This window comes from Streptomyces sp. NBC_00078 (genome assembly GCF_026343335.1).
Taxonomy (GTDB): domain Bacteria; phylum Actinomycetota; class Actinomycetes; order Streptomycetales; family Streptomycetaceae; genus Streptomyces.
Map to the genome: position 1 here is coordinate 5309669 of NZ_JAPELX010000001.1, position 111692 is coordinate 5421360.

Here is a 111692-nt window from a genome sequence, read left to right on the forward strand (position 1 = left end):
ACTGGGACTACAACGACTCCATCGACGGGGACCCCGGCCCCAACACGATCAGGGCGCTGCAGCGCGAGCTGGCCTTCGGCTGGGGGTACACCGGCGCCATCGACGGGATCGCCGGATCGGGGACCAAGGCCGCGTTCAAGCGGCTCGCCAACGACAACAGCGTCTTCTACCCCTGCTAGTGCTACGACAAGCAACGTTCGCCCCGTCGCGACGCCCGGCACGCTCCCCCACTGCCTCCGGTAGCCGGCCTCGGGCAGCTCACCCCTGACAGCCGCCCGATGCCGACGGCCCGCCCTCCCCGTAAGGAGAGGACGGGCCGCCGTGCGTCGTACCGCCCAGCGGATCAGAGCCGCTCGGGCGTCCGGATGCCCAGCAGGGCCATGCCCCGGTGCAGGGTGCGGGCCGTCATGTCGCACAGGAACAGACGGTTCTCGACCTGCGCCGGGGTGTCCGCCTTCAGGACCGGGCACTTGTCGTAGAACGACGTGTACAGCGACGCCAGCTGGTACAGATACGCGGCCAGCCTGTGCGGGGCGTACTCCGCGGACGCCTCGAAGACCGTGTCGCCGAACGCGTCCAGGTGCAGACCCAACGCCCGCTCCGCCGGGGCGAGTTCGAGCTCGGGATGCGCGACCGGCGGCGTCTCGCCCGCCTTGCGCAGGATCGACTGGATCCGGGCGTACGCGTACTGCAGGTACACGCTCGTGTCGCCGTTCAACGACACCATCTGGTCCAGGTCGAACTTGTAGTCCCGGTTGGGCGACGTCGACAGGTCCGCGTACTTCACGGCACCGATGCCGACCTGCGCGGCCCGCTCCTGGATCTCGTCCTCGGTGAGATCCTGCGCCTTCTCCCGTACGACCCCGGCGGCCCGCTGCACCGCCTCGTCCAGCAGATCCTCCAGCCGTACGGTCTCGCCCTCACGCGTCTTGAACGGCTTGCCGTCCGCGCCGAGCACCGTGCCGTAGCCCATGTTGTGCGCGGTGACGCCGTCGCGCAGCCAGCCCGCCCGCCGGGCCGTCTCGAAGACCATCCGGAAGTGCAGGGACTGGCGTACGTCCACGACGTACAGCAGCGTCGACGCGTGCAGGTCGAAGACACGGTTGCGGATCGCGGTCAGGTCGGAGGCCGCGTAGCCGAAGCCGCCGTCCGCCTTCTGCACGATCAGCGGAACCGGCTGGTCGTCCTTGCCGCGGATCTCGTCGAAGAAGACGACCAGCGCACCCTCGGAGCGCACCGCGACACCCATCTCCTCCAGGAGGCGGACGGTCTCGGGCATGCCCTCGTTGTACGCGGACTCGCCGACGATCTCCTCGTCGCGGATCTCCATGTCCAGCTTCTCGAAGACCGAGTAGAAGTAGACCTTCGACTCGTCCACGAACTGCTGCCACAGTTCGAGCGTCTCCTTGTCACCGGACTGCAGGGCGACGACCCGCCCCCGCGCCCGCTCCTTGAACTCCTCGTCCGAGTCGAAGACCGCACGCGACGCCTTGTACACCCGGTTCAGGTTGCTCATCGCCTGCTCGCCGTCGACGTCGGCCGCCGGGGCCAGCTCGCCGGGGTTCTCGAACAGGTACTGGATGAGCATGCCGAACTGGGTGCCCCAGTCGCCGATGTGGTGCCGGCCGATCGTCTGCTCGCCGGTGAAGTCGAGCATGCCCCGCAGAGCGTCACCGATGACCGCCGACCGCAGGTGACCGACGTGCATCTCCTTCGCCACGTTCGGCTGGGCGTAGTCGACGACCGTGATGCCCGCGTTCTCCTTCAGCGGCACACCGAGACGCTCACCGTCCGCGTACCGCGCGGCGAGGTTCTCGGTGATCGCCCTGTCCGCGATCGTGATGTTCAGGAAGCCGGGCCCGGAGACCTCGACGTCCTGGACCACGTCACCGGTGACGATGCCGCCGACGACCTGCGTCGCCAGCTCCCGCGGGTTCGCCTTCGCCTTCTTGGCCAGCGCGAGGACGCCGTTGGCCTGGAAGTCGGCCCGGTCACTACGTCGCAGCAGCGGGTCGACGCCGTCGGCTTCCGGGAGGGCGGAAGTGAGGGCGTCGGCGAGGCGCTGGTTGACGAGATCCGTGAGTGACGCGACCGAGGTCATGGGGTGGGAGCCGTTCTCCTCGTGGGATTGATAGACGCGGCCAGTATCCCATGGGGGGTGAAGCGGTTTTCTGGCTGCGGGAGGGCGGGGGCCCTCGCGCCCGCGCGGCGGAGCCGCACAGCGGGGCGGTCCCGCGCCGCTTGGAGGAGGCCGCCCCGCCTAAACTGGGGGCCGTGGCCGTTTTGACCGTACTGGCTGCCCCGGAGAAAGAAGGACGTGCCGATCGTGGCTCAGAGCACCGAGACCGCCGACTGGGTCTCCCGTTTCGCGGATGACGTCATCGAAGAGTCGGAGCGTCGGGCCCCGGGCAAAGCGACATCACTCGCTACCGCTCCGGTCGTCGTCGTCGCGTCCGGACTCTCCCCGTCGGGGCCCATCCACCTCGGCAACCTGCGCGAGGTCATGACCCCGCACCTCGTCGCCGACGAGATCCGGCGGCGCGGACGCCAGGTCCGGCACCTGATCTCCTGGGACGACTACGACCGCTACCGCAAGGTGCCGTCCGGCGTCCCGGGCGTCGACGAGTCGTGGGCCGAGCACATCGGCAAGCCGCTGACGTCCGTGCCCGCCCCCAAGGGCTCCGCGTACCCGAACTGGGCCGAGCACTTCAAGGCCGCCATGGTCGAGTCGCTCGCCGAGCTGGGCGTCGAGTTCGACGGGATCAGCCAGACCGCGCAGTACACGTCCGGCGTGTACCGCGAGCAGATCCTGCACGCCATCAGGCACCGCGCCGACATCGACGCGATCCTCGACCAGTACCGCACCAAGAAGGCCCCCGCGAAGAAGCAGCAGCAGAAGCCCCTCGACGAGGCCGAGCTGGAGGCCGAGGAGGGCTCAGGCGCGGCGAGCGAGGACGACGGCAGCGGCGGCAACGTCGGCTACTTCCCGTACAAGCCCTACTGCGGCAACTGCGAGAAGGACCTGACGACGGTCACCTCGTACGACGACGACACGACCGAGCTGACGTACGCCTGCACCGCGTGCGGCTTCTCCGAGACCGTCCGGCTCAACGAGTTCAACCGCGGCAAGCTGGTCTGGAAGGTCGACTGGCCGATGCGCTGGGCCTACGAGGGTGTCGTCTTCGAGCCCAGCGGCGTCGACCACTCCTCCCCCGGGTCCTCGTTCCAGGTCGGCGGCCAGATCGTCGGGATCTTCGGCGGCCAGCAGCCCATCGGCCCGATGTACGCCTTCGTGGGCATCAGCGGCATGGCGAAGATGTCCTCGTCGAGGGGTGGCGTGCCGACCGCCGCCGACGCCCTGAAGATCATGGAACCGCAGATCCTGCGCTGGCTCTACGCCCGCCGTCGGCCCAACCAGTCCTTCAAGATCGCCTTCGACCAGGAGATCCAGCGCCTCTACGACGAGTGGGACAAGCTCGACGCGAAGGTCACGGACGGCTCCGCGCTGCCGGCGGACATCGCGGCACACTCGCGCGCCGTGGGCACGGCCGCCGGTGAACTGCCCAGGACACCGCGCCCGCTGCCGTACCGGACGCTGGCCTCGGTCGCCGACATCACCGCCGGACACGAGGACCAGGCGCTGCGCATCCTGAGCGAACTCGACCCCTCGGACCCGCTCACCGCCCTCGACGAAGCCCGCCCGCGCTACGACAAGGCCGAGGCCTGGATCAACACGCACGTCCCCGCCGACCAGCGGACCATCGTGCGCGACGAACCCGACGCCGACCTGCTGAAGTCCCTCGACGAGGCCTCCCAGCAGTCACTGAGCCTCCTGCTCGACGGACTCGCCGACAACTGGTCGCTCGACGGGCTCACCCACCTCGTGTACGGCGTACCCAAGGTGCAGGCCGGCTTCCCCGCCGATGCCACGCCGAAGGAACTGCCGGCCGAGATCAAGAGCGCCCAGCGGGCGTTCTTCGCGCTCCTCTACCACCTGCTGGTGGGACGCGACACAGGACCGCGACTGCCCACGCTGCTCCTGGCGGTGGGACAGGAGCGGGTGCGGACCCTGCTCGGGAAGTAGGCGGTCAGGGCTCGGGAAGCGGGCCGTAGGAAAAGGGGCTCTCGGCAGAGAGCCCCTTTCTCGTACTTTTCCTCGTGGTTCTCGTGCTCAGGCGATGTGGTCTTCCTGCAGTTCCGCCGTGTGGCGGTTGGTGAAACGGTTGACCATGCGATCGGCGTCGCGCTGCGGGAGCGTGACACCGTACGTCGCCTCCACGTCGTCCCTGAGCTGGCCCGAGGTGGGGTAACTGCCGTCTATCGACTTCTTGAACACGAGGTAGAAGTCCTCCTCGTTCGGCTCCGGCGGGCCACCGCCCTCACCCAGCTCACGCGTCCGGCCCGGACCCGCCGGGATGGGGAAGCTGCCGGTCTCCTCCGGGGAGAACTCCTCGTACACGGGGGGTTCCGGGTAAGACTCCGGCTCCGGTCCCGGCTCCGGCTCGTAGTACGGCTCGGGCTCGTACGTGGGGTCGTAGTCGCCGTGGTACTCGACCTGCTGTGGATGCCGGGCGTGCAGCCACTGGCTGCCATCCGGCATCCGCGCCTCGGGAACGTAGCCGGTGTGCTCAGCCTGCTGCTGGGCGGACGCCGCCACAGCGGCACGGCTCTCCACCGGCCGCACGATCTCGGGCGGCGCCGGCGGCAGCAGCAACGGCTCGATCCCCGCCGCGGCCAGACCCGACGGAGCCGTCTCCGCCAGCGGAACGCCGTACCGGGCCAGCCGCAACGGCATCAGCGACTCCACCGGAGCCTTGCGCCGCCACGCCCGGCCGAAGCGCGAACGCAACCGGGCCTGATACACCAGCCGTTCCTGCTCCAGCTTGATGACCTGCTCGTAGGAGCGCAGCTCCCACAGCTTCATCCGCCGCCACAGGAGGAACGTCGGCACCGGGGACAGGAGCCAGCGCGTCAGCCGCACCCCCTCCATGTGCTTGTCGGCAGTGATGTCGGCGATACGGCCGATCGCATGCCGGGCCGCCTCGACGGAGACCACGAACAGGATCGGGATCACCGCGTGCATGCCCACGCCCAGCGGGTCCGGCCAGGCCGCCGCACCGTTGAAGGCGATCGTCGCCGTCGTCAGCAGCCAGGCCGTCTGCCGCAGCAGCGGGAACGGGATACGGATCCAGGTGAGCAGGAGATCGAGGGCCAGCAGGACACAGATACCTGCGTCGATACCGATCGGGAAGACGTACGCGAAGTTCCCGAAACCCTTCTTGATGGCCAACTCGCGGACCGCCGAGTACGAACCGGCGAAGCCGATGCCGGCGATGATCACGGCGCCGGAAACGACCACGGCTATGAGAACGCGGTGCATCCGAGTCAGCTGCAGTGGCGCGGCCACCCGTACTCCCCTCCCCTTGCGTGCTGTTGCGCGCAACAGAGTGGCACATGTGTGCGCCCTACGAGGCGGCGGGACGGGTGGAGCCCGGTCCGTTCAGGGTCCCGGGCTCCCTCAAAAGGCGGTGCTGAGCTGCGAGTTGCCGTCCAGGTGTGACAGTCAGCTCTTCTTCGACGCTGAGGAGGACGGGGACGCCGAAGACGACTTCGAGGGTTTCGAGGCCTTCGAAGGAGACGCGGAGGCCGACTTCGACGCCGACTTGGAGGGCGAGGGCTTCGCCGTGCCCGAACCCGAGCCGCCGCCTGTGCCCGAGCCGCCGTCGCCGTTCGCCGCCGACACCGCCGCGACGGCCTCCTTGGCCGCCGACTCCGCGGCCTTCGCCAGCGTGTCCGCGCTCGGGGTCTTCTCACCGGCCAGACCCGCACCGTTGTAGTCGAGCGTGATCACCACGTTCTCGACCCGCGTCACGACCGTCTGCTGCTTGAAGGAACCCTCCTTCTTCTTCAGGTCGTAACGCACCAGCGTCGCCTCGTCGCCCGTCCCGGAGACCGGCTCGGTCTTCGCGTTCTTCGCGCCCTCGACCGACTGGGCGTCCTTGACCTGCTTCTCGTAGTACGCGTGCGCCAACTTGTCGCCCTCACCGCGCTGGGCGTTCGATTCGAAACGCAGCAGCGAGACATTGAGCCAACGGAACTGCGAGCCCTTCACGCCGTTGTTGTCCAGACTGCTCCAGGAGCAGCTCGCACGCGTCGAATCATCCGACTTGCTCTGCTTGCCGGACTTGACGCCCTCCGGCACCAGCGAGGTCAGCGTCTTCTTCGACAGCACCCCGCACGAGTCCGGCAACTTCCCGTACGCCGCGGCCTGCACCGTCGGCGCCGTGCTCGCGGTCGCCGCCGCCGTTTCACCGGCGCTCGCGCCCTTGTCGCCCCCGTCACCGGAGCCGGAGTCCGAGGAGCAGCCGGCGGCGAACACCATCACGGGCACTGCGACCGCGCCGGCAAGGAAGCGGCCTGAGCGCCTCACTCGCCGGTCTCGCTGGTTCCGCTGGTCTCGCTCTGCTCGTCGCTGCATGGTTCCTTCACTCATGACGCTGTGGTTCCTGCGGTCGGCGGGTTCGGGTCCGAGGGGCCACGGTACGCGGTGAGGAAACTGTGCGCTTCTGCTTCCGGCGCTTTGAAGTCGGGCGTACGGGACAGGCGAAGGGTCACTGACCGCCCAGCGTGTCCGACAGCTGCGCGGCCAGTTTCCGGGCGCTGTCCTGCATTTCCTCGCTGTCGGGGGCGACGCCGACGGTGGCCGGCTGCTCCTCGTACTGGATGGTCACGATGACGTTGGACGTGCGGAACGCCACAGTCACCGTGCGCTGCTGAGCCGTCGAACCGGAACCGCTCAGCACGTCGTCCAGGAACGCCTCGTCACCGAGATCGGTGAGGGTGCGGGGCTGGAGATCGGACGGGGCCGCGGAGGCGGAGGCGGAACCCGAGGCAGAGACAGAGTCGGAGGCAGAGGCAGAGGCGGAGGCCGAGGCGCCGGGGCCGGCGCTGCTCGTGGAAGGGGCGCTGGAGCCGGGGTCGGACGTGGGGCTGGAACTCACCGGTTCGGGAAGGTCGGCCGCCGTCAGCCTGTCGGCGAACACCACCTGCGCCTCGTTGTCGTCGCTCACCGAGTTGTCGTAGGAGACGACGCGCTCGAAGTCGACGAGGAGATGGTCCGTCGCATCCGCCGACTCGACCTTCCAACGGCAGCCCACCTTGCGGTCGGTGTCGTACGTCAGCGTCGCATCGCCCTCGTACGCCTTCTCGCGCTGCTCCGCGTCGGTGATCTGCTGGATGCCGGGCAGCAGCGTGTCGAGAGTGTCCTCACCGATGGCGCTGCACGGTTCGGGGAGCGTGCGGTACTTGCCCGGCTGGGCCGCGGCCGTCGCCGTGCCGGTGTCACCCTGATTGGAGTCGTCCGTCGAACCGCCGTCGCTCGAGCCGCCGGTGCAGCCGGCCAGCAACGCCACGAGCAGCGCGGCGATGCCGGATACAAACACCTTCCGCTGCACGGTCGGGCTCCTCTCGACGGTGGCTCTGTGGCCGTTGCTTCAGTGCCCCCGCTGGTTGATCGCTTGCCGCACGGGGGTGCTCCCTGGGGACAATGTGTATCGCACGCACTGCCGTGGACGCCGGTCCGCTGTCCCTTTTCAGCGACCTTGGCGCCGGTTTTGCGGTTCCAGACTTCTGTTGTGTTTACGGGGTAATGAGGACGATATGTCGTAGGTGGAAATGCCGGGCGCGAAGGTTCCGATCCGCATGTGAGCCGACCCGGCGACGGTCGAGGACGTGGCCCTGCAGCAGCTGCGCAACGTGGCGACCCTGCCCTGGATCAAGGGCCTCGCCGTCATGCCGGACGTGCACTACGGGAAGGGCGCGACGGTCGGGTCCGTCATCGCGATGCAGGGGGCTGTGTGTCCTGCGGCGGTGGGGGTGGACATCGGCTGCGGCATGTCGGCGGTCAGGTCGTCACTGACGGCCAGTGACCTCCCGGGTGACCTGTCCCGCCTGCGCTCGAAGATCGAGCAGGCCATTCCGGTGGGGCGGGGGATTCACGACAGTCCGGTGGAGCCGGGACAGTTCCACGGGACGGCCACCGCGGGGTGGGACCGCAGCCGCTTCTCCAGCAGCGTCACCGCGTAAGGACTGCCCAACCCGCCGTCCTTGGCGGCCTGTTCGCCTACCACCGTGTAGCCCGCCGACTCGTAGTAGGTGCGGAGGCGAGGGTTGGTGGACAGGCAGTCGAGGCGGGCGTACGGGCGGCCCGTCGCGGCGATGCGGGCCTCCGCTTCCGCGAGCATGTGGCGGCCTGTGGACGGCGGAGCCGTGTGCGGGGTCGTCATCAGGCGGTGGATGTAGCCCGCGTCGGCGGGGCGGGGGCCCCAGGCCGCCGGGTCGTCCCACCACAGTTCCCAGGCGCCGGCCAGGTGGTCACCGGAGTGGGCCAGCCAGACCTCGCCCTCCCGCATGCGGGTGCGGAAATGGGTTTCGTCCTTTGCGCCGGGCCGCCACTGGTCGATGCCCCGGGCCAGTTGCCAGAGGGCGGACGAGTCGTGGAGGCGGGCGAGGGCGGGGGCGTCGGACGGGGTGGCCCTGCGGTACGTCGGCGCGGGCGGGGCTGTGGGGCGGGGTTCCAGGAGTGCCTCGCGCAGGGTCGTGGCCAACGCCCTTGCGTCCAGGGAGAGTTCCCGCGTCACGTAGTTCTCGGTCGAGCCGTGGCGCGCCGTCATGGCGGCGAGGAACGTGCGCATCACGGCGCCCGGGGCACGGCCGAAGCCCGGCCAGGCCGGCTCGCGGCCGTCGTTTCGTCTCGTCCAGCTGGCGCGGATGGCCGGTGTGGCCAGTTCGGTGAGGCTGAAGTCCTCGATGACGGTCGTTTCCGGGATGCCCAGCAACCCGAGGACCAGCGCCGCCAGTTGGCCCGTGCGGTCCTTGCCCGATGCGCAGTGGAAGACCAGCGGGGTGCCTGACTCGGCCGACTCCGCGACCAGTTCCAGGGCCCGGCGGATCTCCTTGACGCCGTCCTGAGCCACCTCCAGGTAGCGCTCCGCGAGGTACGGGTCCGGATCGATGTCCGGGGTGAGCGCGGCCTGGTCGTACGGGCGGTGCTCGATGCTCAGGTTGTGGTACGTGAAGGACGGGTGGCCGGGGACACGGCCCCTGTCCTCGGCCTCCCAGGGGTGGCGCAGGTCGATGACCGTGCGGATGCCGAGGGACAGGAAGCGGTCCCAGTCCGCCGTGCCCTCGGCCAGCTTGCCCAGGGAGTCCGCGCGGTACAGGCGGCCGGGGCGGATCCGGTGGCCGTCCGGGGTCGGATAGCCGCCCAGATCGCGGAAGTTGTGCAGCCCGTCGAATGCGATGTGTCTGTCCACAGGCTGTGACCCTACGGTGCTCGTCCCGCTACTTGGCGTGGAGCACCGCGTAGATCATCACGAAGGCCACGATGTGGATGCCGAAGAGGAAGTACGCGAGGTAGTACCAGACGTAGCGCTCGCGTTTCTTCTCCAGGGCGAGGCGCTGGTTCTCGCTCCCGTCCGGGCCCGGCATCACAGTTCCCTGTGGACCTTCGTGTTGGAGGCCTGGGCGCGGGGGCGGAGGACCAGGAGGTCGACGTTGACATGGCTGGGGCGGGTGACCGCCCAGGTGATCGTGTCCGCCACGTCGTCGGCCGTGAGGGGTTCGGCGACGCCCTGGTAGACCTTCGTCGCCTTCTCCTTGTCGCCGCCGAAGCGAGTGAGTGCGAACTCGTCCGTCTTCACCATGCCGGGGGCGATCTCGATGACGCGCACCGGCTGGCCGACGATCTCCAGGCGGAGGGTCTCGGCGAGGACGTGTTCGCCGTGCTTGGCGGCGACGTAGCCCGCGCCGCCCTCGTACGTGCTGAGTCCCGCGGTGGAGGAGATGACCACGATCGTGCCGTCGCCGCTCTCGACGAGCTTGGGCAGCAGAGCCTGGGTGACGTTCAGGGTGCCGATGACGTTCGTCTCGTACATCGTGCGCCAGTCGGCCGGGTCGCCGGTCGCGACCGGGTCCGCGCCGAGCGCGCCGCCGGCGTTGTTGACCAGCACGCCGACCGTCTTGAACGCCGTCGCGAACTCGTCGACCGCGGCACGGTCCGTGACGTCCAGCGGGTACGCGGCGGCGGACTGGCCGGCCGTGTTGATCTCCTCCGCCAGCGCTTCGATCCGGTCCTTGCGGCGGGCGGTGAGGACCACTCGGTAGCCGGCCGCGGCGAGCCGGCGGGCCGTGGCGGCGCCGATTCCGCTGCTCGCACCGGTGACGACGGCGATGCGGGAGGCGGCGGACGGTGCGGCGGTGGCCATGGGTGCTCCTCGTGCGCGGGGGTTCGTGGGATCGCGGGATCGACCTGGCGTCCAGGGTATAGAGGTCAGCCGCCGTTCCGCGGCGCCCACATGATCAGCGCCATGCCCACGAGGCAGACCAGCGCGCCCGTCACGTCCCAGCGGTCCGGGCGGTAGCCGTCCGCGACCGCGCCCCACAGGATCGAGCCGGCCACGAAGATGCCGCCGTATGCGGCGAGGATGCGGCCGAAGTGGGCGTCGGGCTGGAAGGTGGCGACGAAGCCGTAGGCGCCGAGGGCGAGGACGCCGCCGGTGATCCACAGCCAGCCGCGGTGTTCGCGTACACCTTGCCAGACCAGCCAGGCGCCGCCGATCTCGAAGAGGGCGGCCACGACGAAGAGGGCGGCGGAGCGGGCGATGAGCATGTCCGCAGCCTCGCATGCCGGCCTCGGACAGCCGCTGGTGGACGGGCAGGTGCTGCCGGCCGGGTGTGCGCGGTCGGCGGCGATGGCGGTGCCGTGCCGGGCGGGGGCGCCCGCCGCGGACGACGTGGGCGGACGGATCGGGCTGGGGGGGCGGTCCGAGGTACTGCTGGAGATCGACACGGCGTGGAGCGGAGGCGCCGTCGACCGCAATCGGCAGAGCGATCAGGAGAGGGTGCTGGTCCTGGACACCGGGGACGCGTACTGCTTCTGGGGAGCCTCTCGTAGGTCTGCACGGCGCAGACGAAGAGGAGCACGGCATGGCCGGGAACGCGCGTGAGCGGCTGCTCGGTCGGTGGATCGGCCGGTAGCAGGCCATGGACGCGACGACGATGCCCGTGGCGGGGCCGCGGTGCCGCTCTGGGCTCCGGCACGCAGCGGACCGGGGCGCGACGGGCGTGCCGAGGCGCCTAAGTGCCTAAGCGCCTGGAGCCGAAGCCGTTGGACTGGCGGCGTAGGCGGTGGGCGGCACTCCCACCGTCGTCGTGAAGTCCCGCACCAGATGGGCCTGGTCGGCGTAGCCGAGGTCGGCCGCCAGGGCTGCCCAGTCCGCCTTCCGGTCCGCCTCCGCGTGCTCCAGGGCCTCGTGGATGCGGTAGCGCAGGATGACCCACTTGGGGCCCACGCCGACATAGCCGGCGAAGAGGCGTTGCAGTAGTCGTACGGACATGCCCTCGGCGCGGGCGAAGTCGGCGACGCGGCGGATCGTGCGGTCGGTGCGGATGCGGTCGACCAGGGCCGTCGCGAGGTCGGCCTGCGGGTCCGGGCGCGGATCCAGGGCGAGGAGGAAGGCGTCGAGCGCGGCGATGCGGGCCTGCTCGTCGTCCGGGGTGAGCACGGCGGTGAGGTCGGTCTGCGGGAACACCTCGGGGGAGAAGACCCTCAGGCCGGTCCACTCGCTCACCGCCCGTCCGGGCGCGAAGGGACGGAAGGCGCCCGGTCTGAACTTGATGCCGCACACCCGTCCGCGCCCCTCCAGCTTCTGCGTGAACAGGCCCTGCTGGATGCCCGCGACCTCCACGAGGGGCTCTTGGCCCTCGAACTGCTGGAAGACGATGTGGACGGCGGGGTGGGGGACCACGTGCGAGACGTACGGCTCCTGGAGCTCCCAGTCGATCAGCCAGTAGTGCTCGACATGGCGGCGCAGCGGTTCGGCGGGCTCGGGGCGGCGGAAGTCCACGTGCGCGAGGAAGTCCGCGGCGCCGACGATGCCTCGGGTGTCTCGGCGTGGGGCGGCCATGTCGTGATCGTAGGACGGGGCACTGACACTCGTCGCGGGGTGCGGAATACGGGGGGCGGGGTCGCCGTTCCCGCTATAGTTGAACAGTCAACAATCTGGAGGGTGAGAGACCATGCAGTTCGGGATCTTCAGCGTCGGCGATGTCACGCCGGACCCGACGACCGGCCGTACGCCGACCGAGCGTGAGCGCATCAAGGCCATGGTCGCCATCGCGCTGAAGGCCGAGGAGGTCGGCCTCGACGTCTTCGCCACCGGCGAGCACCACAACCCGCCGTTCGTGCCGTCGTCGCCGACCACGATGCTGGGTTATGTCGCGGCGCGGACGGAGAAGCTGATCCTCTCCACCTCCACGACGCTGATCACCACCAACGACCCGGTGAAGATCGCCGAGGACTTCGCGATGCTGCAGCACCTGGCCGACGGCCGGGTCGACCTGATGATGGGCCGCGGCAACACCGGCCCGGTCTACCCCTGGTTCGGCAAGGACATCCGGCAGGGCATCAACCTCGCCGTCGAGAACTACGCGCTGCTGCACCGGCTGTGGCGCGAGGACGTCGTCGACTGGGAGGGCACGTTCCGCACACCGCTGCAGGGCTTCACCTCCACGCCCCGGCCGCTGGACGGCGTACCGCCCTTCGTCTGGCACGGCTCCATCCGCTCGCCCGAGATCGCCGAGCAGGCGGCCTACTACGGCGACGGCTTCTTCCACAACAACATCTTCTGGCCGGCCGACCACACCAAGCGGATGGTCGAGCTGTACCGGCAGCGGTACGCGCACTACGGGCACGGCACGCCCGAGCAGGCGATCGTCGGCCTCGGCGGACAGGTGTTCATGCGGCGCAACTCGCAGGACGCGGTGCGGGAGTTCCGGCCGTACTTCGACAACGCGCCGGTCTACGGCCACGGGCCCTCCCTGGAGGACTTCAACGACCAGACCCCGCTCACCGTCGGATCGCCGCAGCAGGTGATCGACAAGACGCTGGGCTTCCGCGAGTACGCCGGTGACTACCAGCGCCAGCTGTTCCTGCTCGACCACGCGGGACTGCCGCTGAAGACCGTGCTCGAACAGCTCGACATGCTGGGCGAGGAGGTCGTGCCGGTGCTGCGCAAGGAGTTCGCGGCCGGGCGCCCGGCGAACGTGCCCGAGGCGCCGACCCACGCGTCCCTGTCGGCCGCCGCCGTATGAGCGCGGAACGAAGCCGCCGCATGAACGGAGACGGGGGCCGCCGTATGAACGGAGACGGGGGCCGCTGCATGGAGCAGGAGGAGGACTCCGTATGAAACTCGTCGTCGTCTCGGCGGGGCTGAGCGTCCCGTCGTCCACCCGGCTGCTGGGCGACCGTCTCGCCGCCGCGGTGGGCCGGCAGCCCCCTGCCGACGTGCAGGTCGTCGAGCTGCGCGACCTCGCCGTGGAGATCGCACACCACTTCACCAACGGGTTCCCGGCCGGAACCTGTCCGCCGCGCTGGACGCGGTGACCGGGGCAGACGGGCTCGTGGTCGTCACGCCCGTCTTCTCGGCGTCGTACAGCGGACTGTTCAAATCCTTCTTCGACGTGCTCGACAAGGACGTGCTGGCGGGTACGCCCGTGCTGATCGCCGCGACCGGCGGTACGGCCCGGCACTCCCTGGTGCTGGAGCACGCGCTGCGACCGCTCTTCGCCTATCTGCGGGCGGTGGTCGTCCCGACCGGGGTCTACGCCGCGTCGGAGGACTGGGGCGCGGAGGGACTGGACGGACGGATCGAGCGGGCCGCGGAGGAACTGGCGGCGCTGATGACGGGGCTGGGCGCGAGGGCCGCCGCAAAGAAGGCGGAGCCCGGCCTCGTGCCGTTCGAGCAGCAGCTGGCCGCCCTTCGGCCCGCAGGGTGAGAGGACGGTAGGGGCAGGGTTCCGGTTGCGTCACAGGGGTGAGAGGCCAGTAAGAAGGGTGACGGGTGAGCTGCTCATCACGGCGGAGCACTCCGGGCCCTTGGCACTATGGGCGGGTGCCCCAAACTGTGCTGCTCGCCGAAGACGACCGCGCCATCCGTCACGCCCTGGAGCGGGCCCTGAGCCTGGAGGGCTATCAGGTCACCGCCGTCGCCGACGGCGTGGAAGCGCTGGCGCAGGCCCACAAGACCCCGCCGGACGTGCTCCTGCTGGACGTGATGATGCCCGGCATCGACGGGCTGCAGGTCTGCCGGGTGCTGCGCGCCGAGGGCGACCGCACCCCGATCCTCATGCTCACCGCCCTCGTCGAGACCGCGGACCGCATCGCGGGACTTGACGCGGGCGCCGACGACTACGTGGTCAAGCCGTTCGACGTCGAGGAGGTCTTCGCACGGCTGCGGGCCCTGCTGCGCCGGACCAGCCCGGACAGCGGGGCGGCGGCCCCGGCCGGCGTCACCGGTAAGCAGCCGCAGATCTCCGACCGGCAGATCGAGGCAGCCGGCCTGCGCATGGACGTGCAGGCGCGGCGCGCCTGGCGCAACGAGAGTGAACTGGAGCTGACCCGCACCGAGTTCGAACTGCTGGAGCTCCTGGTCCGCAACGCCGGGATCGTCCTCGACCACTCCACCATCTACGACCGCATCTGGGGCTACGACTTCGGGCCCGGTTCCAAGAACCTCGCCGTGTACGTCGGCTATCTGCGCCGCAAGCTCGACCAGCCGGGGGCACCGGCGCTGATCCACACGGTGCGCGGTGTGGGTTACGTGCTGCGGGAGGACTGAGTGGGCCGGCTGCGGCGGCTGCTGGCCAGACGGCGGCCGGGGCTGGTCTCCCTGCGCACCACGTTCGCGGTGTCGTTCGCCGCGGTGACCGCCGCCGTCACGGTGCTGGTCGGTGTGCTGTCGTACAGCGCCGCCGCCCGGCTGGTGCGGGTCGACCAGGAGTCCGTGTTCGACCAGGTCGTGCAGGACCTGCGGGACGAGGTGCACCAGCACCGGATGACGACGGACGACTTCTCCTCCTCGGCGCCGGGCCACGACATCGTGCGGCCCGCCCGTACGGACGTCCAGGTACTGGGACCGGACGGCACCGTCGTCGACCCCGGCAGCCCCGGACTGCCGGTCACCGCCGACGACCGCTCGGTCGCCGCGGCGACGGACTCCGCGAAGATGGCCGAGCACAAGGACGTCGACGTCGACCAGGACGTCTACCGCATCGCGACCGTCTCCCTCGGCGAAGGGCGGGGCGCGGTGCAGGTCGCGCAGGAGTTCAGCGACACCGAGGACCTGCTGCGGGCGCTGCAGCAGCGCACGCTGATCCTGATGGCCGCGGTCGTGACGGCGGCCGGCCTGTTCGGATGGTGGCTGGCCCGGCGCATCACCCGCCGCCTGATCATTCTCACCTCGGCCGCCGAGGACGTCGCCCGCACCCGCCGCCTCGGCATCGAGGTGCCCGTGGCCGGCTACGACGAGGTGGGCCGCCTCGGCCGCGCCTTCGACCGCATGCTGGGCCGCCTCGCCCAGTCCGAGGAGGACCAGCGCCGCCTGGTCCAGGACGCCGGGCACGAACTGCGCACCCCTCTCACCTCGCTCCGTACGAACATCTCGCTGCTGCGCCGTATCGACGAACTGCCCCCGGCCAGCCGCGACGACCTGGTCGCGGACCTGAGCCAGGAGGCGCGCGAACTGACCGACCTGGTCAACGAACTCGTGGACCTGGCGGCCGGGCAGTCCGACAACGAGCCGCCCCAGCGGGTCGACCTCGCGGACATCGCCGAGGACGTCGCGGGCCTCGCCCGCCGTCGCACCGGACGTGAGGTCACGGTCAGCGCGAGCGGTGACACGACGACCGACGGCCGCCCGGGGATGCTGCAGCGCGCGATCTCCAACCTGGTCGAGAACGCGGCCAAGTTCGACCGCGACGGCACGGGCCCCATCGAGATCGCCGTCTCCGGACCCGCCCGGCCGGGCACGGTCCGCGTCGAGGTCCTCGACCGCGGTCCCGGAATCGCCGACTGCGACCTGATCCGCATCTTCGACCGCTTCTACCGCGCGGCCGACGCCCGCTCACTGCCCGGGTCCGGGCTGGGCCTGTCCATCGTGCGGGAGGTGGCGATGGCGCACGGCGGGGCAGCGTTCGCGTCCCGCCGCGACGGGGGCGGCTCGGTGATCGGCTTCACGGTGGGCGGGGTGCCGGGAGGCGGAATGCGGGCCGGGGATGATGGGCGGAATGTGGGCCGGGGGTGAGGGGCGGAATGCGGACCGAGGTGAGGGCGTCGGTCGGGGGTGGCGAGCGGAGCGTCGGCCGAGGTGAGGGGCGGAACGTCGGCCGAGGCGAGGGCGGAGCGTGGGCCAGGGGTGAGGGGCGGAACGTCGGTCGGGGGTGAGGAGCGGAGCGTTGGCCGAGGCGAGGGCGGAACGTCGGCCAGGGGTGAGGGGCGGGGCGTCGGTCGGGGGATGAAGGGTGGAGCGCGGGCCGGGAGTTGGTGATCGGCTGCGGAACTGGCCCTGGGAGCGGGTGCCGCGTCGCCGGTGAGGTGCTGGGGGCGTGCTCTGACGCCGGTGGAAGACTTGCGGGGTGTGCCGGGTGCCGGGGCCGGTCAGTGCGGGTCCGGGTGGCGGGGGAAGGTGCGGATCGTGATCAGGCGTGGGGTGTTGTCCGTAGTCCGAGGATCCCGTAGGACCCGGGCAGCCGTGGCCCTGGGCCTCGCCGGCCTGGTCGCCGGGACCGTCCTCGTCGTATGCGAGGTGAACTCACCGGCCCGCGGTGTCCGGGCAGCGCCGAGGGGCGACTCCCCGCAGTGCCACCGCGTCGCGCAGGGCTTCCCGCCCGGCCTCGCGGGACTGGACCGTGCGGACACCGACGTGCCCGGCCTGGCCGTGTGGGGCGACGGGGCGGTGACCGCGCGCTGCGGGCTGAAGACGCCCGACGCGACGCCCGACGCGTGCGTGAGCGTGGACGGCATCGACTGGGTGTGGCGGCCGAAGTCACCCGGCGGGACCAGGGTCCTCGTCACCTACGGCCGTGACCCCGCCGTGGAGATCACGCTCTCCGCCCGGGTCGCCGCCGTCGACGACGTACTGGTGGAACTCAGCCGCGCGGTGCGGCCGCTCGTACAGCACGACAAGTGCATCGGCCTCGGGGATGTCATGTAGTGCTCACCGGGGCGTAGTGCTCACCGGCGTGTGGTGCTCACCGGCCGTCGCGGTTCCCGGGCTCGTCCGCGTCGGAGAAGTCGATCTTTTCGGCCGGGACGATCCGTGCGCCCATGTTGCGTTCCATCATTTCCAGGGCGGCGGCTCCCAGATGAGGGTGAATGGTGGCTACGGCGTCGTCGGCCACCGTGACCCGCAGGTGGCGGATGTGGGCGTCCAGCGCCGAGTAGAGGACGCACTGTTCGGTGACCTGGCCGCTGAGCACGACGTGTCCGACGCCCAGTCGCCACAGCAGGTACGACAGGGGCGTCTCGTGGAAGACGGAGTGGCGGGCCTTCACCACGAACAGTGAGTCGTCGTCGGGCCGGATCGGTTCGATCAGGTCGGCGTGGGGTCGCGCCAGCGCGGTCTCGACCAGTTCTCCGTGGTGCGAGCGCCAGCGGCCGAAGTTGTCGTTGGCGTAGATCACCGGCACGTCGGCGCGACGGGCCCGGCCGATCAGGTCCGCCAGGACGGGTACGACCTGGCGGGCGGAAGGCACCAGCAGGTCGGCGTCCTCGTGATCGTAGGTGTTGATCATGTCGATCACGACGAGAGCGAGACCTGTTGTCTCTCCGGAGCGGTCCATGGTGCCTCCAGAGTGCCGTGCGCGGTCGTACGCGCAGCCGCGGACGAGGGGTGAGCCGGATGCCGGGAGGCGTCCCACTGGGGCTCCACCCAGACCGGCTCGACGCCGGACAGGATGAGCGATGAGCCCGGCGGCCACCGACTTGTGGCTGAACCCCGGGTTCCCCGTCCGCAGCAGGTGTACCGCGCGTACCGCGCGACTCGTCGGCCGGCAGGAGGCGTACGCACGGCAATGGCAATGGCAATGGCATCGGCGATCGGCGTCTGCGATCGGTATCGGCGACGGCACGCCCACCGCGGGCCGTCGGACTCCCTCACGGGCGTGGAGCGCGGCCGGGGCGCGGCTGGGTCGGGTGGGTGCTGGACCGGAGTGTCAGGCCCGGTCCGCGCAGCGCCGTCGCGCCGGCCCGCCAGGCCCGCAGCAGCCCGGCCGACAGACGGTTCTCCAGATGGGTGGTCGCACGGATCCCGAAGGTCACGTCGGCCTCCAGGCCCGGTTCGCTCTCCAGGAGGCCCCCGACGACGTCGTGTCGTACGACCTGCTCGTGCACCGCGTCGGCCTCGACGTGCTCGGTGTAGAACCGTACGGCCGCCGGTCCGGCGCCGGCGCGCCGCATGGCCTCGGCGAGGCGGCGGGAGGCGGGGGGCGAGGTCACCTCGACGGCGGCGAAGTGGCCGACGAGCGCGCCGCGCAGCGCTCGGTGCAGGCCGAGGAGCGACATCAGGTTGACGGTGGCGAGCGCCTCGGCCGGGGCAGCGTCGACGTAGTGCCCGTACGCCGTCTCCAGCTCCAGGTCCGCCATCAGGTCGGCGAACAGTTCCGCGTGGATCTCGTCCGCACGGCCCGCGCCGAACTCGTCGAACTCCACCGCCACCATCGCCGCCTTCGCCCGCCCGTGCAGCCGGGGGATGACCCAGGCGTGCGGGTCCGCTTCCTTGAGGTGGTAGAGCGAGCGCAGCGCCGCGTATTCGCGCAGGTGGCCGAGGTCGCCTTCGTCGTGTAGGAAGTGCGAGACGCTCGTACCGTCGTTGCCGGCCGGTTCGAGCTGGAGCTCGTCGAGTGCCCGCTGGGCCGTGTCGGTGCAGGCCATCGGCACGTCCTCGCGCAGTGCGCCCAGGAAGCGGTTCTCGATCGCACCGCGGCAGGCCAGCAGACCGCTGTCCCACTCAAGGCTGTCGGGGACGTCCTGGAAGCCCTGGTAGTGCAGCTCGTAGAGGAGGTACAGGGCGAGCTGCAGGTCGTCGCCGTAGGCGTGGCAGTCGTCGGGGGAGGGGACGGGGACGCCGGTCCGGGGAGATTCCCGCAGCAGGGCCGTCACCGCGGCGGAGAGCGGCCCGCGCGGCTCGGGCAGACGAGGAGACCGCTGCCGGGGCCGGGGCCGGGACTGGGGCCGGGATGGAGAATGGGTGCCGGTCATGCGGCACCCCCCTCTCGCGCAGTGGTCGCTTCCGAGTCGGTCTCCGGGGCCCGCGGTGGGGTGCGGCGGCGGTGGCTGGTGTCGCACCAGGGGAAGAGCCGGCTGCGACGGCAGGTGCAGACGGCGACCGTGAAGCGGTCGGACACCGTCACCTCGCCGTGCTCGCCGACCACTTCGACCGGCCCCTCGATCAGCAGGGGCCCGTCCCGTTGGACGCGGATCCGACGCGGGCGTTCAGGCGTGTTCGGCACGGATCACCACCAGCTCCTCCGTCGTACTGTCGTCCGTCAGCCCCTGCTCGCGCAGCCAGCCGAGCCGTGAGCGCAGCACATGGCCGTAGGGGACCCGGAACCGGTCGGCCACGTCCCCGCGCAGGCCTGCCCGCGCCAGGCGGGCCAGTGTGGCGTCCACGCCGCACAGGTCCGACTGCACGATCAGCAGCCTCCCAGTCGGCCGCAGGACCCTCGGCGCGCTGTCGCAGACGCGGTCGATCAGCAGCCGGCCGTCCGGACCGGCGTCCCAGGCCCGGGCGATTCCCCGGGGCGGCGCCTGGCCCGGAGCGGGCACGTACGGCGGGTTCGCGAGCACCAGGTCGAAACGGCGGCCGGGGATCCCCGACGCCAGGTCGCCGTGGCGTACGCGCAGGGTCTGTCCGTTCAGCAGGGCGTTGAACCAGGCGACCGCGATCGCCCGCCAGGAGATGTCCACCGCGGTGACCCGGCCGCCGAGCCGCGCCGCCTCCACCGCGAGCACCCCGCTGCCGGTGCCCAGGTCCAGTACGTCCGTCCGTGCCGTGATCGACTCACGGCGCAGGGCCCGCCCCAGAAGCCGTGTGTCGGCCTGCGGGCGATAGACACCCCGGGGGACCCAGTAGCGCAGCGGGGCGGCGGCGATCGAGCATTCGGCTGCCATGGACGTCACCGCCGCCCCGACGCCGTCGGCGGCTGTGCCGGCGGGGCCGGGGCGAGGGCGTGGAGGCCGTCGCGGGGCGGGGTGCGCTCGGCGGCGTCCATCCGGTCGGACAGTGGCCCGGCGGCCGCCACCGAGGCCGGTGTCCGGGTGGCGGAGGGCTCGCGGGACCTCTTCAGCGTGGGATTGATGACGTGCGCCTTCACGATGGCTCCGAGATCGGCGAGGGGACGGACGGCGCTGCCCGGCGACGAGCGGGAAGCCTCCCACGGGTACCCCTGGGCCGCAGACGTAACGGGCGGCGGGTGCCGGTCGGCCTGGCCGGGCATGCCGCGGCCTCGGGGAAGCCGCTTGTACGGGATGGGTCTTACAGGTCTGGTCTTGTACGGGGACGGGGCAGGTCCTGCACGGGACGGGCGGGGTAGGTCCTTCACGGGACGGCGTGACGGGCGGGACGGGGCTGTGCGGGATTGGCCCGGGGCTGAGGGCGCCGTGACCGTCAGATGTCGCGTTTGTCCAAGGGGCGTACGGCAGGACCCTGGAGGATGTGTCCGTCCGGGGCGAAACGGGAGCCGTGGCAGGGGCATTCCCAGGCCTGTTCCGCGCGGTTGAAGGCCACGAGGCAGCCGAGGTGCGTGCAGGTCGCCGAGACCGCGTGAAGGTGACCGTCCTCGTCCCGGTGCACGGCGCACTGGTGCCCGTCCAGCCGCACCACGGCGCCGTCGCCGGGGGAGATGTCCTGGATCCCGGGCCCGCTCAGGGGCGGCAGCCGGTCGCCGACGAAGTGCCGGGCCACGTGGGCCTGATGCTTCAGGAAGGACGCCCCCTCGCGGATCACGGAGCGCAGGCGGCGCGGGTCGTACAGACCGGCCCACGGGACGTCCCGGCCGGCCAGCAGGTCGCTGAGCAGGCAGCCCGCCATGATGCCGCCGCTCAGACCCCAGCCACCGAACCCGGTGACCACATAGGTGTGGCGGCTGCCGGGGTGGAGCGGCCCGACGAGGGGCACGGAGTCGGTGGAGTCGTTGTCCTGAGTGGCCCAGCGGTGCGTGAAGGTCAGGCCCTCGAAGCGGTCGGCGGCCCAGGCCGACAGGCGGGCGAAGCGTTCCTCGACGTCCGCCGTACCGGGGGTGAAGTGCTCCCCGGTGACGATCAGCAGACGTCTGCCGTCTCCGTACGGTGCGCTGCGGACGGAGCGGGTGCCCCGCTCCGGCGTGATGTACATGCCGCGCGGGGCCCGGCTCTCGTCGATCGTCGCGGCCACGACCAGCTCACGGCGAGGGGAGAGCCGGGTGAAGAGAAGGGCCCGGTCGAAGACGGGGTAGTGCGTGGCGACCACCACCTCGTTCGCGCGCACCGACACCCCCGCGTCGGTCGACAGGACGCAGGGCTCGCCCTCGGTGAGACCGACGACGCGAGTGCCCTCGTAGACGGCACCGCCGCGCCGCCGCAGGTCGTCCGCGAGTGCCAGCAGGTACTTCCGCGGATGGAACTGCGCCTGCCCCCTCACCCGGACCGCACCGGCCACCGGGAACGGCAGGTCCGTATCGGTGACGAACGAGGCCGGCAGGCCAGCCGCCCGCGCCGCCTCCGCCTCGGCCCGCAACTGCCCGACGCCCTCGGGGTTCTCGGCATACGTGAAAGCGGCCGCCTCCTCCCAGTCGCAGTCGATGTCCAACTCCTCCACGAGTTCGGCGGCGTGCCTGATCGCTTCGGACTGCGACTGCGCGTACAGCCGGGCTCCCTCGGCGCCGCGGGTGCGGCGGAGACGGTCGTAGACCAGCGTGTGCAGGGCGCTCAGCTTGGCCGTCGTCCGGCCCGTCACCCCGGCGGCGAGACGATCGGCTTCGAGCACGGCCACCTCGCGCCCCTGCCGGGCCAGTTCCCAGGCCGTGCTCAGCCCGGCGATACCGCCCCCGACGACGGCGACGTCGATGTCGAGGTCACCGGACGGCGGTGGAGCGGGTTCGCCCGGCGGCGCGGTCTCGATCCAGTACGACCCCCGGATTCCTGCGTCAGCGTTCATGGCCGCCGGGTTCCCGCCTGCACGGCGTACTACGCGGGACCACGGGACGACTTCGGCGGCGTACGCGCCCGGTGACACGTCGGCCGCGCCGGCACGGTCTTCGCTCCGCTTTCCCGGGTACCCGGGAGCCTGCACACGTCCGGCGTTGACGCTCTCGCCAACGAGCGGGCGACCGCCGGCCTCCGGGACGCCGGAGCGGTTGACCTGACCCGGCGGAGGCGCCGAAGCCTCCTGCGCCGGCTTTCCGTACGCGCCTCAGCGGAGGTTCCGCCTGCGACACCTGCTTCAGGTATCGGATCGAATCCGCTCCGGCGGAGGCCGCTCGCCCCCGCCGGGCCGGCTCGTCCTTGCGATCGTGAGGGTCGCGTCCGCCGAGGCACGGCAGACGCGGTCCCGGTCACGGGGCGGGAGCGGGAGCCGGGTTGCCGTAGTAGGCGTCGGGGCCGTGTTTGCGGGTGTAGTGGCGGGCCAGGAGGTGCGGGGGCGGCGGGGTGGTGGGGGTCAGGGCCATGGTGTTGAGGGCGATGTCGGCGACGGCCTCACAGATGATGGCGTGTTCGAGGGATTTGCGGGCGCTGGGGCCCCAGGTGAAGGGGCCGTGGCTGGCGACGAGGGCGGCGGGGACCTCGGCCGCCCGCTGGTCGTCTTCCTTCAGCATGTCCACGATGACGCGGCCGGTGTTGTACTCGTAGTCCTTCGCGCACTGTTCGGCCGTGAGGTCGGGGGTGCACGGGATGGGGCCGTTGAAGGTGTCCGCGTGGGTGGTGCCGAGGACGGGTATGTCGCGCCGGGCCTGGGCGAAGGCGACGGCGTGCGTGGAGTGGGTGTGGGTGACGCCGCCGATGGAGGGGAACGCCAGGTAGAGGCAGCGGTGGGTCTCGGTGTCGGTGGAGGGGCGCAGGTGGCCGTCGACGACCGCGCCGTCGGACAGGCGCACCGTCACCAGGTCGTCGACGGTCAGGGCGTCGTAGGGGACGCCGGAGGGCTTGATGACGAACACGCCCGCCTCCCGGTCGACTCCGCTGACGTTTCCCCAGGTCAGGGTCGCCAGGCCGACCTGGGGGATGGTGAGGTTGGCGTCCAGTACCTCTTGCCGCAGGCCGTCGCGGACTCGTGCGGTCATGAGGTCGTCTCCTTCTGCAAGCGGTTCATGGGCGTCACAGGGCCTGGGCGAGCCGGTGGTAGGCGGCGTTCCAGCGGATTTCCTTGCCGAACTGCGCGCTGGTGGTGTTCTCGTCGATGGTGAGCAGCTCGACGCCGGTCATGGCCGCGTAGTCGGTCAGGGTCTCGGTGTCGACCGCCGAGCTGAGGACGGTGTGGTGCGGGGCGCCGGCGAGCAGCCAGCTCTCCGCCGACTCCGCCAGGGACGGGCGCGGCTTCCACACGGCACGGGCCACCGGCAGGCGGCGCAGCGGCTCGCTGGGGGCGACGACGTCGACGGCGTTGGCGGTCAGCCGGAAGCGGTCGCCGAGGTCGGAGAGGCCGACGACGACGGCGGGGCCCTCGGCCGCGCTGAAGACCAGGCGGACCGGGTCCTCACGGCCGCCGATGGACAGCGGGTGTATCTCGCAGCTGGGGCGGTCGGCGGCGATCGAGGGGCAGACCTCCAGCATGTGGGCGCCCAGGACGAGAGGGGTGCCGGGGCCGAGGTGGTAGGTGTAGTCCTCCATGAAGCTGGTGCCGCCGGGGTTGCCCGCGCCCATGACCTTCATCGTGCGCAGCAGGGCGGAGGTCTTCCAGTCACCCTCGCCGCCGAAGCCGTAGCCGTCGGCCATGAGGCGCTGGACGGCGAGTCCGGGAAGCTGGCGCAGGCCGCCGAGGTCCTCGAAGTTGGTGGTGAAGGCGGTGAAGCCGCCCTCGGTGAGGAAGGTGCGCAGGCCGATTTCGAGGCGGGCGGCGTAGCGGAGCGAGTCGTGCTGGTCGCCCCCGGGGCGCAGCGCGGGGACCACGTCGTACAACTCGACGTACTCGGCGGCGAGTTCGGCGGTCGCCTTGTCCTCGACCTCGTCGACGACGGCGACCAGGTCGTTCACGCCGTAGGTGTTGACCGAGTACCCGAACCGGATCTGGGCCTCGACCTTGTCGCCCTCGGTCACGGCGACGTCGCGCATGTTGTCGCCGAAGCGGGCGAGCCGCAGGGTGCGTGAGGCGTGGCGGCCGACGGCGGCGCGGGCCCAGGCGGTGACCCGGTGTACGACCCTGGGGTCGGTGGCGTGACCGGCGACGATCTTGCGGTCGACGCCGATGCGGGACTCGATGTGCCCGAACTCACGGTCGCCGTGGGCGGCCTGGTTCAGGTTCATGAAGTCCATGTCGATGGTCGGCCACGGCAGCGACAGGTTGTACTGGGTGTGCAGGTGGAGCAACGGCCGGTCCAGGGCGCTGAGTCCGGCGATCCACATCTTGGCGGGCGAGAACGTGTGCATCCAGACGATCACACCCACGCAGGCGTCGGAGGCGCTCGCCTCCTGGCACATCCGGCGGATCGACTCGGCGTCGGTCAGGACCGGCTTCCACACGATCTTGACCGGGATCTCCCCGGTGCTGCCGAGGACCTCGGCGATACTCCTGGACTGGTCGGCCACCTGGCGCAGGACGTCGTCGCCGTACAGGCCCTGGCTTCCGGTGAGGAACCAGATCTCCTGCTCGGGATAGGGGTGGGCGTTGTTCTCCATGAGGTTCCTTTCGAAGGGGGTCGACCGTGGGCGCGGGGCGGTGCCGCTCAGGCGGACGCCTCGGCTCGGATGCGGCGCAGGCGGTGCATGACCTCGTTGGCGCCACGGCCGAAGTATTCGTGCAGGAGCCGGTATTCGGCGTACAGGCGGTCGTAGGCCGCGGCCCGCTCGGGGTCGGGCTGGTAGACGGCCGGACGCGCCTTGCCCATGGCCTGGGCGGCGGCGCGGATGTCCGCGTACGCGCCCGCCGCCACCGCCGCGTGCATCGCCGAGCCGAGGGCGGGACCCTGCGCCGAGTCGATGACGCCGAGGGGGAGCCGGGTGACGTCGGAGTAGATCTGCATCAGCAGCGCGTTCTTCGTGAGCCCGCCCGCGATGATCAGCTCTTCGACCGGGACGCCGGACGCCTTGAACGTCTCGATGATGGTGCGGGTACCGAAGGCCGTGGCCTCCAGGAGCGCCCGGTAGATGTCCTCGGGGCGGGTCGACAGGGTCTGCCCCACCAGGACGCCGCTGAGGTCGTGGTCGACCAGGACGGAACGGTTGCCGCTGTGCCAGTCCAGGGCGATCAGGCCGTGCTCGCCGATCTCCTGCCCGGCCGCGAGGGCCGTCAGGTGCTCGTGCGCGTCCCGGCCGAGGGCGGCGGCCTCCTCGGCGTACGACGCGGGGAAGGAGGTGCGGACGAACCAGCCGAAGATGTCGCCGACGCCGCTCTGCCCGGCCTCGTATCCCCACAGGCCCGGCAGGATGCCGCCCTCGACGACGCCGCACATGCCCGGCACCTCGGCCCACTGGTCGGAGCTCATCACATGGCAGGTGGAGGTGCCCATGATGGCGACCATGCGGCCCGGTTCCACCGCGGTCGCCGCGGGAGCGGTCACATGGGCGTCGACGTTTCCGACGCACACGGCGATGCCTTCGGGCAGTCCGGTCCATTCCGCCGCCTCGGCGGTCAGCCGCCCGGCCAGATCGCCGAGTTGGCCGATCGGATGGTCCAGCTTGTCGCTCACGAAGCCGGCGAAGCCGGGGTTGAGGGTGGCGAGATAGTCGGCGGAGGGGTAGCTGCCGTCCTGGTACTGGCCCTTGTATCCGGCGGTGCAGGCGTTGCGGACGTAATTACCGGACAGACGCCAGACGATCCAGTCGGCGGCCTCGATCCAGCGGTCGGTCAGCTCGTACAGCTCGGGGTCCTCCTCCAGCAGTTGGAGGGCCTTGGCGAACTCCCACTCCGAGGAGATCTTTCCGCCGTACCGCTTCAGCCACGGCTCCTTGCGCGCCTCGGCCAGCTCCGTGATCCGGTCGGCCTGCGCCTGCGCGGCATGGTGGCGCCACAGCTTGACGTAGGCGTGCGGCCGGCCGGCGAGGTCGGGGAGCTCGCACAGGGGCGTGCCGTCGGCGAGGACCGGCAGGACCGTGCAGGCGGTGAAGTCCGTGCCGATACCGACGACCTGCTCCGGCCGTACACCGGCGCGGGCCAGCGCCTCGGGTACGGCGATGCGCAGGACGTCGACGTAGTCCGAGGGCACCTGAAGCGCCCAGTCGGGCGGCAGCGGGGTTCCGTCGGGAAGAGCCCGGTCCAGGACCGCATGGGTGTACGGGTGCTCGGCGGCGGCCAGTTCGGTGCCGTCGGCGACCCGGACCACCACGGCCCGCCCCGACAGCGTCCCGTAGTCGACTCCGATGACGTAGGTGTCGGGCTGGGTGTCTTCGCTGTTCTCGGCGTTCACCACCGGGCTGCCGCCTTTCTGTTCGGTATTTCGGTTGCTGTTCGGAAATGTGAATAAAGTGAAGGGGAACCTCGGGGCACAGGCGCCGGCAGGGGTCCGGCTCAGGTGCCCCGGGCCTCTACCGGAGCAGGCCGTCAGCCGGTGAGCGGCGCGACGGTGATGCGGTCGACGGCGGGTGCGCAGGCGCGGGGTCCGCGCCGAGGTTCGCTTCGAAGGCGGCCGGGGAGCCGGGGAACGGCTCGTGCCAGTGGGTGATGCCCGGCAGGGCGTTGCCGGTCTTCGCCCAGGGGTGGAAGTCGCCCGTGGGGCGCGCGTCGTCATGCGTCTCGACGGGGCCGGCGATCGGGGCGTTCGCAACGATCGACCGGATCCTGTTGCAAACGGTCGTCCGGTCGCTGTGGGAACTGCTCGGCGCGTTGGCGTAGTTGCCGGCGTCCGAACTTCCCGGCCTCTTGCGCGGCGCTGCAGGACCTGTCGCCGTCATGACGATGCTCTCCTTTCGGGGCTTCGGCCGGATCGGCGTGCGAGGGCGGACCGCCACTGTCCGGGATCTCGAACTGCGTTCGATACTTCGTCCAGCGATTGAAGGTATGGCCATGCCCGCCGAGCGTCAATATCTCCGCCGAAAAAGGCACTTCAGTGCTGGGCGCCCGGCGGGCTCGCCGCCTCGCTCGCTACCCGACGTTACTCAAACGTAATGGCCCGCTTGTCGCGTAACCCCTTGACCGGTGGGAAGGGAGGGGGCTCATATGACCTCCGCATCACTCATCATTTTCAGGGGGTACGGTGCCGTGGCACACTCGGCGCACAGCAGCACCTCCCTGGCAGGTTGTCCAGGACCTCCTGGCCGCAGGCTGCGCTGCCGAGCGGGGCCGGAAGGTCCGGCGCGGCCGCCGGGCGGCCGGGCGGATCCTGCAAACCCTGCGGGCCCCGCAAGGTCAACCTGTTCCAGTCCTGCCGCCGGACGGTCACCAAGGAGGTGCGGTCATGGCCCAACCACTGCCGTGGCCGCCGACCTTGGCCGATGTCCCGCAGCCGGCCTCTCACCCCGCAAACGGCGGGGGCCGGGAGCTGCTCCGGCAGGCGGCCCGGAGGCTGAGCGCGGTCTTGGGCGGCCAACGATTAGACGGCCCTTCTCGTTGCGGACGCAGGGTGAGACCGACGCCTGTACCCCCTGCTGCGCCGCCGAGTTGGGGTTCTCCTGCGTCCCGGAGCCGGAGTGCGCGGCACCTTCCCGGACTACGGCCCGTGAGGGCCTCTCCGCGGTGGCGGAACGCGGGCCTCACCCCGTGCTCCTGGAGCCGGTCAGGAGCGGACCGGGGCCGTGACCCGGCTGGAACACCTTTGGTCGTCGTCGAGCCCGGACTCATCGTCCGCGCCGGCGCCACGACCACTCCCCCAAGCCTCACCCTGCCCTGACCATCATCTGACGGACCAGCCACTTATGTTCGTCATGTCGAACATTGGCCGACCCTCGGAATGACATCACTTTCCACGGCTTCTGACGGAACGCCAGAAGCCGCAGGCAGCCGAGTCCCATCCCCGGGCCCGCTCAACCAAGGAGAACAAGCATGCTCAACAGAAGGAACTTCCTCACCGCGGCGGTCGGCGTGGCGGCTGCGACGACCGGACTCGCGGCCTGTGCCAAGGGCGACGGCAACAAGTCGGCCTCCGGCGGCGGCAGCGACGCGATCACCCTCGGCTTCTCCCAGGTCGGCTCGGAGAGCGGCTGGCGCAGCGCCAACACCAACTCGGTGAAGGCGGCCGCGAAGACGGCGGGTTACACCCTCAAGTTCTCCGACGCCCAGCAGAAGCAGGAGAACCAGATCTCCGCGATCCGCAGCTACATCGCCCAGAAGGTCGACGTCATCGCCTTCTCGCCGGTGGTCGTCACGGGCTGGGACGCGGTGCTCAAGGAGGCCAAGGCGGCGAAGATCCCGGTGGTCCTCACCGACCGCTCCGTGGAGACCTCCGACCAGTCCCTGTACGTCACCCTGGTCGGCTCCGACTTCACCGACGAGGGCCGCCGCGCCGGCAAGCTCCTGGAGAAGGTCCTGGCCAAGGCCGGCCACAAGGGCTCGGTGAAGATCGCCCAGCTGGAGGGCACCACCGGTGCCGCCCCGGCGATCGAGCGCGCCAAGGGCTTCAAGGAGGTCATGGACGCGGACCACGCCGGCGACTGGAAAATCGTCGTCAGCCAGACCGGTGACTTCACCCGCGCCGGCGGCAAGCAGGTCATGGCCGCCTTCCTCCAGTCCAACCCGGACATCGACGTCCTCTTCGCGCACAACGACGACATGGCCATCGGCGCCATCCAGTCCATCGAGGCGGCGGGCAAGAAGCCCGGCAAGGACATCCTCATCGTCTCCTGCGACGGCGTCCACGACGGCTTCGTGGCCATGTCCGAGGGCAAGATCAACGCCATCGTCGAGTGCAACCCGATGCTCGGCCCCCAGCTGATGGAGGCCGTGAAGAAGGTCCACGAAGGCCAGAAGGTCGAGCGCTGGATCAAGACCAAGGAGGGCGACTTCATGCAGGACCAGGCCAAGGCCGCGCTCCCCACTCGCAAGTACTGACCGACCGTCTCCACCGGCAGGGAGCCTCCTCCCGACCGACATCCCTGGGTCGGCGGGGCTCCCTGCGGACCGGGACCCATTCATGAGGAGCACTGCCATGGCAGAGCCGCGGCCCGTCCTGGAGATGACGGGCGTAGTCAAGGAGTTTCCGGGGGTGAGGGCTCTGTCGGGCGTCGACTTCCGGCTCTTCCCGGGCGAGATCCATGCGCTGATGGGCGAGAACGGCGCCGGAAAGTCCACGCTGATCAAGGTGCTGACGGGCGTCTACTCCCTGGACGACGGCACGATCACCCTCGACGGTAAGTCCGTACGGATCGGCAGCCCGCTGCAGGCGCAGCAGGCCGGCATCAGTACGGTCTACCAGGAGGTCAACCTCTGCCCCAACCTGTCCGTGGCGGAGAACATCTTCATCGGACGCGAACCCACCCGCGCCGGCCGCATCCAGTGGAAGCGGATGCGTGAGGAGGCGGCGCAGCTGGTCGACCGGCTCGGACTGGACATCGACGTCAGCGCGCCGCTGTCCTCGTACCCGCTCGCCGTGCAGCAACTGGTCGCGATCGTACGGTCGGTGGGCCCCGGGAACGGCGACACCGAGGGAGCCGGCACCAAGGTGCTGGTCCTCGACGAGCCGACCTCCAGCCTCGACCGCGACGAGGTCCTCGAACTCTTCCGCCTGATGCGGCAGTTGAGGGACGAGGGCGTCGCGATCCTGTTCGTGTCGCACTTCCTCGACCAGATCTACGAGATCTGCGACCGCATGACCATCCTGCGCAACGGCACCCTGGTCGGCGAACACCTGGTCCGTGACCTCGACCAGGTCGGCCTGATCGAGCTGATGATCGGCAAGGCCCTGGACCAGCTCGAGGGACTGCACGAGCACCAGATGCACTCCGGCGTGGGCGAGACGCTGGTCAAGGCCGAGGGGCTCGGCCGCACCGGCGGGATCGCCCCCTTCGACCTGGAGATCAAGAAGGGCGAGGTGCTCGGCCTCGCCGGCCTGCTGGGCTCCGGCCGCACCGAGCTGGCCCGGCTGCTGTTCGGCGCTGACCAGCCCGACAGCGGCAAGGTGACCATCGGTGGCAAGCAGGCCTCGATGAGCGCCCCGAACGACGCCATCCGCGCCGGGGTCGCGTTCTGCTCGGAGAACCGCAAGACCGAGGGCCTGGTCCCCGAGCTGACGGTGCGCGAGAACATCATCCTCGCCCTCCAGGCGTCCCGCGGCTGGATACGGCCCATACCGGCCGCCCAGCGCGACGAACTCGTCGCCAAGTACATCAAGGCACTGGACATCCGCCCCGCCGACCCGGAGGCCCGCGTCGGCCGGCTCAGCGGCGGCAACCAGCAGAAGGTGCTGCTCGCCCGCTGGCTGATCACCCAGCCGCAGCTGCTGATCCTGGACGAGCCGACGCGCGGTATCGACGTCGGCGCCAAGGCGGAGATCCAGAAACTGGTGGTCTCCCTCTCCGAGGACGGCATGGCCGTGCTGTACATCGCGGCCGAACTGGAAGAGGTCCTCCGCCTCAGCCACACCATCGGAGTGCTGCGCGACCGCAAGCTGGTGGCGCAGCTGACCAACGGACCGGAGATCACCACCAGCAAGATCCTCGAGACCATCGCGAGCGGAGAACACCAGTGACCACCACCTCCCGCTGGCGAGCACTGACGCATCACCACCTGTTCTGGCCAGTCGCGATCCTGATCGCTCTGCTGCTCGTCAACGTCCCCTTCACGCCCGACTTCTTCTCGATCAAGATGACGCACGGCCACCTCTACGGCAGCCTCGTCTCGATCGTGCTGTTCGGCTCGCCGCTCATCCTGGTGGCGGTCGGCATGACCCTGGTCATCGCCACCGGCGGCATCGACCTCTCCGTCGGTGCGGTGGTCGCCATCACCGGCGCCCTGACCTGTTCGTACATCAGTCACCAGGCCGACCAGAACACCCTGTCCGCGGTGTGGCTGGCGATGGGCGTCGGCCTGGTGGCCGCGGTCGTCTGCGGTCTGTGGAACGGCTTCCTGGTGGCCAGGATGGGAATCCAGCCCATCATCGCGACCCTCATCATCATGGTCGCGGGGCGAGGCGTCGCCCAGCTGATCACCGACGGCCAGATCATCACCATCAACAGTGACCCGTACCAGCTGATCGGCGGCGGCTACTGGCTGACGCTGCCCTTCTCCATCTTCGTGGTGGCCGCGGTGGTGGCCGTCACCGTGGTGCTGACCCGCCGCACGGCGCTCGGCCTGCTGGTCGAGTCGGTCGGCGGCAACGCCGAGGCCAGCCGCCTGGTCGGCATCAGGTCCACGCGTATCAAGATCATGGTCTACATGTTCTGCGCGCTGTGCGCGGGCATCGCGGGCCTGATGATCAGTTCCAACACCTCGGCGGCCGACGGCAACAACGCCGGCCTGTGGATCGAACTCGACGCGATCCTCGCCGTGGTGATCGGCGGTACCTCGCTGACCGGCGGCCGGTTCTCCATCGGCGGCACGGTGGTCGGCGCCCTCGTCATCCAGACCCTGACCACCACGATCTACACCATCGGCGTGCCGACCCAGACCAACCTGGTCTTCAAGGCCGCCGTCGTCATCGTCGTCTGCCTGCTGCAGTCCCCGAAGTTCCGGGCCAAGGTCTTCGGCGCGAAGGACCCCAGGCGCCCGCGCCGGGACGCCGCGGCGGAGCCCGCTCCGGCGGCCGACGCCGCCCCGAAGATGGAGGTGCCGCGATGAGCGCGACCACCCAGACCCCCAAGGCAGCGCAGAGCGGCACCATGTCCCGCGCCGCCCGCCTGCTCGGCGGCAAGCGGCTGCCCGTCATGGTCACGGCAGCCCTGTTCGTCGCCATGTACCTCGGTGGCCTCAGCCGGTACCAGAACTACGGGTTCGCCGAACCCCAGGTGTTCCTCAACCTGTTCATCGACAACAGCTATCTGCTGGTGGCAGCCATCGGTGCCACCTTCGTCATCATCTCCGGCGGCATCGACCTGTCCGTGGGCTCGATGATCGGCTTCACCACCATGTTCACGGCGTGGCTGGTGGAACGTCAGGGGCTGCCCCTGGTGCTGGTGGTCCCCCTCGCGCTGGCCGTCGGCGCCTTCGGTGGCTTCCTGATGGGCTATGTGATCCACAATTTCGAGATCCAGCCGTTCATCGTCACCCTCGCAGGGCTCTTCCTCTTCCGCGGACTGTGCCTGGTCATCAGCAAGGAGTCGATCTCCATCAGCGACGCCGAGGTGGGCACCCTGGCCCAGACGCGGGTGTCGCTCGGCCTGGGGGACCTGTCGATCGGCGCCGTCGTGGCCCTGGTCGTCCTCGGCGTCGCCTACTACGTGCTCCAGTACACCCGCTTCGGACGCCGTGTGTACGCCATCGGCGGCAACGAGCAGTCGGCGCTGCTCATGGGTCTTCCGCTGGGCGGCACGAAGATCGCCGTGTACACGGTGAGCGGCTTCTGCTCCGCCCTGGCGGGTCTGCTGTTCATGCTGTACATCCAGTCGGGCGACCCGCTGCACGCCGTCGGCATGGAACTCGACGCCATCGCCGCCGTGGTCATCGGCGGCACCCTGCTGACCGGCGGTTCCGGTTATGTGCTGGGCACGCTCTTCGGTGTGCTGGTGCTCGGCCTGATCAAGAGCGTCATCACGTTCGAGGGGACGCTCAGCTCCTGGTGGACGAAGATCGCCACGGGTGTGCTGCTGTGCGCGTTCATCCTGGTCCAGCGGACCATGACGGCACGCCGGAAGTGATGACCTGACCGGCGGGGGCAACGGCGCCCTGCACCCTGGTGCGCACGGTATGCGTTCTCAGCAGCCCGGAAGCCTTCCTCAAGCAGCCGGCTCACCAGCGGCGGGGTCCGACACCCGCCACTCGTGAGCCGGCTTGTCGCTGTCCCGGAGGCCGGCCACCGGGGTGGGCGGCCCGCTCAGTCGTGGGATGCGACGGCGCGGTCGCCCGTCATCCACGGCGACCGGGACGCGGTCAGGCCCAGGGGCTGACCGCCCTGAAGGAGCTGTCGGCGCGGAACGTGGCGGTGTCCTGGAAGGCGTCGAGGCGCAGTTCGTAGTGGTAGTGGCGGAGTTGACTTGCTCCTCGGGCTGAAGCCCGAGGGTTCTGGCCTTCTCGTCCGTTGCTGTGCCGCTACGCGGCACAGGTTTCGGGCGGGAATCCGCGGCTTCCTGTTTCTTCGCGCTGTGCCGGGACGAGCCCTGGTCCTACCGGCGCTCCGCAGGCTGTGACCGCCAGTCCGGCGGCCGTCTTGACGTTGATCGCGGCGTTGTGGTCGCGGTCGTGGAGGGTGCCGCAGGCGGTCCATTCCCTGACGTTCAGGGGCTTGGATCCGTCTTTGACACCGCAGGCCGAGCAGGGCCGGCACATGACAAAGGCGGGACCCGAAAGCCCCGCCCGCACCAAACGAAGCCCCAGCTCAGGGCCAGACCAGGCAATACGGCTGATGCCCCGCCTCATGCAACCGATGGCTGAAGTCCTGCCACTCGTGCAGCGATTGGGGGCGGGAGGGGGCTGACCTGGGGTTTCGCGGGAAAGTGTGCGTTGAACTGGGAAAACTCCTTTCGGTAGTTCTCACGGGCCAACGCCGTTTCCCAGGCTCATGTGCCCTGGATGTGCCCTGGGGTGTTCGCTCCTGGGCTGGGCTGGGCTGGGCTGGGCTCGGGAGCCGGAGCGGCTGGCCACTGACCCGCGGCTCCTGGGCCGCGACGACATCGTGACCCTCCTCAACCGGATGCGCTACCAAGTGCGACAGGGAGAAGTCGCCGCCGCGCGCCACGTCGTCGATCTCCGCCACCTGCGGCGCATGGTCCTCTGCATGCGAAGCCTCGGGCTGACGCAGCCCCATCAGCCCCTGCACGGATTGTCCGAGCAGTTCACGCTCCAGCCCGAGGACATCCCCGACGACCCCGAGGACACTGGCGCCGGCCGCGACCTCCCGCCGGAGGTGATGCGCCAACTCTGTGACCGCCTCGACGTCTTGGGTGCCGGCGACCCGCATGCCCGCACCGCGGTCGAGCTGTTGATGGACACCGGCCGCCGCCCGGACGAGATCCGAGGAAGGACGGCTGGCTGCCGTCAGCCGAGCTTCCTTGCAAGCCGACCTGGCCAATGCGCTGGAGCGGAACACCCGTCTCGCCATGCGGGTGCGCCAATTGGAGAAGCGCCTGTCCCAGCAGCTCGGCGAGCAGGCATGGAGTGAGTCCGGACTCGGGGCCTCGCCGGACATCGACCATCTCCTTCGACACGTCGTGCGACTGGAACAGGATCTCGCCGAGAAGTGCGGAGAGCTTGAGGCAAGGACGGAGGAACTCGAAGCAGCTCGGACCGCTAACTGAGAACGTGTTTGGTCCTGGAGCAGGTTCCGCGCCAGCTCAGGACAGCTTCGCCAGCGGTGTTATCGGCTCGCCGGGCAGCTACACAGCTGCCCGGCGAGCCAATCAGTTCACCACAACGTCCCAGGGTCGAGGACGGGACCGCGCCGGAGCTGACCAAGGCGTCGCCGGTGGGAAGGACCAGCTTCGTGGTGGTGGCGCGGTAGAGGCTGTCGTACGCCGTGACCTGCTTGGTGTAGGCGCTGCCGGAGACTCCGCCGGCATAGCGGGTCGAGGAGTCCACCTGGCCCTTGGCCAGGGTGTCGTAGGCGTAGTGGGTGAGCTTGTTAGCGTCGACCTGTTCCTCCAGCGTGGAGGTCAGGTCGGCGGTCGAGGCGGCGCTCCAGGTGTCGGTGGTGCGGCCGAGGGTGTCATAGGCGTAGATCGTGACCCGGCCGGCGCCGTCCTTGGTCCAGGAGGTCTGGTCGAGGTTGTTGTAGCCGGTGGTGACGGTGCCCTTGTCGGGGTCGGTGGCGGAGGTCTGGCGTCCGAAGAGGTCGTAGACGTAGGACCACTTGCTGTCAGGACCGGTGATCGTGGACTGCTTGCCGTCGCGGGTGTAGGTGTACGCGGTGGAGGTGTAGGCGGCGCCGGTGGTGGCCCCGTAGCCGGTGTCGGCCGGGGAGGTACCGGAGTATTCGCGGCGTTCCACCGTCCGACCTCGCGCGTCGGTGATGGTGCGGACCGCTGAGCCGCCGGAGACGGCGGTGGTGGCGGTGGAGTCACCGGTGTAACTGCTGGAGGTGGACCACTTCTGCACGCCGTAGACGAACAGGGTGTTCGACGTGGGGCGTTCGGCGCCGTCGAAGACGACCTCAGTCTGCTTGGGCGCCTCGCCGTACTCGGCCCGGGTGTAGGTGCCTGACGGGGTTGCCGTCGAGTCGAAAATGTCGGCGTACGTCTCGTAGGCCAGGCCCCGGCTGTCGTAGCGGGTGTCCGTCAGCAGCCGGCCCCCGATCGCAGCTGTGCCGGTACGCCGAGCTCGTCCAGTAGTCCGCGAAGCCCGCGCTCGATTTCGTCGCGGATGGGCCGAACGTCCGCGGCGGTCTTTCCCGCAGGGTCGTCCAGAGTCCAGTCGAGGTAGCGCTTGCCGGGGAAGACCGGGCAGGCGTCGCCGCAGCCCATGGTGACGACGACGTCGGCGGCGCGGACGATCTCGTCGGTCCAGGGCTTGGCGAACTCGCGGGAGATGTCGATGCCGCGTTCGGAGCCGCGGCATCCGCCAAGCGCTGATGGAATGTCGTGGGTGGCCCTCACCCCGGGTGGCGTCGGTTCCGCAGCACCAGCAGCCCAGATGACCGACACGCAGTTCCACGAGTCGACGGAGCTGTCGCCTGGCTCGAAGCACCCAATGGTTCAAGGCCGGACGAACAACTGGAGTGATCCGAGTCCCTGTCGACTGTCCCGCTGCGTCAAGGCGTTCCCTCCCAGCGGGTGCGCGGCTACTTCGAGGCGTCCTCGATGGCCTCGAAGATGTCGGCGTCGGTCTCCTTCTGCCAGTCGGGCAGGTCGGGCCAGTCGGCGACGTATCCGGGCTTGGGGTCCTCGAAGTGCTTGTACATCTGGGCGGTCCAGCAGGTGGCGACGAAGCGGCTCTTCTGCTCGCGCGTGAGCCGGGATGCGTGGCCGTCGCTGCGGTCGAGGAACTGTCGCACCTGGTCGAACACCGCGCCGGCGGCCTGGCGCTCCCACTCCGGGGTCTCTTCCCAGGGGGTGATGTAGCCGGGCTTGGGTTCGCCAGGGAAGTGCTTTCGAACGCCGGTGATCCAAGCCTCGCGGAACACTCGTGCCCCCTCGATCTGCGACATGCCTTCCCCTCTCGTCACGTCGTGCACAGTGCGTCGATCTCGGCGCCCAGTTCGACCACACGGGCGTCGCGGGCGAGGGGGCCGAGGTCGGTTCGTAGCCCCTGGAGTTTACGGGCGACGTAGCCGGAGGACGTCGTCCGGGCGAGCTGCAGGGCCTCGCGGCCGTAGGTGAGGACCTGGTCCGGGTCGCGGCGCTTGGCACCGATGGACGCGAGGTCGGTCAGGACTGCGCCGCGTCGCCGGAAGGACTGGCCGGAGGCGAGCAGGTCCTGGCTCAGGGCGGTCGAGAGGGCCTTCTCGGCGAGGTCGAGGCGCCCGAGTTGGAGGTAGCGGGCGCCGCGTTCCTCGGCGAGGCGGGAGCCGTCGAAGCGCAGCCAGCCGCCGTTGTGGGCCGGGCCGCTCAGGTCTGTCACCTTTTCCGCCTCGTCCAGGGCACGCTCGCAGGCGGACAGGTTCCCGAGGGCGGCATACGCCTCGGCCTGGACGGAGGCGACCCAGTACCGGGTGGACAGCGAGCTGTCTCCGTGCCGCGCCACCCTCTCAGCGGCCGAGAGGGTGCCGACCGCCTCTGCGTAGTGGTGCTCGTAGAGGTCGACGTATGCGTGTCGGACCAGGGCGCATGCCCAGAGGTCGTAGGACTGGGCTTCTTTGCTGGCGGAGGCGGCGAGTGTGTAGGACGCGGCTGCGTCGGTGTAGCGGTTGCCGTCGAAGGACAGTTCTCCGGCGAGCTGGAAGAGGTCGCCGGCCGCGCTGCACAGGGCCTGGGATTCCGCCGCCGGTTGGCCGTCGAGGGTGTCGTTGAGCGTGGTGAGCTGGTCGCGAACGATCGGGTACACGGAGCCCTTGGCGCGGGCGAGTTGGTACACCTGCCACAGGTGGCCGTTCATGCGCAGGAAGTCTTCGGACGTCCCGCGCCGGGCTCCGTCGGCGAGGGCGGCGCTCTCGTCGGCGGGCAGCGCCACCAGGGCGCTGGTGACGGCTATGGCGCGCAGAAACTGGCGTCGGATCATGTCGTCGAGGTCCCCTGAGCCGTGGTGGTCGCGAGGCGGCGACCCTGCCGACTCCGGGCTGGCTGCTTGTGGCTGTCCCACCAGGGCGTCGAGTTCGTCAAGGTCAAGGTGCAGCAGCTCGGCCAGCCGTGGTCGTAATGGCGGCTGGGGGGTGGTGGTCCGAGTTTCCCAACGCCCGATCGTGCGCCGGTCGACGCCGAGGGCGTGCGCGAGCTCTTCCTGACTGTAGCCCAGCGCCCTGCGCCGCTCTGCAAGCCCCATGCCGCCCCCTTTCCACGTTCCGGTCCGTGTCTACCCTGGCGGCGCTGATCTGTCCCATGAGTGTCCCAGGACTGCCCCATGGATGCCGTGGTCCGCGCCAACCCGAGCCGGTTTTCTGGACGTTGTCAGCCACGACAACCGTGGACACCGGAGAAGGGGTGCGGGCATGGGAACTCACAGCGCCATGTCGTCCGAGGCGGCGCAGCTCTCGATCGTCTTGGAGACGGTCGACGAGGCCGTGGACACGGCGCTCGCCGTCGGGCTGGCGATGCCCGATCGTCCGGTGATCGACGCGACGACCCGGGACCTGGTCGGCCACCTCAGAGAGCTGATGGCCGAGGACCTCGGCTTCGACGAGGATCCAGCCGTGCAGGCGCTGTTCCGAGAGGGCTATCGGGTCCTCGACTTGACGCGCCGGCCCACAGCGGAGTCCACCCACTTCGGCGCCTACCAAGTACATGCGCGAAGTCGGCCTGCTGACCAGGCGCTTCGCCGACGCCTACCGCGAGAAGCAGGAACAGGACGAAGCCGATGGCTGACGAAGCGCCCACTGATCTGCCCGTGCGCAGGCCGGGAGCGACCCTGCCGGAGCAGGAGCGGGCACGGCGCCTGTTCATCAGCCCACCCGGTCTACCACCCATCGTTCTGCAACCCAAGAAGGGCCACAGCGAACAGTGAGGAACCAGATCACGGCCCAAGTCCTGTACGTCGTCTCGGTCCTTGCGCTCGGCGGCTCGATCACGCTGGCGGTGTCGCGAGGATGGTGAGACGGGGAAGCGACAGGCGCCATGGCCCCTTACGGCTGGCGGCAGTGGCTGCTGTCCGCCCTGATCATCGGCTCTGCCTCACCGGTCGCCTGGGCCTTCTGGTACTACGACCGCTCCTAGCCGTCGACGGGCAATCACCGACTCCCGCTCCGGCCGCGCGAGCCCTCAGGAAGACCCGGTTTCCCCGCCGGGGCGGGCTCAGCAACTCCCCAGCGGCCGGAGCGGGATCTCGCCACGGACAAACCCGGCGCCCTGCCGCCGTGGTGACCGCAGTACCCCGATAAGCCCCCGTCCCGGTCGCCGGATCTGCCCGCGGCCGGGGCGGGTCCAGGGCTCCGCAGTTCGCGGGGCTCGTCCACTCACTCCGTAGGAGAGGAACGGCCATGAACATCGACGAACTGTTCACCGGTGACCTGGTCACCGGCGTCCCCAGCATGGACGCGGCGCTGCTCGACAAGATGCCGGGCGGCGGCGACAACAACGGCGACCACTGCAGCTGATCAACCTATGAGCGCGGTGGAGCAGGGCCACGCGCCCTGCTCCACCGCCTCGTGAGTGAAGGAGAAGCGGGTGCTTTCGTTTCGTTTGCGACTGGCCGACACCCGGAGCACGAACTGGCGCTGGGACACAGACCGTTGGGTAAACGGGCAGAGCTGGATCAGGCCGGCTCATGTAGCCGTCCTGGACGCAGAACTCGTGCCGGGTGACGGAACCGGCGTCTGTGCGCTGGTGAGAGAGGACAAGGGCGGGGAGGTGGACTTCACGTCAGTCCTTCTCCGCCCCGACGAGGTGCAGGTGTCGGCGGGCGTGTTCGGCACCGCGCCGCTGTACCTCGTAGCAGTCGGAGAAGACCTGTACGGCTCCTGGGACTTGGTGGACCTGCGGATCCACCTGCGACCTGACCGACTCAATCCCCGGGTCGTGGCACGCACCCTGAGCAGACAACACCGCTACAGCGCGGACACCCTCTTCGAAGGGGTGTACCGGCTCACGGAACGCGCTACGGCCGTCTTCACGACCGCCGGACTCACGATCCTCTACCCCGAGCCCGCCCAGCACGTGCTGAAACCTCGAAAGCTGCGCGCGGATGTTGACCCCGTAGACGCTTTCGATGCGCTACTGAACGGGGTCATGGCCGAGTGGCCTTCCACGGCAAACTGCGTCGGCGTGGAACTCTCCGGCGGGGCCGACTCGGGCAACGTGTCTCTCTCAGCCGCCGCAGCAGGCTTCGGCTCCATCCACACATTTGGGCTGCTCATGGGCGGCCGGATCGGCTGGCTCCAACAAGCCAGACGCCGCATGCTGGCGGATCACCTGGGCCTGCGGGACACCTTTGTCCCAGCCATTCAGTACCCGCCCTTCGTGCCTGGTGGGGTACGGGAACGCGGAGCGCCGCACGATCCGGCAGGAGCCTTCTACCAGGAGGCTTTCGACGTCCTGCGCGGACACGTAGCCGCTCGTGGCTGCGAGGTGATCTTCACGGGCGGTGGTGGGGACGAGGTCAATGCCTGCCACTCGCGTACGAACGCCGAACTTCCCGCAGCCGATCCCGTCCCGTGGCTCGGCGACAAGACCATCGAGGCCCTGGCCCAGGTGGACGAGAACCTCGCCCCCATCCCCGTGCTCCCTGTACCCACGCTCGTGGCCTTCGGCCTGCACAACCCCGCCTACCTGCGACTCGGGATCTGGCCGATCGCTCCACTCGTCCACCCCCGAGTCGTCCGCTTCATGGAACAGCTGCCACACGAGCACAAACGGGGCAAGGCGATGTTCCGCAACCGCCTGCGGCGCGCGGGACTGCCCGAGTCCGTCGCGGCCCCCAGCGAACCGGAGAACTTCCTCGCGGTCATGGAGAGGGGCCTGCGAAGTTACGGTCTTCCGCTTCTGGACGACGTGCTTCGCGAGTCACTGCTGGTCGATCTCGGCTACGTTGATCCGGTCGCCCTGGCCCGGGCCCGGGATCACGCCGAGAAAGCCCCCGTGGTGCCTGACCTGCTGTGCGACACACTCGCCCTGGAAGTCGGACTCCGGAGCCTTGCATGAGCAGCCTGGACATCGTGGAGGCGGAACGCCTCGAAGCGTCCAACCTCTTCTACCGGGATCCTGCGCTGTACGACAGCGCGCAGGCCGACAGTGACAGCGCCAGTGTCTGCCTGGAGCTCATCGACCGGCACTGCCCGGCAGCCCGCACTTTGCTGGACTTCGGCTGCGGTACCGGCAGGGATCTGGAGCTGCTGGCCCAGCGCTTCGACTGCACCGGCATTGATCTACAGCCCGGCCTGGTCGACTACGCGCGCCGCACGCGCCCCGGACTCGACTGCCGGGTCGGGGACATGCGTACTGTCCGACTCGGTCACACTGCTGACGTCCTGGTGTGCCTGGGGAACTCGCTCGCCTACGTGCACGACAACGCGGACATCCAGGCAGCATTCCAGACATTCGCCGCGCACGCGCATCCGAACACCCTGCTCGTGTTGTGCTCCCCAATAGCCCCGATAGAGTCCCCGAGTCCTCAACAGGCTGGTGTCGAGACCCGCCTCGGGTCTGCCACCGTGGCCATCAGCTACGAGTGGGATCTGCGGACGCAGATCAACACCATGCGCCGGCACTGGGTGTTCGATTCGGGCGAGGAGTACCACGACTCCATCCGGCGACGTGTTCTCGGCCCTCGCGAACTGGAGCTGTACGCGCTCTCCGCCGGATTCAAGGTCCTGGAGATCGTGAACGAAGCAGGTGCACTGCCTGTCTCTGGCCCAAGCGCCTACACCGTAGCTCGCTATCAAGGGTGAAGCGTCGGCTAATTCCGTCGCAGCATGGAGAGATGGACCAGCCATCATCTGACTGTAAATGTCGCGGATGCTGGCGCGTTGCTCGACGCGGGAGGCGGTCGGGTTGGCACAGCCCCCTGTCGAATACGGCGATCCGGAATGATCGGAGATTCGTCGTCAGCCACATGGTTCAGGTGGCCCGCCAGTACGGGCTGAGCCATCAGATGCACAGCATCGAGGGCATCCGAAGGGACCAGTAGAGATGAGTCAGGGAGTGCCAGTGCCCAAGCACGAGCGGCGCCAGATCACCGACGAGCAGTTCCACGACGCGACGCTGATCTGGGACTACCACCGGATGCGCCATGAGCAGCGGCCCTGCTCGGCGGCGATCGGCCTGGGCAGCCACGACCTCGGCGTCGCCACCACGGCCGTCAACCTCTACCGCGCTGGCCTTTTCCCGGTCGTGGTCTTCAGCGGCGGCAACAGCCCCACCACCCGCACCCGCTTCCCGCGCGGCGAGGCGGTCCACTACCGCGAGCATGCGCTGAGTCTGGGTGTGCCGAACGAGGCCATCCGGGTCGAGCCGAAGGCAGCCAACACCGGCCAGAACATCACCTTCTCCCGCGAGCTGCTGGCCGAGGCCGGCATCGCGGTCGAGTCGCTGCTGCTGATCTCCAAGCCGTACATGGAGCGCCGCTCGTATGCGACGTGCCGCAAGTTGTGGCCGGAGGTTGAGGTCGTGTGCGCCTCCGAGCCGCTGGAGTTGGACGACTACATCAAGTCGATCGGCGACGAGAAGCTCGTCGTCGACATGCTCGTCGGCGACCTGCAACGGGTGATCGAGTACCCGAAGCTCGGCTTCGCCGTCGAGCAGGACGTACCGGGCGATGTGAGTAGCGCTTACGAGCGCCTCCTGGACGCCGGCTTCGACAGTCGCGTCGTCAGTACCTGATCCGCTGAGCATCGGGCCGAAGTGGCAGGTGTTCAGGAGCCGGGAAGCAGCGCGAGCACGGTGGACTGGACGAGCTGGGCAGCGGTGAGGAGGTTGGGGATGCCCCCGCAGCGTTCGACGAGGTTCTGGAGCATGTAGCGCAGGGTGCCGGGATCGCGTTCGGGTTCGTCCAGGCGCGGGGTGATCACGTCGAGATCGCGCAGGGCGGCGTCCACTTCGGGGTACTGGCCGCGCAGTTCTTCCAGGCGGCGTCGGAGTCCCTCGATGCTTTCGCGGGCTTCGGTGACGGCTTCGTTGGTGATGTTGTTGGTCTGGCTGACGTTCTGGGAGAACGCTGCAGCTTGGGCGGGCCCGGTCATGTGACCGGTGTTGATGATCCCGAAGTTGGGACCGTTCGGGGCCGGGTCGGGCTGGCGGCGGATGGGCATGCGGGGCTCCAGGGGGTCTTGCCGGTCAGTTCGTCATGGAGGGGTTGGCGGAGAGCGGTGCGGCCTGCACGGGGCCGGTCATAGTGCCGCCGTTCATGACGCCGAAGTTGTAGATCGCGGTGGCCTGTTGCTGGTAGGCGGCGATGTCGACGTTGTGGTTGCGCAGGAAGATCTCGGTGGAGTCAAAGACGCGGCGCTGCATCATCTGCACGTAGTAGCGGGCGTCGTCATTCGTGTGCATGTCTTCGATCCAACGGACGCTGTTGACCTCGCGAAGGCTGACCGGCCCGCTGCCGGGATCGAGTTCTGGGCGCTTGCGCGGCTTGCGGCGTATGAGCCGGTCGAGCCCGAGGTAGATGTCACCGAGGGCGTTGAAGGCTGTGCGGCTGAGCCACTTGAGGGAAGAGGATGGTCCCGACTGCCGACCACGGCATCGGTAAGCGTTGGCAGGTCCGTTACCGCGACCTGGACGACCGCCAGCGCAAGGAGAACTTCCACACGAAGGCCGAGGCGGACAATCGCGCCGCCGAGGTCGACGTCGAGATCCGGCAGGGCTCCTACGTCGTCCCCGCCGAGACGAAGCAGACGCTCGTCGCCTACGCACAGAAGTGGCTCGACGCGAACTCCGTCGGCCCGACGACTGCGCTCCGCTATGAGGCGACGGTCCGCAACCACATCACCGAGCATCTCGGCCGACGCGAGATGCGATCCCTCAACCAGCCCTCGATCATCCAGGGTTGGATCCGGACGCTCCAGGACAGCGGCCTCGAAGTGTCGACGATCGAGGGCATCTTCGACATCCTCTCCAGCATCCTCGGCGCGGCCGTGGAGGACGGGCTGCTGCCGAAGAACCCCTGCAAGGCGAAGTCGGTCAAGCTGCCGACGGCGACCAAGAAGAAGGTCATCCCTTGGTCGTTGGAGCGCGTACGCGCCGTCATCGCCGGGCTGCCGAAGCGCTTCCAGACAGGCGGCAAGCTCGCCTTCGGCTGCGGCCTGCGCCAGGGCGAGGTGTTCGGCTTCGCCGTCGAGGACATCGACTTCAAGGGCGGCTGGATCCACGTCAACCGCCAGGTACGGCTTGTCGGTACGAAGCCCGTCTTCGCCCTGCCCAAAGGCAACAAGATCCGGTCAGTGCCCCTGCCGGCCCAACTTGCCGCCGCTTTCAAGGCCCACATGAAGGCGTTCCCGCCCGTCGCCGTCACCCTGCCCTGGGCCAAGCCGGACGGTGAACTGAAGACCTTCTGCCTCCTCTTCGTCGACGAGAAGAGCCGGGCCTACAACCGCAGCGTCTTCAACATGGGCGACTGGAAGCGCGCCCTGGCCGCCGCTGGCGTGATTCCTCCCCGCGAGCGCGGAGCGCGCTACCTCCAGGCGGCTCCGGAAGACGGCATGCACGCCCTCCGGCACGCGTACGCCTCCGTGCTCCTGGACGCGGGGGAGAGCATCAAGGCGCTCTCCGAGTACCTCGGCCACTCGGATCCTGGTTTCACGCTGCGGACGTACACGCACCTGCTGCCATCCAGCGAGACCCGCACCCGCAAGGCGATCGACGACGCCTTTACGGAAACGGAAGCCGAGGCGGAAGACGACGCCGACCCGCCCGCTACCCAGGGCACATCAGTGCCCCCAGCGAAATCAATGTGCCCTCAATGTGCCCTGGCCGCCTGACGGCCCCTCTCCGGCACTGAAAAGGGCGAGGCCCGAGGACCCCGCCCGCTACCAACGAAACCCCAGGTCACGGCCACACAAGGCAATAAGGCTGATGCCCCGCCTCATGCAACCGATGGCTGAAGTCCTGCCACTCGTGCAGCAGTTGGTAGACGTTGAACGCGTCGCGCGGGCCGCCGCGGTCCGGGACCGTCGACCAGATGAAGGCTGCCGCGCCCACGGCTTCCTCGCCTATGCCGCGCAGGGGGTCGACGACCGTCATGGGGAGCTTGACGACCGCGTAGTCGGGGTGCAGGACGACCAGTTCGAGCGGCGGGACCTTGTGGAGGGGGACGCCTTCGATGCCCGTCAGCACCATCGCCGCCATCGTCTCCGGTTTGATCTTGGTGAACATGCCGTTCATGCCGAGCTCGTCGCCGCCGAGTTCCTCGGGGCGCATCGAGATCGGGACGCGGGCCGCGGTCGCGCCGTCCGGCGCGCCGAAGTACTTGTACGTCACCCCCACCCGACCACCATTCCTGCTCCCCGCCCGGAGCGGCTCGCCCCGCCGGTCGATCCGCCGGTCGGTCCGATCGGGCTCAATCGGTACACCCTGCGCCTGACGGGCTTCGGCCTCCTCCGCCTCGCGTCGGTGCTTTCCCCGCCGGGCACGTCGAGGACCCAGGTCGTCAGTCCCCTCGCCCAGTCCGCCACCGCGATGCATATCTCCACCCGACTGCTTTTCTAGGATGCGTGGGCCCCGCCGCGCAACCCGATCATCGTGTCAGTGACCTCCCCCACGGCCGCCCGCCGAAACGTGCGTTGAAACACCTGTCCGCAGGATCTTCGCAGCCTCTGAACAAGCCTCCGTACACCTATACGTACGCCAGGGCCGTTTGAGCTGTGTGTATCAGGTCCCAGTTTCGCAGATCGCGCGAGGAGGCGGCTGTCTCTCGGGTCAGCAGCAGCGCTCGCGGCCGCCCGCTCACCCTGGCCTACCCTGAGGATGTCCCTTGCAACCGGAGCCGGGTAAGTCGGAGAAGGTCGGAGAAGTCGCAGGTCATGAGCGAACTGCCATATTCATACGAAGCGCCTGTCTCACAGGCACTGTTCGACCGGGCCGCGGCCGTCACGCCCGGCGGCGTGAACTCCCCGGTGCGAGCCTTCCGTGCAGTGGGCGGTACGCCCCGCTTCATGGTGTCGGGTACGGGCCCGTATCTGACGGACGCGGACGGGCGGGAGTACGTCGACCTGGTGTGTTCCTGGGGTCCGATGATCCTCGGGCACTCCCGCCCCGAGGTCGTCGCGGCCGTTCAGGACGCCGTCTCGCGCGGCACCTCCTTCGGGACGCCCGGCGAGGGCGAGGTCGCCCTGGCCGAGGAGATGGTCGGGCGGATCGAGCCCCTTGAGCAGGTGCGGCTCGTGTCCAGCGGGACCGAGGCGACCATGAGCGCCATCCGGCTCGCCCGCGGGTTCACGCGGCGCACCAAGGTGATCAAGTTCGCCGGGTGTTATCACGGTCACGTCGACTCGCTGCTGGCTGCCGCGGGCAGCGGTGTGGCCACCTTCGCGCTGCCCGACACCCCCGGCGTCACCGGCGCCCAGGCCGGCGACACGATCGTCCTTCCCTACAACGACCTGGAGGCCGTCCACGAGGCCTTCCACCGGCACCCCGGTGAGATCGCCTGTGTGATCACCGAGGCCTCGCCCGGGAACATGGGCGTCGTACCGCCGCAGCCCGGCTTCAACCAGGGACTGAAGGACGCCTGCTCGAAGAACGGCGCGCTCTTCATCTCCGACGAGGTCATGACAGGCTTCCGGACCAGCCGTGCCGGGTGGTTCGGGATCGACGGGGCCAGGCCCGACCTGATGACCTTCGGGAAGGTGATGGGGGGTGGCTTCCCGGCCGCCGCCTTCGGTGGTCGTGCCGAGGTGATGGCGCACCTCGCGCCCGCCGGGCCCGTCTACCAGGCCGGCACTCTCTCCGGGAACCCGGTCGCCACGGCGGCCGGCCTCGCCCAGCTGCGGCTCCTCGACGAGGCCGCCTACGACAAGGTCGACACGGTGTCGGAGACCGTCCGGTCGCTCGTCACCGAGGCGCTCACCAAGGAAGGCGTCGCACACCGGCTGCAGAACGCCTCCAACATGTTCTCCGTCTTCTTCGCGGACCGTGAGGTCCGCGACTACGAGGACGCCAAGAAGCAGGAGTCCTTCCGCTACACCGCGTTCTTCCACTCGATGCTGGCGCAGGGCGTCTATCTGCCGCCCTCGTCCTTCGAGTCCTGGTTCGTGTCCACGGCCCACGACGAACAGGCCGTACAGCGCATCGCCGACGCCCTTCCGGCGGCGGCCCGAGCGGCGGCGGAGGCCAAGGCAGCATGAGCGACAGCAACAACACGGCGGGCAGCGACATCACGGTCGTACACGTCATGCGGCACGGTGAGGTCGCCAACCCGGACGGGGTGCTGTACGGGCGGCTCGCCGGGTACCACCTGTCCGAACTCGGACGGCAGATGGCCGACCGGGTCGCCGAGCACCTCGCGCCCCGCGACATCACCTACGTCTGCGCCTCCCCGCTGGAGCGGGCCCAGGAGACGGCGACCCCGATCGCCAAGGCGCACGGGCTCGACCTCGCCACCGACGAGCGCCTCATCGAGGCCGACAACGTCTTCCAGGGCAAGACCTTCGGGGTGGGCGACGGCGCGCTGCGCAATCCCGGGAACTGGAAGCACCTCGTCAACCCGTTCAAGCCGTCCTGGGGCGAGCCCTACGTCGACATCGTCGTACGGATGATGCGGGCGCTGGACGCCGCCAAGGACCAGGCGCGTGGGCACGAGGCCGTGCTGGTCAGTCATCAGCTGCCGATCTGGATCGTGCGCTCGTACGTCGAGAAGCGGCGGCTGTGGCACGACCCGCGCAAGCGGCAGTGCACGCTCGCCTCGCTGACGAGCTTCACGTACCAGGGCGACAGGCTCGTGTCCGTCGGCTACAGCGAGCCGGCCATCGACCTCGTACCCGCCCATCTCCGGGCCGGTGCCAAGCCGGTGCAGGGGAAGTCGAAGGCCTTCGGTGCGTAGGAGTCGGTCCGCGCAGGAGTCCGTGTCGGCGGTCGGAGTCCTCGTCGGAGTCCGTGTCGGAGGCTCCGGTGCCGGGACGATGGACATTCCTTTTGGGTTCCATGACACGTTCGTGACATTTGTTGCGAGATCGACTTGATCGAGGGGAACCTCCCCGTTCGTCATGTCCTCTGACTGAGTGACAATCAGGGCACATGACGAATCGGGGTTGGAATGCGCGCGCTCTCTCGCAGGGGAATGCTCGGTCTCGGCGCGGGCGCCGCGGCAGCCGCGGGGCTCTCGGGCTGCGGCAGTCTCACGCAGTCAGACGGACCGAACCCTGCTCCGGGTTCCCACGGCGGCGAATCCGCCAAGCCGTCGCACCCCGCCCGTCCCCTCGGTGACGGCTCGACCTCCTTCACCGGCAAGCAGCCCCACCAGCCGGGCAAGCCCGAGCCGCTGGAACCCGGCCAGGCCCCGCCCCAGTTCGTGATCTTCTCCTGGGACGGCGCCGGTGAGGTCGGCAACGGCCTCTTCCCCCGCTTCCTCGACCTCGCCAAGCAGCACCAGGCGTCCATGACCTTCTTCCTCTCCGGGCTCTATCTGCTGCCCGAGTCGAAGAAGCGCCTCTACAACCCGCCGAACAACCCGCGCGGCGCCTCCGACATCGGCTACCTCACCGACGAGCACGTCAAGGCCACGCTGGCCAACGTCCACCGTGCCTGGCTCGAAGGGCACGAGATAGGCACCCACTTCAACGGGCACTTCTGCTCCGGCTACGGCACCGTCGGCAACTGGACGCCCGCCCAGTGGCAGAGCGAGATCCAGCAGGCGAAGGCCTTCGTCAAGGAGTGGCGGACCAACACCGGCTGGACCGACCTGCCTTCGCTGCCCTTCGACTACGACAAGGAACTCGTCGGCGGCCGCACGCCCTGTCTGCTCGGCCAGAACAACCTGCTGCCCACCGCCAAGAAGCTCGGCTGGCGCTACGACGCCTCCTCGCCCGGCGGCCGCCAGGTCTGGCCCGACAAGAAGCAGGGCGTGTGGGACCTGCCGCTGCAGCAGGTCCCCTTCCCCGGGCGGTCCTTCGAGGTCCTGTCGATGGACTACAACATGCTCGCCAACCAGTCGGTCAACTCGACCAACGCGCCCGCCTACAACTACCCGGCCTGGCGCACCCAGTCCACGCAGGCCTACATATCAGGCTTCAAGCGGGCATACGAGACGAACCGGGCTCCCTTCTTCGTCGGCAACCACTTCGAGCACTGGAACGGCGGCATATACATGGACTCCGTCGAGGAGGCCTTCAAGCACATCGCACGGGAGAAGGAGAAGGGCGGGGACGTACGCCTGGTCTCCTTCCGGCAGTTCGTCGACTGGATGGACGTACAGAAGCCGGAGGTGCTCGCCAAACTGCGCACGCTCGACGTCGGACAGCAGCCGGTCGGCGGCTGGAAGACGTTCCTGAAGGACACCTCGCCGACGTCCTCCACGACGTCCTCCTCGACCTAGTCCTCGGCCTCCGGGCAGGCCGCCTGAAATGCGGTTGTCCCTCCGCAAGGGGGGTGCGCAAGATCCCCGGAACGGACATGCGAAACTTTTCACATGAGTGCCGCAAGCCGCGCCCCGTTGCGCTCGAACCGCGCACGTCGCCGAGTAGTCCTGACCACCGCCGGCGCCGCGGTCGCCACGCTGCTGATGTCCGCCTGCTCCTCCGGAGGCACCTCCGGCGGAGGCGGTGACACCAACTTCGTCATGGGCAAGGACGGCATCTCCACCGCCAAGAAGGGGGAGCGCGCCCAGGCTCCCGACCTGTCCGGCAAGACGGTGGACGGCAGGCAACTCGACGTCGCCTCCTACAAGGGCAAGGTCGTGGTGCTGAACGTGTGGGGCTCCTGGTGTCCCCCCTGCCGCGCCGAGGCGCCGGGCTTCGAGAAGGTCTCCCAGGACCTGAAGACCAAGGACGTCCAGTTCGTCGGCATCAACACCCGTGACACCAGCACCGCCGGCGCCCGCGCCTTCGAGAAGCAGTACGGCGTCAGCTTCCCCAGCCTGTACGACCCCACGGGCAGACTGATGCTCCGTTTCAAGAAGGGCACCCTCAACCCGCAGGCGATCCCCTCCACTCTCGTCCTCGACCGCGAGGGCAAGATCGCCGCGCGTTCGCTGGCCGCGCTCACCGAGGAAAAGCTGCGCAGGATGATCGACCCGGTCCTCGCGGAGAAGTGACGTGACCTCAGTCACCATGCTCGCCGCGGCTACCGACCCTAACCAGACGGTCATGCAAGGCACCCTGCTGCTCGCCCTGCCCATCGCCCTGCTCGGCGGACTCGTCTCCTTCTTCTCCCCGTGCGTCCTGCCGCTCGTCCCCGGCTATCTGTCGTACGTCACCGGGGTGGCCGGCACCGACCTCGCCGAGGCCCGACGCGGCCGGATGGTCGCGGGCGCCTCCCTCTTCGTACTCGGCTTCACCGCCGTGTTCGTCTCCAGCGGCGCCCTGTTCGGCTACTTCGGCGACACCCTCCAGGACAACAAGGGCGTCCTGAGCAAGGTGCTGGGCGCGCTCATGATCCTCATGGGTGTCTTCTTCATGGGGCTGATGCCCTGGATGACCCAGCGGGAGTTCCGCTTCCACCGCAGGCCCGCCGCCGGGCTGGCCGGTGCCCCGCTGCTCGGCGCGCTGTTCGGCATCGGCTGGACCCCGTGCATCGGCCCGACCCTCGCCTCAGTGATCGCCCTCTCCTCCCAGCAGGGCAGCGCGGGCCGCGGGGCCATACTGACCGTCGCCTACTGCCTCGGCCTCGGTGTGCCGTTCGTGCTCGCCGCGGTCGCCTTCCGCAAGGCGCTCGGCGCCTTCGGCTGGGTCAAGCGCCACTATGTCTGGGTGATGCGGATCGGCGGCACGATGATGATCGTGACCGGTCTGCTGCTGCTCACCGGCGCCTGGGACAGCATCGTGCAGGACATGCAGTCCTGGTCCACCGGCTTCACCGTGGGGATCTGATCGATGAGCAAGACCACAACCGGTACGACCCCCGAGCGTGTCGACGACGACCTCGGCGCCGCCGGCTCCCAGCTCTCCACCGCTCCCAAGGAGGATTCGCCGAACCTGCCCTCCATGGGCGTGATCGGCTGGGCCCGCTGGTTCTGGCGGCAGCTCACCTCCATGCGGGTCGCGCTGCTCCTGCTCCTGCTCCTCTCACTCGGCGCGATCCCCGGCTCGCTGATCCCGCAGACCGGCATCGACGAGACGAAGGTCGCCGACTTCCGCAAGGCCCACACCTTCCTCGCGCCGGTCTACGACAGGCTCGGTCTCTTCCACGTCTACAGCTCGGTGTGGTTCTCCGCGATCTACATCCTGCTGTTCGTCTCCCTCATCGGCTGCATCATCCCGCGCACCTGGCAGTTCATCGGCCAGCTGCGCGGCCGCCCGCCGGGCGCGCCCAAGCGGCTGACCCGGCTGCCCGCCTACACCACCTGGCGCACCGAGACCGAGCCGGAGCAGGTCCGTGAGACCGCGCTCGCCCTCCTCGACAAGCGCCGCTTCCGCGCCCACCTCGCCGGTGACGCCGTCGCCGCCGAGAAGGGCTATCTGCGGGAGGTCGGCAACCTCGCCTTCCACATCGCGCTGATCGTGCTGCTGACCGCCTTCGCCTGGGGCCAGTTGTTCAAGTCCGAGGGCAACAAGGTGGTCGTCGAGGGCGGCGGCTTCTCCAACACCACCACCCAGTACGACGACTTCAAGTCCGGCAACCTCTTCACCACCGACGACCTGGTGCCGTTCAGCTTCACCCTGGACAAGTTCACGGGCACCTACGAGACGAGCGGTCCGAACCGGGGCACCCCGCGCACCTACCAGGCGAGCCTCACCTACCAAGTGGGCGCCTACGGCAAGGGCCGGAAGGACCTCGTCAAGGTCAACGAACCGCTGGAGATCGGCGACGCGAAGGTCTACCTCACCGCCCACGGCTACGCACCCCTCATCACCGTCCGCGACGGCAAGGGCAACGTCGTCTACCGCGACGCCGTACCTCTCCTTCCGCTCGACTCCAACGTCACCTCCACCGGTGTGGCCAAGGTCCTCGACGGCTACAAGAACGCCCAGGGCGTCAGGGAGCAGCTGGGCATCTCGGCCTTCTTCCTGCCGACGTACACCAAGGGCAGCGAGACGGCCTCCACCTTCCCGGCACTGAACAACCCCGTGCTGAACCTGACCCCCTTCCACGGCGACCTCGGTGTCGACTCGGGCATCCCGCAGAGCGTGTACCAGCTCGACAAGTCGCATGTGAAGGACTACAAGGACGCCAAGGGCGCCCAGCTCAGGGACAACCTCAGGCCCGGCCAGACCATGAAGCTCCCGAACGGTGCCGGCTCGATCACCTACGAAGGCACCAAGGAGTGGGCGAACTTCCAGGTCGTCCAGCAGGCCGGCACCAAGTGGGCGCTCGGCGGTGCCCTCACCGCCATCTTCGGCCTCGCCGGCTCCCTGTTCATCCAGCGCCGCCGCGTGTGGGTACGGGCGGTGAAGGGCGCCGACGGTGTGACGGTCGTGGAGATGGCCGGACTCGGCCGCAGCGAGTCCGCGAAGGTACCCGAGGAACTCGGCGACCTCGCCGGGATCCTGTACGACCGGGCGCCGGGCGCGCCCGAGCCCGACGACCAGGCCGCCGAGGCCGGCTCCCCGGACCAAGACGACACCACCACCCCCGACTCCCAAGTCCTCCCTGCCGAAGGGGCTGAGACGACATGACTCTCGCCGCCGGAACCGAGTTGGCCACGGCCACCAACGAACACCTCGCGAACATCAGCAACACGCTGATCTACTCCGCGATGGCCGTCTACACCCTGGCCTTCTTCGCGTACATCGCCGAATGGCTCTTCGGCAGCCGCAGCCGGGTCGGCCGCACCGCCGCGGCGCTCACCCCCGGTGCCGAGAAGTCCGGGAAAGCCCCGGCCGTCACCGTGAAGAAGGCCGGCGGGACCGCCGTGCTGGAGCGGCCCAAGGTCGTCGTACGGGCCTCGGCCGGTGCGCGCGACGTGCCCGACGGGCCCGGGGCGCACGGCGGGGACGAGCAGGGCGACCTCTTCGGGCGTATCGCCATCTCGCTCACCGTGCTCGCCTTCCTCGTCCACCTCGCCGGTGTGGCCACCCGCGCGGCCTCGGTGGAGCGGGCGCCGTGGGGCAACATGTACGAGTTCAACATCACCTTCTCCACCGTCGCCGTCGGCGTGTACCTCACGCTGCTCGCGCTGAAGAAGAACATCCGCTGGCTCGGCCTGTTCCTGATCACCACGGTCCTCCTCGACCTCGGCATCGCCGTCACTGTCTTGTACACCGCCAGTGACCAGTTGGTTCCCGCCCTCCACTCGTACTGGCTCTACATCCACGTCTCCACCGCCATCCTGTGCGGCGCGGTCTTCTACGTGGGCGCCGTCGGCACGCTGCTGTACCTCTTCAAGGACTCGTACGAGAGCAAGCTGGAGAGCGGCGGCACGCCCGGCCGCTTCGCCACGTCCTTCCTGGAGCGGCTGCCCGCCTCGTCCTCCCTGGACAAGTTCTCGTACCGCATCAACGCGGCCGTCTTCCCGCTGTGGACGTTCACGATCATCGCGGGCGCGATCTGGGCCGAGTCGGCCTGGGGCCGTTACTGGGGCTGGGACCCGAAGGAGACCTGGGCGTTCATCACCTGGGTCGCCTACGCCTGCTACCTGCACGCCCGCGCCACGGCCGGCTGGAAGGGCCGCAAGGCCGCCTACCTGGCCCTGATCGCCTTCGGCTGCTGGCTGTTCAACTACTACGGCGTGAACATCTTCGTCTCCGGCAAGCACTCCTACGCGGGGGTGTGAGCCCGAGCGGGGTGTGAGCCGGGCACGTGCGCAACGCCGCCCGGCGGGTCAGGCTGGTGTACATGACCGGTTCCATAGAACCCATAGAACAGGGCACCAGCCAGACCCACGGGAGCACGCACCTCCTGCACTTTCTGGTGCGGGTCCCCAGGCCCGTGGAGCAGGTCTGGGAGGCGGTGGCCGCCCCCGAGGGGCTCGCGCGGTGGTTCGCCGCCGCCGACGTCCTCGAACCCCGGCTCGGCGGCGCGGTCACTCTTCGTGACGTGGGGAGCGGCCAGGTCACCGCGTGGGACGTGGACCGGGTCGCCGAGTACACGGTGGGTGACGGCGGCCGGATCCGCTTCCATCTGGAGCGGGACGGGGACGACGGCACGACGGTGCGCTTCACCCACGAGTTCCGGGGCGAGACCGAGACCGAGGAGCGCTGGCGGGCCCGCTTCGAGCGGCTGATCAGCCCACCGTGATCGAGTCCAGCTTCTCCCGCAGGTACACGTGCGAGTCCACCGGCTCGTACGCTACCCGCCCCACCGGCGCCGGTACGGACTCCACGATCGTGCCCGGTGTGCACTCGCCGAAGTAGACGAGGGACATCAGCTCCTCGGTGGGTGCGTCCGCGGGCGGCGGCAGGACGCGGTGGCGGCCCGAGCGCCAGCGGTCGCCGGTCCAACGGGCCATCAGATCACCTGTTTCTTGCGAGGAGGCCCCGGCGTTCACGCCGGGAGGAATCGCATCCGGGTGTCGCGACGCGGAGCGTCGCCGCATCCGGTTCGGGGCGCGGAGCGCCCGCGGCTGTCGGCATCGCCGAGGTGATGCGAACGCGTGTACCCGTGATCGCTGGTCGGGGTGATGGCCGGGGAATCATGGTCCGTGTGTGCGGCTGTCGTACGTATGGTCCTTCGGAGGATTCGGGACGGCGCGGTGTCCCGGCCCAGGACCATGAGGGGGCGAGATGGCGCGGGTGGAGGCGACTGCGGAGGCCGGGCATGCCCGGTACACCTTTCGGCTGCGCCTGTCGTCCGCCGCCCGTACCGCCCTGGCGGCGGAGTGGGACCGATGCCGTTGGGTGTGGAACGAATGCGCCGCCAAGTCCAGGGCCATACACCTGCACAACAAGGCCACCGGGCAGAAGGCCACGTGCGGTCCGGCTCAGCTCGACAGGATGCTGACCGAGGCCCGCGCCCGTACGCCATGGCTGCGGGAGGGCTCGTCGGTTGTCCAGCAGCAGGTCATCCGCGACTTCGGCCGCTCCCGCACCAAGGCACAGAAGGACATCAAGGCGCGCCTGCCCATGGCGCGTCAGGCCGGGATGCCGAAGTGGAAGACGAAACGCGAGGCGCTGCCGTCCCTCAACTACACCCGGCGCGGGTTCCGGTTGAAGGACGGCCGGCTGCACCTGGCGGGTGGCATCGTCGTGACGGTGGTGTGGTCGCGGGAACTGCCGGCCGAGCCGTCCTCGGTACGCGTCTACCAGGACAGTCTCGGACACTGGTATGGCTCGTTCGTCGTCCCTGCCCAGGTTGAGCCCCTGCCTCGGACCGGCCGTGTACTCGGCGTCGACTGGGGCGTGAAGGAGACCGCGACCACCACATCCGACGCGCACGACCTGCCGCACGCCGGGCACGGCAAGAAGGCCAGGACGAAGCTGACCCGGTATGACCGGATGATGGCCCGCCGCAAGCCGAAGAAGGGCCGGCCCGGGTCGAAGGGCTACCACGAGGCGAAGAAACTGCGGGCGAAGGCGCACAAGAAGGTTGCGAGGCAGCGTCAGGACACCGGCCGCAAGTGGGCCAAAAAGGCTGTCCGCGACCACGATGCCATCGCTGTCGAGGACTTCCGTCCGAAGTTCCTCGCCAGGACCACGATGGCCCGCAAGGCCGCTGACGCCGCCATCGGCGCCACCAAGGCCGCTCTGATCGCGATGGGCCGCAAGCACGGGCGGGACATCCGCCTCGTCCACCCCGCGCACACCACGATGGACTGCGCGCACTGCGATGCGAGAGCCAAGCATCGCCTGCCGCTGGGTGAGCGCACCTACACCTGCACCGTGTGCGGAAACGTGTCCCCACGGGACAAGAACTCCGCACGCGTCATGCTCGTCCGGGCTGGTCTCAACCCGGCTGGCGCTGATGGCGGAAGACCTCCTGGAGCGCTGCTCCAGGAGGCAGCCTGAGCCAGGAATCCCCTTCCCTTCAGGGAGGGGAGGATTCAACATGGTCGTACCGCGATACACGACCGCTGCCGTCCCGACGCGCGGAACGCGGCCGTCTCCGCGTGCATCGACGGGTCGTCGTCCTGGACGCGCCGGTTGCGGCCGCGGCCGAGGAGGGTGCCGTCGGCGCCGTAGAGGGCGGCGCCGATCGGGATGCCGCCCTCCGCGAGCCCGGCACGGGCCTCCTCGACGGCGGTCGCGAGCCAGGTGCGGGCCTCTGCGTGATCCATGGCTCTCATGCTGCTGTGGCCGCGGCGCCGGGGCAATGCGGTGCGGTGGTTCAGCGGAGGGTGACGAGGCTCGGCCCGTTGAAGGGGGCGTAGCTCGTCACCGTCCTCGGGGTGCGCAGGGTGTCGTCCTCGGCGAACAGCTGCCGTGCCGCGGCCAAGGACACGTCGCCGCTCACGACCGGGGCCACACGGTCGTAGAAGGCGCGGGACGGCTCGGGCAGGGGCTCCCCGGGCTCGCCCTCGGCCTCTCCCCACACGTCCCACAGCAGTGTCTCGACCTTGTTCAGCGCCGCGAGGTCGAGCCGGATGCTGCCGGACACGTACCGCTCGCCCCAGAACGGCCCCTCCTCGGGTGCGTGCAGTCCGAAGGTGGCCTGATCCGCGCCGTGCTCGCGGATCGCCCGCCATGCCTCACCCGCGACGAGGAAGCGGTCGCGCGGGACGTCCATGGGGTCGAAGTCGACCTTCCAGTGGGCGGTGACGAAGGGGTCGGCGAGCTGGGCGTCGGCGAACAGCCAGCCGCGGTCCTCGTCCCAGTACTCGGTGACGACGTGGTCGACATGGAAGCCGTCGGAGCCCCAGTAGTCGGCGAAGCCGATCCGGATGCGGGCCGGGACGCCCGCGTGCCGCAGGAGCGAGCAGTGCAGCAGCGAGAAGTCCCGGCAGGTCCCGACGAACCGGTCGCCCACCTCGCGCCGCCGGTCCAGCGGTGCCTCGTTCCGCCCGATGAGGATCCGCAGGATGTCGTCGATGTAGCGGGCCTCGGCGTCGTTGTGGAGACGGTCGGCGGGGTGGGTGTGGCCGTAGAGCTCGCCCTCCACCCGGTGGATCATCAAGTTCCTTGAGATGCCGGCGAGTTGGGCTGGGTCGCGGGGCAGGTCGGTGTAGTGGCGGGCGAGTTCGCCGGGGTCGGAGAAGGTGCTGTGCGAGGCGTGGAAGTCGAGCGACACGACGGGCCTCCCGAAGGCGTCATCGGCCACGCGTTCGAATACGGGCCGGTGCGGTCCACCGTGTCAAAATTCGCCAGGAATTGTCCAGTTGGAGGGGGCGACTGCGGTGTGCGGTGTGCGGTGTCACGCGCGCTGCCAGACCGTCACGGCGAGGTCGATGTGGTCGGCGTCCGGGATGCCGGTCACCTCGACGTAGGCGACCCGCAGGTTCTCCGTGCCGACGCAGGCCCGGTCGCCCTTCTGCACGTCCAGCGACGGCTGCCCCAGCCGGGTGTTGAGGAGCGTGGCGCACTGCGCCCGCGTCGGCGGCCGGGAGTCGGTCCAGCGGACGAGGGCGGAGGCGCCGTAGAGCTGGGCGGCTCCCTGGACGGCGACGTCGCCCACGGGGGCCCGGCCGGGCGGTACGTCGTCCAGGAACCAGCCCCGCACACCCGCGGTGCCGTCCAGCCGCAGGGAGCCCTGCCAGCGCACCCGGCTCTCCGCGGTCGGCGCGGGGGCCGGCGTCGAGGCCGGAGCGGGGGTCTTCCCGGGCGTCGACGGCGGTGCGGTCGTCGGCTCGGGCGGGTCCGGGTGGGAGGCGGCCGTCGTGGGGCCGGGGGCCGGAGTGTCCGAGGCGGGCGTGGGCGGCGGCGTCGATGGCGAGGACGTGCCGCTCGCGGTCGGCGGGCGGTTCAGCGCGACGACCAGCGTCACCGTCGCCGTGATCAGGGCCGCCGTCAGTGTGCCGGTGAGCGTGATGAGCGCCGCCTTCACCCCGGTGTCCTGGCTTCGAAACCAGCGGAGAAACCTCACCATGGCGTCCCTCTCCTGCCGGATGGACCGTCAACTGTACGTTCATGGAAGGGGCGTTGGCGATCAGGGAGAACCGGCCGCGAGGTACTCGTACAGCATCCCCGCCCCTTCGAGCATCGCCCGCGTCCGCTCCGTCAGCGCCTGCCCGCGTGCGGTGATCGCCGCCCGCAGTGCCTCGCTGCTGCCCTCCCGGCGCAGGCCCTCCAGGACCGGGCGGATCTGGTCGAGGAGGTAGTCGCTGCGGCGCAGGGTGTGGACCAGCCGGGCGTCCCGCACGTCCGCCGGGCTGTACGTCCGGTACCGGGTCCCCCGCTCCCGCCCCGGCGCGAGCAGCCCCGCCTCCTCCCACACCCGCAGCGCGGACGGCCGTACGCCGAGCAGCGCGGCGACCTCTCCGACGCGCAGCCCGCCAGGGCCGGGCGCCGGCTGCGGATCCGCCCGCGCCAGCGCCTCCAACGCCTCACCGCACGCCCGGAGATCGGACCGCTCGGTGTGCCGGGCGGCGTGCGTGGCGTCCACCAGGGCGAGGGCGCCCGGGGTGTCCCCGGCGTGCACGGTCCGCATGATCCGGGTCGCCGCCACCGGTCCGTACCCCTTCAGTAACGCCCGGTACGTCAGCAGCGCGCGCCGGTGCGCATCGGTGAAGGTGCGGTGTCCGGACTCGGTACGGGTGGCCGGGGGCAGGACGCCCGCGTCCTCGTAGGTGCGGATCTGCTGGGTGGAGACACCGGCCAGGCGGGCGAGGTCCACGGGGCGGAGGTGGTCGGTGTTCGTCATCTGTCTGAAGAGTACGGTCGCGGGGCGACTCGGTCGGCACGGTTTCCGGATCTTCACCAACAGGCGGATTCCAGGTGGAAACCGGGCGAGAACGACCCTGTCGCCTACGGTGAGGGCGTGGACGAAGAAGAGGACCAGCGCATGGCCGCCCTCGCCCCGGAGGTCTCCCGTCTCTCCATCGACCTGCTGCGCAGGGCGGTCGGCAGCTACCCGGCCGAACGGGTCGCCCAGGAGGCCCTGGAGTGCGCCGACGACGTCCTGGAGCGCTTCGGCACGGACGGCCTGCGCGTCCTCGTCATGAGTCTCGGATGCTGGGCGACGGTGCAGGTGGAGATCAACGCGCACGCTTCGGGCCGGCCGCCGGAGTCCCTCCTCGACGACATGCAGCTGACGTGGCTGGAGGCCGACCCGGAGGGCTGAGTGCGGCTGGGACGCGCCGTCCTGGCGAACGGGCCGGCCGCTGCGCGTGAGGCCGTCAGGTCGTGAGCCGGGCGTTCACCCTGAGCAGCAGCTTGCCCGTGCTCGTGCGAGTGCCCATCAGCCGGTGCGCCTCCGCCGCCTCCTCCAGCCCGAACTCCGCCGTCACCGGCAACGACACCGTGCCGTCCAGCACCTTCGCGAAGGCCCGCCCGGCGAGCGAACGCAGCTCGCCCGGAGCCGTCTTCGCCAGGGTCAGGATCGAGAATCCGCCGACCGAGATCCCCGTCGGGTACAGCTCGGGCTGCCCCACGCTCCACGCCGGAGCCGAACTCGCGTTGCCGAAGGAGACCAGGCGCCCGAAGACCGCGAGCGAGGCCAGGCTCGACCGGAGGGTCTCGCCGCCGACCGGGTCGAGGGCGAGGTCGACCCCGCGGCCGTCCGTCGCCGCCCGCACCGCGTCCTTGAACTCCCCGACGAACACCTCGTCGTACCCGTACTCGCGCGCGTGGGCGGCCTTGGCCTCGCCCGACACCACCCCGTACACCCTGCCGGCGCCCGCGGCCTTCGCCAACTGCCCCACCACCGTGCCGACTCCGCCCGCCGCGCCCTGCACGAGCACCGTCTCCCCGGGCTGCAGCCGGCCCACGGTGTGCACCAGGGCGTACGCCGTCGGCAGTACGGCCGGCAAGGTCGCCGCCGTACGCAGATCGACGCCCGCCGGGACCGGGAAGACCGCCGAGGCGTTCGCCAGCACCACGTCCGCGTAGGCGCCGCCCTCGGTCATCGCGGTCACCTCCTGGCCGACGGACAGCCCCGTCACGCCCTCGCCGACGGCCCGGATCCGCCCGGAGGCTTCGAGCCCGGGCACGAAGGGCAACTGCGGCACCCGGTAGCCCTCCCCGCGTGCCTTGAGGTCCGCGAAGTTGATCCCGGTGTACGCCACCTCGACGCTCACCCGGCCGGGACCCGGCTCGGGCACCTCGGCCTCCACCACCTTCAGGACCTCGGGACCGCCGTACTCCTTGATCTCGACCGCGCGCATGCCGGACCACCCCTGACTCGAGTGTTCAATGAAAAGCGAACACTGGCGAGTGTATGGTTTTCATCGAACACTCGGCAAGGCGTGAAGGAGCTTCGCATGACGCAGCGCACCAGTCATCGGACCGCCCCCGAGCACACCCACCCCGACGATGTTCCCGTCCAGACCGCACTCGCCGCACTCGCCGACCCCGTACGCATCGGCCTGGTAAGGGAGTTGGCGGGATCGCAGGAGTGGTCGCGCAGCTGCGGCAGCTTCGACGTGCCGGTCGGCAAGGCGGCCCTGAGCCATCACTTCGCGGTGCTGCGGGGCGCGGGCCTTGTGGAGCAGCGGGACGATGGGCCCAGGCGGGTCAACCGGTTGCGGAGGGCGGAGTTCGAAGCCCGGTTCCCGGGACTGCTGGAGCTGGTCCTGCGGGGCGAGCCGACGCCCTGAACGCCCTCGCCGAGCCCATCCCCGAGAAGGCGTACGGAGAGAGCGGCAGCAGGTACGTCACGGTCGAACACGTCGATCAGGCCTGGCCCTTCGGCATCGCCGGCCCGCTGTCACCACAGTTCAAGCCATGTGCGTTCTCGGCCAGTTGGCGCGAACCGGCTGGTCAGTCCGCGCTGGGCTCCTCGCCCCGCTCGCGTCGCCGCAGCTCCTCCTCGCGGCGCCGCAGGTCGGCCTCCCAGTCCTTGAGGAGCGCCTCGTCCTTCTTGTTCTCTTCCTTCAGGGACTTCAGGAACTCGGGGTTGTCGTCGGGCGCGACGAACTCCGTGCGGTGGTTGCGGTGCCACTCCGAGGGTGTGGACCCGCCGGCCGGGGCGCCGCGCTGCTTGCCCGCGAGCAGCCAGGCGACCGGACCGACCAGCACCTCGCCGAACAGCAGGATGATGAGCACCCAGACCACCTTGGGCAGCCCGCGCACCTGCTCCTCGGGGGTGTTCAGGCAATCGATGAAGGCGTAGATCCACAGCGCCAGGACCAGCAGGAACGGCAGATACCTGACCATGGTGGTGCGATCCCCCAGGAGACGGTGAAGGGGCGCTCCACGGCCCCGGTGACGGGGTCAGGGTAGCGGGTGACCGATACTGGGACGCATGGCTTACGACGATCTTCGCTCCCTGCTCAGGGCATTGGAACGCGAGGGCGACCTCAAGCGCGTCAAGGCCGAGGTCGACCCGTACCTGGAGGTCGGGGAGATCGTCGACCGGGTACAGAAGTCGGGGGGACCGGCGCTGCTCTTCGAGAACGTGAAGGGCTCCGCGATGCCCCTCGCGATGAACGTCTTCGGGACCGACCGCCGGCTGCTGAAGGCCCTGGGGCTGAAGTCGTACGGGGACATCTCCGAGAAGATCGGCGGACTGCTGCGCCCCGAGCTGCCGCACGGCTTCGTCGGCGTCCGCGAGGCCTTCGGGAAACTCGGCGCGATGACGCACGTACCGCCGAAGAAGGTGAAGGAAGCCCCCGTACAGGAGGTCGTCCTCACCGGCGACGACGTGGACCTGGAGCAGCTGCCGGCCCTGTTCACCTGGCCGCAGGACGGCGGGTCCTTCTTCAACCTGGGGCTCACCCACACCAAGGACCCGGAGAGCGGCATCCGGAACCTGGGCCTGTACCGGCTGCAGCGCCACGACAGGCGCACCATCGGCATGCACTGGCAGATCCACAAGGACAGCCGCAACCACTACCAGGTCGCGGCGCGCAGGGGCGAGCGGCTGCCGGTCGCGATCGCCTTCGGATGTCCGCCCGCGGTGACGTACGCCTCCACCGCGCCGCTGCCCGGCGACATCGACGAGTACCTCTTCGCCGGGTTCATCGCCGGCAAGCGCATCGAGATGGTCGACTGCAAGACCGTTCCGCTGCAGGTGCCGGCCCAGGCGGAGGTCGTGATCGAGGGCTGGCTGGAGCCCGGAGAGATGCTCCCCGAGGGCCCCTTCGGCGACCACACCGGCTTCTACACCCCGCAGGAGCCCTTCCCCGCGCTGAAGATCGACTGCGTGACGATGCGGAAGCGGCCGCTGCTTCAGTCGATCGTCGTAGGCCGCCCTCCGACGGAGGACGGACCTCTCGGCCGTGCGACGGAGCGGTTCTTCCTCCCGCTGCTGAAGATCATCGTCCCGGACATCGTGGACTACCACCTGCCCGAGGCCGGCGGCTTCCACAACTGCGCGATCGTCTCGATCGACAAGAAGTACCCCAAGCACGCCCAGAAGGTCATGCACGCTGTCTGGGGGGCACACATGATGTCCCTGACGAAGCTGATCGTGGTCGTGGACTCCGACTGCGACGTCCACGACCTCCACGAGGTCGCGTGGCGGGCCCTCGGCAACACCGACTACGCCCGGGACCTCAGCGTCGTCGAGGGCCCCGTCGACCACCTCGACCATGCCTCCTACCAGCAGTTCTGGGGCGGCAAGGCGGGCATCGACGCGACGAGGAAGTGGCCCGAGGAGGGCTACACACGCGACGGCGGCTGGCCCGACATGGTGGTGTCCGACCCCGAGACGGCGGCGAAGGTCGACCGTCGTTGGAAGGAGTACGGCCTTTGAGCAGCGCATCCGCCGCGATCCCGCAGCCAGGACGCACCAAGGCGTTCCTCCGCCTGGTGATGATCGAGCACTCGGTCTTCGCCCTGCCCTTCGCCTACATCGCCGCCCTCACGGCGATGTTCCAGTGGGACAGGAACATCCACTGGGGGCGGCTGCTCCTGGTCACCATCTGCATGGTGGGCCTGCGCACCTTCGCCATGGCGGTCAACCGGATCATCGACCGCGAGATCGACGCCCGTAACCCGCGCACGGCGCACCGCGAACTGGTCACCGGCGCGATGACGGTGAAGCACGCCTGGACGGGCGCCCTGGTCGCCCTGGTGGTCTTCCTGGGCTCGGCGGCCCTGCTGAACCCGCTCTGCCTCGCCCTGGCGCCCATCGCGGTGATTCCGATGGTGGTCTACCCCTACGGGAAACGCTTCACGAACTTCCCCCAGGCCATCCTCGGCCTCGCGCAGGCGATGGGCCCCGTCGGCGGCTGGCTCGCGATCAGCGGGGAGTGGTCCTGGGACGCCACGATCCTCGGCCTCGCGGTCGGCATCTGGATCGGCGGCTTCGACCTGATCTACGCCTGCCAGGACGTCGAGACCGACCGCGAGATCGGCGTCCTGTCGGTCCCGGCCCGCTTCGGCATCCCGGCCGCGGTGTGGGGCGCCCGGGCCTGCCACACGGTGACCACGGCGCTCTTCGTCTGGTACGCGGTGGTGACGGACGCGGGCGGCTTCTTCTGGGTCGGCCTGATGATCGTCGCCGGCGCGTTCGTCTACGAGCACTCCATCGTGCGCCCGCACGACCTGACCCGCCTGAACAGGGCGTTCTTCAGCGTCAACGGCTTCATCGGCATCGCCCTGTTCGCATGCGCGCTCCTGGACCTGCTGGTGCGCGGGCTCACGGTGTAGCGGGCTCACCGTGCAGGCACAGGGGTGGTGCGGGCCGGCGGCGGAGCAGGCACGCCGTCGCCAGACCCGTCACCGGGCCGAAGGTGCGCGGCCTCACCGTCCGAGCGCCGCAGTGGTGGGGGACCGGCGGCCGAACCAGAACGCCGTCGCCACGCCCGTCGCCAGGCCGATCAGGTGGGCCTGCCAGCTGACGCCCGTCTGCAGCGGGGAGAGGCCGAACAGGATCGAGCCGCCCCAGACCGCACCCACCAGCAGGCCGACCACGACTCCGAGCGGGCGGCGCTCCACGAAGCCGCTGACCAGCAGGAAGCCGAAGAGGCCGAAGATCAGGCCGGAGGCACCCGCCGTGTTGCTGTGCGCCGGGGCCGTCAGCCACACACCCAGCCCGTCGGCCACGATGACGACCATGCACACCGCGGCGAACCGGCGCAGGCCGCCCAGGGCCGCGAGAAAGCCCATGACCAGCAGCGGCACGCTGTTGGCGGCCACATGGGCGAAGCCGAAGTGGATGAACGCGGCCGGGACGACGTCGATCAGCTCGGACGGCTCGCGCGGTGTGATGCCCAGGCCGTCCAGTGCGTGGCCGCTGACCACGTCGATCACTTCCAGCAGCCACAGCAGGGCCACCCAGCCCACCATCAGCTTGGCCGCGGCCTTGGCGCGCTCCGCGCGCGACCACTCAAGCTCCGTACCCGACATGGCACCCCCCACTGCTCCCTCGTCCCCTCCAGGGAACGCCCGGACCCCCTTGCCCGGTTCCCACCCCGCGGCGCCGGATAGGCTCGGTGTCGTGAACCCAGTCAAGCCAGGAGAGACGCCGCGTACGCCTTGGATCGTAGGGGTCTCCGGTGCTTCCGGCACCCCCTATGCCGCCTCGGTGCTGCGCGCGCTGCTCGACGCCGGCGAGAGCGTGGACCTGGTGGTCAGCCGGGCCTCGCGGCTCACCATGCTGGACGAGACGGGGATCTCCTTCCGGGACGCCCACTGGCAGGACGACCTGCGTGAATGGCTGTCCCGGGGCGCCGACGGAAAGCCGGGGACCTTTCCGGTGGACATCGGGGGCGTACGGCACTGGAGCGCGGGGGACCTCGCCGCCGGCCCGTCCTCGGGGTCGTATCCGAGCAAGGGCATGCTGATCGTGCCCGCCTCCACGGCCTGCGTGGCCGGTGTCGCGCTCGGCCTCTCCAAGGACCTGTTGCAGCGGGCGGCGAGCGTCACCCTGAAGGAGCGCCGCCCGCTGGTGGTGGCCGTACGCGAGACCCCGCTCAGCGGCCAGACCCTGCGCCATCTCGTCACCCTGGACGACGCCGGCGCGAGTGTCGTACCGGCCTCACCGGGCTTCTACGCGGGCGCGACCCACATCCAGGACCTCGTGGACTTCGTCGCCGGACGGGTGCTGGACGCGGCGGGCGTCGAGCACGGCCTCTACCGGCGGTGGAAGGGCGAACTGGGCGGCGGCACGCCGGGCCGGTAGCAGTACCTCTCACCTCTCATCACTTCGGGAACTCTTCAGCGGAAGGCTTCGATCGCATGGACGCGGTGGACAGGCAGCTCATCCAGGCCCTGAGAGAGAACGGCCGGGCCTCCTACGCGGAGCTGGGGCGCCTCGTCGGTCTGTCGGGACCCAGCGTCACCGACCGCATCAACCGGCTGGAGGCGGCCGGTGTCATCACCGGCTACCGCGCCACCGTCGACTCCGCCTCCCTCGGCCTCGGCGTCACCGCCCTCATCGGCATCTCGCTGTCCGACGCGGCCGACCACGAGGACGTGGCCCGCCGGCTGAAGGACCTCGGCGAGATCGAGGACTGCTGGTTCATCGCGGGCGACGACTCGTACATGCTCAAGGTGCGTTCGCCGGACGTGGACGGGCTGGAGAAGACCATCCGGCGGCTCAGCGGCACCAAGGGCGTGTCCCGGACCCGTACCACCATCGTGCTCTCCACGAAGTGGGAGAACCGGGTCGGAGAGCTGCCCGAAGAGGCGTAGACGTACGGTTGTCGAAGTGGTTGTCGCGGGGGTCGTCGGAGAGAGGTGTGGGCATGGACGTCGGGCTCAAGCGCGAGCTGGAGGAGAAGGTCAGGGCCGGTGAACGGCTGACCCGTGAGGACGGCGTCGCGCTGTACGAGTCGGACGACCTGGCGTGGCTCGGCGGCCTCGCGCACGAGGTGCGCACGCGCAAGAACGGCGACGTCGTCCACTTCAACGTCAACCGCCACCTCAACATGACCAACGTGTGCACGGCCTCCTGCGCCTACTGCTCCTTCCAGCGCAAGCCGGGCGAGAAGGACGCGTACACGATGCGCATCGAGGAGGCGGTGAAGCTCGCCAAGGCGATGGAGGGCGAGAACCTCACCGAGCTGCACATCGTCAACGGCCTGCACCCGAACCTGCCGTGGCGCTACTACCCGCGTTCGCTGCGGGAGCTGAAGGCCGCCCTGCCGGACGTCTCGCTCAAGGCGTTCACGGCCACCGAGATCCACCACTTCGAGACGATCAGCGGTCTGTCGGCGTCGGAGATCCTGGACGAGCTGATCGACGCGGGTCTGGAGTCGCTCACGGGCGGCGGCGCGGAGATCTTCGACTGGGAGGTCAGGCAGCACATCGTCGACCACCGCACCCACTGGGAGGACTGGTCGCGCATCCACCGCCTGGCGCACGAGAAGGGCCTCAAGACCCCGTGCACCATGCTGTACGGCCACATCGAGGAGCCCCGTCACCGCGTCGACCACGTCCTGCGGCTGCGTGAACTCCAGGACGAGACCGGCGGCTTCCAGGTCTTCATCCCGCTCCGCTACCAGCACGACTTCGTGGACCTGAAGGACGGCAAGGTACGCAACCGGCTGCAGGCCCGCACCCAGATGGCGACCGGCGCGGAAGCCCTGAAGACCTTCGCGGTCTCCCGGCTGCTCTTCGACAACGTCCCGCACGTCAAGGTCTTCTGGGTCATGCACGGCGTCCAGACCGCCCAGCTCGCTCTCCAGCACGGCGCGGACGACATGGACGGCTCGGTCGTCGAGTACAAGATCACCCACGACGCCGACAACTACGGCACGCCGAACAAGCTGACCCGCGAGGACCTCCTGGACCTCATCCGGGACGCGGGCTTCAGGCCGGTGGAGCGGAACACGCGGTACGAGATCATCAAGGAGTACGACGGCCCGGACGCGGCCCGCCGGGAGTCGCCGCAGCCCATGCGGGTGTGAGCCGGTCCGGGCACGGGGTGCCCGGCGGGCGTGAGCCCCCGTACGACCGGGCCCGAGGACGCCTGCACCGCTGAGCCCTACCTCCCGGACCGCGGCGGCCTGCCTGCACTGCGCAAGGCGGGCGCCGGCTGCCGCGGCTGCCCCCTGCACCGGGACGCCACCCGGACCGTCTTCGGCGAGGGCGACGCACACGCGCGCGTGATGCTCGTCGGCGAGCAGCCCGGTGACCAGGAGAACCGCCATTGCAAGCCGTTCGTCGGCCCCGCCGGGAAGCTCCTCGACCGCGCTCTCGGGGAAGCCGGCATCGACACGGCGGACGCGTACGTCACCAACGCCGTCAAGCACTTCAACATGATCTAGCCAGGAATCCCGGCCCTTTACTTCAGGGCCGGGCAGTTGACCACCCACCGGCTGATGACGCACTGGGTGTGGCTGTACACGGTGATGGTGCACCCCCGCCACCAGGGCCGCGGCTACGGCCGCGACCTGCTGGCGGCCGCCGCCGACGCCGTCCGCGGCTTCCCCGGCACCGACGCGATACGGCTCACCTGCCGCGGCGGGAACGGCCTGGAGCGCTTCTACGGCTCCTGCGGCTACAAGGAGGCCGGCCGGATTCCCGGCGCGATCCGTGTCGCTCCCGGCGACGACCGGGACGACGTCGTCATGCTGCTGCCGCTCACCTGACCGCCGTCCGCCACCGGTCCGACCCCCGTCGAAGATCGCAGGCCCGGCGTGCTTCACTGGACGGTGCCCCTTTTTGGAACCGGAAGAGTGGATTGACATGCTCCGCTACACGCTGATGCGCCTCGGGATCTTCGCGGGCTGCCTCGTGGTCGTCTGGGGCCTCGTCTACTCCGGCGTCGTCCCGCGCGGACTCGGTGACTCCAACGGCATGTGGGTCGTCCTGCTGTCCCTCCTGATCTCGGCCCCGATCAGCTTCGTGGTGCTGCGCAAGGAGCGGGACCGGGCCTCCGTACAGGTCGTCCAGCGGGTCGACCGGATGAAGGCCAACCTTGAGGCGAACGCCGCCCAGGAGGACGGCGCGGACGACGCGGCACGGGCGCACGGGCACACCTCGCAGTCGTAGTCGTTGCATGAGCGGGGGTTGGGAGTACGGCCGCCCAACTACCCTTGCCCCATGGGTGCCGTGAAGACCAAGCGGATGCCGCGCGCGGTCCGTGAGCAGCAGATGATCGACGCCGCCGTGCGGACCTTCGGGCAGCGCGGATACATGGCCGCGTCGATGGACGAGATCGCCGAACTGGCGGGCGTGTCCAAGCCGTTGGTCTATCTGTACCTGAACTCGAAGGAAGACCTGTTCACCGCCTGCATCCGCCGGGAGGCGAAGGCACTGGTGGAGGCGGTCCGGGCCGGCGTACGGCCCGACGTGCCGGCCGACCGCCAACTCTGGGAAGGGCTGCGGGCGTTCTTCACGCACACCGGGCAGCACCCCGACGGCTGGGCGGTGCTGCACCTCCAGGCCCGGACCCGCGAACCGTTCGCGGCGGAGGTCACCGCGATGCGCGAGGAGATCGTCGCGTTCGTGACGGAGCTGATCGTGATCGCGGCCCGGGAGGCCCATCGCGATCCCGACCTCCCCGAGCGCGAGGTCGCCGGCCTCGCCGAGGCCCTGGTCGGCGCCGCCGAGTCGCTGGCCGCCTGGGCCAACACCACCCCCACCACCACGGCCCGCCAGGCGGCGGCCACCCTGATGAACTTCGCCTGGGCGGGACTGGGCAACCTCATGGAGGGGCGCCCGTGGGCGCCGCCCGCCACGCAGGAACCATGACACCTGTCACGGGGTAAGGCGGACGCCGGACGCTGGGGGAGGGGAAGCCTGCGCCCGTACTTTCGTCGCATGACGAAGAGCGGCGCCGCCCACCCGCAGAAGACCGACATCAAGGTGAGCCTCCTCGGCGGTCACCGCCTGGGGGGGCGAGACCCTCCACGAGCGCACCCTGACGGCCTCCCCGGACGGCGCCGAACTGCGCATCACCAAGCTGAGCCTCGTCGGCGGCGTCAGCCTCAGGGTCCGCCCCGACGTCCGCGTCGAGGTGCACGGCATCCGGCTGGGCGGAGTGAAGGACGACGGCCCGGCCGAGCCAGGTGGCCCCACGGTCCGCATCGACGCGTGGGGCCTGCTCTGCGGCGTCACCGTCCGCCGGGGCTGAGGCGGTTCAGCCGGTCAGGGGTGTCACCCGCCCGTTCACGTGGACGCGGCCCTCGCCCCCGCGCAGCTCGAACCGCCCCCGGCCCGCCGCGTACGTCACGCTCCCCGGCAGCAACACCGGCGCCCTGAACTGCGCCTCCAGCCGGGCTCGTTCGGGCGCCCCGTGGGCGGCGAGGCAGCGGGCCACCGTCCACATTCCGTGCGCGATGGCGCGGGGGAAGCCGAGGAGGCGGGCCGTGAGGGGGTGCAGATGGATGGGGTTGCGGTCGCCGGACGCCGCGCCGTAGCGCCGGCCGATGTCCCCGCCCAGCCGCCACTCGGCGACGGCGGGCAACGGTTCGGGTTCGTCCGAAGCCCGTGCGGGCATACGGCCCTGGGTCCTGTGCCGGGCCAGATACGTGCTCCTCGACTCCCACACGACATCTCCCTCGGCCCGCATCTCGGTGATCACCGAGGCCTCGGTGCCGCGCCGGTGCGGTTCCAACCCGCCGATGTACACGGCGAGTTCGTACTCTCCGGTGGCCGCCGTCGTCCGCCGCCGGGTGATCTCGACCGACGTGTGGACGAGACCGAGCAGCGGCAGCGGGAAGCCCCGGTCGCTCATCAGCCGCATGGCCAGCGGAAAGCCCAGCACATGCGGATACGTGAGCGGCAGCGCGTCGTCGCCGGTCGCGAAGCCGCAGACGCGCTCGTACGCCGCGAGCCGCGAGAGGTCGATGCGCAGTCCGGGCAGGACGAGCCGGTCGCGGGGGAACTCGGCGTCCGGGTGCGGGCGTTTGAACGGGGACAGCAGCGCCCCGCGGGCGAGCAGGGGACCGAGCGCGGGGGCACCGGACAGGACGACGGACACCGACCTCACACCCCCAGCGGGCTCTGGCCGCAGACTCGTACCACCTGCCGGCCTCCGTCGACGCAGACCTCGGCGGCCGTCCCGACCCCGATCACCCGGCCGCGGACGCAGGCGGACTTGAGGGAAAGGAGGAAGCGCAGGGAGGATCCCCCGGGCCTCCACGACAGACAGCGGTCGGCCATGTTCATAACTCCCCACGTGTACGGTCTGCTTACTCCAGAGTAAGGTTACCCGAGGTAAGGAGAGGTCAGAAGGTGAAAATCGCTCACCATAGCGCCCGGTAGGGTCCTATAGGCAAGAAAAGCGACGAGGCTGCACATCCCCGACGCATCCCCACCGCCGGACAATCTCCGGACTTTCACCGGGTCATCACGCGAGCGCCGTACGATCTCCTCCCCTGACCTGCGGCAACTCTCCCGCAGGTCATCTCCGTTGAGACTCTGGGATCGCCCGTGTCCACCTCGCACCCGTCCACACCCGCGGCGGTCCACTCCACGACGTACGACGGCACGCCGGTTCTCGTGGAGCCCGAACTCCTGCGGCAGGACGGAGAGGTGCGCGAGGCCTCCGTACCGCCCTTCGTCCCGAGGCTGACGCACGGTTCGCTCGCCGACCTGCCCTTCGACAACGCGCGCATCGCCCCCGGAGACAACGTCCTCAGCCGCAGGGCCGAGACGGGCCGCTGGTCGGACGTGACGGCGGCCCGGTTCGCCGACGAGGTACTGGCGGTGGCGAAGGGCCTGATCGCCGCGGGGCTGGTCCCCGGGGACCGGATCGCCGTCATGGCGCGGACCGTCTACGAGTGGACGCTCCTCGACTTCGCCGCCTGGGCCGCGGGCCTCGTCACCGTGCCGATCTACCCCACCTCCTCCGCCTTCCAGGCCCGGTGGATCCTCCAGGACTCCGGCGCCGCCGCGCTCGTCACGGAGACCGCCGCGCAGGCCGCGACCCTCGGCCCCGAACTCGACCGGGTGCCGGACCTACGGCACCTGTGGGTCATCGAGAAGGGCCATGTGGAGCGACTGGGCGAGCACGGCGCACAGGTGCCGGACCAGGAGGTGGCCGTACGGCGCGGGATGCTCGGCCCCGACACCCTCGCCACCGTCGTCTACACCTCGGGCACCACCGGCCGCCCCAAGGGCTGCGCGATCACGCACGGCAACTTCTTCGCCGAGATCGACAATGCTGTCGAACTCCTCTATCCCGTGTTCCGGGCGCGCACGAGCGAGGAGGCCGCGGTCCTGCACTTCCTGCCGATGTCGCACATCTTCGGGCGCATGGTGGCGGTCGCCTGCATCCGCGCCCGGGTGCGCCTCGGGCACGCGCCGAGCCTGAAGTCGGATGAACTGCTGCCCGACCTGGCGAGCTTCCGGCCGACCTGTCTGGTCGCCATCCCGTACATGCTGGAGAAGGTGTTCAACGTGGCCCGCGCGCGGGCCGAGGCCGGCGGCCGGGTCACCTCCTTCGACCGCGCGGTGGGCGTGGCCTGCCGCTACGGCGAGGCGAAGGAGGCAGGCAAGGCGGGTACCGGCCCCGGCCCGAGCGCCTCGCTGAAGGCGGCCCGCTCCTTCTACGACCCGCTCGTGTACCGCCGTATCCGCAACGCCATGGGCGGCAGGGTCCGCTACATGATCTCCGGAGGCTCCCCGCTGGGCCGGCGGCTGGCCTCCTTCTACGCCGGAGCCGGCATCGAGATCTACGAGGGCTACGGCCTGACGGAGACGACGGGCGCGACCACCGTCTCCCCACCCCTGAAGCCCCGCCTGGGCACGGTGGGCTGGCCACTGCCCGGCACCAGGGTCCGCATCGCAGCCGACGGCGAGATCCTGCTGGCCGGCGACCACGTGCTGCGCGGCTACTGGGACCCGAACGCCGGCGGGGTCGTTCCGGCGACCGTCGACGGCTGGCTCGCCACAGGCGACATCGGGCAGCTGGACGAAGAGGGCTACCTCACCATCACCGGCCGCAAGAAGGAGATGCTGATCACGGCGGGCGGCAAGAGCGTCGCCCCGGCCCCGCTGGAGAACTGGCTGCGCGCCCACCCCCTCATCTCCCAGGTCATGGTGGTCGGCGACACCCGCCCCTACGTCGGCGCCCTGATCACCCTCGACATGGAGGGCGTCAGCCACTGGCGCCGGATGCGCGGCAAGCACCCCGTGCCGGCCGAACTGCTCCTGGACGACGACGAGTTGAGGCAGGTCCTGCAGCGGGCGGTGGACGAGGCGAACAAGCTGGTCTCCCGCCCCGAGTCGATCCGCCGCTTCACGGTCCTCCCCGTCGACTTCACGGAGGAGGCCGGCCACCTCACCCCGTCGATGAAGCTGAAGAGGCAGGCGATCGCAGAGGAGTTCGCGGCACAGATCGAGCAGCTCTACGACCCCTACGGTGCGCGAACGTCCCGCCATGGGCGCGGGGAACCGCGCGACCAGCCACGGCAGACCGGCAGATGACGGACGGCCGGTCGATGGCCCACCCCGCTGAGCTAACTGCACAGGCCCAGCCCGGGACCATTCCCGAACACGCACCAACTCCCCATCCGGGCATCGTAGGATCGCCGTCCTACCCGCGGTAACCCTTCAGCCGCGCACCGCCGGTGAACGTCTCGGCACGCACTGCACGTACTTCACAGCAGAGCGGAATCGAGCTGCACGCCCCAGGAGCTGCCATGTCCGTGTCCGTGCCCTACCCGTCCGCGTCCGACTACGACGGTGTGCCCCAGCTCGTCGAGCCCGAGATCCGGCGGCTGGACGGGGAGGTGCGCGAGGTGTCCGTGCCGTCGCTCGTCGCGCCGCCCATCCACGGTTCGCTCGCCGACCTGCCGTTCGACAACGCGGACGCCGCGCCCGACGCGCGCGTCCTCAGCCGCCGTACGCAGGACGGGCACTGGGCGGACGTGACGGCGATGGAGTTCGCGGCGCAGGTCATGTCGCTGGCCAAGGGGCTGATCTCGGAAGGGCTGGTCCCCGGCGACCGTATCGCCGTCATGGCGCGGACGATCTACGAGTGGACGCTCCTCGACTTCGCCGCCTGGGCCGCGGGCCTCGTCACCGTGCCGATCTACCCCACCTCCTCCGTCTTCCAGACGCGGTGGATCCTCCAGGACTCCGGCGCGGTGGCCCTGGTGACCGAGACCGTGGGCCAGGCCGCCGCCCTCGGCCCGGAGCTGAACCGTCTGCCCGACCTGCGCCACATGTGGGTCGTCGAGAAGGGGCACCTGGAGCGCCTGGCCGAACTCGGCGCGCCCGTTCCCGAGCAGGAGGTCGCCGTACGCCGCGGCATGCTGGTCCCCGACACGCTCGCCACCGTCATCTACACCTCGGGCACCACCGGCCGCCCCAAGGGCTGCGTGCTCACGCACGGCAACTTCCTCGCGGAGGTCGACAACGCGACCGAACTCCTCTACCCGATCTTCAAGTCGAAGTCGACGGAGGACCCGGCCACCCTCCTCTTCCTCCCCATGTCACACGTCTTCGGCCGCATGGTCGCGATCGCCTGCATCCGGGCCCGGGTCCGCCTGGGCCACGCCCCGGGCCTGGACGCGGAAGCCCTCCTGGCCGACCTCGCCACGTTCCGCCCGACCTTCCTCCTCTGCATCCCCTACATGCTGGAGAAGATCTACAACAACGCGCGGGCCAAGTCGGAGTCCGGCGGCCGTGCTTCCGCCTTCGACCGTGCGGCGAGTGTCGCCGTCCGCTACGGCGAGGCGATGGAGGCCCGCCACGCCGGCACGGGCTCCGGCCCGAGCGCCGCACTGAAGACGTCCCGCGCCTTCTACGACCAGCTCGTCTACCGCCGTATCCGCAACGCCATGGGCGGCAGGATCCGCCACCTCATCTCCGGCGGCTCCCCGCTCGGCCGCCGCCTCGCGGCCTTCTACGCGGGCGCGGGTATGGAGATCTACGAGGGGTACGGCCTCACCGAGTCCACCGGCGCCGCCACGGTCACCCCACCCCTCAAACCCCGCCTGGGCACGGTCGGTTGGCCGATGCCCGGCACCAAGGTCCGTATCGCGGCCGACGGCGAGATCCTGCTCAGCGGCGGCCAGGTCTTCCGCGGCTACTGGGACCCGCAGGGCGGCGGAGTGATCCCGTCCCAGACGGACGGCTGGTTCGCGACCGGCGACATCGGCCGCCTGGACGACGAGGGCTACCTCACCATCACCGGCCGCAAGAAGGAGATCCTGATCACCGCGGGCGGCAAGAACATGGCGCCGGCCCCCCTGGAGAACTGGCTCCGCTCGCACCCCCTGATCTCCCAGTGCATGGTCGTGGGGGACCGCCGCCCCTACATCGCCGCGCTCATCACCCTGGACCTGGAGGGTGTCAGTCACTGGCGCCGGATGAACGGCAGGCACCCCGTTCCCGCCGAACTCCTGGTCGACGACGACGAGTTGAGGGCGATCCTGCAGCGAGCGGTGGACGAGGCGAACAAACTGGTCTCCCGCCCGGAGTCCATCCGCCGCTTCGTCATCGTCCCCGGGGACTTCACGGAGGAGGGGGGCCATCTCACGCCGTCGATGAAACTGCGCCGGGAGACGGTGATGCGTGACTTCGCGGCGTACGTGGAGGCGCTGTACGAGCGCTGATGTGCCCGCCCGCCCCTGTCACACGGTGAGCCCGGGCAGGGGCTTTGCCGGGGCGGCCACGGCGCCGTACCGCACGTACCACTCGGTGGACATCACCCCGGCCCGGACCTCCGGCGCGAGCGCGGCCAGTCGCCCCGGCAGGGCGCCCCGCTCCACCTCACTGCGATGTGCCAGTACGGCGTCCAGCTTCCGCCCGATCCACGGCCCGACGTCGACGGCCGCGGTGATCCACTCGTCCGGCACGCTGTACATCGCCCGGCCCGGCCGCAGCAGGACGCCGCCCAGCGCACGGGCGGCGGAGTCGGGGTGCGTGGCGAGATGGAGGGCGCCCGGCCGCCAGGGCGCGCCGGCCCGCGGGTACAGCCCGCCCCAGCCTGCGGCCTGCACCGCGAGCACGGTCACCCGGTGGGTGTGGACATGGTCGGGATGCCCGCTCAGCCCACCGTATGCGTCATGCGTGACGACGATGTCCGGCCTGAACTCCCGGATGTGCGCCACCAGTCGCCCCACCGCCTCGTCGAGCGGCGCGTCGCAGAGGCGGGGGCTGCCCGGCGCTGACTCCGGCACCTTCGCGTCGGCGTACCCGAGCATCCGGGGCTTGCCGGCCCCAAGGACGCGCAGTGCGTCGGCCAGCTCCGCGGCACGCCCTGTCTCCTCGGCCCAGGTCGCCGTGACGACGGCGGTCCGCGCGCCCGAGGCGGCGTGCCGGGCGAGCACGCCGCCTGCCGACAGGGACTCGTCGTCGGGGTGCGCGAAGACCGCGAGGAGGTTCGGCAGGGGCATCGAGGGATCACCTTCCGCTGCGGGAGCCGGGCCACATCACCGTGCCATCCCTGCGCGCCGGCGGCTCTCCGGAGGGAACGGGTGCCGACCCGGCGGCCGGGCCAGGGCCGAGTGGTCCTAGGCGCGGGGCTTGCGGGCGATGAGGCAGGCCTGCGGGACCGGCTCCGCGAGTTCCTCGTCCGCCTCGCGCACGGTCCGGGACAGCAGCGCGAACCCCGCCTCCGTCAGCAGGTCCGCCATGTGTTCCGGGCGGCGCCGCTGGAAGTCCAGCGAGACGGGGTGGCCCCACGGGTTGTCGTGCCGGCGCGGTACGTCTCCGGCCTGGAAGGCGAGCAGGAGGTGACCGCCGGGGGACAGCACACGGTGGAACTCGGCGAACAGGGACGGGAGCCGGTCCACAGGGGTGTGGATGGAGGAGTAGTAGGAGACGACACCTGCCAGGCTGCCGTCCGCATGGCCGAGGTCCAGCATCGACCCCTGCTCGAACCGCAGCACCGGGTTCTCGCGGCGCGCGATCGACAGCATCCCCTCCGACAGGTCCAGCCCGAACACCCGCAGGCCGAGCGAGGCGAGATACGCGGTGGTCCGGCCCGGTCCGCATCCCAGATCGGCCACGGGCCCGCCAGAGCCCACGAGTTCGGCGTAGGCGGCGAGCAGGGCCCGGTCCAGGGGCCGGTGGGTGAGCCCGTCGCCGAAGTGGTCGGCGTAGTCGTCGGCCACGGCGTCGTAGAAGGTGCGGGTGGCGGTGAGGAAGTCGGTGTCGGTCATGGCCGGGGACGCTACCGGCGGCCACTGACATCGATACCCGTAGCGGTTCCGGCGGCCGTGGCCCGGCCCGGCCACTGACTGTCGCCCCGCAGGGCCGTCTTCGCGTTGTGCTGCCCGATCGCCGGAGCTGGTTCGGCGCCGCAACGCCCCGGCACCCGGCCGCTCACCCCACCCCGGTCATCCGCAGCACCGCGGTGGTGGCCGCCGCCCCCACCACCACCACCGCGAACGGCGCCCGCCGCCAGGCCAGCACACCCGCCACCAGCACCCCGCCCGGCCGCGCCCACCCGGCGAACCCCCCGCCCTCCGTCAGCGCCCCCGTCGCCAGCAGCGCGACGAGCAGGACGACCGCCCCGGCCGCCATCAACTCCTGCAGCCTTACCGGGAGTTTCACCCGCCCGTGCAGCACCGGCCCCACCAGCCGGAAGGCGTACGTCCCCATTGCCAGAGCCAGGATCAGCGCAACGGTCGCGGTCATTTCGCCGCCTCCTTACGGCCGTACAGGAACAGTCCGGCCAGTGCTGTCAGCACCGGCACCCCCGCCGGAACGGCCGGCGTCACCGCCAGGGCCACTGCGGCGCCGAGCAGCGCACACCGGCGTATGCGCGCGTCCTCGCGCAGGGTGGGCAGGACCAGCGCCACGAGCACCGCGGGGAAGGCCGCGTCCAGGCCGTACGCCGCCGTGTCCCCGAGGGCGCCCCCGGCCAGCGCCCCGGCCAGGACGCCCACGTTCCACACGACGAACAGGCCGATGCCCGAGACCCAGAACGCCGCCCGGCGCCGTACCGGATCCGGCTGGGCGAGAGCGAAGGCCACCGTCTCGTCGGTGACCAGATGGGCGCCCAGCAGACGCGCCGCCCGCCCCCGGCCGAGGATGTCCGCCACCGCGAGGCTGAACGCGGCCGTCCGCGTGTTCAGGAGCAGGCCCGTGGCGGCCGCGGCGAGCGGACCGCCTCCGGCCAGCAGCACGCCGACCGCGCTGAACTGGGCCGATCCCGCGTACACCACCAGCGACATCACCACCGGAACCCACACCGGGAAACCGCCGGCCACGGAGATCGCGCCGAAGGACACACCGACGATGCCGCTTGCGAGCCAGACGAGTGAGCTGTCGCGGACGAGGTCTTTGCTGAGGCGGCCCCCGCAGACTCCTCTGCCGATGCCCCTGCCGATCCCTCTGCTGAGTGTTCGTTGCAGCGAACGCATGTTTTCTAGAATGGACAGCAGCTGCCGTGTTCGTCAAGGCGAACGATCGTACCGATGGAGCGAACAACATGTCCGATGCGCCTCCTCCGCCCTCCCGGCTCCCCCTCGACTGGATCGCCGCGGCGCTGCGGCGCGAGCGCACCCGGGCCGGGCTCTCCCTGTCCGAGCTGGCCAAACGGGCCGGGATCGCCAAGTCCACGCTCTCCCAGCTGGAGGCGGCGAGCGGGAATCCGAGCATGGAGACGATCTGGGCGCTGGCGGTGGCGCTCGGCGTGCCGTTCAGCGCACTGGTGGAGCCGCCGGTCCCGGCCGTCCAGGTGATCAGGGCGGGGGAGGGGCCCACCGTGCACTCCGAGCAGTCCAGCTATCTGGCCACCCTGCTGTCGGCCAGTCCGCCGGGAGCCCGCCGGGACATCTACTCCGTCCGGCTGGAGCCCGGCACCGTCCGCGACTCCCGGCCGCACATTCCGGGGACCGTCGAGCACATCGTGGTCAGCGCCGGCCGGGTGAAGGCGGGCCCGCCGGGCGAACAGGCGGAGCTCGGCCCGGGGGACTACATGGCCTACCGGGGGGACGTGCCGCACATGTACGAGGCGCTGGCGCCCGGGGCGACGTTCGTGCTGGTGATGCAGCACGTGTGAGTTCTCGTGTGTGAGGTTCTCGCGTATGAGCCGGGTACTGGGCTGCGGACCGAGCCGTGTACTGGTCCGTGTAGCTGTGCGGGAAAGGCAGGAGCCCCGTTGCCTTGCGGCACGGGGCTCCTTGGGTACTGCTATCTGTTCCGGATCAAAGCACCAGGCTCCGAAGACCGAAGACTCAGACGGGGGTGACGTTCTCCGCCTGCGGGCCCTTCGGGCCCTGGGTCACGTCGAAGGAGACCTGCTGGTTCTCCTCCAGCGAGCGGAAGCCGCTCGCATTGATCGCGGAGTAGTGAACGAAGACGTCGGGGCCGCCGCCTTCTTGGGCGATGAAGCCAAAGCCCTTTTCGGCGTTGAACCACTTCACGGTTCCGGTAGCCATAAGCCCTCCTTGGGCCCAAAGGGTTGCCCTGCTCCAGAACCCTGCAAGTGTGAAAACAAGTCCCGCACTACTGCATACGTCTGAAAACGACTAGAGCCCGCGGTTACATGCTCCGCAGGCTCTGTACTGCAAGGGAAACCAAACTGCAACTTGCGGCGAGCCTAGCACGCAGGCAGCCGAAAGCAATAGAGGGCAAGATCACGTCACCCGAACGTTTGAAAGTGCCGCACGGGGCTGGCGGGACACCGGCAAAGGCGCCGCACCACCCTGAAGGGTGCACCGTACCCCATAGGGTCTAGCCTCGCGATGTGGACAATTCTCGCACCCGGCCGCGCGTCGGCCACATCCAGTTCCTGAACTGCCTGCCTCTGTACTGGGGGCTCGCGAGGACGGGCACGCTCCTCGACTTCGAGCTGACGAAGGACACCCCGGAGAAGCTCAGCGAGCAGTTGGTGCAAGGAGACCTCGACATCGGGCCCATCACCCTGGTCGAGTTCCTCAAGAACGCGGACGACCTGGTCGCCTTCCCGGACATCGCGGTGGGATGCGACGGCCCGGTGATGTCCTGCGTGATCGTCTCGCAGGTTCCGCTGGACCAGCTGGACGGCCGCCGGGTCGCCCTCGGGTCGACCTCGCGCACCTCCGTCCGTCTCGCCCAGCTGCTCCTCGCCGAGCGTTACGGCGTCCAGCCCGACTACTACACCTGCCCCCCCGACCTCAGCCTGATGATGCAGGAGGCCGAAGCGGCCGTACTCATCGGGGATGCGGCCCTGCGGGCGAACCTCCTCGACGGGCCGCGGTTCGGCCTTGAGGTGCACGACCTCGGCACGCTGTGGAAGGAGTGGACGGGCCTCCCCTTCGTCTTCGCCGTCTGGGCCGCCCGCCGCGACTACCTCGCCCGCGAACCGGAGATCACCCGCAAGGTCCACGAGGCCTTCCTCGCCTCCCGCAACCTCTCCCTGGAGGAGGTCGGCAAGGTCGCCGAACAGGCGGCCCGCTGGGAAGCCTTCGACGAGCGGATCCTGGAGCAGTACTTCACGACGCTGGACTTCCGCTTCGGCGGCCCCCAGCTGGCCGCGGTCACGGAGTTCGCCCGGCGCGTGGGCCCGACGACGGGATTCCCGGCGGATGTGAAGGTGGAGTTGCTGGAGCCGTAGGGAGCGCGCTGCAGGCCTCAGAGCCCCTGCCACGGCCTTGCCGCACCCTTGCGTCGAGCCAGAGGCCGTGAAGGGTTCCAGCCCGTAGTCCGCGTGCTACAGCGCCAGGGCTGACAACTGCGCTTTCCGAGTTGGGCGCGACGGGCCCGTCGGGGGTGGCGAAGTCCGAGTTCGCCGCCGTCGACGGACTGCCTTCGTCGGCGGCCCGCGGTCGCGGACGGCCCGGTCTTTCTGCCGGGTGAGAAGCTGACGGCCATCGACGCTGACACGGGCGCCACCGTGTGGACGCTCCCGCCGAGTGGCCGCCGCGGCTTCCACGACCCGACCGTCATCGACGGCGTGCTGTACGCCACCGACCTCGACCGGGGCATCCGGGCCGCCAACGCCGGGAACGGCAACCGGATCCGGCTCTGCGAGGACGGCAACCGCTTGACGCGAGAAGGTTCGTGCGGGCCGGGACGGCGCTGCAGCACTGCTCCGCCGGTGACATGGGCGGCGGCATCATCGCGCTGGTGGCCGGGGCCGGCAGGGTGCGTGCGCTGTACCTGGACCGACAGCACGGACGCCACCGGCCCACTGCCAGGTCGCCCTGTCGGGCAACCGGCTGCTGGTGACGGGCGGGCAGGAGGTCCACGCCCTGCCGGCCGTCCGACGCTGTCGTCCGCCGCTGACGCTGTCGTACGCCGCCGGTCGCGCGATGCCCTGTGGAGGGGCGGCCGAGCGCGGAAGCAGCCACTGCCATTAGTCTCCGTTAGCTGATGTAACGCACGGGGCCACAGGGGCCGACGGGAGGATGACCGCCATGCGGATGCTGGTCACGGTCGTGCAGGAAGGTGGTGAGCCGCACGACGTTGTGATCGCAACGGACGACATGGCCACCGCCGGCGATGTTGCCGAGGTGTTGGGGGCGGCCCTCGGGCAACCCGCACCACACCCGGGCCACGGCGCGGGGAACGTGGTGCAGATGCCGGGCACGACCGCAGTCCCGATGCCCGGCTACGGAGCGGCGGCGACCCGGGCTCCCTCGCTGTGGGCCGACGGTCTGTACTGCGATCCGGAGGCACCGGCCGCCACCGTACTGCGCGACGGCATGCGCGTGTCCGTGGACGACTCGATAGGCCCGCTCCTGCGCAAGGGCGAGCCGGTCGGCCAGTACGAGTTGAGGGTGGCCGGCGGACCCGCGGCCGGCCGGGTGGTCCGGCTGGGCGTGGGAGCGGCAACCGTGGGATCCGCGCCGACCTGCACGTTGCCCGTGTCCGACCCGTCGCTGCCGCAGGTCGCGCTCCGGGTGACGATCGACTTGCAGGGCGACACCAAGGTCAGTGCCGAAGGCGGCGCCGAGGTCCTGCTCGACGACGAAGCGGTGGAGACCGCGGCGTCCTGGCCGCTCGGCGGCGTCGTCCGGATCGGCGACTCGCTCCTCGTCCTCGACCGGGTGGCCGAGCCCGACGCCCATCTGTCCCTGATGAGCGAAGGCGGCCTCGCCTACAACCGCCCGCCCAGGCTGTCCCCCCTCAGACCCCGACGACGGCTCGTGGTGCCGGTCCCGCCCGGCAAGGGGGAGAAGGCCAAGTTCCAGCTCCTCATGGCGATCATGCCCCTGTTCTTCGGTCTGGGCATGTACTTCGTCACCAAACAGATCTACATGCTGGCGTTCTGCCTCATGAGCCCGCTGATGATGCTCGGCCAGTGGATCAGCGAGAACCGCGAGGGCAAGAAGAAGGACAAGACCTCGCTGAAGCAGTACAAGAAGGACTTCGCGCAACACAAGGCCGAACTGGCCGTCCTCGGCAAGGAGGAGCAGCGCGCCCGCCGCCAGGACGCCCCCGACCCGGCCGAGATCCTGCTCTTCGCCACCGGCCCGCGCCGCCGCCTGTGGGAACGTCGTCTCACCGACCCCGACGCGATGCTGCTCAGGATCGGCGTCGGCGGGCTTGAGTCCGACGTGGAACTCGCCCTGGCGCGCGGCGGCGTGTCGGGCGACGAGGAGAGTCCGCAGCCCCCGGTCCTGCCGGACGTCCCGGTCACCCTCCCCTTCACCCGGCTCGGCGTCGTCGGGATCGCCGGTGACCGCGCGCGGGCGATGGCCACCGCCCGCTGGATCAGCGTCCAGGCCGCCGTCCTGCACAGCCCCCGGGACCTCTCCCTCGTGTCCCTGTCGGCGACCCAGGCGGCCGGAGCGGAGTGGCACTGGACCCACTGGCTGCCCCACACCAACCCCGAACAGGGCCAGGACTGCGTGGCGTTGGTCGGCTTCGACTCGGAAGGCATCACCCGCAGGGTCAACGAGCTGCTGAACGAGCTGACCCGGCGCAAGGCGGCCCGCGAACAGCAGAACGCCATGGGGCAGTTGTATCCGGACGCCAACATCCTGCTCATCCTGGACGGCGCCCGCCTCCTCCGGCGCGTCCCCGGCGTCCCCCAACTCCTCACCGAGGGGCCGCAGTACGGCATCATCGCCCTCTGCATCGACGAGGACGAGCGGCTCCTCCCCGAGGAGTGCAAGGCCGTCGTCGCCTGGTCCCCGGACGCGGCTCATCACGTCCGGGTGCGCGGCTACGGCATGGAGGGCGTGGGCGACATCCTGGCGGACCAGGTCACCTACGAGTGGTGCGAGCTGCTCGCCCGCTCCCTGGCGCCGGTTCGGGACGTCAGCCGCGACGACGCCGGCGCCGCGCTGCCGACCTCGGCCCGGCTGCTGAACCTGCTGAACATGCCCAACCCCACCGGAGCGGACGTGGAACGCGTCTGGCACACGGGTGGCGCGACAACCTCCGCCCCGATCGGCATCGCGGCGGACGGCCCGTTCGTCCTGGACATCCGCAGGGACGGACCGCACGCGCTGGTGGCCGGTACGACCGGTGCCGGTAAGTCGGAGCTGCTGCAGACGATCATCGCCTCACTCGCGGTGGCGAACCGTCCGGACGCCCTGAACTACGTACTCATCGACTACAAGGGCGGCAGCGCGTTCATGGACTGCGCCCGGCTGCCCCACACCGTCGGCATGGTCAGCGACCTCGACGCCCATCTCACCGAGCGGGCCCTGGCCTCCCTCGCGGCCGAGCTGCACCGGCGCGAGCGAATCCTCTTCGACGCGGCCGCCAAGGACATCGAGGACTACAACGACACCCGCAAGCTCCGCCCCGAGCTGGAGCCCATGCCCCGACTCGTGCTGGTGATCGACGAGTTCGCCTCCCTGGTCGCCGAACTCCCGGACTTCATCGCGGGCCTGGTCGACATCGCCCGTCGAGGACGTTCACTGGGCGTGCACCTGGTGCTGGCGACACAGCGCCCGGCGGGTGTGGTGAGCGCGGACATCCGGGCCAACACGAACCTCCGGATCGCGCTGCGCGTGACGGACGCCTCGGAATCCCAGGACGTCATCGACGCCCCGGACTCGGGCGCGATCGCGAAGTCGACCCCCGGTCGCATGTACGTCCGCTCCGGCGCCCAGTCCCTGGTCGGCGTGCAGTCGGCCCGTATCGGTGGCCGCCGCCCGGCAACGGGACAGACCGGCCCGAAGGCGACGCTCCTGCCCCTGGCCTGGAACGCCTACAGCCGACCGCTCCCCAAGCAGGACCAGGCCGGCGACGACGGCACCATGGTCACCGACCTGGCGGTCCTGGTCGACGCGGTCCGCGACGGGGCGGCCCGCATGGGCTACGGCGAACAGCGCAGCCCGTGGCTGCCGCCGCTGGGGGAACAGGTGACCCTGCAGGAACTGGAGGAGTACGGGGCGGCGGGTTCCGGTGCCGACGTGGCGCCGATCCCGTACGGCCTCATCGACCTTCCCGCGAAGCAGAGCCGCACGCCGCTCGCCCTTGACCTGGTCCACGGCGAGCACACGCTGCTGCTCGGCGGCGCCCGCTCCGGCCGCTCGACGGCCCTGCGCACGCTGGCCGGTTCGCTGGCACGCGCCACTTCCCCGCACGACGTGCACCTCTACGGCATCGACTGCGGCTCCAACGCCCTCCTGCCGCTGATGCGGCTGCCGCACGTGGGCGCCGTGGTCACCCGCGACGAACCCGATCGCGTACGACGCCTGATCGACCGCCTGCTCGCTGAGATCGCCCGCCGGCAGCGGCTGCTCGCGATGGAGGGCGCGTCCAGTACCGCCGAGCAGCGCGCCGGGGCGGCGCCGGAGGACCGTCTGCCGTGGATGGTGCTCCTCCTGGACAGCTGGGAGGGCTTCGCCTCCACCTTCGAGAACTACAACTACGGCTCGCTGCTCGAAGCGGCCCAGCGAATTTTCCGTGAAGGTTCGGCGGTGGGGCTGAAGGTGGTGATGACGGCCGACCGCAGCGGCCTGAGCGGTCACGTCTCCTCCGCTTTCGCGGACCGGCTCGTCATGCGTTTCGCCGACCCGAGCGACTACGCCACGGCCGGCCTCCAGCCCCGCGAGGTCCCGAAGAACATGCCCCCGGGCCGTGCGCTGCGGATCACCGACATGGGCGTGAACGAGACCCAGATCGGTCTCCTTGCCGAGGACCCGGCGGGGCAGGCGCAGGTGCGCGCCCTGCGTGAGATCGCGGAGGAGGCGCGAGCACGTTACGCCCGTATTCCCGCCCAGCGCCGCCCTCTGCGGGTGGACGCACTGCCGTCCCGCATCACGGCGTCGGAGGCACTGGCCCTGGACCCCGACTTCGCTCCGTCGTCCCGCCTCTGGGCGCTGATCGGCGTGGGCGGCGACGAACTCCACCCCGTCGGCGTCGACCTGGAGGAGAACGGCCCCGGCTTCGTCATCGCGGGCCCGCCGAAGTCCGGCCGCTCCACCGTGCTGCTGGCCGCCACGGAGTCCCTGCTGCGCTCCGGCACCCCCGTGGTGCTGGTCACCCCGCGACGCTCCCCGCTCCGTGACCTGGAGGGCAGGGACGGAGTCCTGGGCGTGCTCAACGCCGACAGCCGTGAGGACGACCTGACGGAGCTGACCGCCAAGGCGCCGAACGGCACCTACGTGGTCGTCGCCGACGATGCCGAACTCCTCTACGACACAAGCCTCGACGAGGCCCTGGAGGCAGTCGTCCGCAAGGGCGCCGACGGCGGCATCGGCCTGCTCGCAGCCGGCACGACGGACAGCCTCTCCGGGCAGTACCGAGGCTTCGCCGTCGAGGCACGCAAGTCCCGCAACGGCGTACTGCTGACACCCCAGAGCCCGTCGGACGGCGAACTCTTCGGCATCCGGCTCCCCGCGAACAGCGGGGGCGGCACGGCGGGCAGCGGACTGTTCGTGTCGGGTGGGTCGTTCATGCCGATTCAGGGGGTCATGAACGGCTGAGCGCACGAGAAAGAGCAATGTGGGACGTCGCCTGGAAGCATCTGAAGAAGGCAGTCACGGACCTGGGCGACCCCAAGGCGACATGGACCGTGCATGCTGGACTCGTGGCCGGCGTCATCGGTTTCCAGTCGCACTTGTCCGAGAAGCTCTGGGGCGAGGCGGAGAAGTTCTCGCAGGAGGCCAAGGCCGCCTATGAGTGGCCGGCCAGGCCCCTTCCGGAATGCGATCGCATTCGCGCCCGCTCGCAAAGCCCGTCTCCGAGGTGCGTGCCTCGGGCGACAACAGGAGTGACGGGCGGCGGGTCGCTCCAGGGGCGGGCAGGTGTCACCAAGGGGCCTGAACGCGCCGCCGGGGCGCCGACTCGGAACCGTGGGTTCTCGGCCGGCGCCCCGGGGGCAGTGTCATCCGCGCGGGCGGCCAGGAATCAGGTGGCGCGCTCGATGTTGTCGGCGCTCGTCTGCGCCGACTTGCTGGCCTCGTTCAGGGTGTCGACCCACTTCGAGAACGTCGGCTTGACGTCGTGCCAGTCGTGGCGGAAGCGGTCGGCCTTGGGGCCCTTCCAGAAGCCCTCGCTGTGGCTCGTCTTGCCGTCCAGGTCCTTGATCAGGACCTGGAGGTCGTGAGCCTTGTGAGCGAAGAGCTTGGAAAGCTCCCGGAGTTGCTGAAGATCTGCACCGCGATCCATGGCGATCCTCCCCGTGTGGTTCAGAGGCAACCGGACTGTCCGTTTGCAACAGTGGACGCTACCGCACCACACATAGCCGTCGTCCAGTGCTGCCGGAGATCTGATCATCCGGTGAACAAACCGTGGTCATCCGGGCAGGAGGGCCAGGTAAAACGGGACCCATGCGTCGGTATGCTGATGCTCTTGAGACAGCGGGGGAGGCTGTTATGGCAAATCCTGACATACAGGAACTCAACCACCGTGCCAGCCAGTTGAGGTCGCTGGCTGACCACGTCGACGCGCTCGTCGACGCAGCCAAGAAGCACAGCACCGTCGGCATGAAATCCTGGTCGGGGCCGAACGCGGACCATGTGCGCGGCAAGCTGAAGAGCTGGCAGACGACGTGCGGCACGGTCGCCCAGGCGCTCCGCGACGAGGCGCACCAGTGCACCAAGGACGCCAAGGACCTGCAGAACCAGAAGAAGTGAGCCGGCGCTGACGCCGCCTCGCGGAAGGAACCCAGCCCAGTGCCTTCGTACGACAGCTCCCGAGCCCGTTTCCGCCTGGCAGACCGCCACATCGCCGTCTTCGCCCACCTCTTGGACGGCGAGACACCACCCGAAGAGCTGTGGGAGTCGCTGGTCGAACTCCAGCGGATCGGCCTGGTCGGCGAGGAGGGCGAGTTGGCCCCGCTGCTGCGCGACCTGCTCGGCACGCTGGCCGACCCCATGGTGCTTATCCAGGTAGAGGTCACTGGTGAGCACGGCCCCGTCAACCACGGCGTGGTCGTGGGCCAGGAAGCCGTCATCTCGCACGACGGCTGGCCGGGCGAGGAGGAGTCGGAGTACATCTCCATCGAGCCCAACACCCTCGTCTGGGAGCTGGCCCGCAAGGTCAATCTGCACCGTGGCGAGAAGCCCGAGGAGGGCGCCCCCGAGGTCCGCCTCAAGACGAAGATGGCGGCCCTGGACGCTGCGTTCGTGGCGCTGGAGGAACCCGGTGAGGACGACGACGCGACGCGGGAACTCGTACGCAAGGCGCTTGTCGAGGCCGACTCCGACCTCAAGGACCCGGCCCTCGGGCAGTTCCTGGAGCTGGTCGTCGCCCTCAACGCCACCTGGCGCATCACAACCGCCTGGGACGGCAAGCACGACGGCCAGACGTCCACCATGATCCGCGCTCTCGCCGTCTGGGACTGCGGCCCCCTCGGCTACTGGATCCGCGAACAGCCCGAGGAGCCCATCGTGCCGGGCCAGGTCGGCCCGGACAGCGCACTCGTGCTGGTGAGGTCCAACTCGGCCGAGGTCTGGGAGAAGATCACGGATCTGCTGCCGGACAAGGAAGAGCTGCCGATCCAGGGCGAGTGACGGCAGAGATTCTGTACAGAGCATGAGGAACGTCAACCCGGATGACCTGGATCAGCTCGCCAAGCTGTTCGACGGCAGGGGCGGAGTACAGGACAAGCTCGACGAGGCTTTCGCCAGGGCTTCGCGACTGGGCGTCAGCGGCAAGCTGACAGCCGTCAAGCCCCTGCGGACCTGGGTCTCCGACACGGCGCCGGATCTACGGAAGAGGGCCGCCATCGCGCGGCTGGAGGACGGAGATCCAGAAGCCGGCCTTCGATGGGCCGGATTCGACCCCAAGGACATCGTCAAGGCCGGCGTCTACCTCAAGGCTCCGGGTGTCCTTCTCATTGCCAACGCGATGGCCATCAGCGGCGATTCGAAAGCGGATGCCTTCCGCCGCAAGTCGAGGGAGTCCCTTGACGACTGGGTCGACCGGCTGCGCGCGCATGGCGTCGCACAGATTCCGGCGCTGACGCCCTACGAGAAGGAGATCGCGGAGATCCTCGGTGATGTCGGCGATGCCACGTCCACAATGGGGCACGGCGGGTCTGCCGCCTTCCACTCGGTGAATCTCACCAAAGTATTGGTGGGGAATTCCATTACCCAGGGTGCCTTGCGTGCGCACAAGGCGCGGTTCGTCGGACTCCTTCAGCGGTTCCAGGGTCGGTACACATGGGTGCCCGAGAAAGTTGCCGAATGGGCGGTCAAGCTTGACGAGTGGAATCCTCCCGTCAAGTCTCTGGCAGCCCCTGGTACGTGGTTGCCGAGTAAGCTGGCGGGCGTCGCCTCTGGAAATCCCGTTTACCAGGACGCCAGTCGGATTCCCTTGCTCAACGGTTCTCTTCTCACCCGAGTCGGTGAGGCCTATGACGCTGTACGCGCCCATAGGCTCATGAACACGAGAGTTCTCTTCGGCGTGAGCGGTAACGGGCTGATAGATGGGATCGTCGGCTCCGACAAGGTCGCGAAAATGTACGGCGGCCTGACGCACGCCGGGCAGATTCCCGGGCGTGCCGGGCAGGCCAGCCTGTGGAAGGTCGCCAAGAACGTGTATGCCGACCAGCGTCTCTTCGGCGAGGGGCGGCTGGCCGCGATGGGCAAGGGGCTGAAATTCGCAGGGAAGGCCAGCGGCGCACTTCGCACCGCCGGTGTCGTGGGCGGGCTGGCTTCGACCGGCTACAGCGTCGCCAATGTCTGGGTGCAGGGTAAGCCTGCCGCTGCCTTCAAGAAGAAGGGTGCCGGTTATGTGGCCGACGTGGCCGAGATCGGTTTCAATGCCTCGCTGACGGCGGCGACAGTGGCTCCGAACCCCTTCACCATCGGCGCAGTCGCGGTCACCGGTGCTGTCTATGCGGGAGCTAAGGTCGTGGAGCACTGGGACGACATCAATAAGGGCGCCGGTAAGGCCGCCGACCGGGTCGGCAACAAGGCAAAGGACCTGGGGAAGAGCATCGCCAAGTCCAAAGCGAATCCCATGAACTGGTTCTAGAGGAAGTTTTATGGCGAGTTTTGAATTCGAAGTAGAGCCGGAGCTCGAAGGCCCTGTGCAGCGTGGCTATGCAGGAGTCGTTGGCTCGTTCGGTACCGTTCGAGTATTTCGGCCCAGCGCCAAGCCAGGAGCGGAGCCTCTTCGCCAAGTCATTGTTTCCGGTCGGATGTTCCCGGAAGTAATGTTCAGTGGTGGAATGGGGAATCTCCCCTCGCTGGACGGCGGATCACTGGTGATCGATGGAATTCCGGTGGCACTCGACCTGAAGGTCACGGGCGTTCGCAAGGGCTCTCGATGGTTGGTGATAAACCATCAGGGCCGCACGTACAGCTACACCGCGGCTGGCGGAACGGCGCACCTCAAGCGCGATGGTTTCGAGATCACCATCGGCAGAGGCCGCTACATCCCCAAGGTCGGAGCCACCCGTCTGGGCCGAGTCGAGGGCGACGCCACAGCGACCGACCTGGCTATCGCCCTCGTCCTCGAAGAAGTTGACACGGCGGTGCTCACCACCAGTGGAGCTCTGCTCGCCATCCCAATGAACTTTCTTTTCGGCAGGCAGCGGGACGAGGGATGACCACGCCAGAGGCGGCTACTGCGCAGGAGCGGACGAAGCCGGACGGCGCAACAGCCGGCGGAGGAAGCCCGCGGCGCTGGCCCGGCACCATCGGCACGTTCCTCGTCACGCCCGTGGCGCTGACGGGCTGTGCCTGGCTCGCTCAGCGGCAAGGGACTCCGGTGCTGTTGCTGGGTGCGTTCCTCGCCATGGTCGTGCTGCTCGGGGCCTGGGTCATGTGTGGTGTGGGCCCCGGTCTGGGAGTGGCGGTGTCCGGGTTCGCCTTCATGCTCTTTGTCGGGCCCGCCATGAACGACTACGTCATCGACCACCGCGGCGTCCGGCACGAGGCAGTCGTCGCTGACACCGGCAGCTACTACAGGAAGCACGGCGACGGCCGCACGTGCAGGGTGGTGCTCACCGACACCCCCAAGTCCAGCTCCTACGAGGTGGATGACATGACCGGCTGCGACGACGGCCTCAAGCCAGGCCGCCAAGTCACGCTTGTCGCCGACCCGGACGGCTGGCTGGTGCCCCGGCTGAGCAGCGAGGTCGACGGCGTGGCGCCCTGGCTGATCCGTACGTGCGCCGGGCTGCTCACCATGATGGAGGCGTTCGTGCTGTACGGGCGGCTGCGGCGGCGCCGGGGCTGATCCGGCGCGTGCCGATCACCGTCCGGTCAGAACCAGTTCATGGGATTCGCTTTGGACTTGGCGATGCTCTTGCCCAAGTCATGAACCTTGTCGCCGACCCACTTCTTAGCCTCTCCGGCACCCTTCTTGATGTCGTCCCAGTGCTCGACGACCTTGGCGCCGACATAGACCGCTCCGAAGCCGACAGCGAGGCCGATGGTGACGGGGTTGGGAGCGATCATGGCCGCGGTCATGGAGGCGTTGAAGCCGGCCTCGGCAACGTCACCGACGTAAGCAGCGCCGTTGCGCTGGAAGGCCTTGACGGGGTTGCCCTGCGCGACAACGTTCGCGGTGCTGAAGACCGTCGCGGCCGCGCTTCCGGCGATGCCCGCTCCGCGCAGGACGCCTGCCACCTTGCCCGCACCGGCCAGCCCCTTGCCCAGAGACGCCGTTCGGCCGAATCCGAGACCGCGGGCCTTTGAGTAGATGTTGCCCGACACCTTGAAGAGACTCGCGTTGCCGGCACGCGCGACCGCTTGTCCCGAGTGAGTGAGCCCTCCATACCGAGCCGCAATCGAGTCGGAACCGACGACGAAGTCGATGGCCTTGTTGGCCGAAACGCTCTTCCAGATGGGCGACTTCATGAACTTCAGGCCACGGATGGCGTCGTAGCCCTTGCCCGTCCACTCGGCGACCTTGCCCTTGGTGCCCGGGACAGTCTGGGCCCACTGACTGAGTTTGCTCGGGAACCAGCTGCCGGGAGCGCCGAGGGAGCGGATCGGCGGCGTGTACTTGATGAGCTTGGTGCCCGACCACCGCAGCAGGCCGTTGTTGGTCCCGCGGAGCGTGACTCCGATACGGGTCTTCCAGGTCCGCAGCAGACCCCTCTTGAACGAGTTGCCGAGCAGGACCTTGGTCAGGGCCGCACCCTGAATGGTCACGGTGGCCGTGGTTCCGTTGACCGACTTCCAGTCGCCGTACAGGTCGATCACGCTCATGATCGTCGCAGCGTGCGGCTTGAGTCCCGGGATCTGTTCCAGAGCATGCGTTTTGATCCGCGAGATCCAGTCGTTGAGGGACTCGTTGGACTTCCGCTTGAAGACGTCGGCGTCCGGATCGTCGCTGGCGGCCACGGAGTTGGCAAGAAGGATCTCGTCGGGGGAAAGTCCCTCGCCCTTGTGCTCCTTGAGGTACTTGTCGAGGTCCTTGGCGCTGAAGCCGGCCCAGAGCACACCGGCTTCCGGGTCACCGCTCTCCAGCCGGGCGATCACCGCGCGCTTGCGCAGATCCGGGGCCGTGTCGGAAACCCAGCTCCGCAGTGGCTTGAGGGCGGTCAGGTTGCTGGAAACACCCAGACGTGAGGCTCTGGTGAAGGCCTCGTCGATCTTGTCCTGGACCCCGCCCCGCCCGTCCAAGAGCTTGGCGAGCTGTTCCAGGTCATCCGGGTTTACGGTCCTCACGCTCTTGCCCCCTCAAAAGTTGCGGACCCTGCGTGTACCGCTGATTTTCATACCTGACTGTTCGATTCGGCGCAGGAGCTTCATCGTACGCACGCGCACCACACGGCACAGGAAACGGGCAGGCTCAGCGCAGGTGTTCCACGGGACTGTTACTTGTCACCAACGAGCGCGAACGCGAACGCCAGCCGGCGGTCGAGCCAGTTCGCCTCGATCTTGACCTGCGCGCTGCCTTCGGATGTCATGACGACCTTGTCTCCGGCCCGCCATTCCAGCGACCGCGCCTTCTTCTTCGCTCCGTCGTCATTGCCCGTGCTGAACAGGCCGTCCACTGCCTCGAAGGTGGCACGGATGGCCACGCGCGCGGCCACCTCCCCGGTGCTTCCGCTCGCCCACTCGTTGCGCCCGACGATCTCCGGCTGGCCGGGCTGGTCGATGCGCCAGGTGTGCTTGAAGGGACGCTTGGGCGGAACACGACGAAGGGTCCCGATGAGCTGCCCCTGCGCGTCACGCACTGCATGGTGCTGTTCTCCGTCCACTTCCCGGGCCTCCTCCACGTAGCAGAGCAGGCGCCGCGCATCGACATCCTCGAAGAGCGTGAGCTCGGGACGTGACGGCAGGTTCGGGACGGACGACGAGCCGAGGAACGCGCAAGGGGCCAGAACCGGATAGTCCTTGCTGCCGGTCGGTACGCGCACAGCGGGCTTTCCCCATACCGACCGCAGCCGCTTGGGAGACTTGGGACGCTCAACGGACCCGACGGCGAACCTGAACACGGTTTCCCAGGAGACAGGCTCCACCGGCGCTTCTTCCGCTGCCTTCGCCTTGTTGTTCCTGCCGAACGCCACTTCCGCCTCCATGGCCACGCTTCACACCGGACAGCATGACTCTACCCAGGCGGGTTTACGATCCCTTGGGGGCGGGCGAGAGCCGGCCGTCGATCAGCGTCCGGCCCGCAGGAATCCGTACGAGACGGCGAGCCGACGGTCGAGCCAGGCCGCCCTGATCAGGAAGCGGTGGTGTGCGTCCGACGTCATCACCGGCTCGCCGTCGGCCTTCCACACGAGCACGCGCGACTTGCCGGGCTGGTCGCCGCCCTCCGCCCCCATGTCTGCCACCGCCTGCACGGCCCCCCGGCAGGAACTTGCCGGCGCCCTTCTGGACCATCTCGGTCACCCCGCCCTTGGCCCACTCCGAGCACGGGCTGCTGGGCTGGCGCATGTTACCCGGGCTGATGCGACTTGCTGTCCATCTGCGCCTGCTTGTGGCGGGCCTGCTCCACCAGTCGGTTCTCCTCCGCGGGGAAAGAGTCGAACAGCGTCTTGAGGCGCTTCATGCGGCCCTCGTGGTCGGTGCGCCAGTTGTCGGCCTTCTTGCCGATCCAGGTCTTCGGCAGCATGTTGTCGACGTTCTTCATGGCGGTGCGGATCTCGTTCACCGCGCTCTCGATCGCGTTCATGTCCTGGCGGCACATGTAGTCCAGGCGATCTTCCTGGGGTATGGCCATGAGTGGGCCCCTAGCCTTTGTTCGTCTCTTTTGTTCGCTTATTTGGAGCCGAAGCTCTCAGCATCTGCCCGAGGTGACTTTGGTCCGGATGGCGTAGTCGTGAACGTCCTGGCTGATACCGGAGGTTGTCGGCAGGCCGTTGGGGACGGGGTCCGCCGAGGTGATGAGGAGACAGGCCCGGTACTTGGTGGGCTCTGCCTGTCCTGTCCGGTAGTCGGCCTTGGTGCCGGTGATGACGTAGCTGTCCACGGCGCCTGGGGGAGGGGTGGCGAAGTCGTCCGTCAGGCCGAGGCCGTTGCCCTTCACGACGGCCTGCACCTCGGTGTCCACCAGGGTCTTGAAGCTGCCCGCACCCGGTGTGGCGCCGTCGCCGGGTGTCTGCCCGCCGGCCTGCATGTCGGCCGCGATCTTCTCGGCCTCGTGCAGGACCTTGTCCTGGGTCCAGTGCTGGGCGTCCTCGGCACTCCAGAGCAAGCCCGCCGCGATGACGGCGAGGGCGACGAACACGGCTCGGGAGGCGAGGACGAGGCCGAAGTTCCGCTCGGCGGTGGCCGCTTGGGTGTTCGGCGGAACCGTTTCAGCGGGTACGGAATCGACGGCCGCCGCCTCGCCACCGGGGGGCCGCTTCGGCAACCGCCGGTACACGCGGATCACGTCGAACGCGGCGGCGGCAACGGCGACGCTCACGATGAGAACGGCATACGAGTGGCCGTCCAAGTCTCCCTCCTTCCCCGTGGACCGGGTCTAATTCGCCGGCGTGGGGACCACGAGGGCGGGATACGGATGGTCTTTGTCCTCCAGAGCCACCGAGGGCCCGCCCAGGGCGATGATTCGGCTGTTGCTCTGCACGACGTGCCAGGGCACGAAGCACGGTGAGTCGAGTGCCGGATAGCTCTGCTTCGGCCGGCAAGTCGCGTTACCGGCAGTGCCTTTGGCGAGCGCCGTGACAGACCCGTCGGCTTTCATGTGCACGATGTATGCCGAGCCGTGCTCCCCCGAATCCACATCCAACAGTGTTGCGTACACGCCGGCATGGCCGTATGCGGGAGTCATGGTGAAAACGGAAAGAGCGGAAAACGGCTTGTTGAATCCTGGGAGCTTTCCCGTCAGTGACAGGCTGCGCGGGCTGTGTCCTGGGGTGAGGATGACCAGCTCGTCGGACTTCTTCGCCTGAAGATAGATCGCCCCGCCGGCGTCGACGGTCCCGGAGGGAATTCCTTCCTTCTTCGGGAAGGTGTAGACCTTCGCCGCCTGCGCGCCCTTGAGCGACCAGACGGAACCGCCGTCCACGACGATGAACGATCCGTCGGGGCGCATCCCGATCGGCTGTGGCTGCTTGATCTCGTCCGGAGCGGTGAGAGGCTTCGAGGTGCGGTGTCGATCGATGTGGATCAGGCCCGAGGGACCGGCCGTGAACACCCCGTCGTTCCCGGCTGTCGCCATGCCGTAGGAGCCGTAGTCCGCATCGATGTGCGCAAATCGGCTGATCTCGCCGGACGGTGTCACCTTCAGCACGTCGGCGGCGGGCGAATCGTCGCCGTTGAGCGCGTAGATGTTGCCCGAGCGATCCGACACCACCGAGCTGTGGGGGTTCTCGGCCGCGCTGTCCAGGTCGCCCTTCTTGTCGATGGCGCTGAGGGCGAAGGCCGACAACTTGCCGGGCTTCGGAGCGGGAATGACGTCCGCCTGGTGGCCGGCGGAACCGTCCGAACAACCGGCGAGCGCCAGGACCAGCAGGAAGGGGACAGCTCCGCGGCGCAGAGTCGCGTGCATTGCCTTACTTCCCGTCCTTGGACACCTCTGCATGATTGAACCCCCTCTCGAAGGGCTCAGTCTCGTCGAGGTGCTTCTCGTTCTTCTCCGTGTTGAACCAACCCTGGAAATCGGCAGACTTCATGGCATCGGGGTTGATGGTCCTGGTTTGCGGGTCGTACCAGTCCCTGTTCGCGGGAGGGCTCCACTTGCCTGCACGGATCATGCCTTGCGCGATCGACGGAGAGAACGTCGTGTACTGCGTCTCGGCTTCTTTTCGGTTCAGCGATTCCTGCTTGCCGGCGTTGTCGGTGGAGAAGGGGTCGCCGAGCGACTTGAAGGTTCTTCCCAGACTGACCATGTTCTGCGAGTACTTCAGCGCCTTGGCGGCGATCTTGGCCACCCCTTCGGGATCCTTCGGCCCGGGAATGAAGCCGAACAGCGTGCCGGCCGAGTCGACGATCACGGCGTTCATCTTGTGCTGTGCGTCGTGTCCCTACGCGCCCGAGCGCGTCATCCGTCCCCTACGCGCTCGTGCGCGTCATTCGCACGACGCCCTCCGCCAGCCCCGACACCTTGAACAGAACGCCCGCGAACTCGACCGTGTCGCCGACCCGGACGTCCTTGTACATGGCTACGGGGATCGCCGCGCAGTTCGCCCCGAAGCCGGCGGTGTGTGTCTTGGTGTCGACGTAGGAGACGGTGATCGACAGACCGGTGGGGAAGCGCGTCACGCCGCCGTTGCGCAGGACGGACAGGGTGCTCCCCTTTGCCGGGAAACCCTTGGCCGCCGCGGCCAGGACGGACGGGTTGGTGGAGAAGCAGAGGCCGTTGTCCGCCTCGCCGCCCTTCGACTCCAGGGACTTGGGGGCCGCTGCCGCCGCTGCCTTGTCCTTCGCGTCCTGAGGCGCCAGGACGACCCGGTAGGAGCACACCTGGCTGGCCTTGTACGCATGCCCGGCCACGGTGATCTGCTGCCCGGCCCTGACGGTCTGCTTCTTCTGGCCGTCCGCGTAGCTCGCACCGTCGCGCAGGGACGCCGTACGCGTCGTACCGTCGGCGGTCGCGGTGTCGTACTGGACGCCTCCGCCACCCGGCAGCCGGTACCCGCCGCCACGCAGCACGTGCAGCCCACCGGCCGTGGCCTCGCCCACGCATTCCGGGCCCTTGTCCCGGGCCGCCGCCTGGGCGGTCGCGGGCGCGGGTGACGGGTCGCCACCGGTCGCGTCGTCCGACGACGAACCGCAGCCTGTCAGCGCCAGCAGGGCCGTAATGGCTCCCGCGATGCCGTACTTACTCGCCGGCCTGAGCACCGGTCGCCTCCTCGTTGCCGTCGGCCACGCGCTCCAGCGTGATGTGGGTGCGGTACTCGACCTCCGTGACGCGCCAGGCGTCACCGGTGATCTCCACGACGTCGCCAGGGGTCAGCTCGTCGTACTCGGCGACGGGCCGGCCTTCGCAGCCGACCTGGATCCGGCCGTGCACCGACGGCTCCTTGAAGATCGTCACCACGATGTGGTGGGTCCGGCCGTCGTACCGCACCTCATAGGGGATGTGGTAGCGGAGCACCCAGCGGCCGTCGAACTCGAAGGGATACTTCACGTGCGGTCGCTCGGGCACTTCACTCACCTGCGGGGGAACGTGTCGGACATCAGGGGACATCGAATGCCTCGGCTCCCCCGAAGTACTTGTTGAACTGCTCCTGCGACACCGTAATCGGCGGGTAGCCCGACGTCCCCCAGGGGTTGCCGAGGATGACCTTGCCGTCGGCGGTGAAGCCGCGTACGTAGTACGCGTGGTTGGTGCAGTAGGTGTTGCCCCACTCCTTGGGGTGGTCCTTGTCCAGTTTCTCGTCGGCCGGCGTGGAGACGGTGACGACCTTGCCGGAGTCGAAGGCCTTCTTCAGCCCGTCCAGGCTCTTGTCCTCGTGCTCGCCGATGCCCAGGAAGCCGCCGGTGGTGAGGTCCTCGCCCTCCTTGCCGGTCAGATACGGCGCGGACTTCTTGGGGTCGTCGCCCTCGACACCGCCGTAGCCGCGCTCGCCGTCACCATCGTCCGAGTAGGCGATCGCGAAGGCCTTCTCGTAGTACGCCGGCCAGGACTCGCCGTTGCCGTACGTGGTGATGGGGGAGCCGTTGCTGTCGGTCGGCAGATCGGGGGTCATGGTGACCCACTGGTAGTTGCCGCCCTTGTCCCAGACGCGGACGCTGACCGTGCCGTTCGGCTTCTGCTTGATGCCTTCCTGGAGGAACTTGGGGTCCTTCTGCGCCAGGCCGGCCAGCGAGGCGACGTACCAGCAGTCGCCGAACTGGCGCTGGTTGACGTCGTCGGCCGAGACGCCGTCGACGAACAGCGGGTCGGTGGGCGTCTCCCAGTGGATGCCGTTGTTGGTCTGGCCGTTCTGGTTGTTGCCGCCCTGCTCCCAGGCGCCCGTGTTGGTGACGTCCGGTTGCATGCCGGGGAAGGCCGCCTGGAACTTGCCGAAGTTCTCCGGGCTGATCTTGGACAGCATCCCGCCCAGGGTCGCCCGTCGCTTGTCCTCGGGCAGGCCGTTCTCGTCGAACGGATTCCAGCCCGAGTCGTCGGTGCAGCTGACGAGCTGGTTGTAGAACGCGAGATCCTTGGGGGAGGCCTTCGACACGAGCGCGTCCATCTCGGCGGCCGTCAGCCCGTCGAGTTCACCGGAGACCCTCTCCAGGTCGTCACGGTTGCCGTTGGTCCCGAAGTCCTTGCCCTGCAGCTCCTGAAGGTGACGCAAGGCATCGTCGACCTTCTGTGCGTTGGCCGGGTTCTCGTCGAGAAAGACGCTGGCGTCGCTGACGGGATAGCCTCGCTCCGCCAGCTGCTGCGCCCCCTCCAACTGCTTGATGCGACGCTTCATCGACGACTGCATGTCGCCGAGCTCTCCGCCGAGGGAACCGGGCAGACGCCGCCGCCCTCCGAAGAACGACGGCATCGGGATCACGTCACCGACGAGATCCTGGAGATCGGGATCGCGCGAGGCGTTCTGCCCGGCCGGAAGATTCTGCTGGGCGCTGGTCAGGACGGAGGCGAGCTGGGTGTGCAGTCGCCCGGATTGCCCGGCGAGCGTATCGAGGTCGCCTGCGAGCGCCGTGAGTTTGGCGGCGTCGAACCCCCTGAAGACCATCAGTGGCCGCCCGTTCCGGTCTTGGCCTTGTCCTTCTCCTTGGCCTGCCGGTCCAGCTCGTCGGCCTGGCTCTCCCACCGCGTGGCATCGACGAGCAGCGAACTCGCCATACTGCTCAGCGAGTTCTGCCGCTTCTGCAGCTTCGCCGTGCACTCGTCGGCGAAGGGCCCCTGCCAGATCGCGCCCTCGTCAACACCGATGCGGAAGGCGTCGGTGCGCGGAGTGGCCTTCTTCACCGCGTCGTCGAGATACGGCCCGAGCCGCCGCGCTATGGACCGGGCCTCCCGAGCACACCCGCGCAGATTCTCCGCCCGCCTCTTCAGTTCGGCGGCGTCCTCGCCGTCCTTGGCCGCCATGCGCGGTCCTCTCCCCGTTGACTGCTGCTGCGTCGTGTATTGATCGATGACTTGATCTACGACGTCGGTGGTGAAGCATACGAGGGGTGCGCAGGGTGCGCGATTGGCGACTGGAATCTCCTCGACCGTCACGCGGTCGTCACAGGGATCAGGGTCCGACGAAAGACACCAGGGCCGGACCGTCGGCCGGGGACCACGGGAGCTATGAGAGGTGCGGCTGGGAGTACACGAGTACCGGAACCTGAGGTGCAAACGCGTCCACTGCGGCCTGGAGCCGTTCTGGGGCAAGCCGCCAGAAGTTGATGGGACGGCTTGCCAGGAACAACTCGTAGTCGACGTGCGGTGCCAGCTTCTCGGCCTTCTCCCGACTGAGGCCGCTGTTCATCCCGGGCAAAGCGGGCGCTCCGGGCTTCCGCTGCACTCCGATGTGGTCGATCCCGTTCCCAGCTGTGCGCTGATGCCACACCACGATGGATGTGATGTCGCTCCAGGGCACGAAGGCGAGCTGGCGCTCGTAACGCGCGGGAGCACCCCCGAGCAGTACTCCTTCTCCGTCGACGCGGAAGGCGACCAACTTCTTCCACTTCATGCCGCCGAGCAACTGGAAGGGAGTTCGGACGAAGTGCGCCTCGTAGACGGGTGGGTTCGCGTCAGTCATCAGGAAACCTCATGAAGGGCTGCGTCGTGCAGGAAGGGTTCGACACATCACAAGCTACTTTGCGGCACCAGACTTCTTCTTATGCTCTTCGTCCTGCACGCGCTGCAGGATCTTGTTGTACTGCCCTCGTGCTGCGTCCAACGCGTCGTGGATCGCCTTCCTCCGGCCGTTCCATTCCGAACGGAACTTGTCAGCAGCCGGGCCTTGCCAGGCCTCGGTGCCGGACGCCGCGTCCACTGCGTCCAGCGTCTTGTCGATCTCGTTCGCGAACCGTTTCAGGTTGTTGAGATCTTTCCTGCACTCTTCGACGCGATCGCTCATGACTCCCTCTCCCCGGGCGCTTCTTACGCTGCAGGCTGCTTGAGCAACTTGATGATGCGCTCCTCAAGGGTGCGCTCGCTGACCGCCTGCGCCGTGATGCCAGTCGGCGCCTGCGGCGAGTCCACGTTGACCGCCCACACCTCGCGGTCGGTCGCGTACGTCGTGAGGAGCGGACCGGGTTCATCGGCGAGCACGATCAACTGGCTCACGACCAGAGCTTTGTCGATCACAGAGGCCAGCGCCTTGTCCACCGTGTCGGTCGTCAGCGCCGACGGGTCGAGCTGCAGTGCCTTCCCGTCCCGGTCGGCCGTTCCGAACGGGTCCACCAGTGCCTGGACGATCCTGGCGGCATCGCGCGCCTTGCTGGCAAGCGTGAAGATGTGCATGCCACCACCGGTGACTTGCTCAATCAGCATGAGCTCAGGGGAATGCACGAAAACGAAGGCGGTTACGCTGCCGCTGGATGTCTGCTGCTCGACGGCGAGCGCCCGCGCGGCCGTGCGCCGCAGGGTCAGCGCCATGCTGACCTCCGGCGTAACCCGCATGTCCACATCTGCGGTGAGATTAGATCCGGTTCCCTCGGACCTTAGGACGGCGTCGAGTTCGGCGATGTTCGCGACCTCCACCGCGCCCCGGGAGACCAGCGAGCGAAGCGCTGTCCCGAGTACCCACTCGCGCTGTTCCTCCGACAGCGTCGCCAGATGCGGTGCCGGCGCCACGACGTCCTTGAGCGCGCTGGGGTCCAGTACGGCAAGTTCCTCGTCGGTCAGCTTGATGAGTGGCTGCGTTCCGCCCTCTGCGAGCGCTGTGCCAACGAGTTCGCGGAACTTGTCCAGCTCAATGTCGAGTTCGGGATTTGCCATGCCAGGTCCTTGAGTCGTTTGAGATTTTGCAGTCGTTTCGGGAGCTGTACAAGAGATTCCATACAAAGGGTCTGCGCAAGGCTGAGACCGAATGCGAAGCCGTCAGGCCTGTCCGGACCGCATGTCCACAGCCGCCACGATGCGCAACCCGGCGAAATCAAGCGGGGGCGCATCGCTGCCTCCCAGAATGAATCCAAGGGGCAGGATCGTGAGGCCGTACGCGATACCGCCGATCCACCGGCCGAAGAGCTGCCACAGCCGCGGCCTGCCGCCGTCCGTCAGTTTGACCACACGGGTGCCAGCGAGCAGCTTGCCCACGCTGCAGCGGAACAGCAGGACCAGCAACACCTGGTTGACCAAGGAGACACCGATCCCTCCGGCGAAGATCCGCAGCCACAGAGTCCCGTCTGTGAGTGGAGGCGCCTCCGACACCGGGAGGCTCAGCACATACTGCAGTCCGGAAATGCCCGCGCAGACAACAGCCAACGTTCCGTCAATGGTCGCCGCCCCATAGCGACGCCCCATGGACGCAGGCGTCGGCACCACATCAGCATTCCGGTTCAGGCGCTGCTCCCGTGGCACACCGAACAGGTCTTTCGAATCCACCGGAGCCATCTCCTACCAGAATTTGTACTTCTTGATGGTGTTGGGGACCAGGTTCGTGACCGTGCTCTTGACGCCGTCTACGATCTCCTTGCCCTTGTCCGCCACGTCCCCAGCCCACTTGGTCGTCGCATTCCAAGCCTTCTTGGTCGCGTTGCCGATTGCTTCTCTGTTGTCCCAGGCCCAAGTGCCGATGAAGTAGGCACCGGCCACACCGAGTGCCGCCCAGCCGACCACAGGGACCGCTGCCGCGACCGCTGCGCTGGCGCCAAGGGCTCCTGCCGCGGCCGACCCGCCCAGAACCGCCCCGGCGCCGCCCGCCTCCACAAGCCCCATGCCGCGGTCGAACCCGCCCAACACGCCCTTGTGGTCAGGCACGACCATCTCCTTGACGCCATGGACGATAGCCAGCGGCAGACCGACGCGGTCAAGGATGCTGAGTCCCGGCGCCTGGTTGAGCAGTTTGGCCGGCAGGGGGATCTTCAGCTTGGTGGTGAGGAAGGTGCGAAGTCCCTGCTGCCACTTCCAGGGCTGCTGGTAAAGCCCCTCGATTTTCTGGAGCTTCAGGAGCTCACGCATGTAGTCGATGTTCTTCAGCTTCAGCCGGTCACCGGTGATGCCGAAGTATTTGTTCAGTTCAAGGACTGCCTTGGCCCCGGCGACGTTCTCACCCTGCGCCCAGCGCTGGTACAGCTGGAGGGAGGCCTCGATACCCGAGGCGATTTTCGTGAGCCGCAGCGGCGTCGTTACATTCTTCTTGATTTCCTTGAACTCGTCCATGTACTCGCCGACTTCACCTTTATGCTCCTGGTATTCCTGCCAGGTCTTGAGCACGCCGGTGAGCCCCATGAACATGAGCTCGGCACTCGGGTCTGCGTCTAGGATTCCGAGCCGATGACGCACGTCCTTAGCCTGATCGCGGGACCAGGACGCATCCTGCCGAAAGCGCTTGAGGTTTCCCTGGTCGCCTTCCCATTTGGCGAGGATTCCGGACACCAATGGACCCTGAATAGAGAGTGCACCATCAGCGACGTCCAGTGCGGCAGCCAGCTTGCGCGCCTTATCCTTCGACATTCCCCTGAATGTCACGCAGAAACCCCCCTGTTGACGGCTTTCGTGATAGGCACTAGCGCGGAGCTTCGGCGCTGCCCCGCTACCGACGCTCCTCATTCGGAGCGCGTCGGAAGATCTTGATGCTGCACTCACTGTGCCTGCCGTACCTGTCGAGTGTCCTTCCCGGGCGCGTAGTTGCGCCGGGCAGGACAGCAAAGGCGTGCTCGACGGGCACAAGTGGATCCCGGGCTGGGACAGCAGCGCAGCCAAGGATCTTGACGTTAGCTGTGTGCGCATGGTTTCGCCAGCGCGAACCTGTGATGGCTCAAGGCGTCTCATGGACCAACGGGCGTGAGATCGAACCGACTTATCCGGCAAGCCAGCATAAACCGTACCTGTGTAGTTTTCTCTTTCCTGTGTTCGTCGGCTCCTTGTAGGGGCCTGCCGATCAATAACTCTGCGGTTTTCGTGGGCTGTTGGGTCATAGGATGCGGGGGTGTCGGAGGGGACGAAGGCAGAGTTGGTGGATGCGTTCGGGCTGTTGCTGCCGCATCTCGATGAGCGCCAGCAGCGCCTGATGCTGGGCGCCGCGGCCCGCGTTCTGGGCCACGGCGGGATCCGCATGGTGGCCGGAGCGGCCGGGGTGGCTGAGTCCACGGTGTCGCGCGGGAAGCGGGAGCTGGAGCACGCGGAGGAACCCGCTGGCCGGGTCCGGGCACCCGGCGCAGGGCGGAAGCCCTTGCGGGAGGCCGATCCGGGGTTGGTGCCCGCGTTGCTGGCGCTGGTCGAGCCGGACCAGCGGGGCGACCCGGAATCTCCGCTGCTGTGGACGGTGAAGTCCACCCGGAATCTGGCGGCCGAGCTGACGCGGCAGGGACGCCGGGTCGGCTCGGACACGGTGGCCTCACTGCTGAAGGCGGAGGGGTTCTCTTTGCAGGGCACCTCGAGGACCACCGAGGGGGCCCGGCATCCGGACCGGGACGCCCAGTTCCGTTACATCAACGACCAGGTCACGGCGTTCCTCGCCGACGGGCAGCCGGTTATCAGCGTGGATGCCAAGAAGAAGGAGACGCTGGGCAGCTACGCGGTCATCGGACGCGAATGGCACCGCGCCGGGCAGCCGGTGCAGGCCCGCGCCCACGATTTTCCCGAGAAGGGCGCCCAGAAGGCGATGCCGTACGGGATCTACGACATCGGCGCGGACGCCGGCTGGGTGTCGGTGGGCTGCGACGGGGACACCTCTGCCTTCGCCGTGGCCACCTTGCGCCGCTGGTGGAACGGTGAGGGACGACGCCGCTACCCGCACGCTTCCCGCCTGCTGGTCACCGCCGACGCCGGAGGCTCCAACGGCTACCGGGTGCGCGCCTGGAAGAAGGAACTCGCAGACTTCGCCTATGAGACAGGCGTCGAGGTGACGGTCTGTCACTTTCCGCCGGGAACATCGAAGTGGAACAAAATAGAGCACCGGCTGTTCTCACAGATCAGCATCAACTGGCGCGGCAGGCCCCTGACCAGCCACGAAGTCGTCGTCAGCACCATCGGAGCGACCACCACACGCAACGGACTGTCCGTCCACGCAGACTTCGACCCTGGCACTTACCCCACCGGGGTCACCGTCCCTGACGGTGTCATGGACCGCCTGCCCCTCACGCCGCATGACTGGCACGGCACGTGGAACTACACCCTGCGCCCCGAACCCCTCGCCCCTGAACCGTCCCCGCCCAGTGCCGAGTTCGGGCGTTTCCCGGCCGGTGACAAGCTGCCTGCCTGGCTGCGGCACCCCAGCCTCACCGGACTCGAGCCCGCCGCCTTCGACGAACTCACCGCCCGCTACCAAGCCTGGCGCACCGAGCACCCGCCGATCTTCCTGCCCGGCAAGCGCCCCGACGGAGGCCCCGGCGCCGGCGGCAGACGGCTCTCCGTCGCCGACCAGCTCGTCGTCTTCCTCCTCAAGAAGCGCTGGTCCATGGACCAGGCACCGCTCGCCGAGGCAACCGGCCTGCCCAAGAGCAGGATCGGCGCGACCCTCCGGGAGGCCACCCCCGTTCTCGCCGCGCTCGGGCACACCGTCTCGACCGGCGCCCTCACCGTGACCACGGCCCAACAGCTCGCCGAGATCGCCGGGCACGACCTCACACCCCCGTGATCCTCACCAAGATCGAGGAGTTATTGTTCGGCAGCTCCCAGGGGCTGGCAGCGTTCCGGCTTTCATCCGGTATGGCCGAAGGCGTCTTTCTCGAGCTCGCCTACTGCCCCACAAACCCCGGCGCAGCATCGTGAAACTCGTCACTTTTCATCCCGACCTGTAGATCCGGTTGTGATCGTCGCCGTCTTCGGCGGACCAACTGGACTGCACCGTTTTCCCTCCTCCACCCGTTCGCTCTTCTGCGATTCCCGGTGCTGCCGGTCGGCAGCGGTGACCTGGTCGGTGTATGCGGCCGCGCCGCCGTAAACCGTGGTCCAGTGCCACCGAGGCTCCTGGGGCAACCGTGCAATCGTGCAACCGGGTTTCCGTATCTAGGCACTTGGACGGGCTGTGGGAAGCTCTACGTTCTTGATCTGCTGAGGAATGAGAGACCCCGTGCGCTGGAGCCGGATTCAAATGCGGTCAGCAGTGGCCGCCGTGGTCACAGCAGCCGTGCTGGCAGGTGCATATGCCTGGTTCACCCACACGCCGGCCGCCCGACTCGGGAAGGCCTGCGGGGGAGCGCTACCCGTCGACGACATGCTCGCGATGACTGGCGCATCCGCGAGGTTCGGGGGTCAGGATCTGAAACTCGCCACCTGGCACTACGACGAGGCCGTCGTCAGCGAGCCGGACGGGCTGTCTGTGGCGTGCACTGCCAATGACATCGAGATTCACATCGAGACGGCAGTCGGTAACCGCTTCCCCTTCGGTAACTACACCTTTCAGAGCCGCGACGACGTCCTGCCGATCCCTCTCCGTGACGGCTGGTCCGGCTTCCTGGTCGCCGAGAGCGAGGACAACCTTGGCGCCTCGGTCCTGCTGAACTGTGCCAACTGGAAGCCGAGCCACGGCAGCGGCCTACTGGTGACCGCCGACGCCGACGGCGTCGACAGCGCGAGTACCCCCGCCCGGGCCCGGCTCGCCCGTATCGTCACCCAGACGGCCAAAAAGGCTGCGGAGCAGACCGGTTGCACTGCCAACCCGGGCCGGACGATCACCGAGATCGACAGCCAGTCCACGACCTCGCGCACCGGCGCCGAGAAGGCCGACGGCACCTGCGCGGGTACGCGCTCACAATCCTCCGTGCGGGAGAGCGCAGCGCGCACGGCTCCGGTCGAATACTGCGTGCTCGGCGGCAGGCTGTGGCTGAGAGCGTTCTACGGACCGTTCGCCAGGATCGGTGAGGATGGTGGGCGCGGGGACTTCGACAAGCCGTTCGGCAACGAGGGCTACGCAGTGTGGGGAACAGCCGCGTGTCCAGGAGCTGAGGCTAGGGCGCTCTACACCGCCATGCCCCTCGTGGAATCCGACCGGCGCTTGGATTCCCAGCCGCTCACAGCCCGCGAACTGGAAGACCTGAAGCAGTTCGCCGAACGCTCCGCCGCACGGCACCACTGCTCGGCAGCTGCTCTGCCCGGGACGGAGGGGAGCGCACACGACGGCAAGAGCGGCTCGCGGAGTCGGAGTCCGCAAGCCGCCGGACTTGATTAGCGGTTGACGGCCTGGATTTCCTGGACGGTGACGTCCTGGGTGGCGCCGAAGGTGCCGTCGGGCAGGTCGCCGCCCGCACCGCCGGAGCCGGTCCAGTGGATCTTCCAGGTGATGGTGGCCTTGAGCGGGTAGGTGCCGTCCCCGGAGGAGCGTAGGTACTTCACCCCGCAGGGCGGGGTCTGGCCTGCCTTGCCCCGGGCGTACGGCTCGCCGATTCGGCCGTTCTTGATCTCGCAGACGCCGGAGGCGGGGTAGGCCACCGCCTCCGACGTACCGGGATCGATCTTCAGAGACACCGGTTCGGCTGTCGTAGTCGCAGTGATGCCGAGTACCGGCACGGAGGCGGTGACGGAGACCGGCTTGAACGCGGCGCTGTCCAGCCACGCCCACGTGGGCAGGTTGACCTTGGTCGTGCCTGCCGGGGCCAGGGTCACCTTGGTGCCCGGGACCCGAACCTCGTTGTAGGCGAGTTCGGCGAGGATTTTCGGAGTGACCGCTTCCGGGATGTCGGCCGGGGGGTCCGTGTTGGCGTCGACCCAGAAGATGGGTTTGGTGCAGTCGAGGGCGCCGGGGTCTCCCTCGCGGCCGGGTGTGACGTACGAGTCCCACCAGTAACCCTTGCCGGTCTTGTCCTTGTTGAAGTCCTTGTACGGGTGGCCGTTGACGTAGTGATCGCGTTGCTGGGCGTCCCACTCGTAGCCGGTGGATCCGGCCTCCCAGATCGGCTCCAGGTACGCCTTGAGCTTGGCGGGGGTGTACCTGGGCGCGTAGTAACAGGGCGGTGGCGTCCAGGTCGTCGTCGAGGTGACGGGGCCGGCCGACTGACCAGATCCGTTGTTCGAACGGTCGTAGACGATGGCACCTGCGGTCGCGGAGATACCGCCCTTGCCGTCCGATTTACCGGAGGTGTCGGTGGGCGGGGCCCCCTGTCCTTCGCCCGGTCCGTATGCCGCCGCTGTGCCCGGCAATCCCACACCGCACGCGGCAACGAGCACGCACAGCGCCAGGATGCGCCCCCGACCGGTCAACCGGCGCATGTCTTGTCCCCCCGCTTCGAAACCAGGTTGCTGCTCTGCCACACGCCCTGCTTGTTCTTCTCGAGGCGGGTGTTGTACAGCACGTACGGACTCTCCTTCGAGGGAGTCCTGTCGACCTTGTTCGTCTTGCGGTTCTTGTTGAAACCCTTGCTCTCGTCGGAGCAGTAGACGACGGACGCCGTGCTGTTGCCGGAGAGAGTGACCTTGGGGGCGTAGTAACGCGTCGTGCCCGTGAAGGAGAGTTCTGTCTTCAAGTACGCCTGCACCCAGGCCACGGCATCGGTCAATGCCTTGTCGCGGTAGTAGAACGAGAGGCCGGGTGCGCTGGTGTCTCCTCGCAGAATGGCGTCGTTCGTCGCGTCGATGCGCTGGGCGGTGTCCGCCAGGACTGCGTCCTCGGTCGCGTCGCCCGTCTTCCAGTTCTCGTACTTGTCCGTGACGTCCGACGGCAACTTGATCTGTGGACGGCCGGCCGCGCTGGAAGCCGAAGCACTCGGCGAAGCCGACGTCGAACTCTCTGTGTCCGCTCCCGCGATCTTGTCGTTGTTGCTGGACTTGTCGTCCCCGCTCCCGCAGGCCGTCAGCAGCAGGGCTGCGGTCGCGGCGAGCGCGGCGGCGGGCATAGTGCGGCGCTTCACTGTGGACTCCCCGTGAGACTGAAGTTTGGCAAGAGCACATACGGTATCGGCGGGGTTCCTGGTTTCGCCAGAGTGAACTTCCCTGCGAACCTGGGCAATTGTGGACACAGTGGGCCGCTCCAGGGTGTGGGATGTGTGCCGATCGTGCTCAACGGGCGACGGCTCCGGACGCGTTGGGCGCGACGCGCCCGGAGCCGCTTGTTGCTGAATTTCGGCTCGCTATCGGGGCACTGTGAACCTCGGGCAGGCGCATGGCGGGGCGTGTCATCGGGCGGGCCCCGGTACCCGCACGCCGTGGATGTTGCTTCGGGCCTACGGCAAAACACGTCACTCGCGTCCGGGGTGTGAGGGGGGTGCGATCCAGTCCTCAGTTCGAGGGCCTGGAGGGGCCCGGTGGGCTCGGACTCCGTGGTTCGCCCACGCCTGATCAGCGGTTCGCCTCTGGGCAAGTCGCGCTGTGGGCGGCCTGGGGTTTTGAGGGCCATCCACAGCGCGTCAGCGGTTGACGGCCTGGATTTCCTGGACGGTGACGTCTTGGGTGGCGCCGAACGTGCCGTCGGGCAGGTCGCCGCCCGCACCGTCGGAGCCGGTCCAGTGGATCTTCCAGGTGATGGTGGCCTTGAGCGGGTAGGTGTCGTTGCCCGAGGAGCGCAGGTATTCCACTCCGCACGGCGGGGTGTCATGTGCCTTGCCCTTGGCGTAGGGCTCGCCGATCCGGCCGTTGTTGATCTGGCAGACGCCGGAGGCCGGGTAGGTCTGGGCATCGGTGGTGCCTGGCTCGATCTTCAGGGAGACCGGCTCGGCGGTTGTCGTCGCGGAGATCCCGAGTACGGGGACGGAGGCGGTGACGGAGACCGGTTTGAACGCGGCGCCGTCCAGCCAGGCCCAGGTCGGCAGGTTGACCTTGGTCGTGCCCGCCGGGGCGAGGGTCACCTTGGTGCCGGGGACGCGGATCTCGTTGTAGGCGAGTTCGGCGAGGATCTTCGGGGTCACGGCGTTGTCGATGTCGGCCGGTGGCGGATCGCCCTTGTCCACCCAGAAGATGGGCTTGGTGCACTTGTTCCAGCCGGGCGGGAAGGACTCGTTGACGTACGAGTCCCACCAATAGCCCTTGCCGGTCTTGTCCTTGTTGAAGTCCTTGTAGGGGTGGCCGTTGACGTAGCGATCGCGTTGCTGCGCATCCCACTCGTAACCGGTCGACTCGGACTCCCAGGTCGGCTCCAGGTAGGCCTTGAGCCCCGCGGGCGTGTACTTCGGGGCGTACCAGCAGGCAGGTGGACTCCAGGATGTGGTGGAGATGACGGGGCCGGCGGAGGCGCCGGTGCCGTTCTTGGAACGGTCGAAGACGATGACACCGGCGGAGAGGGTGCCGTTGTCACTGGCATTGCCCGATGTACTGGTGTCGGACCCGGGGTTCGGGTCGCCGCCTACCGAACCATCTCCGCCTGGATCCTGTGTGGCCAGGGCGGCAGGGGCCGAAAGCATACAGATCGCGGAGGCGAGTGTTGCCGCAGCAACACTAAGGCGGAAGCGGGTCACGGCTGGCACTTTGCGGCCCCCCGCACGGAAATGATCTTCACCATTTCCCAGACGCCGTTCGCGTTCTTTTCAACCTTCACACCATAGGAGACATAGCTGTTCTTGTCGGCCTTGCTCTTCTTGACCTTGTTGGTCTTGACGACCTTGGTGTACCCCTTGCTCTCGTCCCCGCAGTAGGTCAGCGAGGCCGTGTTCTTGGACTCCACGGAGACGTGCCGGTCGAAGTAGCGGACAGTCCCGGTGACTGTCAGCCCTGCGTCCTTGAACGACTGAACCCACTGCTGAGCCGACGCGGCCCCCTCGCCCTCCGTGTAGTACTCCAGAGCGGGGAGCCGCGGATTCTGTGCAGTGATAGCCGCATTAAGCGCGCGGATGAAATCTGCGTTGTCCTTGAGGATCGTGTCCTGTCCCGGATCGCCAACGTGTTCGGGTGTGAACGTGACCGTGTTGTCGGCCGACAGCGCGATCTTCGGCCGACCTGCCGTGCTGGAAGCCGAAGCGGTCGGCGAAGCCGACGTCGGGCTGCTGCCTGTGTCCGCTCCCGCGATCTTGTCGTTGTTGCTGGACTTGTCGTCCCCGCTCCCGCATGCCGTCAGCAGCAGGGCTGCGGTCGCGGCAAGCGCGGCGGCAGCGGGCAATGTGCGGCGCTTCACTGTGGACTCCCCGTGAGACTGAAGTTCGGCAAGAGCACAAACGGTATCGGCGGGGTTCCTGGTTTCGCCAGGGCGAACTTCCCTGCGAACCTGGGCAATTGTGAACATAATGGCCCGCTCCGGGGTGTGGGATATGTGTCGATCGTGCTCAACGGGCGACGGCTCCGGGCGCGTTGGGTGTGACGCGCCCGGAGCCGCAGTTGCCTAGAGATTTCGGTTCGCTATCGCGGCATGCTGCACCTGGGGCAGGCGCAGGGCGGATACGCCGACGTACGCGGCACCGGTCCGGCCCGCCTGCTGGTCAGGATCTCGACCCTTCCACTGTCGGCGGTCACGGTGCCGGCCGTGTCGATCCGGTAGACGCGGATGGTGAGGCGGGACCGGGAGGGGGAGCGGCGCTGGGCGGATTCCAGGAGTTCGAGTGTGTCCGGTTGGGGCGGGTAGTGGTCGGCGCACGGAGGGCAGGCGTAGACGTTGAAGCCGGGGCCCGTGGCGGCGTGGACCTCGTGGACCAGAACCGGTTCGTCCGTGATGCGCTGGCAGCGGGCGCACATCCGCATCGCCGGGCGGGTCATCGAGCGGCCTCCGCCGGTACTCGCACGCCGTGGATGTGCTTCGGGCCTACGTCGATTCCGAGCGTTGCCAGGCAGGCTGCCCGGCGCCGTTCGCGTTGGCGGCGGTGTTCGGTGGGGTCCAGGACGTAGGGGCGTACGAGGCGGGATGCGTTGCCGTCGAGTAGTTCGGTGAAGCGGGGAGGGGGCGAGAGGGGGGTGATCCGTAGCGGCGGAAGTGTGCCGAGGCGGTGCCGGCCGCGGGGGCGTGGGGTGCACAGGGTCAGCATGCGGGTGAGGGTGCGGACGATAAGGTCCAGCATGTCGGCGCTCCATTTCAGCGTTGGCCATGCCCCGGGACGGCTTGCCTCCGTCGCCGGGGTCTTTACGTGATCAGCCTACATTGCCGTACATGTCAGTGCATAGCAGTGCGCGGCAATGCAATCATTGATGCAGCTCAGGGCTGTTTTACGGTGGTTGCTATGGCAGCAGACAGAGACGATTCGCCGATCGATCCCCACAAGATCGCCTACGTCTATATGCAGGTGGCCGACCACATCGCTGCCCGAATTGCTTCGGGTGAGCTGAGGCCGGGAGCGCGACTGGCAGGCGAGCGCGATATGGGTGCGGAGTACGGAGTCGCGTACCTCACCGCCCGCCGCGCGGTCCGTGAACTCCGCGAACGCGGCCTCGTAGTCACCCTCCCGGCCAAGGGCACCTTCGTTGCCTACCCCGATGAAGCTGCCGAGCCGGCAGGCGACGGCCAGGACTAGCGTCGCCGTCTGAACCTCGCGAGAGCTGCAGCCCCACGGGCTGTGGCGGGACGCATCGACGTGCGCTCCCGTGGGGTCGGCTATCCGATCTGATTGCCCTCCCTTTGCTGTGACGTGACGCTTCGGCCTGCCCGATGCTCTGGCTGTGCCGGGGCATGAGTCGGCCGTCAGGTGGTGGCCGTAACGTGCCTGAACCTCGTTCCGAAGACGGTAAATGACGCTGCCCGTGGCCAGGTCCGATCGATGTGCAGGATGTGGCGGCGGGAGAGGCGGGCGAGGTGGGCCGAAGAGTGATAGAGCCGCAGGCGCATCGGTCCCGGCTAGCCGTCTGGGAGGCAGTCTTGGGTGTGCACGCTGAACAGCCGCAGCCAGGTGTCGAGGAGCGCGCCCCCGCAGGCCTCGGCGAGTCGGGCGGCCGGTGTGTGGACGAACAAGGCGTACCCACCTGCCGGCACGAGTGCTGTGGTCACGGCAGCCACGACTGACTGAGGTTTTTCAGCGCTGCCGTCCTCGCTCTGGAGCGGCAGCGCTGAAACCTCAGTGACCCGGCCGGGATGTCGCCTGTCTGCGCTCGGTGGTCACTGCGCGCAAGGTCAGGCACGTCGCATCCGTTTGCTACGGGCTGTGGGCGGCCCCGGACCTCTGGGGGCGCCCACATGGGCCGTCCGCAGCGTCAGCGGTTGACGGCCTGGATTTCCTGGACGGTGATGTCCTGCGTGGTCCCGAAATTGCCGTCCGGCAGGTCGCCACCCGCGCCGCCGGTTCCGGTCCAGTTGACCTGCCAGGTGATGGTCGCCTTGAGCTTGAACGTGCCGTCGCCTGAGGAGCGAAGGTACTTGAGGCCGCACGGCGGGGTCTGGTGGGCCTTGCCCCTGGCGTAGGGCTCGCCGATGGAGCCGTCGGCGTTGATGGTGCATCCGCCGGAGGCCGGGTAGGTCTGGGCGTCGCTCGTGCCCGGTTCCAGCTTGAGGGACACCGGCTTGGCGGTGGTCGTGGCCTGGATGTCGAAGCCGGGGACGTTGATGGCGGCCGTGGCTTTGACCTCGCCAAAGACGGCCTTGTCGAGCCATGCCCAGGTCGGCAGGTTCACCTTGGTGACGGCCTTGGGGGCGAGGGTGACTTTGGTGTCGGGCAGTTCGATGTGCTGGTAGGCGAGGGCGGCGAGTATCTCCGGCGTGATGGCCTCTTTGTACTGGGGTGGCGGCGCCTCGCCGTTGTCGACCCAGAAGGGGATGTCGCTGCACGAGTTCCGCTTCAGGATGTCGGGCTCGCTGGGATTTTCGACGGCGGCCCAGAACATCCCCTTGCCGTCCTTGTCGACGTTGTAGTCCTTGTAGCCGGGGGTGTCGGTCCAGCCGTAGTCGTCCTCGTAGTGGCGCTGGAGTTCGCCGAGCGCTGCGCCCGCGGTACCGCCCATACCGGGCGTGTTCATTTGGCTCTCGATGCCCTTGGACATCTTCTTCTTGAAGTCCTTGGCGCCGAGGTACGGGGCGTACCAGCAGGGCGGTGGCGTCCAGTTGACATCGGAGGATGCCATGTTGCCGGTGCTGCCGTTCTTGGCGACGGAGCCGGAGTACTGGATTTTGGCGGCGGCGTAGATGCCGGTGCCGTCGCCGCCGCCCGCTTCTTTCGTTCCGCCACCCTTGCCTGTATCGACTGGTTCCGCCGCAGCGTTGGGCGCCGCGAGAGTGAGCGTGCTGATCGCGAGGATCAGAGCAGCCGTGCTGGTGTTGAGGACCGTACGCCGTGATCCGTTCACTGGCACTGCTTCGCCTTCGTCTCGACGAACACCTTCGATGCCTGCCACAGCGCCTCGCTGGTGGGCACCTTGACCATGACGATCTTGTAGTAGTTGAAGTCCTTGATGCTGGGCTTGGTCTTGACGACCTTGCCCGTTTTGATCTCTTTCCCGTAGAACTTTCCGGTGTCCGCGCAGAACGCGACCTCGACGGAGTTGCCGCTTGGGGCGGACCGTGTGGTGGCGTTGTAGTGACGGCGGGTGCCGGTGGCGGTCCAGCCGCCCTTGATCCATTCGTTGATCTGCACCTCGGCGTAGTGGAGCCCTTCGCCGGTGGCGTAGGCGGTCAAGGCCGCGTTCTTCGTTGTGCGCTTGTCGACGCCCTGGTAAATGGCGCGGAGGAAGTTGGCGGTGTCGTCCATCGCCGCCGCCTCGTTCTTGTCCTTCGGCTTCTTCCAGTCGAAGACCAGGTTCGTGTCCTTGGGCAGGGACACGTCCACGCCGTCGGGCTTGTCCTCTGCTGGTGCCCCCGGCGATTCTGCCGACTCTTTCGGCGTCTGCGAGCCCTGGTCCGCTCCCGCGATCTTGTCGTTGTTGCTGGATTTGTCGTCCCCGCTCCCGCATGCCGTCAGCAGGAGGGCTGCGGTCGCGGCTAGCGCGACGGCGGCGGGCAATGTGCGGCGCTTCACTGTGGACTCCCCGTGAGACTGAAGTTCGGCAAGAGCACAAACGGTATCGGCGGGGTTCCTGATTTCGCCAGCGCGAACTTCCCTGCGAACCGGGGCAATTATGGACGCAGCGGCCCGCTCCGGGGTGTGGGATGTGTGTCGATCGTGCTCAACGGGAGGCGGCTCCGGACGCGTTGGGTGTGACGCGCCCGGAGCCGT

112 protein-coding genes and 10 pseudogenes (1 of these 122 cut by a window edge) are annotated in these 111692 nt (G+C 69.0%); 54 read left to right on the forward strand and 68 right to left on the reverse strand.

Translation table 11 applies throughout. The annotated features are described in order from the left end of the window. Positions 1–179: the final stretch of a peptidoglycan-binding domain-containing protein gene (locus OOK07_RS24830; protein WP_266798568.1), read on the forward strand. Its footprint begins 283 nt before the window's first position; only the last 179 of its 462 coding nucleotides appear in the window; the start codon falls outside the window, past its left edge; it ends in the stop codon at positions 177–179. A gap of 164 nt (positions 180–343) precedes the next feature. Here OOK07_RS24830 and argS read toward each other — a convergent pair whose 3' ends face one another. Then, entirely contained in the window at positions 344–2101 is a 1758-nt protein-coding gene (gene argS, locus OOK07_RS24835) for an arginine--tRNA ligase (protein WP_266682950.1), read from the reverse strand. Positions 2102–2317: 216 nt separating this feature from the next. Between argS and lysS the strand changes: the two genes are divergently transcribed. Beyond that, positions 2318–4084 (forward strand): lysine--tRNA ligase, encoded by a 1767-nt coding sequence (lysS, locus tag OOK07_RS24840; RefSeq protein ID WP_266682951.1) that lies wholly within the window; start codon positions 2318–2320, stop codon positions 4082–4084. A gap of 87 nt (positions 4085–4171) precedes the next feature. On the opposite strand, the gene OOK07_RS24845 is transcribed toward lysS, so the two are convergent. The 3 genes from OOK07_RS24845 to OOK07_RS24855 all read right to left on the reverse strand — a co-directional run bounded on the left by OOK07_RS24845 (position 4172) and on the right by OOK07_RS24855 (position 7454). Next, entirely contained in the window at positions 4172–5380 is a 1209-nt protein-coding gene (locus OOK07_RS24845) for a DUF2637 domain-containing protein (protein WP_266802018.1), read from the reverse strand. 183 nt (positions 5381–5563) lie between these two features. Then, positions 5564–6493: a DUF3558 family protein gene (locus tag OOK07_RS24850; RefSeq protein WP_266798571.1), complete on the reverse strand. Its 930-nt coding sequence runs from the start codon at positions 6491–6493 to the stop codon at positions 5564–5566. A 118-nt stretch (positions 6494–6611) separates the two neighbouring features. Continuing rightward, positions 6612–7454: a DUF3558 domain-containing protein gene (locus OOK07_RS24855; RefSeq protein WP_266798573.1), complete on the reverse strand. Its 843-nt coding sequence runs from the start codon at positions 7452–7454 to the stop codon at positions 6612–6614. Positions 7455–7674: 220 nt separating this feature from the next. On the opposite strand from OOK07_RS24855, the pseudogene OOK07_RS24860 reads away from it, so the two are divergent. Further along, positions 7675–8082 (forward strand): annotated as a pseudogene (locus OOK07_RS24860) (RtcB family protein); the annotation flags it as partial. Here the strand turns inward: OOK07_RS24860 and OOK07_RS24865 are convergent. From OOK07_RS24865 to OOK07_RS24880, 4 genes are all read right to left on the reverse strand, one after another. Then, a complete protein-coding gene (locus OOK07_RS24865) occupies positions 7995–9314 on the reverse strand; it encodes a tyrosine-protein phosphatase (protein ID WP_266798575.1) in 1320 nt (439 codons plus the stop codon). The pseudogene OOK07_RS24860 and the gene OOK07_RS24865 overlap by 88 nt on opposite strands. A 28-nt stretch (positions 9315–9342) precedes the next feature. After that, positions 9343–9489 carry a hypothetical protein gene (locus tag OOK07_RS24870; RefSeq protein WP_266682956.1) on the reverse strand — a complete coding sequence of 49 codons (147 nt, stop codon included), beginning with the start codon at positions 9487–9489 and terminating at the stop codon, positions 9343–9345. Continuing rightward, the gene (locus tag OOK07_RS24875; RefSeq protein ID WP_266682957.1) at positions 9489–10265 is read right to left on the reverse strand and encodes an SDR family NAD(P)-dependent oxidoreductase; all 777 of its coding nucleotides are present in this window, start codon (positions 10263–10265) and stop codon (positions 9489–9491) included. The genes OOK07_RS24870 and OOK07_RS24875 overlap by 1 nt, the downstream gene beginning before the upstream one ends. Positions 10266–10330: 65 nt before the next feature. Then, complete coding sequence (locus OOK07_RS24880; RefSeq protein WP_266682958.1) at positions 10331–10669, reverse strand: YnfA family protein; 339 nt, start codon at positions 10667–10669, stop codon at positions 10331–10333. Here OOK07_RS24880 and OOK07_RS24885 point away from each other — a divergent pair. After that, positions 10662–11006 (forward strand): hypothetical protein, encoded by a 345-nt coding sequence (locus OOK07_RS24885; RefSeq protein WP_323182984.1) that lies wholly within the window; start codon positions 10662–10664, stop codon positions 11004–11006. The two genes, OOK07_RS24880 and OOK07_RS24885, sit on opposite strands and share 8 nt — an antisense overlap. A 138-nt stretch (positions 11007–11144) precedes the next feature. Here the strand turns inward: OOK07_RS24885 and OOK07_RS24890 are convergent, their stop codons facing one another. Further along, on the reverse strand, positions 11145–11966 hold the full coding sequence (locus OOK07_RS24890) for an AraC family transcriptional regulator (RefSeq protein WP_266682959.1): 822 nt from the start codon (positions 11964–11966) through the stop codon (positions 11145–11147). A gap of 112 nt (positions 11967–12078) precedes the next feature. Between OOK07_RS24890 and OOK07_RS24895 the strand changes: the two genes are divergently transcribed. The 5 genes and pseudogenes from OOK07_RS24895 to OOK07_RS24915 all read left to right on the forward strand — a co-directional run bounded on the left by OOK07_RS24895 (position 12079) and on the right by OOK07_RS24915 (position 17051). Further along, positions 12079–13152, forward strand: coding sequence for an LLM class flavin-dependent oxidoreductase (locus tag OOK07_RS24895; protein WP_266798579.1), 1074 nt, complete (start codon positions 12079–12081; stop codon positions 13150–13152). A 91-nt stretch (positions 13153–13243) separates the two neighbouring features. Continuing rightward, a pseudogene (locus OOK07_RS24900) lies at positions 13244–13836 on the forward strand (FMN reductase). A 128-nt stretch (positions 13837–13964) separates the two neighbouring features. Next, entirely contained in the window at positions 13965–14678 is a 714-nt protein-coding gene (locus OOK07_RS24905) for a response regulator transcription factor (RefSeq protein ID WP_323178123.1), read from the forward strand. Next, the gene (locus OOK07_RS24910) at positions 14679–16142 is read left to right on the forward strand and encodes a HAMP domain-containing sensor histidine kinase (protein ID WP_266682963.1); all 1464 of its coding nucleotides are present in this window, start codon (positions 14679–14681) and stop codon (positions 16140–16142) included. It begins immediately after the preceding gene. 447 nt (positions 16143–16589) lie between these two features. Further along, entirely contained in the window at positions 16590–17051 is a 462-nt protein-coding gene (locus OOK07_RS24915) for a DUF3515 family protein (RefSeq protein ID WP_266682964.1), read from the forward strand. A 37-nt stretch (positions 17052–17088) separates the two neighbouring features. On the opposite strand, the gene OOK07_RS24920 is transcribed toward OOK07_RS24915, so the two are convergent. The 10 genes from OOK07_RS24920 to OOK07_RS24965 form a co-directional block, all read right to left on the reverse strand. After that, a complete protein-coding gene (locus tag OOK07_RS24920) occupies positions 17089–17679 on the reverse strand; it encodes a cysteine hydrolase family protein (RefSeq protein ID WP_266682965.1) in 591 nt (196 codons plus the stop codon). Between the two features lie 313 nt (positions 17680–17992). After that, a complete protein-coding gene (locus OOK07_RS24925) occupies positions 17993–19096 on the reverse strand; it encodes an iron-containing redox enzyme family protein (protein WP_266798582.1) in 1104 nt (367 codons plus the stop codon). Continuing rightward, positions 19093–19347 (reverse strand): CDGSH iron-sulfur domain-containing protein, encoded by a 255-nt coding sequence (locus OOK07_RS24930; RefSeq protein ID WP_266682967.1) that lies wholly within the window; start codon positions 19345–19347, stop codon positions 19093–19095. Before OOK07_RS24930 ends, OOK07_RS24925 begins: the two co-directional genes overlap by 4 nt. Further along, a complete protein-coding gene (locus OOK07_RS24935; RefSeq protein ID WP_266682968.1) occupies positions 19331–20008 on the reverse strand; it encodes a HemK2/MTQ2 family protein methyltransferase in 678 nt (225 codons plus the stop codon). The genes OOK07_RS24930 and OOK07_RS24935 overlap by 17 nt, the downstream gene beginning before the upstream one ends. Before the next feature lie 5 nt (positions 20009–20013). Further along, positions 20014–20211, reverse strand: coding sequence for a hypothetical protein (locus OOK07_RS24940; protein WP_266682969.1), 198 nt, complete (start codon positions 20209–20211; stop codon positions 20014–20016). A gap of 293 nt (positions 20212–20504) precedes the next feature. Next, entirely contained in the window at positions 20505–22031 is a 1527-nt protein-coding gene (locus tag OOK07_RS24945) for an FAD-dependent oxidoreductase (protein WP_266798585.1), read from the reverse strand. A 397-nt stretch (positions 22032–22428) separates the two neighbouring features. Further along, complete coding sequence (gene araD, locus OOK07_RS24950) at positions 22429–23154, reverse strand: L-ribulose-5-phosphate 4-epimerase AraD (RefSeq protein ID WP_266682971.1); 726 nt, start codon at positions 23152–23154, stop codon at positions 22429–22431. Between the two features lie 34 nt (positions 23155–23188). After that, positions 23189–24706 (reverse strand): L-arabinose isomerase, encoded by a 1518-nt coding sequence (gene araA / locus OOK07_RS24955; RefSeq protein ID WP_266798588.1) that lies wholly within the window; start codon positions 24704–24706, stop codon positions 23189–23191. Between the two features lie 47 nt (positions 24707–24753). Further along, on the reverse strand, positions 24754–26436 hold the full coding sequence (gene araB, locus OOK07_RS24960; protein ID WP_266798590.1) for a ribulokinase: 1683 nt from the start codon (positions 26434–26436) through the stop codon (positions 24754–24756). A 115-nt stretch (positions 26437–26551) separates the two neighbouring features. Continuing rightward, a complete protein-coding gene (locus OOK07_RS24965; RefSeq protein WP_266798592.1) occupies positions 26552–26917 on the reverse strand; it encodes a hypothetical protein in 366 nt (121 codons plus the stop codon). Positions 26918–28004: 1087 nt separating this feature from the next. Between OOK07_RS24965 and OOK07_RS24970 the strand changes: the two genes are divergently transcribed. The 4 genes from OOK07_RS24970 to yjfF all read left to right on the forward strand — a co-directional run bounded on the left by OOK07_RS24970 (position 28005) and on the right by yjfF (position 32749). Further along, positions 28005–29009 (forward strand): ABC transporter substrate-binding protein, encoded by a 1005-nt coding sequence (locus tag OOK07_RS24970; RefSeq protein WP_266682975.1) that lies wholly within the window; start codon positions 28005–28007, stop codon positions 29007–29009. A 97-nt stretch (positions 29010–29106) separates the two neighbouring features. Beyond that, complete coding sequence (locus OOK07_RS24975; RefSeq protein ID WP_266682976.1) at positions 29107–30645, forward strand: sugar ABC transporter ATP-binding protein; 1539 nt, start codon at positions 29107–29109, stop codon at positions 30643–30645. Next, entirely contained in the window at positions 30642–31733 is a 1092-nt protein-coding gene (locus tag OOK07_RS24980) for an ABC transporter permease (RefSeq protein ID WP_266682977.1), read from the forward strand. Before OOK07_RS24975 ends, OOK07_RS24980 begins: the two co-directional genes overlap by 4 nt. Beyond that, positions 31730–32749 carry a galactofuranose ABC transporter, permease protein YjfF gene (gene yjfF / locus OOK07_RS24985; RefSeq protein ID WP_266682978.1) on the forward strand — a complete coding sequence of 340 codons (1020 nt, stop codon included), beginning with the start codon at positions 31730–31732 and terminating at the stop codon, positions 32747–32749. The genes OOK07_RS24980 and yjfF overlap by 4 nt, the downstream gene beginning before the upstream one ends. A gap of 232 nt (positions 32750–32981) precedes the next feature. On the opposite strand, the pseudogene OOK07_RS24990 reads toward yjfF, so the two are convergent. Then, positions 32982–33071, reverse strand: a pseudogene (locus OOK07_RS24990) (hypothetical protein); the annotation flags it as partial. A gap of 69 nt (positions 33072–33140) precedes the next feature. Beyond that, a complete protein-coding gene (locus OOK07_RS24995; protein ID WP_524540322.1) occupies positions 33141–33377 on the reverse strand; it encodes a zinc ribbon domain-containing protein in 237 nt (78 codons plus the stop codon). A gap of 722 nt (positions 33378–34099) precedes the next feature. Here OOK07_RS24995 and OOK07_RS25000 point away from each other — a divergent pair. Continuing rightward, entirely contained in the window at positions 34100–34345 is a 246-nt protein-coding gene (locus OOK07_RS25000) for a hypothetical protein (RefSeq protein WP_266682980.1), read from the forward strand. 127 nt (positions 34346–34472) lie between these two features. Here the strand turns inward: OOK07_RS25000 and OOK07_RS25005 are convergent. The 4 genes and pseudogenes from OOK07_RS25005 to OOK07_RS25020 all read right to left on the reverse strand — a co-directional run. After that, positions 34473–35339 (reverse strand): annotated as a pseudogene (locus OOK07_RS25005) (RHS repeat-associated core domain-containing protein); the annotation flags it as partial. Next, positions 35321–35590, reverse strand: a pseudogene (locus OOK07_RS25010) (low molecular weight phosphatase family protein); the annotation flags it as partial. The pseudogenes OOK07_RS25005 and OOK07_RS25010, both read right to left, overlap by 19 nt. Before the next feature lie 233 nt (positions 35591–35823). Beyond that, positions 35824–36189: a hypothetical protein gene (locus OOK07_RS25015; protein WP_266798595.1), complete on the reverse strand. Its 366-nt coding sequence runs from the start codon at positions 36187–36189 to the stop codon at positions 35824–35826. A gap of 14 nt (positions 36190–36203) precedes the next feature. After that, positions 36204–37460 (reverse strand): helix-turn-helix transcriptional regulator, encoded by a 1257-nt coding sequence (locus tag OOK07_RS25020; protein WP_266798597.1) that lies wholly within the window; start codon positions 37458–37460, stop codon positions 36204–36206. 531 nt (positions 37461–37991) lie between these two features. Here OOK07_RS25020 and OOK07_RS25025 point away from each other — a divergent pair. The 4 genes from OOK07_RS25025 (at position 37992) to OOK07_RS25040 (ending at position 41947) form a co-directional block, all read left to right on the forward strand. Beyond that, positions 37992–38138, forward strand: a complete 147-nt coding sequence (locus OOK07_RS25025) for a hypothetical protein (RefSeq protein WP_266798599.1) — start codon at positions 37992–37994, stop codon at positions 38136–38138. Positions 38139–38980: 842 nt separating this feature from the next. Then, entirely contained in the window at positions 38981–40270 is a 1290-nt protein-coding gene (locus OOK07_RS25030; RefSeq protein WP_266798601.1) for an asparagine synthase-related protein, read from the forward strand. Beyond that, positions 40267–41016 (forward strand): class I SAM-dependent methyltransferase, encoded by a 750-nt coding sequence (locus tag OOK07_RS25035; RefSeq protein WP_266798603.1) that lies wholly within the window; start codon positions 40267–40269, stop codon positions 41014–41016. The genes OOK07_RS25030 and OOK07_RS25035 overlap by 4 nt, the downstream gene beginning before the upstream one ends. A 241-nt stretch (positions 41017–41257) precedes the next feature. Next, positions 41258–41947, forward strand: coding sequence for a YdcF family protein (locus OOK07_RS25040; RefSeq protein WP_266798605.1), 690 nt, complete (start codon positions 41258–41260; stop codon positions 41945–41947). A 32-nt stretch (positions 41948–41979) separates the two neighbouring features. On the opposite strand, the gene OOK07_RS25045 is transcribed toward OOK07_RS25040, so the two are convergent. Next, positions 41980–42375 carry a hypothetical protein gene (locus OOK07_RS25045; protein WP_266798607.1) on the reverse strand — a complete coding sequence of 132 codons (396 nt, stop codon included), beginning with the start codon at positions 42373–42375 and terminating at the stop codon, positions 41980–41982. Between the two features lie 25 nt (positions 42376–42400). Then, positions 42401–42733, reverse strand: a complete 333-nt coding sequence (locus OOK07_RS43745; RefSeq protein ID WP_524540340.1) for an AbeC-like domain-containing protein — start codon at positions 42731–42733, stop codon at positions 42401–42403. Positions 42734–42777: 44 nt separating this feature from the next. Here OOK07_RS43745 and OOK07_RS25055 point away from each other — a divergent pair. After that, a pseudogene (locus OOK07_RS25055) lies at positions 42778–44043 on the forward strand (site-specific integrase); the annotation flags it as partial. A gap of 67 nt (positions 44044–44110) precedes the next feature. On the opposite strand, the gene OOK07_RS25060 reads toward OOK07_RS25055, so the two are convergent. Beyond that, positions 44111–44746, reverse strand: coding sequence for a hypothetical protein (locus tag OOK07_RS25060; protein ID WP_266682984.1), 636 nt, complete (start codon positions 44744–44746; stop codon positions 44111–44113). Positions 44747–45084: 338 nt separating this feature from the next. On the opposite strand from OOK07_RS25060, the gene hemL reads away from it, so the two are divergent. From hemL to OOK07_RS25100, 8 genes are all read left to right on the forward strand, one after another. Further along, positions 45085–46404 carry a glutamate-1-semialdehyde 2,1-aminomutase gene (gene hemL, locus OOK07_RS25065; protein WP_266798612.1) on the forward strand — a complete coding sequence of 440 codons (1320 nt, stop codon included), beginning with the start codon at positions 45085–45087 and terminating at the stop codon, positions 46402–46404. Continuing rightward, positions 46401–47099, forward strand: coding sequence for a histidine phosphatase family protein (locus tag OOK07_RS25070; RefSeq protein ID WP_266798614.1), 699 nt, complete (start codon positions 46401–46403; stop codon positions 47097–47099). Before hemL ends, OOK07_RS25070 begins: the two co-directional genes overlap by 4 nt. Before the next feature lie 213 nt (positions 47100–47312). Beyond that, on the forward strand, positions 47313–48590 hold the full coding sequence (locus tag OOK07_RS25075) for a polysaccharide deacetylase family protein (RefSeq protein WP_266798616.1): 1278 nt from the start codon (positions 47313–47315) through the stop codon (positions 48588–48590). A 93-nt stretch (positions 48591–48683) separates the two neighbouring features. Further along, entirely contained in the window at positions 48684–49307 is a 624-nt protein-coding gene (locus OOK07_RS25080; protein ID WP_266682988.1) for a TlpA family protein disulfide reductase, read from the forward strand. Positions 49308–49323: 16 nt separating this feature from the next. After that, positions 49324–50082 (forward strand): cytochrome c biogenesis CcdA family protein, encoded by a 759-nt coding sequence (locus OOK07_RS25085; protein ID WP_405673793.1) that lies wholly within the window; start codon positions 49324–49326, stop codon positions 50080–50082. Positions 50083–50085: 3 nt separating this feature from the next. Beyond that, a complete protein-coding gene (gene resB / locus OOK07_RS25090) occupies positions 50086–51828 on the forward strand; it encodes a cytochrome c biogenesis protein ResB (RefSeq protein WP_266798618.1) in 1743 nt (580 codons plus the stop codon). Further along, on the forward strand, positions 51825–52925 hold the full coding sequence (ccsB, locus tag OOK07_RS25095) for a c-type cytochrome biogenesis protein CcsB (RefSeq protein ID WP_266682991.1): 1101 nt from the start codon (positions 51825–51827) through the stop codon (positions 52923–52925). Before resB ends, ccsB begins: the two co-directional genes overlap by 4 nt. A 62-nt stretch (positions 52926–52987) precedes the next feature. Next, the gene (locus OOK07_RS25100) at positions 52988–53389 is read left to right on the forward strand and encodes an SRPBCC domain-containing protein (RefSeq protein ID WP_266682992.1); all 402 of its coding nucleotides are present in this window, start codon (positions 52988–52990) and stop codon (positions 53387–53389) included. On the opposite strand, the pseudogene OOK07_RS25105 reads toward OOK07_RS25100, so the two are convergent. After that, positions 53376–53609: pseudogene (locus tag OOK07_RS25105) on the reverse strand (isopenicillin N synthase family dioxygenase); the annotation flags it as partial. The gene OOK07_RS25100 and the pseudogene OOK07_RS25105 sit on opposite strands and share 14 nt — an antisense overlap. A gap of 265 nt (positions 53610–53874) precedes the next feature. Here OOK07_RS25105 and OOK07_RS25110 point away from each other — a divergent pair. Next, positions 53875–55095, forward strand: a complete 1221-nt coding sequence (locus OOK07_RS25110; protein WP_266798621.1) for an RNA-guided endonuclease InsQ/TnpB family protein — start codon at positions 53875–53877, stop codon at positions 55093–55095. Between the two features lie 21 nt (positions 55096–55116). On the opposite strand, the pseudogene OOK07_RS25115 reads toward OOK07_RS25110, so the two are convergent. The 4 genes and pseudogenes from OOK07_RS25115 to OOK07_RS25130 all read right to left on the reverse strand — a co-directional run. Then, a pseudogene (locus OOK07_RS25115) lies at positions 55117–55373 on the reverse strand (nucleoside deaminase); the annotation flags it as partial. A 41-nt stretch (positions 55374–55414) separates the two neighbouring features. Next, positions 55415–56344: a transglutaminase-like domain-containing protein gene (locus OOK07_RS25120; RefSeq protein WP_266798623.1), complete on the reverse strand. Its 930-nt coding sequence runs from the start codon at positions 56342–56344 to the stop codon at positions 55415–55417. Positions 56345–56437: 93 nt separating this feature from the next. After that, positions 56438–57109 (reverse strand): hypothetical protein, encoded by a 672-nt coding sequence (locus tag OOK07_RS25125; RefSeq protein ID WP_266798625.1) that lies wholly within the window; start codon positions 57107–57109, stop codon positions 56438–56440. Between the two features lie 60 nt (positions 57110–57169). Continuing rightward, the gene (locus tag OOK07_RS25130; RefSeq protein ID WP_266798627.1) at positions 57170–57883 is read right to left on the reverse strand and encodes a TioE family transcriptional regulator; all 714 of its coding nucleotides are present in this window, start codon (positions 57881–57883) and stop codon (positions 57170–57172) included. 117 nt (positions 57884–58000) lie between these two features. On the opposite strand from OOK07_RS25130, the gene OOK07_RS25135 reads away from it, so the two are divergent. Further along, positions 58001–58303 (forward strand): hypothetical protein, encoded by a 303-nt coding sequence (locus OOK07_RS25135; protein WP_266682996.1) that lies wholly within the window; start codon positions 58001–58003, stop codon positions 58301–58303. Positions 58304–58358: 55 nt separating this feature from the next. On the opposite strand, the gene OOK07_RS25140 is transcribed toward OOK07_RS25135, so the two are convergent. Further along, entirely contained in the window at positions 58359–59345 is a 987-nt protein-coding gene (locus OOK07_RS25140) for a quinone oxidoreductase family protein (RefSeq protein ID WP_266798629.1), read from the reverse strand. 96 nt (positions 59346–59441) lie between these two features. Here OOK07_RS25140 and OOK07_RS25145 point away from each other — a divergent pair, with 96 nt between their 5' ends. After that, positions 59442–59777, forward strand: coding sequence for an ArsR/SmtB family transcription factor (locus OOK07_RS25145; protein WP_266682998.1), 336 nt, complete (start codon positions 59442–59444; stop codon positions 59775–59777). Between the two features lie 163 nt (positions 59778–59940). On the opposite strand, the gene OOK07_RS25150 is transcribed toward OOK07_RS25145, so the two are convergent. Further along, positions 59941–60336, reverse strand: a complete 396-nt coding sequence (locus OOK07_RS25150) for a PLD nuclease N-terminal domain-containing protein (RefSeq protein ID WP_266798631.1) — start codon at positions 60334–60336, stop codon at positions 59941–59943. A gap of 88 nt (positions 60337–60424) precedes the next feature. Here OOK07_RS25150 and OOK07_RS25155 point away from each other — a divergent pair, with 88 nt between their 5' ends. Then, positions 60425–61876 carry a menaquinone biosynthesis decarboxylase gene (locus tag OOK07_RS25155; RefSeq protein ID WP_266683000.1) on the forward strand — a complete coding sequence of 484 codons (1452 nt, stop codon included), beginning with the start codon at positions 60425–60427 and terminating at the stop codon, positions 61874–61876. Further along, complete coding sequence (mqnP, locus tag OOK07_RS25160) at positions 61873–62775, forward strand: menaquinone biosynthesis prenyltransferase MqnP (RefSeq protein WP_266683001.1); 903 nt, start codon at positions 61873–61875, stop codon at positions 62773–62775. Before OOK07_RS25155 ends, mqnP begins: the two co-directional genes overlap by 4 nt. Positions 62776–62868: 93 nt before the next feature. Here the strand turns inward: mqnP and OOK07_RS25165 are convergent, their stop codons facing one another. Continuing rightward, complete coding sequence (locus tag OOK07_RS25165; protein WP_266798634.1) at positions 62869–63474, reverse strand: rhomboid family intramembrane serine protease; 606 nt, start codon at positions 63472–63474, stop codon at positions 62869–62871. Positions 63475–63565: 91 nt separating this feature from the next. Between OOK07_RS25165 and OOK07_RS25170 the strand changes: the two genes are divergently transcribed. From OOK07_RS25170 to OOK07_RS25200, 7 genes and pseudogenes are all read left to right on the forward strand, one after another. Next, on the forward strand, positions 63566–64249 hold the full coding sequence (locus tag OOK07_RS25170) for a UbiX family flavin prenyltransferase (protein ID WP_266683003.1): 684 nt from the start codon (positions 63566–63568) through the stop codon (positions 64247–64249). Between the two features lie 56 nt (positions 64250–64305). Further along, positions 64306–64761 (forward strand): Lrp/AsnC family transcriptional regulator, encoded by a 456-nt coding sequence (locus OOK07_RS25175; protein WP_266683004.1) that lies wholly within the window; start codon positions 64306–64308, stop codon positions 64759–64761. Positions 64762–64814: 53 nt separating this feature from the next. Then, on the forward strand, positions 64815–65978 hold the full coding sequence (gene mqnE / locus OOK07_RS25180; protein WP_266683005.1) for an aminofutalosine synthase MqnE: 1164 nt from the start codon (positions 64815–64817) through the stop codon (positions 65976–65978). Positions 65979–66008: 30 nt separating this feature from the next. Next, positions 66009–66326, forward strand: a pseudogene (locus OOK07_RS25185) (uracil-DNA glycosylase family protein); the annotation flags it as partial. A gap of 54 nt (positions 66327–66380) precedes the next feature. Next, positions 66381–66662 (forward strand): annotated as a pseudogene (locus OOK07_RS25190) (GNAT family N-acetyltransferase); the annotation flags it as partial. A gap of 97 nt (positions 66663–66759) precedes the next feature. Further along, positions 66760–67065 (forward strand): DUF4229 domain-containing protein, encoded by a 306-nt coding sequence (locus OOK07_RS25195; RefSeq protein WP_266683007.1) that lies wholly within the window; start codon positions 66760–66762, stop codon positions 67063–67065. A 51-nt stretch (positions 67066–67116) separates the two neighbouring features. Further along, the gene (locus OOK07_RS25200; RefSeq protein WP_266683008.1) at positions 67117–67767 is read left to right on the forward strand and encodes a TetR/AcrR family transcriptional regulator; all 651 of its coding nucleotides are present in this window, start codon (positions 67117–67119) and stop codon (positions 67765–67767) included. A gap of 388 nt (positions 67768–68155) precedes the next feature. Here OOK07_RS25200 and OOK07_RS25205 read toward each other — a convergent pair whose 3' ends face one another. Beyond that, the gene (locus tag OOK07_RS25205) at positions 68156–68998 is read right to left on the reverse strand and encodes a MaoC family dehydratase (RefSeq protein WP_266798638.1); all 843 of its coding nucleotides are present in this window, start codon (positions 68996–68998) and stop codon (positions 68156–68158) included. A 452-nt stretch (positions 68999–69450) separates the two neighbouring features. Here OOK07_RS25205 and OOK07_RS25210 point away from each other — a divergent pair, with 452 nt between their 5' ends. Both OOK07_RS25210 and OOK07_RS25215 read left to right on the forward strand, forming a co-directional pair. Continuing rightward, positions 69451–71448 carry an AMP-dependent synthetase/ligase gene (locus OOK07_RS25210; RefSeq protein WP_266683010.1) on the forward strand — a complete coding sequence of 666 codons (1998 nt, stop codon included), beginning with the start codon at positions 69451–69453 and terminating at the stop codon, positions 71446–71448. A 215-nt stretch (positions 71449–71663) separates the two neighbouring features. After that, on the forward strand, positions 71664–73583 hold the full coding sequence (locus tag OOK07_RS25215; RefSeq protein ID WP_266798640.1) for an AMP-dependent synthetase/ligase: 1920 nt from the start codon (positions 71664–71666) through the stop codon (positions 73581–73583). A gap of 18 nt (positions 73584–73601) precedes the next feature. Here OOK07_RS25215 and OOK07_RS25220 read toward each other — a convergent pair whose 3' ends face one another. From OOK07_RS25220 to OOK07_RS25235, 4 genes are all read right to left on the reverse strand, one after another. Next, entirely contained in the window at positions 73602–74366 is a 765-nt protein-coding gene (locus tag OOK07_RS25220) for a PIG-L deacetylase family protein (RefSeq protein WP_266683012.1), read from the reverse strand. Between the two features lie 117 nt (positions 74367–74483). Beyond that, on the reverse strand, positions 74484–75134 hold the full coding sequence (locus tag OOK07_RS25225) for a class I SAM-dependent DNA methyltransferase (RefSeq protein WP_266798642.1): 651 nt from the start codon (positions 75132–75134) through the stop codon (positions 74484–74486). 163 nt (positions 75135–75297) lie between these two features. After that, entirely contained in the window at positions 75298–75612 is a 315-nt protein-coding gene (locus tag OOK07_RS25230; protein WP_266798644.1) for an AzlD domain-containing protein, read from the reverse strand. Continuing rightward, entirely contained in the window at positions 75609–76340 is a 732-nt protein-coding gene (locus OOK07_RS25235; protein WP_266798646.1) for an AzlC family ABC transporter permease, read from the reverse strand. Before OOK07_RS25235 ends, OOK07_RS25230 begins: the two co-directional genes overlap by 4 nt. A gap of 68 nt (positions 76341–76408) precedes the next feature. Between OOK07_RS25235 and OOK07_RS25240 the strand changes: the two genes are divergently transcribed. Continuing rightward, a complete protein-coding gene (locus OOK07_RS25240) occupies positions 76409–76981 on the forward strand; it encodes a helix-turn-helix domain-containing protein (RefSeq protein WP_266798648.1) in 573 nt (190 codons plus the stop codon). A 175-nt stretch (positions 76982–77156) separates the two neighbouring features. On the opposite strand, the gene OOK07_RS25245 is transcribed toward OOK07_RS25240, so the two are convergent. Beyond that, positions 77157–77360 (reverse strand): cold-shock protein, encoded by a 204-nt coding sequence (locus OOK07_RS25245; RefSeq protein WP_003992177.1) that lies wholly within the window; start codon positions 77358–77360, stop codon positions 77157–77159. A gap of 308 nt (positions 77361–77668) precedes the next feature. Here OOK07_RS25245 and OOK07_RS25250 point away from each other — a divergent pair, with 308 nt between their 5' ends. From OOK07_RS25250 to OOK07_RS25255, 3 genes are all read left to right on the forward strand, one after another. Next, positions 77669–78517: a menaquinone biosynthetic enzyme MqnA/MqnD family protein gene (locus tag OOK07_RS25250; protein WP_266683017.1), complete on the forward strand. Its 849-nt coding sequence runs from the start codon at positions 77669–77671 to the stop codon at positions 78515–78517. 117 nt (positions 78518–78634) lie between these two features. Then, entirely contained in the window at positions 78635–79276 is a 642-nt protein-coding gene (locus tag OOK07_RS43495) for a BamB-related PQQ repeat family beta-propellar protein (protein WP_353962327.1), read from the forward strand. Between the two features lie 43 nt (positions 79277–79319). Beyond that, positions 79320–83792, forward strand: a complete 4473-nt coding sequence (locus OOK07_RS25255; RefSeq protein ID WP_266802019.1) for an FtsK/SpoIIIE domain-containing protein — start codon at positions 79320–79322, stop codon at positions 83790–83792. A gap of 424 nt (positions 83793–84216) precedes the next feature. On the opposite strand, the gene OOK07_RS25260 is transcribed toward OOK07_RS25255, so the two are convergent. Beyond that, positions 84217–84477, reverse strand: coding sequence for a WXG100 family type VII secretion target (locus OOK07_RS25260; RefSeq protein WP_266519330.1), 261 nt, complete (start codon positions 84475–84477; stop codon positions 84217–84219). 206 nt (positions 84478–84683) lie between these two features. On the opposite strand from OOK07_RS25260, the gene OOK07_RS25265 reads away from it, so the two are divergent. The 5 genes from OOK07_RS25265 to OOK07_RS25285 are packed head-to-tail and all read left to right on the forward strand — an operon-like array spanning position 84684 to position 88500. Beyond that, entirely contained in the window at positions 84684–84944 is a 261-nt protein-coding gene (locus tag OOK07_RS25265) for a hypothetical protein (protein ID WP_266683018.1), read from the forward strand. A gap of 39 nt (positions 84945–84983) precedes the next feature. Then, positions 84984–85823, forward strand: coding sequence for a hypothetical protein (locus OOK07_RS25270; protein ID WP_266683019.1), 840 nt, complete (start codon positions 84984–84986; stop codon positions 85821–85823). A gap of 22 nt (positions 85824–85845) precedes the next feature. After that, complete coding sequence (locus OOK07_RS25275; RefSeq protein ID WP_266798651.1) at positions 85846–87291, forward strand: PE-PGRS family protein; 1446 nt, start codon at positions 85846–85848, stop codon at positions 87289–87291. Positions 87292–87301: 10 nt separating this feature from the next. Continuing rightward, positions 87302–87868: a hypothetical protein gene (locus tag OOK07_RS25280; protein WP_266798653.1), complete on the forward strand. Its 567-nt coding sequence runs from the start codon at positions 87302–87304 to the stop codon at positions 87866–87868. Then, complete coding sequence (locus tag OOK07_RS25285; RefSeq protein WP_266798655.1) at positions 87865–88500, forward strand: hypothetical protein; 636 nt, start codon at positions 87865–87867, stop codon at positions 88498–88500. Before OOK07_RS25280 ends, OOK07_RS25285 begins: the two co-directional genes overlap by 4 nt. A 26-nt stretch (positions 88501–88526) precedes the next feature. Here the strand turns inward: OOK07_RS25285 and OOK07_RS25290 are convergent, their stop codons facing one another. The 16 genes from OOK07_RS25290 to OOK07_RS25365 all read right to left on the reverse strand — a co-directional run bounded on the left by OOK07_RS25290 (position 88527) and on the right by OOK07_RS25365 (position 100218). After that, positions 88527–89939 carry a PE-PGRS family protein gene (locus OOK07_RS25290; protein WP_266798657.1) on the reverse strand — a complete coding sequence of 471 codons (1413 nt, stop codon included), beginning with the start codon at positions 89937–89939 and terminating at the stop codon, positions 88527–88529. A gap of 149 nt (positions 89940–90088) precedes the next feature. After that, the gene (locus OOK07_RS25295; RefSeq protein WP_266683024.1) at positions 90089–90802 is read right to left on the reverse strand and encodes a hypothetical protein; all 714 of its coding nucleotides are present in this window, start codon (positions 90800–90802) and stop codon (positions 90089–90091) included. Between the two features lie 75 nt (positions 90803–90877). Further along, positions 90878–91054 (reverse strand): hypothetical protein, encoded by a 177-nt coding sequence (locus OOK07_RS25300; protein WP_266798660.1) that lies wholly within the window; start codon positions 91052–91054, stop codon positions 90878–90880. A 104-nt stretch (positions 91055–91158) separates the two neighbouring features. Then, positions 91159–91443 (reverse strand): hypothetical protein, encoded by a 285-nt coding sequence (locus OOK07_RS25305; RefSeq protein ID WP_266798662.1) that lies wholly within the window; start codon positions 91441–91443, stop codon positions 91159–91161. A gap of 57 nt (positions 91444–91500) precedes the next feature. After that, positions 91501–92160, reverse strand: coding sequence for a hypothetical protein (locus tag OOK07_RS25310; RefSeq protein ID WP_266798664.1), 660 nt, complete (start codon positions 92158–92160; stop codon positions 91501–91503). A 27-nt stretch (positions 92161–92187) separates the two neighbouring features. Next, on the reverse strand, positions 92188–93216 hold the full coding sequence (locus OOK07_RS25315; protein WP_266798666.1) for a hypothetical protein: 1029 nt from the start codon (positions 93214–93216) through the stop codon (positions 92188–92190). A gap of 4 nt (positions 93217–93220) precedes the next feature. Beyond that, positions 93221–93661 (reverse strand): hypothetical protein, encoded by a 441-nt coding sequence (locus OOK07_RS25320; RefSeq protein ID WP_266798668.1) that lies wholly within the window; start codon positions 93659–93661, stop codon positions 93221–93223. A gap of 58 nt (positions 93662–93719) precedes the next feature. Continuing rightward, positions 93720–94508, reverse strand: a complete 789-nt coding sequence (locus tag OOK07_RS25325; protein ID WP_266798670.1) for a hypothetical protein — start codon at positions 94506–94508, stop codon at positions 93720–93722. Next, positions 94489–94815, reverse strand: a complete 327-nt coding sequence (locus OOK07_RS25330) for a DUF6406 domain-containing protein (protein WP_266798672.1) — start codon at positions 94813–94815, stop codon at positions 94489–94491. Before OOK07_RS25330 ends, OOK07_RS25325 begins: the two co-directional genes overlap by 20 nt. Before the next feature lie 31 nt (positions 94816–94846). Continuing rightward, positions 94847–96343: a C2 family cysteine protease gene (locus tag OOK07_RS25335; protein ID WP_266798674.1), complete on the reverse strand. Its 1497-nt coding sequence runs from the start codon at positions 96341–96343 to the stop codon at positions 94847–94849. Then, positions 96343–96699, reverse strand: coding sequence for a hypothetical protein (locus tag OOK07_RS25340; protein WP_266683034.1), 357 nt, complete (start codon positions 96697–96699; stop codon positions 96343–96345). Before OOK07_RS25340 ends, OOK07_RS25335 begins: the two co-directional genes overlap by 1 nt. Before the next feature lie 202 nt (positions 96700–96901). Beyond that, a complete protein-coding gene (locus tag OOK07_RS25345) occupies positions 96902–97357 on the reverse strand; it encodes a hypothetical protein (RefSeq protein ID WP_266798676.1) in 456 nt (151 codons plus the stop codon). A gap of 54 nt (positions 97358–97411) precedes the next feature. After that, positions 97412–97678 carry a hypothetical protein gene (locus OOK07_RS25350; RefSeq protein WP_266798678.1) on the reverse strand — a complete coding sequence of 89 codons (267 nt, stop codon included), beginning with the start codon at positions 97676–97678 and terminating at the stop codon, positions 97412–97414. Between the two features lie 23 nt (positions 97679–97701). Beyond that, the gene (locus OOK07_RS25355) at positions 97702–98541 is read right to left on the reverse strand and encodes a hypothetical protein (RefSeq protein WP_266798680.1); all 840 of its coding nucleotides are present in this window, start codon (positions 98539–98541) and stop codon (positions 97702–97704) included. Positions 98542–98643: 102 nt separating this feature from the next. Continuing rightward, positions 98644–99147 (reverse strand): RDD family protein, encoded by a 504-nt coding sequence (locus OOK07_RS25360; protein ID WP_266798682.1) that lies wholly within the window; start codon positions 99145–99147, stop codon positions 98644–98646. A gap of 12 nt (positions 99148–99159) precedes the next feature. Beyond that, positions 99160–100218 carry a hypothetical protein gene (locus tag OOK07_RS25365; protein WP_266798684.1) on the reverse strand — a complete coding sequence of 353 codons (1059 nt, stop codon included), beginning with the start codon at positions 100216–100218 and terminating at the stop codon, positions 99160–99162. A 502-nt stretch (positions 100219–100720) separates the two neighbouring features. On the opposite strand from OOK07_RS25365, the gene OOK07_RS25370 reads away from it, so the two are divergent. The 3 genes from OOK07_RS25370 (at position 100721) to OOK07_RS25380 (ending at position 103876) form a co-directional block, all read left to right on the forward strand. Continuing rightward, positions 100721–102343 carry an ISAzo13 family transposase gene (locus tag OOK07_RS25370; RefSeq protein ID WP_266802020.1) on the forward strand — a complete coding sequence of 541 codons (1623 nt, stop codon included), beginning with the start codon at positions 100721–100723 and terminating at the stop codon, positions 102341–102343. Continuing rightward, positions 102340–102477: a hypothetical protein gene (locus OOK07_RS25375; RefSeq protein ID WP_266798686.1), complete on the forward strand. Its 138-nt coding sequence runs from the start codon at positions 102340–102342 to the stop codon at positions 102475–102477. Before OOK07_RS25370 ends, OOK07_RS25375 begins: the two co-directional genes overlap by 4 nt. A gap of 322 nt (positions 102478–102799) precedes the next feature. Further along, positions 102800–103876, forward strand: a complete 1077-nt coding sequence (locus OOK07_RS25380; RefSeq protein WP_266798688.1) for a hypothetical protein — start codon at positions 102800–102802, stop codon at positions 103874–103876. On the opposite strand, the gene OOK07_RS25385 is transcribed toward OOK07_RS25380, so the two are convergent. The 6 genes from OOK07_RS25385 to OOK07_RS25410 all read right to left on the reverse strand — a co-directional run bounded on the left by OOK07_RS25385 (position 103873) and on the right by OOK07_RS25410 (position 108617). Beyond that, positions 103873–104913 (reverse strand): hypothetical protein, encoded by a 1041-nt coding sequence (locus tag OOK07_RS25385; RefSeq protein ID WP_266798690.1) that lies wholly within the window; start codon positions 104911–104913, stop codon positions 103873–103875. The genes OOK07_RS25380 and OOK07_RS25385 overlap by 4 nt on opposite strands. Continuing rightward, positions 104901–105551: a hypothetical protein gene (locus OOK07_RS25390; protein WP_266798692.1), complete on the reverse strand. Its 651-nt coding sequence runs from the start codon at positions 105549–105551 to the stop codon at positions 104901–104903. The genes OOK07_RS25385 and OOK07_RS25390 overlap by 13 nt, the downstream gene beginning before the upstream one ends. Before the next feature lie 495 nt (positions 105552–106046). Then, entirely contained in the window at positions 106047–107099 is a 1053-nt protein-coding gene (locus tag OOK07_RS25395) for a hypothetical protein (RefSeq protein WP_406312335.1), read from the reverse strand. Beyond that, positions 107087–107743 (reverse strand): hypothetical protein, encoded by a 657-nt coding sequence (locus OOK07_RS25400; protein ID WP_266798696.1) that lies wholly within the window; start codon positions 107741–107743, stop codon positions 107087–107089. The genes OOK07_RS25395 and OOK07_RS25400 overlap by 13 nt, the downstream gene beginning before the upstream one ends. Positions 107744–107964: 221 nt before the next feature. Continuing rightward, complete coding sequence (locus tag OOK07_RS25405) at positions 107965–108318, reverse strand: hypothetical protein (RefSeq protein WP_266798698.1); 354 nt, start codon at positions 108316–108318, stop codon at positions 107965–107967. Continuing rightward, positions 108315–108617: a hypothetical protein gene (locus OOK07_RS25410; RefSeq protein ID WP_266798700.1), complete on the reverse strand. Its 303-nt coding sequence runs from the start codon at positions 108615–108617 to the stop codon at positions 108315–108317. The genes OOK07_RS25405 and OOK07_RS25410 overlap by 4 nt, the downstream gene beginning before the upstream one ends. Positions 108618–108776: 159 nt before the next feature. Here OOK07_RS25410 and OOK07_RS25415 point away from each other — a divergent pair, with 159 nt between their 5' ends. Continuing rightward, positions 108777–109067, forward strand: coding sequence for a winged helix-turn-helix domain-containing protein (locus OOK07_RS25415; RefSeq protein WP_266589260.1), 291 nt, complete (start codon positions 108777–108779; stop codon positions 109065–109067). 320 nt (positions 109068–109387) lie between these two features. Here OOK07_RS25415 and OOK07_RS25420 read toward each other — a convergent pair whose 3' ends face one another. The 3 genes from OOK07_RS25420 to OOK07_RS25430 all read right to left on the reverse strand — a co-directional run bounded on the left by OOK07_RS25420 (position 109388) and on the right by OOK07_RS25430 (position 111494). After that, positions 109388–109537 (reverse strand): hypothetical protein, encoded by a 150-nt coding sequence (locus tag OOK07_RS25420; RefSeq protein ID WP_266798702.1) that lies wholly within the window; start codon positions 109535–109537, stop codon positions 109388–109390. Positions 109538–109740: 203 nt separating this feature from the next. Then, positions 109741–110826, reverse strand: coding sequence for a hypothetical protein (locus OOK07_RS25425; RefSeq protein ID WP_406312338.1), 1086 nt, complete (start codon positions 110824–110826; stop codon positions 109741–109743). Further along, a complete protein-coding gene (locus OOK07_RS25430) occupies positions 110823–111494 on the reverse strand; it encodes a hypothetical protein (protein ID WP_266683053.1) in 672 nt (223 codons plus the stop codon). The genes OOK07_RS25425 and OOK07_RS25430 overlap by 4 nt, the downstream gene beginning before the upstream one ends. Positions 111495–111692: the final 198 nt, after the last annotated feature.

Coding starts and splice junctions, on each gene's coding strand:
- argS (WP_266682950.1), bottom strand. CDS start 2,101: ATGACCTCGGTCGCGTCACTCACGGATCTCGTCAACCAGCGCCTCGCC.
- OOK07_RS24845 (WP_266802018.1), bottom strand. CDS start 5,380: ATGCACCGCGTTCTCATAGCCGTGGTCGTTTCCGGCGCCGTGATCATC.
- OOK07_RS24850 (WP_266798571.1), bottom strand. CDS start 6,493: ATGAGTGAAGGAACCATGCAGCGACGAGCAGAGCGAGACCAGCGGAAC.
- OOK07_RS24870 (WP_266682956.1), bottom strand. CDS start 9,489: ATGCCGGGCCCGGACGGGAGCGAGAACCAGCGCCTCGCCCTGGAGAAG.
- OOK07_RS24875 (WP_266682957.1), bottom strand. CDS start 10,265: ATGGCCACCGCCGCACCGTCCGCCGCCTCCCGCATCGCCGTCGTCACC.
- OOK07_RS24885 (WP_323182984.1), top strand. CDS start 10,662: ATGAGCATGTCCGCAGCCTCGCATGCCGGCCTCGGACAGCCGCTGGTG.
- OOK07_RS24880 (WP_266682958.1), bottom strand. CDS start 10,669: ATGCTCATCGCCCGCTCCGCCGCCCTCTTCGTCGTGGCCGCCCTCTTC.
- OOK07_RS24890 (WP_266682959.1), bottom strand. CDS start 11,966: ATGGCCGCCCCACGCCGAGACACCCGAGGCATCGTCGGCGCCGCGGAC.
- OOK07_RS24895 (WP_266798579.1), top strand. CDS start 12,079: ATGCAGTTCGGGATCTTCAGCGTCGGCGATGTCACGCCGGACCCGACG.
- OOK07_RS24920 (WP_266682965.1), bottom strand. CDS start 17,679: ATGGACCGCTCCGGAGAGACAACAGGTCTCGCTCTCGTCGTGATCGAC.
- OOK07_RS24925 (WP_266798582.1), bottom strand. CDS start 19,096: ATGACCGGCACCCATTCTCCATCCCGGCCCCAGTCCCGGCCCCGGCCC.
- OOK07_RS24935 (WP_266682968.1), bottom strand. CDS start 20,008: ATGGCAGCCGAATGCTCGATCGCCGCCGCCCCGCTGCGCTACTGGGTC.
- OOK07_RS24945 (WP_266798585.1), bottom strand. CDS start 22,031: ATGAACGCTGACGCAGGAATCCGGGGGTCGTACTGGATCGAGACCGCG.
- araD (WP_266682971.1), bottom strand. CDS start 23,154: ATGACCGCACGAGTCCGCGACGGCCTGCGGCAAGAGGTACTGGACGCC.
- araA (WP_266798588.1), bottom strand. CDS start 24,706: ATGGAGAACAACGCCCACCCCTATCCCGAGCAGGAGATCTGGTTCCTC.
- OOK07_RS24965 (WP_266798592.1), bottom strand. CDS start 26,917: ATGACGGCGACAGGTCCTGCAGCGCCGCGCAAGAGGCCGGGAAGTTCG.
- OOK07_RS24970 (WP_266682975.1), top strand. CDS start 28,005: ATGCTCAACAGAAGGAACTTCCTCACCGCGGCGGTCGGCGTGGCGGCT.
- OOK07_RS24975 (WP_266682976.1), top strand. CDS start 29,107: ATGGCAGAGCCGCGGCCCGTCCTGGAGATGACGGGCGTAGTCAAGGAG.
- yjfF (WP_266682978.1), top strand. CDS start 31,730: ATGAGCGCGACCACCCAGACCCCCAAGGCAGCGCAGAGCGGCACCATG.
- OOK07_RS24995 (WP_524540322.1), bottom strand. CDS start 33,377: ATGTGCCGGCCCTGCTCGGCCTGCGGTGTCAAAGACGGATCCAAGCCC.
- OOK07_RS25015 (WP_266798595.1), bottom strand. CDS start 36,189: ATGTCGCAGATCGAGGGGGCACGAGTGTTCCGCGAGGCTTGGATCACC.
- OOK07_RS25020 (WP_266798597.1), bottom strand. CDS start 37,460: ATGGGGCTTGCAGAGCGGCGCAGGGCGCTGGGCTACAGTCAGGAAGAG.
- OOK07_RS25025 (WP_266798599.1), top strand. CDS start 37,992: ATGGCTGACGAAGCGCCCACTGATCTGCCCGTGCGCAGGCCGGGAGCG.
- OOK07_RS25035 (WP_266798603.1), top strand. CDS start 40,267: ATGAGCAGCCTGGACATCGTGGAGGCGGAACGCCTCGAAGCGTCCAAC.
- OOK07_RS25040 (WP_266798605.1), top strand. CDS start 41,258: ATGAGTCAGGGAGTGCCAGTGCCCAAGCACGAGCGGCGCCAGATCACC.
- OOK07_RS25045 (WP_266798607.1), bottom strand. CDS start 42,375: ATGCCCATCCGCCGCCAGCCCGACCCGGCCCCGAACGGTCCCAACTTC.
- OOK07_RS25060 (WP_266682984.1), bottom strand. CDS start 44,746: ATGCATCGCGGTGGCGGACTGGGCGAGGGGACTGACGACCTGGGTCCT.
- hemL (WP_266798612.1), top strand. CDS start 45,085: ATGAGCGAACTGCCATATTCATACGAAGCGCCTGTCTCACAGGCACTG.
- OOK07_RS25070 (WP_266798614.1), top strand. CDS start 46,401: ATGAGCGACAGCAACAACACGGCGGGCAGCGACATCACGGTCGTACAC.
- OOK07_RS25075 (WP_266798616.1), top strand. CDS start 47,313: ATGCGCGCGCTCTCTCGCAGGGGAATGCTCGGTCTCGGCGCGGGCGCC.
- OOK07_RS25080 (WP_266682988.1), top strand. CDS start 48,684: ATGAGTGCCGCAAGCCGCGCCCCGTTGCGCTCGAACCGCGCACGTCGC.
- OOK07_RS25085 (WP_405673793.1), top strand. CDS start 49,324: ATGCTCGCCGCGGCTACCGACCCTAACCAGACGGTCATGCAAGGCACC.
- resB (WP_266798618.1), top strand. CDS start 50,086: ATGAGCAAGACCACAACCGGTACGACCCCCGAGCGTGTCGACGACGAC.
- ccsB (WP_266682991.1), top strand. CDS start 51,825: ATGACTCTCGCCGCCGGAACCGAGTTGGCCACGGCCACCAACGAACAC.
- OOK07_RS25100 (WP_266682992.1), top strand. CDS start 52,988: ATGACCGGTTCCATAGAACCCATAGAACAGGGCACCAGCCAGACCCAC.
- OOK07_RS25110 (WP_266798621.1), top strand. CDS start 53,875: ATGGCGCGGGTGGAGGCGACTGCGGAGGCCGGGCATGCCCGGTACACC.
- OOK07_RS25125 (WP_266798625.1), bottom strand. CDS start 57,109: ATGGTGAGGTTTCTCCGCTGGTTTCGAAGCCAGGACACCGGGGTGAAG.
- OOK07_RS25130 (WP_266798627.1), bottom strand. CDS start 57,883: ATGACGAACACCGACCACCTCCGCCCCGTGGACCTCGCCCGCCTGGCC.
- OOK07_RS25140 (WP_266798629.1), bottom strand. CDS start 59,345: ATGCGCGCGGTCGAGATCAAGGAGTACGGCGGTCCCGAGGTCCTGAAG.
- OOK07_RS25145 (WP_266682998.1), top strand. CDS start 59,442: ATGACGCAGCGCACCAGTCATCGGACCGCCCCCGAGCACACCCACCCC.
- OOK07_RS25150 (WP_266798631.1), bottom strand. CDS start 60,336: ATGGTCAGGTATCTGCCGTTCCTGCTGGTCCTGGCGCTGTGGATCTAC.
- OOK07_RS25155 (WP_266683000.1), top strand. CDS start 60,425: ATGGCTTACGACGATCTTCGCTCCCTGCTCAGGGCATTGGAACGCGAG.
- OOK07_RS25165 (WP_266798634.1), bottom strand. CDS start 63,474: ATGTCGGGTACGGAGCTTGAGTGGTCGCGCGCGGAGCGCGCCAAGGCC.
- OOK07_RS25175 (WP_266683004.1), top strand. CDS start 64,306: ATGGACGCGGTGGACAGGCAGCTCATCCAGGCCCTGAGAGAGAACGGC.
- mqnE (WP_266683005.1), top strand. CDS start 64,815: ATGGACGTCGGGCTCAAGCGCGAGCTGGAGGAGAAGGTCAGGGCCGGT.
- OOK07_RS25195 (WP_266683007.1), top strand. CDS start 66,760: ATGCTCCGCTACACGCTGATGCGCCTCGGGATCTTCGCGGGCTGCCTC.
- OOK07_RS25200 (WP_266683008.1), top strand. CDS start 67,117: ATGGGTGCCGTGAAGACCAAGCGGATGCCGCGCGCGGTCCGTGAGCAG.
- OOK07_RS25215 (WP_266798640.1), top strand. CDS start 71,664: ATGTCCGTGTCCGTGCCCTACCCGTCCGCGTCCGACTACGACGGTGTG.
- OOK07_RS25220 (WP_266683012.1), bottom strand. CDS start 74,366: ATGCCCCTGCCGAACCTCCTCGCGGTCTTCGCGCACCCCGACGACGAG.
- OOK07_RS25225 (WP_266798642.1), bottom strand. CDS start 75,134: ATGACCGACACCGACTTCCTCACCGCCACCCGCACCTTCTACGACGCC.
- OOK07_RS25230 (WP_266798644.1), bottom strand. CDS start 75,612: ATGACCGCGACCGTTGCGCTGATCCTGGCTCTGGCAATGGGGACGTAC.
- OOK07_RS25235 (WP_266798646.1), bottom strand. CDS start 76,340: ATGCGTTCGCTGCAACGAACACTCAGCAGAGGGATCGGCAGGGGCATC.
- OOK07_RS25240 (WP_266798648.1), top strand. CDS start 76,409: ATGTCCGATGCGCCTCCTCCGCCCTCCCGGCTCCCCCTCGACTGGATC.
- OOK07_RS25245 (WP_003992177.1), bottom strand. CDS start 77,360: ATGGCTACCGGAACCGTGAAGTGGTTCAACGCCGAAAAGGGCTTTGGC.
- OOK07_RS25255 (WP_266802019.1), top strand. CDS start 79,320: ATGCGGATGCTGGTCACGGTCGTGCAGGAAGGTGGTGAGCCGCACGAC.
- OOK07_RS25260 (WP_266519330.1), bottom strand. CDS start 84,477: ATGGATCGCGGTGCAGATCTTCAGCAACTCCGGGAGCTTTCCAAGCTC.
- OOK07_RS25265 (WP_266683018.1), top strand. CDS start 84,684: ATGGCAAATCCTGACATACAGGAACTCAACCACCGTGCCAGCCAGTTG.
- OOK07_RS25275 (WP_266798651.1), top strand. CDS start 85,846: ATGAGGAACGTCAACCCGGATGACCTGGATCAGCTCGCCAAGCTGTTC.
- OOK07_RS25280 (WP_266798653.1), top strand. CDS start 87,302: ATGGCGAGTTTTGAATTCGAAGTAGAGCCGGAGCTCGAAGGCCCTGTG.
- OOK07_RS25285 (WP_266798655.1), top strand. CDS start 87,865: ATGACCACGCCAGAGGCGGCTACTGCGCAGGAGCGGACGAAGCCGGAC.
- OOK07_RS25305 (WP_266798662.1), bottom strand. CDS start 91,443: ATGGCCATACCCCAGGAAGATCGCCTGGACTACATGTGCCGCCAGGAC.
- OOK07_RS25315 (WP_266798666.1), bottom strand. CDS start 93,216: ATGCACGCGACTCTGCGCCGCGGAGCTGTCCCCTTCCTGCTGGTCCTG.
- OOK07_RS25335 (WP_266798674.1), bottom strand. CDS start 96,343: ATGGTCTTCAGGGGGTTCGACGCCGCCAAACTCACGGCGCTCGCAGGC.
- OOK07_RS25340 (WP_266683034.1), bottom strand. CDS start 96,699: ATGGCGGCCAAGGACGGCGAGGACGCCGCCGAACTGAAGAGGCGGGCG.
- OOK07_RS25345 (WP_266798676.1), bottom strand. CDS start 97,357: ATGACTGACGCGAACCCACCCGTCTACGAGGCGCACTTCGTCCGAACT.
- OOK07_RS25350 (WP_266798678.1), bottom strand. CDS start 97,678: ATGAGCGATCGCGTCGAAGAGTGCAGGAAAGATCTCAACAACCTGAAA.
- OOK07_RS25355 (WP_266798680.1), bottom strand. CDS start 98,541: ATGGCAAATCCCGAACTCGACATTGAGCTGGACAAGTTCCGCGAACTC.
- OOK07_RS25365 (WP_266798684.1), bottom strand. CDS start 100,218: ATGTCGAAGGATAAGGCGCGCAAGCTGGCTGCCGCACTGGACGTCGCT.
- OOK07_RS25380 (WP_266798688.1), top strand. CDS start 102,800: ATGCGGTCAGCAGTGGCCGCCGTGGTCACAGCAGCCGTGCTGGCAGGT.
- OOK07_RS25385 (WP_266798690.1), bottom strand. CDS start 104,913: ATGCGCCGGTTGACCGGTCGGGGGCGCATCCTGGCGCTGTGCGTGCTC.
- OOK07_RS25405 (WP_266798698.1), bottom strand. CDS start 108,318: ATGACCCGCCCGGCGATGCGGATGTGCGCCCGCTGCCAGCGCATCACG.
- OOK07_RS25410 (WP_266798700.1), bottom strand. CDS start 108,617: ATGCTGGACCTTATCGTCCGCACCCTCACCCGCATGCTGACCCTGTGC.
- OOK07_RS25415 (WP_266589260.1), top strand. CDS start 108,777: ATGGCAGCAGACAGAGACGATTCGCCGATCGATCCCCACAAGATCGCC.